Here is a 112,157-nt window from a genome sequence, read left to right on the forward strand (position 1 = left end):
GCTCCTCGGCGGCCGGTGCCCCCGGTGCGACAAGGTCTACGTGCCCTACCGGCTGTCGTGCCCCGCCTGCGGCTCGGTCATCGCCGACGAGGTCGAGGTGGCCGACACCGGTACGATCACGACCTTCGCCATCAACAACCTGCCCGACCCGCGCGCCCCCGAGGTGCCGTTCGTCTCGGCGTACATCCTGCTGGACGGCGCGGACACCCCGATGATCGCGCTGGTCGCCGGCGTGCCGGCGCACGAGGTGCGGCAGGGCATGCGGGTGCGGGCCGTGTGGGTGCCCCCCGAGGAGCGGACGGCGTCGATGACGAACATCCGGTGGTTCGCCCCCACGGGGGAGCCCGACGACGACCTGTCCGATCTCGGCGAGGCCCCCGCGACGCGGCCCGGCGTGCCGTCCCCAGTGCCGCCCGCGGGGCCGCCCGGTGAGTCCTCCGGCGCGGACGGGGAGGCCTGATGCGCGACGTCGCCGTCATCGCCTTCGCGCAGACGACGCACACCGGCCACGACGCCGGGCTCAGCGAGCCCGAGATGCTGCTCCCGGTCATCGAGGAGGTCAAGCGGGCGTCCGGGCTCGGCTCCTTCGGCTTCACCTGCTCGGGCTCGTGCGACTACCTCGCCGGGGCGCCGTTCTCGTTCGTCTCCGCGCTCGACGCGCTCGGGGCCTGGCCGCCCATCACCGAGAGCCACGTCGAGATGGACGGCGCCTTCGCCCTGTACGAGGCCTGGGTCAGGCTCCAGCACGGCGACGTCGACTCCGCCCTCGTCTACGGCTTCGGCAAGTCGTCGATGACGGACGTCCGGGAGATCATGACGCTCCAGCTCGACCCGTACTATCTGGCGCCGCTCGGGCTCGACCAGGTCTCGTTCGCCGCGCTGCAGGCGAGCGCGCTCGGCGCGAGCCGTGCCGCCCTCGACGAGGTCGTACGGCGCAGCCGCGCCGCCGGCAGGGCCAACGCCTACGCCCTCGACCTGCCCGACCCTTCGGGGGACGAGTGGGAGGTCGAGCCGCTGCGGCCGTACGACGTCGCGCCGGTCACCGACGGCGCGGCGGCGGTGGTGCTGGCGGCGGGCGACCTGGCCAGGGAGCTGGCGGAGCGGCCGGCCTGGGTCACCGGCATGGCGCACCGGATCGAGCCGCACTATCTCGGCATGCGCGACCTGTCCCGCTCGGTCTCCGCCGCCGACGCCGCCAGGGCGGCAGGGGTGGGCAAGGGCCCGGTCGAGGTGGCGGAGCTGCACGCCCAGTTCAGCCATGAGGAGCTCATCCTGCGCGAAGCACTCGGGCTGCCGGACGGGACGGTCGTCAACCCCTCCGGCGGGCCGCTGGCGGCCAACCCGATGATGGCCGCCGGGCTGATCAGGATCGGCGAGGCGGCGCGGCGGATCCTCGGCGGAGCCGTCTCCCGCGCCGTCGCCCACGCCGCGTCCGGCCCCTGCCTGCAGCACAACCTCGTCGCCGTACTGGAGGCCTGACCATGGGAAACCGCTGCGCGGTGATCGGCGTCGGCCAGACGAGATACCAGACGAAGCGGCGCGACGTGTCCATCGCCGGGCTGGTCAGGGAGGCCGCCCTGCGTGCGCTGGACGACGCGGGGCTGACGTTCAAGGACATCGACGCGGTCGTCATCGGCAAGGCGCCCGACCTGTTCGAGGGCGTGATGATGCCGGAGGCGTACCTGGCGGACGCGCTGGGCTCGGCGGGCAAGCCGATGATGCGCGTCCACACGGCGGGTTCTGTGGGCGGCTCCACCGCGCTCGTCGGCGCGTCCCTCATCCAGGCGGGGGTGCACGGCCGGGTGCTCGTCGTCGCCTTCGAGAAGCAGTCGGAGTCGAACGCCACCTGGGCCCTGTCCACGCACCTGCCGTTCAGCGCGTCACTGGTCGTCGGCGCCGGGGGCTACTTCGCCCCGCACATCCGGGAGTACATGCGGCGGTCGGGCGCGCCCGAGCACATCGGCACGCTGGTCGCGGTCAAGGACCGGCTGAACGCGCTGAAGAACCCGTACGCCCACCTGCGCATCCCCGGGATCAGCCGGCAGATGGTCGAGTCGACCCCCATGCTGTGGGAGCCGATCCGCTACCTGGAGACCTGCCCGTCGTCGGACGGCGCGTGCGCGATGGTGCTGGCCGCCGAGGACAAGGTGACCGGCACCCCGGCCTGGGTCCACGGGACGGCCATGCGCTCCGAGCCGATCTTCCGGGCCGGGCGCGACACCGTGAGCCCGCAGGCCGGCAAGGACTGCGCCGCCGACGTCTACCGCCAGGCCGGAGTCTCCGACCCGCGCAGGGACATCGACGTGGCCGAGGTCTACGTGCCGTTCTCCTGGTACGAGCCGATGTGGCTGGAGAACCTCGGGTTCGCGGGCGAGGGCGAGGGCTGGAAGCTGACCGAGGCCGGATGCACCGCCCTCGACGGCGACATCCCGTGGAACGCCTCGGGCGGGGTGCTCTCGTCGAACCCCATCGGCGCGTCGGGGCTGATCCGCTTCGCGGAGGCGGCCCTTCAGGTCCGGGGCATGGCGGGGGAGCACCAGGTCGACGGCGCGGGGCTCGCCCTCGGCCACGCGTACGGCGGGGGCGCCCAGTTCTTCGCCATGTGGATCGTCGGAAGCCGCAAACCCTGATCGCGGGAGGTCCGCCGGGATGGAGTTCAACCACGCCGATCTGTTCGAAGGGCTCGCGGACGCGATCGGGGACCGGGTGGCGGTCGTGTGCGGTGACGACCGCCTGACCTACGCGGAGCTCGACGCGCAGGCCAACCGGCTGGCGCACCACCTGCGCGACCAGGGCGTGGGGCCGGGGACGCACGTGGGCATCCAGCTCTGCAACGGGCTTGAGCACGTCGCCGGGCTGCTCGCCGCGCTCAAGCTGCGCGCCGTGCCGATCAACGTGAACTACCGGTACGTCGAGTCGGAGCTGCTCTACCTCTACCGCGACTCCGACATCGTCGCCCTCCTCTACGACGTGGAGTTCGACGACCGGGTCCGCGCCACGGCCCCCGAGGCTCCCGCCCTGCGCCACCTGATCGCGGTGGGCGGGGAGTCCGCCGTCCCCGGCGCGGTGCCGTACGGCGAGGCGGTGGCGGACGGGTCCCCGGCGCGGGACTTCCCGCCGCGGTCCGGCGACGACGTCTACATCATCTACACCGGCGGGACCACCGGCATGCCGAAGGGCGTCATGTGGCGGTCGGAGGACCTGTTCATGGCGTTCGGCGGCGGCAACCCGTACGGCGACCCGCTGCCGACGCCCGAGGCGGTGATCGAACAGGCCAGGGGCGCCACGCCGATGATCATGATGACGGCCGCCCCGCTCATGCACGGCGCGGCCCAGATGGGCACGTTCATCGCCTGGTGGATGGGCGGCACGATGGTGTACGTCCGCAAGTTCGACCCGGCCGCCGTGCTGCGGGCCGTGGAGCGGGAGCGGGTCGTCTCGCTCACGATCACCGGCGACGCCATGGCCCGCCCGCTCGCCGAGGAGATCGCCCGCAGGGCGTACGACCTGTCGTCCCTGTTCGTGGTGGGCTCGACGGGGGCGATCCTCACCGGCACGGTGCGCGCCCGGCTGGAGGAGCTGCTGCCGGACAGGATGATCCTCGACAACTTCGGCTCGACCGAGTCGGGGTACACCGCGTCCGGCGTGTCCGGGTCGTCCCCCGAGTCCGGCCTGAAGTACCAGCCCAAGGCCGGCGCCGCCATCGCCGTCATGGACGAGACGCTCACCCCCGTCAAGCCGGGCTCCGGTGAGATGGGCATGGTCGCCAAGGCCGGGCGGATCGCGTTCGGCTACTACAACGACCCCGTCAAGACCGACGCCACGTTCGTCTCCGACGGCGACGGCACGCGGTGGCTGCTCACCGGCGACCTGGCGAGGGTCGAGGAGGACGGCACGATCCTGGTGTTCGGGCGCGGCTCCCAGTGCATCAACACCGGCGGGGAGAAGGTCTTCCCCGAGGAGGTCGAGGCGGTGCTCAAGGGGCACCCCGCGGTGTTCGACGCGGTGGTCACCGGCCTGCCCGACGACCGGTGGGGCTTCCGGGTGGCCGCCGTCGTCCAGCCGTACGAGGGGGCCTCGCCGACGCCGGCCGAGCTCGACGCCCACTGCCGGACGCGGCTGTCGGGCTACAAGGTCCCCCGGACGTACGCGTTCGTGGACGAGATGGTCCGCTCCCCGGCGGGCAAGGCCGACTACCGCTGGGCCAAGGAGATCGCCGGCTCCGCGTTCCCCTGAGCGGCGGGGGCCGAGGCGATCCGGTCCTCGCCCGCGGCCCCTTCGCTCCCTACGCGCAGACGTCGCGGTAGGGAAGGCCGGAAAGGTACCTCTCCCAGTCTCGCTCCCGAAGGGTGTGGCCCACCCGCGCGCACACCTGGCGCGCGATCCGCCCCGGATCCACCGGATACTCGTGCACACCCCCGGACCCGTCGGCGGCGTACAACGCGGAGCCGTCCCGGCTGAACGCCAGGCTGAGGATCTCGCTTCCGTAGAGGTCGACGGCGGGGCCGAGACGGCGTCCGGCGGCGACGTCCCAGAGCTGGACGCCGCCTTCGCCTCCGCCGGTGGCGAGCACGTGAGCGTCCGGCGAGAAGGAGACGGCCTCGACCGGCTCAAGGGCGCCGTGCAGGACCGGCGGCCGCAGCGTCGGGCCCCGGGTGCTCCAGATCGCGATCCTGCCCATTCCATCGCCCATGGCCAGCATCCGCCCATCGGGCGCGAACGTCAGTTCGCCGAAGCCGTAGCCGTCTTCCGAGGACAGGTCGTAGCTTCCGCCGACCGGCCTGGCCGAGGCGGCGTCGACGAAGCGGCCGAGATCGGAGCCGACCGCGATGTAACGCCCGTCCGGCGAGAAGACGTACTCCCCGGGGGACGAGGTGAGGCGCACGGTCTTGCGCACCTCGCCGCTGCGGACGTCCCACAGCCCCATCCACAGCTCGTCCTCCTGACTGGCCGACCGGATCACGAACGGTGACATCTGGGCCACGAGGGTGCCGCCGTCGGGGCTCAACGCCGCCGATTCGAGGTGCCAGCCGGCCTTCCCCGAGATCGTGCGCAGCACCCTGCGGGTGGCGACGTCCCACACCTTGTACGCCCGCATGCCGTCGTGGGTGAGCAGGAAGCGGCCGTCGCGACTGAACTTCGGGGGATCGGAGCCGACGGCGTCGGAGGCGGGCTCCGACCCCCGGAGGGGCTCCCCGAGGAAACGGCGCCCGCGGACGTCCCACAGCCGCACCGGCCCCGTCTCACTCGTCCGGACCGCCAGCAGGCGCCCGTCCTGGCTGAGCGCCGCCACGCTCGGTCTGCCGGGAATCCCACCGCCGGCGAGGCGCTGCCCGAGATCCAGGGTGACGACCGATTGGTCGGCGAGGTAGCGCAGCGAATGCCCGTCGGAGTCGAAACGGACATCCGACGCGGCGCCGTCAAGCCGGTAGTCCAGCACCAGGTGGCGGTCCGCCACCCGCCACACCTGGATCCGGTTGTCGGCGAACGAGGCCAGCAGCCGGCCGTCCGGGCTGTACCGCAGCTCGGGCCTGGTCGTGAGGTCCAGGTTCACCGGCCCCGCCGCCTTCCACTCTCCGGCGCGGCGGGCCGTCCCCATGTCGACGAGGGTGACCGCCCTGTCGCCCCGGCAGGCCAGCGTCCGGCCGTCCGGGCTGAAAGCCAGGAAGACCGGGGTGCCCGGGCAGGACGTGCGGAAGCGGGTGTCCTCGGTCCCGCCGGGGAGCCGCCAGACGTGGATTCCCGGCTCGGCGCCCTCCGCGACCGTCGCGGCGAGCCGCCCCGAGGACGCGACGGCTCCGTGGCCGAGACCCCACTTCTCGTGGCCGTGGAAACGGCCGCTGCCGACGTTCCAGAGGAACAGGCCCTGATTCTCGTGCACTATGAGGGTCGAGTCGTCGTCGCCGAACTCCAGGCCGTACGGTACGACCGACCGGCGGTCCTCGGGCTTCGACGGGTCGTCCGCATAAGGGTCGTACTCGCGCTTCCGCTTCCCGGTGCGGGTGTCCCACACGACCACCTTCGCGCTGAGCGCCACCGCCAGATAACGGCCGGTCGGGCTCAGGGCCACATCCTGCAGGAACTGGTCCGCCCCGATCCCGGGACGGGCCCAGCCGCCGTTCCTCTTGCCGGTGCGCACGTCGTAGAGGCGGACGCCGTCGGCGCTGACGTCGGCCAGGACGCGGCCGTCGCGGCTGAGCGCGCGCCGCGTGGTGCCGGTGGCCTGAGGATCGTGGAAGGCGGCGATCTCCGGCTGGTAGAGGGAGGTCGTCAGGGCGGAGCGGGTGTCGGTACCGGGAGCGAGGCGCCACGCGGCGACCGTCAGCAGCATCGCCGTGCCCGGATCGGTCGTGCGCATCGTCCCCGCGAACGCGGAGATCTGCTGTCCGGTCGCCTGGTCGCGCTGCTCGGCGATGCGGCGGCCCTGGTACACCGACAGGCCGCCACCGGCGACCGATACGACGAGCAGCGCGGCCAGCACCAGCGTCAGCAGTCGTCGCCGGGTGGCGTGCCTTCTGACCAGGGCGGAACCGGCGTCGAGATACTCGCGCTCCCAGGCGTTCAGAGCGAGGTGGCGGCGGCCGCCCGCGGCCCAGCCCAGTGCCGCGTCGAGCCGGGCGCCCTGGAGCAGGTCGGCGTCCTTGCGGCCGTCCCTGCGCCAGCGGTACGAGGCCGCGGCGAGCTCGACGTGGGCGCGCAGGCCATCATGCTCCTCGTCCGCCCAGGCGCGCAGGCGGGGCCAGGCTCGCAGCAGGGCCGGCCGGGCGAGCGTGATCGAGCCGTCCGCACCGGCCAGCAGGCCGGCCTGGGCCAGGTCCGCGAGCACCCGCTCGACGGCGGCCCTCTCCTCCGGGGAGCGGCCCTCCAGCAGTTCCTCGCGGCGGACCCGGCGGGTGTTCTCGTCTCCGTGCTCGTCGACCGCGATCATGCGCAGCAGCACGTCGGGGACGACGGCCTGCTGGGCCGGGCCGAGCCCGCCGTACACCTCCTCGGCGACCACGCCGAGGCCGGGCACCCCGTCGTCGGCCCGGCCCAGCAGACCGGCCTCGGCGCTGCCCAGCGCGAGCAGATCTCCCTGGAAGCCGCGGAATCCGCTGACCAGGGCCATGAGGAGGTCGCGCGCCGACGGGCGCGCCGCCGCCTCCTTGTGCAGCGCGGCGGCCACCAGCGGACGCAGTGACCCGGCGAGCATGGTCAGGTCGGGGTCGGCGGAAAGGACCTGGTGCATGACGCCACCGAGGCTCTCCGCGTCGAACGGGTCTTTCCCCGTGGCGGCGAACACCATCGTGGCGCCCCAGGCGAAGACGTCGGCCGCGGTGCCGGCCCGCTGCCCGGTGAACACCTCGGGCGCCATGTAGGTGGGCGTGCCGGTGACCAGCCCGCTCGCGGTCAGCGACATCTCCAGCGTGCGGGCGATACCGAAGTCGATGACCCGCGGCCCGTCCGGCCCGAGCAGGACGTTGTCCGGCTTCAGATCCCGGTGGATCACGCCCGCGTCGTGGATCGCGGCCAGCGCGGTGGCCACGCCGGTGGCCAGCCGGTGCAGGTCGTCCCCGTCGAACCGGCGCTCCTCCTGACGTACGGCGCGGCGCAGGCTCGGCCCCTCCACGTACTCGCTCACGATGTACGGCTGATCGCCGTCCAGCCGTGCGTCGATGACCCGTGCCGTGCAGAACGACGCCACCCGCCGCGCCGCCGTCGCCTCCCGCCCGAACCGGCCGCGCAGCTCCCGGTCGCGGGCCGCCTCTCCGTGCAGCACCTTGACCGCGACCCGGTGGCCCGTGGAGTCGTACGCCTCGTACACGACCCCCTGGCCGCCCGCCCCGAGCCGGCCCGCCAGCCAGTAGTCGCCCAGCCGCTCCGGATCCTCCGGCAGCAATGGTGCGGCCAACGCCATGTCCCACATCCTCGTCTCTCGACACCTCTTAGATGCGGGCAACCCGGCGGGGGTTCTACGGCGTCAAGCGCCGGGGAGCCGAGTCACCGGTCGTCACGTACACGACATCTCGTCGCGCGCGGCCCTCGACCAGGCCCATGCCGCACGTGAACGGCCTGTCCGATGACGGTGCGCCCCTGCCTGCTCTCCATGCCGCCAGCCTCCTCATGCGGCCGGCGTGCAACGGTTCATGTCACGTCTGCCGCAGCAGGTCGAGCGCCAGCTCGTCGAGGGACCGGATGACGGTGACGCCGCCGAGGGGCGTCGTCGCGGTGGCGGCCCGGTCCAGCCAGTACGGGCGAAGGCCCGCCGCGCGGGCTCCCAAGGCGTCCACGTCGTACCGGTCGCCGACGTACGCGACCTGATGGGGCGGCAGCCCGAGCAGGTCGCAGCCGGCATGGAAGATGGCGGGGTCGGGCTTGGCCGCGCCGTGCTCGATCGAGCACACGACGGCGTCGCCGAAGTGGCCGAGCAGGCCGACCATCTGGAGCTTTCGCCGCTGGTGGGCGAGCGACGAGTTGGACACGACGCCAAGCTTGAAGGCCGGCGCGAGCTTCCGGAGAACGGCGTCGGCGTCGGGGAACGCCGCCCAGGCGGCCTCCCGGAACTCCACATAACGTCCGAACCAGAGGGCCGCCTCGTCGTCGGTCAGGCCCGAGGCGGGAAGGCGCCCGGCGTGCGCCAGGAACCGCCTCGTCCGGACGAGCTGCTGCTCGGCGAAGGTCAGCTCCCCGGCGAGGCACCGGGCGTACTCCTCCTCCATGATCTGCCGCCAGACCTCCACCGCGTCGGCGGCCGACGGGAACAGCTCCAGGAGCCCCTCGGCCGTCAGATGGCCGATCAGCCCGGTCTCCTCCGAGGCCGAGTAGTCGAAGATCGTGTCGTCGATGTCGAACAGCACTCCGCGGATCGTCACCCGTCCACTGTGCCAGCCTCGGTGAGACGGGCTGCCACGGGCCGTGGGCCTTCTGCGCGAGCGCGGTCTACGCGTACGCCGCCGCGAGGGCGTGGAAGACCTCCTTGGGCTCCTGGCCGCCGTCGCCGAGGATCCGCACGACGCCGTACGACGCCATGTCGAGGTCCAGCCGGGGGTCATCGGGGTGGTACGGCGTGCCGTATCCGGCGAAGGTGAACCAGAAGGCGGCGTCGACGCCCTCGTCCTCGAACACCGCGAGCGACTCCTGGAGGTAGCGCACCTGCTCTCCCTCGTCGCGGACGTAGTCGCCGTCGAGCTGGGGCGGCTCCGCGGTCCAGTCGAGGATCGCCCACGCCATGCCGCCCCGTGCGCCCGCCCCTGCGTAGGCGCACGTGCCGAACTCGGTGACCGCGACCGGCTTGCCGAGCCCCTTCCGGGACCGCAGCCCCTCCCGGTAGGTGGCCGCGTTGTCCGCGTCGCGGTACGCGTCCACGGAGACGATGTCGAACGGGCCCCAGTCGACGTCCTCCCACTCGCCCGAGGCATAGGTGATCCGCCCGCCGAACACCTTGCGGGCGGCCTCGACGGTCTCGGCGAGGAAGGCGTTCATCCGGGCCGGCATCTCGGCGAGCCCGGCGTACACCTCGTGGTCGCCGGAGCCGAGCGCGGCGATGCGCTCGTAGACGCTCCCGCCCGGGATGAAACCCGCGCTGAACAGGCTCATCTCGCAGCCGGTGACCAGCACCACCTCGGCCCCGCCACGCCGTACGGCCTCGGCCCTTTCTGCGCAGTCGGCGAAGAGCGGCGCGAGCTCCTCCAGCGTCATCTCGCAGGGGAAGGGCGCGAACCAGACCTCCAGGCCCGCGTCGGCCGCGTGCCGGGCCGCCACGCTCAGGCGCTCGGGATCCCCGCCGGTGATGCGCACGGCGGTGCAGTGCAGGTCGTTCGCGATGGTCAGCATCTCCCGCCGGACCGTCTCGGGGTCGAACGTGACCCGGGTGTTGTAGCCGCCGGGGAAGAAGCCGGTGTCGTAGTTGATGCCCTTGGTGCGCATACGGTCCCTTTCTACGTTCCGGGCGCGCCCGGTCTCAGTGTGGTCTTGCCGGTTTCAGCGGCTCTCGGCCCTGACCATCGACATGATCGGGTTTGCCGGGAGCCCGCTCGCGACGAGCGCGAACGCGGTCGCGACGATGAAGATCACGTTCGACAGCCAGACCATGGTGGAAACCGGCAGGGTGAAGGCGCAGGCGAGCCGGACGAGGCACTCGGCAGTGAGCGTCACTCCCCAGACGGCGGTGTAGACGCGTTCGGCGCGCCGGAAGCGCGGCGACCGGGAGGACAGCCGGTCCCAGGCCGCCTCCTTGGCCGCGACGCCTCGCGTGACCCACAGGCGCAGGGGCATCGACATGAGGGGGCGGGAGGTGAACGCGGAGCCGAGCATGGCCAGGCCGACGACGCTGGTGAGAGCGGAGTCCTTGGCGATCATCATGCGGGCGTCGCCGGTGGTGAAGCTCAGCACGATGCCGGCGACGTTGACCGCCAGCATCAGCGCGGCCTGCCCGTTGAGGCGCCGGTCGCGCACCAGCTCGGCCACCGTGCGGACGGCCGGGATGCCACCGCTGAGAGCGAGCGCGAGCACCTCGCCGAGCCCCAGGGCGCTGTGCAGGAGGTAGTAACAGCCCATCGGCAGCGCGAAGTCCAGGGCCATCGGCCGCAGGGCCCTGCCCAGCCCTCCACGCCGTCCGCCCGCTCCCGCCGCGAGTCTCTCGCCGGCTGACGAGGTCTCGTCGCCGCCGAGGGCGTCGGATGTGGCACCGCCCGGCGTGGTCAGTGTCTGCGCCATCGGGGACTCCTCAGTGGTCTGGGGTGATGTGTCCAGACTCGCTGAGGCGCGGTGGTGGCGTAAGAATCACCGATACCGATCCCGGCGGTACAAATGTCACACCCACCGCTTGCCGCTGCGCCGGCGCCGAGGTGGGCGACGCCGCCGCGCATCGGTACGCGGAGGAGTGCGGGCGGCCGGCCCTCAGGGCAGGGTCAGGACCTGCGGGCCGGCCTCGGTGATGGCCACCGTGTGCTCCATGTGGGCGGCCCGGCTGCCGTCCGTCGTCCGCAGCGTCCAGCCGTCGCCGTCCGTCCGGTAGCGGTTCCCGCCGCCCGCCATCATCATCGGCTCGATGGCCAGGGCGAGGCCGTGGCGGAGCGGGTAGCCGCGGCCCGGCCGTCCGTCGTTCGGCACCGCGGGGTCTTCGTGCATGCGGCGTCCGATGCCGTGGCCTCCGAAGTCGCGCGGCATCCCGTATCCGGCGGCGCGCGCCACCGCGCCGATGGCGTGGGAGATGTCGCCCACGCGGTTGCCGACGGCCGCGGCGGCGATGCCGGCGTCGAGGGCCCGCCGCGTGGTTTCGACGAGCTGGAGGTCGGCGGGACGCGGCGTGCCGACCGTGAACGTGACGGCGGCGTCGCCGGTCCAGCCGTCCAGCTCCGCTCCGCAGTCGACACCGAGCAGGTCGCCGTCCTTGATGCGGTAGTCGCCGGGGACGCCGTGCACGATGGCGTCGTTCACCGACGTGCAGATGACCCCGGGGAAGGGCGTCGGCGCGAACGAGGGCCGGTATCCGAGGAACGGCGAGCGCGCGCCCGCCGCGTCCAGCACCGCGCGGGCCGCCTCGTCCAGGTCACGCAGGCGAACGCCCACGGCCGCGGCCTCCCGTACGGCCGTCAGGGCCCGGGCCACGACCCGTCCCGCCTCCCGCATGACCGCCAGGGCGTCGTCCGACTTGATCTCCACCATTGCGGGCTCCTCGGTAGACCAATAGTTATACCGGTATTAGTATCACGGTCATGGTGAGACCTCCATTGAGTCCGTTGGAACGCGAGCGCGGGGAGCGGTTCGGCTTCCTGATCCGGCAGGCGCGCGGTGACCGCAGCATGGTCGAGATCGCGGCGGCCGCCGGGCTGTCGGCGGAGACGCTGCGCAAGATCGAAACCGGGCGTGCCCCGACGCCGGCCTTCTTCACGGTCGCGGCGCTGGCCGCCGCGCTGGGCCTGTCGCTGGACGAGCTCGCCGCGGCCTGCGCCGAGGGCGGGAACGGCGGCGGGACGGCGCTCCGGCAAGCCGGCTGAGAGGGTGTTCGAGAAGGGTTGACAACGGCTTCGGCGCCACCGCCTGCCACCAGAATTGCGCTTCACTAGGGCATATACCTGACCTATACCGGCTCGTCCTACGTTCGCCGAGAGCCACTTCCCGGCTGATGAACTGGAGGGCTGGAAGATGGGCAGAAGCCCACGACCGCTCATGAGGCAATTCCTGAGGCTGTTCGTCTGTGCCTTCATGCTGACGGCGCTCGGCATCACGACCGTCTCACCGGCGTCGGCCGCACCAAAGCCCCTTTGGGGCACCGTCATCGGTTCAAATGAAGACGGGCGGCTCGAAGTCATCGCTTTCAGTAGCGACGACACTCTGTACACGAATTATCAGCAAGTCGGGGGCCGCTGGAGCGGATGGCAGGCCCGTGCCCAGATTCCCGAGGGTGTCGTCACCCAAGGGCCGATCGTCCGGTCCAACAAGGACGGACGCATGGAGATATTCGCCGGGACCGCCGACGGCAGGCTCTACCACATGTGGCAGGTCGCCAAGAACAGCGGCTGGAGCGGCTGGGCCCAGCTCGGCAAATGGCCGATGACGACCGGCCTGTCGGTGACCGTCAACCTGGACGGCCGCATTGAGGCGTTCCTGTCCGACGGCCGTGATCTGTGGTCGGTCTACCAGCTCTCGGCCACGTCGGGAACCGGCTGGGGGTCGGCCGACCTCGGCACTCCGGCCTTCACCTACCTGGTGAACGGCCCGGTGGCCGCCGCGCAGAACGGCGACGGGCGGCTGGAGGTGTTCGCTGTGGGGTGCGGTATCGCCAGCCCTTATGACTGCGGTATTCCGAGCGTCTACCACAAATGGCAGAACGCTCCCGGTCGTGACTGGAGTGGCTGGGCGCCGATGAGCCACTGCAACGACCAAACCCTGAATTCCATTGCCACCGCCAAAAACGAGGACGGAAGACTCGAGTTCCTCGAAATAGTGCCCACCCATGGCTACTACAACGGCGACCTGTGCGCGCAGTGGCAGCTGCCGGGGCCGACCGGCGGCTGGCATGCCTTCGAGAACCGGGGTAACGGTCAAATCGACACGACCGCTCCCGTGGCGATCGCCAACGACGAGGACGGACGCATCGAAGCGTTCACGGTCAACAGCAACGGCACCATCCAGCAGATGTGGCAGCTGGCCAAGAACGGCGGCTGGAGCGGCTGGAACAAGCTCGGCACCCTTACCGGATTCACCCGGTCCGGTCTCGGCGCGGGCCGCAACAAGGACGGCAGGCTTGAGGTGGTGGCCATTCGCGGTGCCGGTCAGCCCTATCACATTTGGCAGACCGTCAAGAACGGCGGCTGGAGCGACTGGGCCCCGCTGGAAGCCGGCTAGGCCGGGAGGGATCGGCGGATCGAGCCGGTGGCCGGTCGCGGGCGAGGCCCTCGTCTACAGTTTCCTGGCCCCTTCGCTCGCGAGGGCGGCCACGGCGCCCAGGCCGAGGTAGACGACGCCGCTGCCCACGTCGAGCCGCCTGCGGGCACGCGCGGAGGAGCGGAGCCGCCCGGCCAGGGCCGACGACGCCAGCGCGTACGAGCCGTCGCTGGCCATGCCGAGCACTATCCAGATCGCCCCGAGCAGCACGATCTGGGGCGCCAGCGGGCCCCGGGCCGGGTCGGCGAACTGAGGGAGGAAGGCGAGGAAGAAGATGACCGTCTTCGGGTTGAGCACGTTCACGACGAAGCCCTCGCCGAGCAGCCGCGACCGCGACGCGTGCCTGACCTCGGTCGGCCCCGCCTCCGACCGGGTCATCAGCTTCCGCACGCCGAGATAGACGAGGTAGGCCGCGCCGAGGTACTTGACGACGGCGAACGCCGTGGCCGACGCGGCGAGCAGCGCGCTGATCCCGAGCGCGGCGGCGGCGACGTGCACGAGCGACCCGGCGTGGACGCCCAGCACCGACAACAGCCCCGCCGTACGGCCCTGGGCGACGCTGCGGGTGACGATGTAGACCACGGCGGGGCCGGGCACCAGGAGCAGCGCCAGCGTGGCGGCCGAGAACAGGGCGAGTGTCGTGACGGACGGCATGCCGCGATGGTAGGGACCCGCTTCACCGTTCCGCCACGGGGTTTTCGCCCTACGCCTGCGCGGTGCGGCGGCGAACCGGCTCAGGAGCGGCGTCTCCTTGGGACGAACAGCACGACGAGCAGGAGCACCACGGAGACCAGGCACGCGACGTACCAGCCCCACACGATGTGACTGTCGAAGGAGAAGTGCAACTGCGCCAGATCGGCCGGCGAGAGCTTCCCATATTGCGGGTGGTGTGAGCCCAGATCCTCGACGCGGTTCGCGAAGCCGAGGATCGAGGCGGCCGCTGCCAGTCCCGGCACCGCCGCCCACGAGACGGACAGGCGCCGGGTGAGCCGGTCGGTGGTCGCGATGGCTGTCACGAGCAGGTCCATCACGAGCGCGAAGACGCCCCAGCCCGTGTCGAGCCCGGTCACCTGTGCGACGTCGATGGGCAGGCTCATCACTTCGCTCAGCACACCCACCTCGCCCCACGGCATCGCCGTCGTCAGCATGAAGACGATTCCCACCACCGCGACCAGGGTCGTCATCACGTTGCGGGCGGAGAAGGGTCGTGACTGCGCGTCCTCCGGCGACGCCGCGGCTCCGGGGGCTGCCGGCGCGCCCTGGGTCTCCCGGCGCGTACGGCCGGCGGCCGGTGAGCTCTGCACGGACGCGGGGTCCGACATGAACGCCGTGGCCATTCTCTGCCGGAACTCCGACCCGGCTCCGTGACCGGCCCCGGCGCCTGGAGTGGCCCCAGCGCCTGGAGTGGCCCCGGCGCCGGGAGTGGCGCCGGTTCCGGGAGCGGTGGAGGCCCGGACGCCCTCCGTGAGCAGCGTGTCCCCCGGGGCCTCCTGGCCGATCAGGCGGAGCAGAACCTGACGCGCGGACGGACGGCGGGCCGGGTCCTTCGCGAGGCAGGCCGCGACGACGTCGCGCAACGAGCCGGGCAGAGTGCCGAGATCAGGGTCTTCGTGCAGGATGCGGTGCATCACCGCCGGAATCGAGTCCTGCCCGAACGGCGTGAGGCCGCTGGAGGCCGTCGCGATGGTGCACCCCCAGGCGAAGACGTCGGCGGCGGGGCCGACCTGGTCGCCGCGGATCTGCTCGGGGGCCATGTAGGCGGGCGTGCCCACGATCGCGCTCGACAGCGTGCCGGTGGCGTCGAGGGCGCGGGCGATGCCGAAGTCGATGACCCGCGGCCCGTCGGCGCCCATGATGACGTTGCTCGGCTTGAAGTCGCGGTGGACGACGCCGGCCTGGTGGATGGCGGCGAGCGCCGTCACCGTCGCGATCGCCAGCCTCTCCAGCGCGGGCCCTTCGAACCCCCCGCCAGAGGCGATCATGCCGGAGAGCGGAGGGCCGTCGACGAACTCGCTGACGATGTAGGGCCGCTCGCCGTCCGCGTCCGCGTCCAGCACGCGCGCCGTGCAGAACGCGGCGACCCGCTTGGCGTGCCCCAGCTCCGCGGCGAAGCGCGAGCGGGCTTTGGCGTCGCCGCTGAAGCGGGCGTGGAGCAGCTTGACCGCGACCGCTCCGCCGTCCGGGGCCTCGCCCCGGTACACAGTGCCCTGGCCGCCTTCCCCGAGCACCCCGACGAGCCGGTACGCGCCCACCTGCTGGGGGTCGCCCGGGCGAAGCGGTTGCGGCACGGCGATCCCTTCCCTTCATGGCACGCGAGACGGGGTGAGGTTACCGGAGCTGATCACCCGTAGGGCGTGAAACGGGCATCTCTCCAGCACAGGCGCACCGATCGGCGGACCGCGTCTCGCCGCTCCGCCGTCCGCCTGCGCGCGCGGGGCCTCGGGCGGCTTACGCGGTGCGGAGGGCGGCGACCAGGGCCGCTGTGGCGGGCGGGTCGGGCGGCTCGCCGTACGTGGCGGCGAAGACCCGCCGCGTCGAGCCGGGCAGCTCGGCCACGCGGACGCCGGGATGCCGATGGGCCGACAGCGCCAGCCGGGGCAGCACGGCGACTCCCAGCCCGGCCGCCACCATGGCCTGGACCGCCACATAGTCGTCCGTGGTGAACGAGACGCGGGGTTCGAAGCCCGCCTCCGCGCACAGGTCGAGCAGGTGCGCCCGGCACCGGTCGCATCCCGCGATCCACCGCGAGCCCGCATGCGCGAGGAGACCTTCTCCCTGCCGCGGCACGGCCGGAATCCCGTCGGCCGGCACTCCATCGGCCGGCACTCCATCGGCCGGCACGTCTTCGGCGGGCTCCTCGTGGCCGGGCTCCGCGAAGTCGGGGACGACGAGGTAGCTGGGGTCGTCGAGGAGCGGGGTCATGCGGATGCCGTCCTCGGCGCTGTCGCCGTACTGGAACACCACCGCCACGTCCACCTGCCCGTCGCGGAGCATGCGGAGCGCCTCGGGCGGCTCGGCCTCGGCCAGCCGCAGATCGAGGCCCGGGTGCTCCTTCGCGAGCCGTACGGCCGCCTCGGGGATGAAAGTGCCGAGCGCCGAGGGGAACGCGACCAGCCGCACCCGCCCGGATCGCAACCCGACGTGGGCCGCGAGCTCCTCCGACGCCGAGTCGAGCCGGCCGAGTATCTCGGCGCCGCGCTCGGCCAGCAGGCGGCCCGCCTCGGTGAGCCGGATGCCGCGGCCCACGCGCTGCACCAGCTTCGCCCCGGTCTCCGCTTCGAGCCGCGCGAGGTGGTGGCTCACCGACGGCTGCGAGTAGTGCAATTCCCGCGCCGCCGCGGTGACCGATCCCGACCGCGCCACGGCGACCAGCACGCGAAGCCGTGCGATGTCCAGCATCCAGGCAACATATCAAGTCCATCTATGGGTTCACGCTGAAACTTGAGTTAGACCTATGAGCGGCCGACGGGGCACGCTGGTCCCGTGACAGACATCCGTGACGTGCTGCAAGCCCGGCCGCTGGTCGCCCGCCATCTTCCCGAGACGCCGATGTGGTCCTATCCGGTGCTCGACGCCCTGGTCGGCGCCGAGGTGTTCGTCAAGCACGAGAACGTGCAGCCGACCGGTGCGTTCAAGGTGCGCGGCGGGATCACCCTGCTGGACCGCATGCCTGACCGGGATCGGGGCGTCCTCACCTACTCGACCGGCAATCACGCCCAGTCGATCGCGTACGCCGCCCGCCTGTACGGCGTGCCCTGCTCGATCGTCATGCCGGAGAGCCCCAACCCCGCCAAAGTCGCGGCGGTCGAGGCGCTCGGGGCCACGGTGACGGTCGCGGGGGCCACCATGGTCGAGGCCGCCGGGCACGCTCGGGAGCTGGCCCTCCGTGAGGGGAAGCGGCTGGTCAGCCCCGCCGAGGAGCCCGACATCATCGCCGGTGTGGGCACGCTCTACACGGAGGTGTTCGCGGCGCGGCCGGATCTCGACACGGTCTTCGTGCCGGTCGGCAGCGGCAGCGGGGCGGCCGCCGCGTGCGTCGTCGCCCAGGCGCTCGCGCCCGGATGCCGGATCGTCGCCGTGCAGTCGGCCGCCGCTCCGGCCGCCCACGACTCGTGGCGGCTGGGCGAGCTGGTCAGCCGGCCGGTCAAGACCGTCGTGGACGGCCTGGCCACCGGGTCGGCCTTCCCCATGCCGCAGGCGGTCATGCGGGACGGCCTGGCCGACTTCGTCCTGGTGACCGACGACGAGATCGACGCCGCCCAGCGAATCCTGCTCACCGAGGCCCACACACTGGCCGAGGGGGCCGGCGCCGCCGCCCTGGCGGGGCTGATGGCCCGGCGGGAGGAGTACGCCGGCCGCAGGGTCGCCGTCGTCTGCACGGGGGGCAACGCCGGCCCGGCGGAGCTCGGCCGGATGCTCGCGGCCTGATTCCCGGGCTCACTCCACGGCGGGTGGGCTCTTCGACCGGGCCCGGCCCGTCGGTTTCCCTCAGGCGAGGTCGCGGCGGGTGGCCTCTTCGACCTCGTGCAGGCTCTGCCGGGTCAGCTCCAGCTCGGAGGTGAGCTCGTCCAGCGCCTGAGGGTCGCCGTCCGCCCCGCTGGAGGTGGCTGCCATCGCGGACAGCTCCACCGCCCGCGCCACCAGGCCCTCTAAGGCGATCGCGCCGGACTCCAGCCGGGCCAGCACCCGCATCCGGGCGCCCGACAGCCGGTCGTACACCTCCTGCTGGGCGGCGAGCGAGGCGAGGGAACGGTCGAGCTCGCCGGCGACCTCGCCGCGCGCCCGCTCCCTCGCGTGGATCAGCCGCAGGCGCTCCTGCTCCAGGAACCGCGGGTCGAAGCGGGCGAGCGCGGAGCCGGTGACCGAGGCCCGCCCGGCGAGCCTGCGCAGCGTCGCCACCGTGTCGTCCACCTGCGGCCGCATCGCCGCGATCCGGTCGAGCAGGATCTGCCCGCGCATCGACGCGGTGAGGTCGGCGAACGACTTGGCCGCCCGTTCGCCCCGCCGCAGCCACGCCTCCTCGGCGCTGCCCCGCGTGACGGGCAGCTCCACCGGCTCCTCCGTACGGCTCTCGCCGCCGGTCGACTGCCACGCCGAGGCGAACGCCTTGGCGAGCCAGACCGTGACGCCGACGAACGCGGCGCCCGCCGGGTGGACGTCGACGGCCCAGGCGGCGCCTCCCGCGGTGGCGCCCAGGAGCAGCCCCCAGGGGTCGCGCAGTTCCTCGGTGAAGCGGGACAACGGAGGGCTCCCGGCCTAGAAGTTGGAGATGACGGCGGTGAACACCTGATCGATGCTCCCCGCCTTGCGGGAATCGTAGGCCGCCGCGTCGGTGGTCTGCGAGATCTTCTTGAGGACGCTCAGGTCGGCGTCGGAGCCGTACGCGATGGTGAACATCCGCACCGTGTCCTCCCCGGCCTCCTTGTTCAGCTCGGGCAGCAGGTTGTTCAGCGAGATCGAGTCGTTGTCCTCGTTCTTCCCGTCGGTCAGGAAGACGACGGCGTTGATCGCGTCGCCGCTCTGGTGGTCCATGACGTACTTGTAGGACGCCAGCGCCGTGTCGTACAGGCCGGTGCCGCCGCTGGGGATGAGGCCGTTGATGCGGTCCTTGAGCTGCTTGCCGGTGTCGCGGCCCATCGGCACCAGCTCCCGGTAGTCCTTGCCGCCGTCCTGCTTGAGCGAGAACATCCACAGGCCGACCCGGTCGTTCGGGCCGAACTGGGGCAGCGCGTTGATCGCGGCCTGCTTGGCGAGGTCGAGCTTGGTCTTGCCGGTGTCGGGGACGCCGGCGCCCATGGAGCCCGAGACGTCCATGACCATGAGCACGTTGGCCGGCTTGCGCAGGTCGGCCCAGCTAGCGAGGATCTTGTCGAGCACCTGGGGCGTCGGCACGCTCAGCGTCGTCGCCGGCTGCTTCGGGTCGAGCCCGTTGGCGGCGGTGATCAGCTCGCCCGGCTTCCCGTCGTGGGAGCGGAACGCGTACTTCTCGAACTCCTCCTGCCGGTCCGGCTCCTGGAGGTACTTCAGGAAGTCGGCCGCTGCGGCCTTCTTGTCCGCGTCCGCCCATGACAGCACGGCGTACGGATGGTCGGAGACGAGCGTGCCCTCCTTGGGGTAGATCGCGACGAGCGGCACCTTGGGCTTCGGGTGGTCGCCGAGCGTCTTGGGGTCTCCGGTGGGGTTGCCCTGGTTGTAGTCCCACACCGACTTCTCCTCCACGGTCACCGCCGAGATGTACGACATGGCGGTGCCGGAGTCGTCCGCGTGCTGGAGGTTGGACAGGAAGGTCAGCGTGGTGTCGCCGTAGTGGACGATCGACCGCTCGACGCCTTTGACGAAGCTCCGGGTGCGCGCCGCGGCCACGTCCTTCACCGTCAGGTCGCCGGACAGGCCGGTCGCGGCGAAGTACGCGCCGACTGTCGCGTTCAGCCCGGAGGTGGAGAAATTGGGGTTCGTCTTGCCCAGGCGGAACTTGCCCCATTCGGGATGGCCGTACTTGGCCCATCCCTTCGGATCGTTGGCCAGGTCCAGGACGTCCGACCAGCCGATCTTCTTGGACGGCCAGCCGAGCGCCTGCGCCATCGGCTTGGGCATCGCGATGACCAGAGGCGAGCCGGCGATCGTGGGGTTGTCGCGCGCCACCAGGCCGGCCCGGTCGCTTCCCTCGGCGCGCTGCTGGAGGAGGCTGATCCAGCCGGCGCTCGCGGGCGTCCACACGTCGGGCCGCGCGCCGTCCTGCCGCTCGTCCCATCCCCGGGCGAGCGCCTGCATCGCGCCGCCGGACGCCATGGAGTTGACGACCACGTCCACGCAGTGCCCGCCGACCTCGTGGCCGTTGTAGCCGTTCGCGATCGTGCGCAGCAGCTCGGCCTTCTCGCTGGAGGCCGCGATCGTCAGCACGACGCCGTCGTCGCCGCAGGCCCGCTTCTGCGTGGCGCCGCCCCCGCCGCCGCCCGAGAGGGCGTGCCCGCCGTCCCCTCCGCCGAACAGCGTGCGCAGACCGACGATCAGCGCGCCGGCCATGATGACGGCGACGATGAACGGTGCGTAGTTGCGGCGGCGCTTCTGCTGCGGTGGGGGGTACACGCGTTCTCCTCGAGGCACGGGGAATGCCAGCACTTATCCCGACGAATGGCGCCTCACGTTAGTTGCCGATGATCTCGGGCTGCTAACGCCGGTCGGTCAGGTCGTGGATCCGCCTGTGGACGGGCTCGGCGGGCGTCGCGTGCACCGGCCACCCGGCGGGCCGATGAGACGTCGGCGACCGCCTGAAATTTTCACGGGCCGGCGCGGGTGCGGCCCGGCTCCCATCAGGTCGAACCGGTGAAGTGGCCGGGCCGTGTCCGCGACCGGGAATCGGAGACGTTGACCGTCCATCACGCGATCCGTACTTTGACGACTGTTCTAGTTCATGAATGTCGTACACATTTGTGAACTTCAAATGCGGGACCAGGAGTGGTGTCCCTCCGCCACCCCCTCGGTCAGGGGTCCTGCCTGACCTGCGAGGAGCTTGGCTTTGAGTAGGAAAAGCAGAATCGGAGCCGGGGTGATCAGCACGGTCGCCGCGGCCGTCGCTCTGGCAGCGGGCGTCGTGGGCGGGGTCCCGGCCGCGAGCGCGGCGCCGACGGCCGGCGCCTACCGGCTGGTCAACGCGGCGAGCGGGCTGTGCCTCGAAGTTCCGGGGAGCAGCACGTCGGACGGTGTTCAGCTCGCGCAGCGCGGCTGCGCGAACGTCGCTGCCCAGACCTGGAACCTCAGCGCCCAGGGCGGCGGCTTCCGCCTGACGGCCGCCGGCAGCGGCAAGTGCGCCGGGGTCAGGGACGCCTCCACGTCGGCGGGCAAGGCCGTACAGCAGGAGACCTGCACCGGGGCCGCCTCCCAGACCTGGCAGACCGTCCTGGTGAGCGGCTCGACGTACCAGTTCGTCAACGCCAACGGCGGCAAGTGCCTGAACGTCAAGGACAGCTCGACCGCAGCGGGCGCCCTGGTGCAGCAGAACTCGTGCGACTCGGTGACCAGCAAGCGCTGGACGCTCCAGTCCGCGGGCTCCCAGCCCACCCCGACACCGACCCCCACGCCCACGGTCACCCCGCCGCCCTCCGGGTGGCCATCGGCCAACGGCCAGCAGGCCGTCGGCAGCACCATTCCCGTCTCGGGCACCTACGACGGCGGCATGAAGCGCTACTACGGCACCGGTGACCTCGGCACCAGCGGCCAGAGCGAGGACCAGGGGCCGATCTTCGAGCTGGCCAACGGCGCGGTGCTGAAGAACGTCATCCTCGGCAACCCGGCGGCGGACGGCGTCCACTGCCTCGGCACCTGCACGCTGCAGAACGTCTGGTGGGAGGACGTCGGCGAGGACGCCGCGACCTTCCTCGGCACCTCCGCCTCGCAGACCATGACAGTCGACGGCGGCGGCGCCAGGGCGGCCAGCGACAAGGTCTTCCAGCACAACGGCCCCGGCACCTTCACCATCCGCAACTTCCAGGTGGAGAACTTCGGCAAGCTCTACCGGGCCTGCGGCAACTGCACGAACTCCTACCAGCGGCACGTGGTGGTCTCCAACGTCACGGCGACCATGCCGGGCAAGGCGCTGGTGGGCATCAACGTCAACTGGGGTGACACCGCCCGCATCTCCGGGATCACGATCGTGAACGACCCGAACAGGAAGCTCGTCGTCTGCCAGAAGTACAACGGCGTGCCCAAGGGAAGCGAGCCCACCGAGGTCGGGAGCGGGCCGGACTCGACCAACTGCCTCTACACGGCGTCGAACATCACCTACAGGTGATCTGACGCCGCCTCCGGTAGATGATGAGGCGAAGGCCCGGCGGTCCACGCGACCGCCGGGCCTTCCGTCTCAGCCGGTACGGCCTCTGTGCCTGTACGGCTCGTACTGTCCGGCTCGCGCTTGGGTTATCCGGCGCCCGCGCCGTACTCGGCGAGGAAGAGGGCCTCGGTGGTGATGATCCTGCGCAGCTCGTCCAGCACGACCCGCTCGTTGGGCGCGTGGATCGCCGCCCCCTCGTCCTCCGCGCCGTACAGCAGGATCTCCGCCGCCGGGAACTGCCTGGCGAGCGTCGCCACCAGTGGGATGGAGCCGCCCTGCCCGACCTGCCGCGGCGGCCGGCCGAACGCGCGGGCCATCGCCCGCTCGACCGCGTCGCGCGCCCGGCCCTCGGACCGCGCCTCGAACCCGGAGCCCGTCACGAAGTCGTCGAACGAGACCCGCACGCCCCACGGCGCGACCTTCTCCAGGTAGGCGGTCACGTCGTTCAGCGCCGTCTTGGCGTCACCGGACGCGGGGATGCGGACGGTGACGCGTGCCCGCGCCACGGCCTGGACCGCGTTGATCGCGCCGCTCACCGTCGGGACGTCGAGCCCGGTCACCGTGATCGCGTACGACGCCCAGAGGCGGTCGGCGAGGCTGCCCGAACCGACCAGTGAGACCCCGTCGAGCACGCCGGCCGTCTGCCGGAACTCCTCCTCCGGGTCGCTCGCCCCCGGGAAGGTGCCGCGTGCGAGGCCGGGTACGCGGACGTCCCCGTTGTCGTCGTGCAGAGCGGTCAGCATGCGCATGAGCGCGGCCAGGGCATCGGGGGCCGCGCCGCCGAAGGCGCCGCTGTGGACGGCCTCGGCGAGCGTGCGCACCTCGACGGTGAAGGCCGCCATCCCGCGCAGGGACGTGGTCAGCGCCGGGTCGCCCACACGGGGGTTGCCGCAGTCGGCGATGACCATGGCGTCCGCGCGGACCAGCTCGGGGTTGGCCTCGACGAAGGCCTCCAGCCGCTCCCCGGCGTACTCCTCCTGGCCCTCGATGACGACCTTGACGCCGACCGGGAAGCGGCCGTCGAACGCCCGCAGCGCCGCCACGTGCGCGATCAGGCCGCTCTTGTCGTCGGCCGCGCCCCGGCCGTACATCGCGCCGTCGATCACGGTCGGTTCGAACGCCGACGTACGCCACAGGGCGGGGTCGCCGGCGGGCTGGACGTCGTAGTGCGCGTAGAGCAGCACGGTGGGCGCCCCGGGCGGGGCGGGGGCCTCCGCGAACACGGCGGGGAAGCTGCCCTCGACCGGGATCTGCCGGACGTGCGGCAGGCCGGCCGCTCGCAGCAGCCGTTCTGTGAGGTCGGCCGCCGCCAGCACGGGGGCCTCGGCGTGGCCGGGGAAGGCGACGGAGGGGATCGCCACGAGCCTCTTGAGGTCCTCGACAGTCTGGGGCATCCCCGCCTCGACGGCGCGCTCGATCTCCTCAGGTGTCACGGCGTCTCTCCCGATATGCGTGGTTCGAGTGTTTCTGGCCTGATGGTGGACCCCATTGCACCACACCGGCACCCCGGGTGGCCGGGGACGTGCCGGGCGTGAGAGCTCAAGCGATTTGAGGCTTCACGGATTTCGTCGTTGTTACAAGGCGATATCGCGGAATCCGAACATCTTGCAGAGTGCAGCTACGTAATCACTTGGCAAAACGCAGAAGCACCCTGCAAACTGTGGGTACACGTATCCCCTGAGGGAAGGTTGCGATGACGCGCCCCGAGGTTCTCAAGGCCGCACAGGACAATCTCTGGATGCATTTCACCCGGCACAGCTCCTATGAGGGGGCGGAGGTGCCGATGATCGTGCGGGGCGAGGGCGCGTACATCTACGACGTGCACGGCAAGCGCTACCTCGACGGTCTCGCCGGGCTGTTCGTGGTCCAGGTCGGCCACGGCCGCGAGGAGCTCGCCGAGGCCGCCGCCAAGCAGGCCAAGGAGCTCGCGTTCTTCCCGCTGTGGTCGTACGCGCATCCCAAGGCCGCCGAGCTGGCGGGCCGGCTCGCCCAGCTCACCCCCGGCGATCTCAACCGGGTGTTCTTCACCACCGGCGGCGGCGAGGCCGTCGAGTCGGCCTGGAAGCTCGCCAAGCAGTACTTCAAGCTCACGGGCAAGCCGATGAAGACCAAGGTCGTCAGCCGGTCCATCGCCTACCACGGCACGCCGCACGGCGCCCTGTCGATCACCGGCATCCCGTCGCTCAAGCAGGCGTTCGAGCCACTGGTGCCGGGTGCGATCAAGGCGCCCAACACCAACATCTACCGCGCCGACGAGATCACCGGCTTCCCCGGCATGGACAAGGACCCGGAGGCGTTCGGCCGCTGGGCGGCCGACCAGATCGGCAAGGCCATCGAGATGGAGGGCCCGGCCACCGTGGCCGCCGTCTTCGTCGAGCCGGTGCAGAACGCCGGGGGCTGCTTCCCGCCGCCGCCCGGATACTTCCGCCGCCTGCGGGAGATCTGTGACGAGCACGACGTGCTGCTCGTCTCGGACGAGGTCATCTGCGCCTTCGGCCGCCTCGGCACGATGTTCGGCGGTCAGAAGTTCGACTACGTGCCCGACATCATCACCTGCGCCAAGGGCTTGACCAGCGGTTACACCCCCATCGGCGCGATGATCGCCAGTGAGCGGCTGTTCGAGCCGTTCAAGAGCGGCACCGAGACGTTCGCCCACGGCTACACGTTCGGCGGCCACCCCGTCGCGTCCGCCGTGGCCCTGGCCAACCTCGACATCTTCGAGCGGGAGGACCTGCTCGGCCACGTCACGGCCAACGAGCCGGTGTTCCGCGCCACGCTCGAGAAGCTCCTCGACCTGCCGATCGTCGGCGACGTCCGCGGTTCCGGCTTCTTCTACGGGATCGAGCTCGTCAAGGACAAGTCGACCAAGCAGACCTTCGACGACGACGAGTCCGAGCGGCTGCTGCGGGGCTTTCTGTCCAAGGCGCTGTACGAAGCCGGCCTCTACTGCCGCGCCGACGACCGGGGAGACCCGGTCGTCCAGCTCGCCCCCCCGCTCATCTGCGGGCCCAAGGAGTTCGACGAGATCGAGTCGATCCTCCGCTCGGTGCTCACCGAGGCGTGGGCCCGTCTCTGACCACCCGCCCGTCGCGGCCGGTGACACCCGGCCGCGGCGGGTACTTCCCGAAAGGATCCTTCCCATGAAGATCGGCGTTCCCGCCGAGGTCAAGAACCACGAGTACCGCGTCGCCGCCACACCGGCGGGCGTGCACGAGCTCGTCCGCCACGGCCACGAGGTCGCCGTCCAGCGGGGAGCGGGGCTTGGCTCGCACATCACGGACGAGGAGTACCTGGCCGCCGGCGCCAAGCTCATCGAAGGCGCGGACGACGTCTGGGCCGAGTCCGAGATGATCCTCAAGGTGAAGGAGCCGATCGCGGAGGAGTATCACCGGCTCCGCGCGGACCAGGTCCTGTTCACCTACCTGCACCTGGCCGCGTCCCGCCCGTGCACCGACGCCCTGCTGGCCGCCGGCACCACCGCCATCGCGTACGAGACCGTGCAGGCGGGCGGCGCGCTGCCGCTGCTCGCTCCCATGTCGGAGGTCGCCGGCCGGCTCGCCCCGCAGGTCGGCGCGTACAACCTGATGCGTTTCAACGGCGGCCGCGGCGTGCTCCCCGGCGGCGTCCCCGGCGTGGCGCCGGCCAAGGTCGTCGTCATCGGTGGCGGCGTCTCCGGCCTCAACGCGGCCCAGATCGCCGTCGGCATGGGCGCCGACGTGTCGATTCTCGACGTCAACATCGACCGGCTGCGCTTCATCGACGCCATCTACCAGGGCCGCCTCACGACCCTCGTGTCGACGTCGTACGCGATCGAGCGGGCCGTGCTGGACGCCGATTTGGTCATCGGCGCGGTGCTGATCCCGGGCGCCAAGGCGCCGACGCTCGTCTCCAACGAGCTGGTCTCCCGCATGAAGCCGGGCTCGGTCCTCGTCGACATCGCCATCGACCAGGGCGGATGCTTCGAGGACTCGCGCCCGACCACCCACGCCGAGCCGACCTTCCGGGTCCACAACTCGATCTTCTACTGCGTGGCCAACATGCCGGGGTCGGTGGCGAACACGTCCACCTTCGCGCTGACCAACGCGACCCTTCCCTACGCGGTGAAGCTGGCCGACCGGGGCTGGCGGGACGCCCTGCGCGGCGACGAGGCCCTCCGTCTCGGGCTGAACGCCCACGCCGGTGTGCTCACCAACGAGCCGGTCGCGGTGGCTCACGAGCTGCCGTTCACTCCGCCCGCCGAGGTCCTCGCCGCCGTCTGAGCACCCCGAGCCGGCGGCCTGCCCGGTCAGGCCCAGGCCCGTACGGCGTGGGCTGGTTCATGGCGCGCATGGAGGTTCACCGCAGGCAGAGGCGTGCGCGCAGCTCCCGGGCGGTGCCCAGGACGTGCTCGACCTCGGCCGGGGCGGGCCAAGGGGCGGTGCCCGGCCTTAGCAGGGTCGCCCGAACCGACCCGAGGTGCTCGACGGCTGTGCCGTGCACGCCACTCGCCTCTGTCAGCCAGCGGACGGGGTCGGCGGTCGTGGGCATCTCCCGGGTCGCGAGATCCCAGGTGCCGAGGATCTCCACCAGGTCGGACGGATCCGCCGCGGCATCCCCACGACGCCGGGCGGCGGCCACCGCGAGCTCCGCACGCGCCAGGTGCTCCGGCTCCGGCACGCGGTCCCAGTACGGCGGGGGCGGGTCGAGCAGCCACTGCTCGGCCTGTGCCGAACGCCCCGTCAGCGACAGCAGCGTGCACAGCTCCGCCGCCGCACCCAGGTGGCCCCTCGCCGCTGCCTGGCGGAACCAGTGCTGGCCGCCCTTGACGTCGTTCTGCTCGGTGACCAGAAGCAGCCCGAACCGGTAGGCGGACTCCGGGTCGCCGTCCGCCGCGGCCCTGCCGAACCAGTGGCCCGCGGCCATCCGGTCACCCAGCTCGGCGCAGGCGAGCCCCGCCATCCGCAGCCCCTCCCGGTGGCCCGCGTGCGCGGCGCGCTCGAAGCAGGCCCTCGCCGTACGGAGGTCGCCCCTTGCCTGTGTCAGACCCCCCAGCCGGACCGCGGCTCCGGCGTGCCCCGCTCTGACGGCGAGCCGGAAGAAGGTCTCCGCGTCCCCTTCATCCCCTGTCGCGTGGAGGATCAGGCCCAGGTGGTAGGCCGCCTCGGCGTGCCCGCCACGCGCGGCGAACTCCCACCAGTGCCGGGCCTCGTCCTCGTCGCCGGAGGCGTAGCCGAGGAAGCCCAGGTCGTGGGCGGATCGCAGGTCGCCGTCGAGCGCCACGCGGAAGTGCCAGCGCCGGGCGCCCGTGCCGTCTCCCTGGTCCTCGCAGAGCAGGGCCAGCAGGCGGCCGGCGTCGCGGGAGCCGCCCTCGGCCGCCCGTTCGAACCAGTGCCGCGCGGCCCGGCCGTCGCCGTCCCGCTCGAGTAAGAGTGCCGCCAGGTTGGTCGCCGCCTCGATGTCGCCGGTGCCGGCGGCGACCTCGAACCAGTGGATGGCGGCCGTGACCGTGCCGTGCCGGCGGTGCCAGAGGCCCAGGTTGTACGCACTGTCGACGTGCCCCGTCCGGGCGGCCCGCTCCCACCAGTGACGGGCGGCCCATCGGTCGCCGTGCTCCGCGTAGAGGCGGCCCAGGCGATGCGCCGCGTCCGGGTCACCCTCCCGCGCCCTGGCGAGCAGGTAGGTCTCCGCGGAGCCCCCGGCTTCCGGGACGCGAGGGACCGGGACGCCGGACCAGGCTGGTGCCGTCTCCGTAGCTCCCACCAATGTCATGGGAGACAGATTGACACGTGACCGTGACGTTACGGAGCGTTATTGCGAAGACCTTTGGCCGCAGAAGGGGCGGGGATGACCTGCTCGAATTCAATGAAACCGATGTACATTCCCATCCCGCAGGCGTAACGCATCCTTCCGGGAGGCTGGGGCGGCAGCCGCACCGCCCGCTCGCCGGTCACGGGCAACGCGACGTCCTGTCCTGCGATGGCCACCGTCCGGGTGCAGCCGCCGTTGTCCCGGGTACGGAAGACAAGCTCCACGGGCCGCCCGGCCGCCACGCTCGCCAGGCCGGGACGGAAGCCCTCCCCGGTGGCCCAGATGACGACCCTCTGCGTGCCTCCGCCGTACGGCCTCGCCGGGCCGGCGGTCGCGGCGGGTGGGCCGAAGTCGGGCAGCCAGCCACCCAGCCGCAGGCCCGACGCGACGGTGAAGAGCCCGGCGGCGAGGGCCGCGACGCCGGCGAGTGCGCTGAGCCTGGTCGAGGCGATGCCGCGCATCAGCAGCCCGAGCGCCGCCAACGCGGGAGTCGTGCCCAGGGCGAGCCCGGCGAGGACCGCCGCGCCGCCCAGCCCGCTGCCGGTGGACACGGCCACGATCTCCAGGCTGATCGTCACTCCGCAGGGCACCAAGATGGTCGCGGCACCCAGCACGAACCCTCGTGCCGCGAACCCTCGTGCCGCGAATCCCGGTGCCCCAACGCCTGACGCCGCGGGAACGGCGGCAAGGGAAGGCGGGTCCTTCGAGGGCATGGGGGAAGAGCATGTGCTCCGTTTCCGGAGGAGCCGGAACGCGAGAGCGAGCACCGCGACCCCCGCCACGACAAGCATGACGGCCCTGGTCCGCGGACCGATCTGTACGGCGGAGCCGGCCAGGCCAAGGAGAGCCCCGGCGCACACGTGAGACAACAGCCGGCCGGAAAGGAACGCCGCCACGGCGGCCAGGCCGCCGGTTTTCGCCGAGCCTCCGGTATTCGCCGGGCTTTCGACGTTCGCCGAACTTGTGTCTTTCGCCGGACTTTTGGTTCTCGCCACCCCTCCGGCCCTCGCCGCCGTGGGGGTGCCGCAGCATTCGCCGGTCCCGGCCGTCACCTGGGGCGGTGGCCGGACGAGCCCGATCAGCAGGCCGCCCTGGACCGCCGCACACGACGCCGTGCCCGCTGCCAGGCCGGCGGCGAGGCCGCCGGCGAACAGGGCGGCGGCATTCACGTTCAGTGCGCGAGGGCCAGGTCGTCGAGCGTCCCCGACTTGGCGGCCTCGACGATCGAGCCGAACTGGTCGATGCTCATCTCCACCCGCTGCCCGAAGTCATCGGTGATGACGACCTGCCGCTCAGCCGGAGCCGACAGGTCCACGAACAGCTCCGGGCAGCCGCAGCTGCAGTTGCCGCAGAAACGCGCGATGGATTTCACGCCGTCCTCCTTGAGCCGGGAAGCCTTTTCCGCAACGTAACGTGGCCGGCCAGGAGCGACCAGTAATACTTCGCTGGCCCGCGAGGAACTGATGGCACGCCCCGGCGGATGCGTCGGTTCCGGACGTTCGTCAAGCCCGCCGTGCCCTCGCGACCTTCGCTGCCCGCTTGGCGGCCGCGATGTCCGCGGCCACCCGGACGAACGACGCCACGGCCCGCGACCGGGCGTCTTGCGGCCAGGCCACCACCAGGGTGGTCGGCGGGGCGTCGGCGACCGGAACGCATACCAGGTCGTGACGCAGGTGCGGGCGGACGGACTCGGGCACCACGGCGACCGCCCGGCCAAGGGCGATGAGCTGCCCCAAGTGCCCGATGTCTTGCACCAGCGGGCCGTCGCCCTGTGGCCTCTGCGGCCACCTGGGCATCCGCTCACCATTCAGGCACCCCAAGGTCACGGATGACCGCCCGGCCAGCCGGTGCCCCCGGGCCAGGACGACCACCTGGTCCTCCACGAGGAGCTCCTCGACGGCGAGTCCGCTGAAGTCCTCCCCCGGGCCGTGGAGGAGGGCGACGTCCGCGCGGCCGTCGCGCAGCATCGCCGCGCGTTCGCCGACGGTGCAGACGACCTCGACCGGATGTGCGCCGGGGGCGGACTCGTACGCCGCCAGAATCTCGGGAAGCAGGTCGGCGTCCCCTCCGGGCTTCATCGCCAGGACGAGGCGCGGATCGGGCCGTCCGGCACGCCGTGTCCTGCGGACGGCGGCCGCCGTCGCGGTGAGGACAGCGGTGCCGTCGCGAAGCAGGACGCGGCCCGCCTCAGTGAGGGACACCCCCCGGCTGTCGCGCTCCAGCAGTCGCACTCCGAGACGGCGTTCCAGTTGCTTGATCGCGCGTGATAGCGGGGGTTGCGCGATGCCGAGGCGCCGTGCCGCACGCCCAATGCTCAGCTCCTCGGCGACCGCGACGAAGTAGGCCAGCTCCCGGGTCTCCACTTCGTCCATACCGTCAGGGTATTGCGCGTGACCGGAATGGTCTTGGCCTCCGGCCGGGGGAGGGTGATGGGGTGTACGCATGATCGACCATCACAGGATCGCGCTGGTCACCGGCGCCAACAAGGGAATCGGCTTCGCGGTGGCCCGTGCGCTGGCCGCCGACGGTATGACGGTGCTGCTCGCCGCCCGCGACCCCGGACGGGGAGACGAGGCGACCGCGGCTCTGCGCGCTGAGGGGCTCGACGTACATCGGCTGACTCTCGACGTGTCGGAGCCCGGCAGCGTGAGGGAGGCGGCCGAGCGGGTGGAGACCCGCTTCGGCCGCCTCGATGTGCTCGTCAACAACGCGGGGATATCCGGCGGCGCCTCACAGACGCCCGGCGCCGCCGATCTCGACACGGTGCTGGCCGTCTTCGACACGAACGTCTTCGGCGTGATCAGGGTGACCGACGCCGTGCTGCCCCTGATCCGCCGGTCGTCCCAGGGCCGGGTGGTGAACGTCTCCAGCGGAGTGGGCTCGATGGGCAACATGACCGATCCCGCCCATTACATGTCCCGGTTGCCGGCCCTCGTCGGCTACCCGTCGTCCAAGGCCGCGCTCAACGCGTTGACCGTTCAGTACGCCAAGGAACTGCGGCCGTACGGGATCCTCGTCAACGCCGTGGCTCCCGGCGCCTGTGACACCGACTTCACCAGGGACCTGGGCTACGACCTGACCCGTACGGCGGCCGAGGGGGCCGGGATCGTCGTACAGCTGGCGACCGCCGGCCCGGACGGGCCGACAGGAGGGTTCTTCGACGACGACGGTCCGGTGCGGTGGTGAGCCGCCGGAGTCTCCGGCCGGTCAGCCCCGAAGCACTCAGCCCCGAAGCACTCAGCCCCGAAGCACTCAGCCCGGAAGCACTCAGGCCCGTGACGCTCAGGCTCGCAGCGCCGCGATGAACCACTCGAAGGCGGGCACGGCGGGCGGGAACGGCGGCTCGCCGTTGAGAACGCCGAGCAGCGCCCAGTACCGCTCGACCCGCCGGTCGGTGAACCTCTCCACCGCGTCGGCGAGCCGTACGCGCTCGGCGGCGGGCAGATCGGGGCCGACCAGCCGGTCCAGGATCTCCCTGCCCTCGGCCGAGTCCGGGGAGATTCCCGCGGCCAGCGCGGCTCCGGCCTGCTCCTGGACGGCCCGTGGGTCGTGCGGCATCGGGGACGGATCCGGCTCGCCGGTCGTCATCTGGCGCACACGCTGCCGGAAACCCGGATCGCCGACCAGCTCGGCCAGCTCCATCCACGCGTCGACCTGCTCGGCGGGGGGGTCGTCGGGAAGCTCGGCGGGCAGCCGGCGCATGGCCTGAGCGATGCCGGCACCTGGAGCCCCTGGGTCGGTGCCGGCTAAGACCTCGTCCACGAAGTCGTCGATCACGCCCTGCCGCTCACGTGCCGACAGGCGGGCGAACTCGTGCATCAATCTCATCTCCTCGATCGAGCTCTCGCGTTCCGCGACCGACCGCAAGACCGCGCGCCGCGTCCGGAGGATCCGGATCTCCGCGTCCAGGGCTGACGCGTGGGCCCTCGCCACCTCGGCCAGCCCGGTCTGCCTGGTGAGGACCCGCTGCACGGTCGCCAGGTCGAGCCCCAGCTCGCGCAGCGTCCTCACCAGGTCCAGCCGGGCCACGGCCTCGGCGTCGTAGAGCCGGTAACCCCCCGCCGACCGGTCGGTCGGCGGGATCACCCCTATGTCGGACCAGAACCGGATGGTCCTGACCGGCACACCGGTGCGGCGCGCCAGTTGCCCGATGGTGAGCGGCTCAGTGCGGTCGTTCACATCGACAGTCTCGACCTTCCAGCCGCTGGAGACTCAAACCGGTTTTCCAGGCGGCGGGCACGACCTAGTGCCACCCGGGCTTGATGAGGCCGGACTCGTAGGCGACGACGACGAGCTGGGCGCGGTCGCGGGCGTGCAGCTTGGCCATGATCCGGCTGACGTGGGTCTTGGCCGTCGCGGGAGACATGAACAGCTCGCCCGCCACCTCGTCGTTGCTCATGCCGGTGCCGACGAGTGCCAGCACCTCCCGCTCCCTGTCGGTCAGCAGGTCGAGGCCGGTGGTGACGCCCGGCTCCTTGGCCCTGGCGGCGTACTCCGCGATGAGCCTGCGGGTGACGCCGGGGGACAGCAGGGCGTCGCCGGAGGCCACCACCCGGATGGCCTGGATGAGCTCGGCGGGCTCGGTGTCCTTCACGAGGAAGCCGCTGGCGCCGCCGCGCAGGGCGTCGAAGACGTACTCGTCCAGCTCGAACGTGGTCAGCATGATGATCCTCGTCCCGTCGAGCGTGGCGTCCTCGCCGATGAGGCGGGTGGCCATCAGCCCGTCCATGCCGGGCATGCGGATGTCCATCAGCACGACGTCGGGGCGCATCTCCCCGGCCAGCTGTACGGCTTGCGCGCCGTCGGCCGCCTCGCCGACCACGGTGATGCCGTCCTGTGCGTTGAGCAGGGCGCGGAACCCGGCCCGGACGAGGGCCTGGTCGTCGGCGAGCAGGACAGTGATCACTTGCGCTCCTTCGGAAGGTCGGGCGCGGAAGGGGGCAGGGGAAGGGTGGCCCGCACGCGGAAGCCCCCGCCGGGCAGCGGCCCGGCCGACAGCGATCCGCCGAGCGCCGAGGCGCGCTCACGCATGCCGGGGATGCCGTTGCCGCCGCCGAGGCCGGGCTCCGGGGGGCTCGCGCCCGCGCCGTCGTCCTCCACGGTGATGACCAGCTCGTCGGGGCCGTAATGGGTGGTGACGGTCACCTGGGAGGCGGGCGCGTGGCGGGAGACGTTGGTGAGCGACTCCTGGACGATCCGGTAGCCGGCCCGGTCGATCCCCGCGGGCAGCGGCCGGACCTCGCCGGTCACCTCCAGCGTCACGGGGACGCCGCTGCGCTCGGCGAGCTCCGGCAGGCGGCTCATCCCGGCGGTGGGGGAGCGGGGCGCGCCTTCCCTGAGCAGGCTCAGCACGCCGCGCATCTCGGTCAGCACGTCCTTGGACGCCTGTTTGATGGTGGTGAGCGCCGTACGGGCCTGCTCCGGATGGTCGTCGAGGAGATGCAGCGCGGTCGACGCCTGGACGTGGATCAGCGAGATGTTGTGCGCGAGGACGTCGTGGAGCTCCTGGGCCATCGTCAGCCGCTCCTCGCTGGCCTGCCTGCGCGACTCCTCCCGCTCCACCCGCTTCCGCTCGGCGAGGCGCTCGCGCCTAGTGCGGTGGAACTCGGCGATGGTGAGGGTGAGCAGCAGGTACGCCGCGATGGCGCTGTGGTGGAACCACCCCTGCGGGTTGGGGATGAGCCACGTGGCGTAGGCCACCATGAACAGGTAGAACGCCCCCGACGCCAGCCAGGCCGTGAGGCGATGGCCGGAGACGACCGCGGCGAAGATCACGACGGCGGGGCTGAGGAACACAGTCCCGTAGGAGTAGTCGAGGGACAGGTAGCCGCACGTCGCGGCCACCGTGACGAGCAGGACGGCGACCGGGTGCCGGCGGCGGACCGCGATCGCGGCGGGCCCCACGAGCAGCAGCGCGTACCCCAGCCAGTCGAGCGGCACCCGTCCGAGTTGCGGGTTCTGGAGCTGGAAGTGCTCGGCGATCCGCGTGGGGACGACCGCGATCAGCGCCACGACGAACGGCAGGACGGGATCGATCCAGTGAAACCATGCAAAACGGGAGCGCACACCGGCACGCTAGGCCATCGCCGCTGATCAGCGCATCCCCCCGGCGCCGCAGGGCCGCGTACGCCAGGCGGAGTACGCGGGCCGAGCGTCCGAATGTGGACATTCCCGCACTGATCCTGACTGTGGTAAGTCATGCTGGACGGATCACCGGATGTGGTGGAGGTCACGCATGAGGAAGCTCGTCGTCGCGTCGCTGGGGTTGGTATCGCTGACGGCCCTCGTCGCCCCACCGGCCAACGCGGACCCGGGGCAGGCGGCCGATCGAGGCGCGAATTCGGGGGGCGCGCGGGAGCCGTACGTCAAGAAGCCGGTCGCCGAGGGGTACGGCGGCGCCGTGGCGACGGTGGACCTCGACGCCAGCAAGGCCGCGCTGAAGGTGCTGGCGAAGGGCGGCAACGCCATGGACGCGGCGGTGGCCGGCGCGGCGACCCTGGGCGTCACCGAGCCCTACTCCGCGGGTCTCGCGGGCGGCGGCTTCCTGGTCTACTACGACGCCCGCACCCATCGGGTGACCAGTATCGACGGCCGGGAGACCGCGCCCCGCGCGATGACCTCGACGGTCTTCGAGGGGATCCCGTTCGCCGACGCGGTGACCAGCGGGCTGTCGGTCGGCGTGCCGGGAAGCGTCGCCCAGTGGGACCTGGCGCTGCGGCGGTTCGGCACGCTGTCGCTCGGGCAGGCCCTGCGGCCGGCGATCGACACGGCGGAGAAGGGCTTCGTCGTCGACCAGACGTTCTACGACCAGACCCAGCAGAACGCGGCCCGCTTCGCGGACTTCACCTCGACCGCCGCCCTCTACCTGCCCGGCGGCCAGCCGCCTGCGGTCGGGTCGGTCTTCCGCAACCCCGCTCTCGCGAAGACCTATCGCGAGCTGGGCAGGCGCGGGCCCGGGTGGCTGTACGGCGGGGAGCTGGGTAAGGAGATCGTCGCCACGGTCAAGAAGCCGCCGGTGACGCCGGGATCCACCCGCGTGGTCCGGCCGGGCCTGATGGAGGTGTCCGACCTCACGGCGTACCGGGCGCTCCAGCGGCAACCGACGAAGGTGACGTACAAGGGCCTCGACGTGTACGGCATGGCGCCGCCCTCGTCGGGAGGATCGACGGTCGGAGAGGCGCTCAACATCCTTGAGGCGCTGCCGGACGTCGGGCTGCACGAGTACCTGGAGGCCTCCCGGCTGGCCTTCGCCGACCGGAACGCGTACGTGGGCGACCCGGCCTATGTGGACGTGCCGCTGGAAGGGCTGCTCTCCGACGCGTTCGGCAAGGAGCGGGCGTGCCTGATCGGGCCCACGACCACGCAGGCGACGGCCGCGCCCGGCTCGCCCGACGGGTCCTACGAACCATGCGCCTCCCCGTCTCCCTCGGCGTCCCCGTCGGCGCCGGCCGTCACCGCGGTCGTGGCGGCGGCCAAGGAGACCGAGGGAAAGCCGGAGACGCAGGAGAAGCCGGAGGGGCCGGAGACCACGCATCTCGTCGTGACGGACAAGTGGGGCGACGTCGCGGCGTACAACATCACCATCGAGCAGACCGGCGGCAGCGGCATCGTCGTGCCGGGCCGGGGCGTCCTGCTCAACAACGAGCTGACCGACTTCACATTCGGCCCCGCGCCGAAGGACCCCAACCTTCCCGCCCCGGGGAAGCGGCCGCGCTCCTCGATGGCGCCCACGATCGTCCTCAAGGACGGCCGGCCGCTGCTCGCCGTCGGCTCGCCGGGAGGCGCGACGATCATCACGACCGTCCTGCAGATCCTGGTCAACCGGCTCGACTTCGGGATGACGCTGCCCGAGGCGATCGCCGCTTCACGGGCCTCGCAGCGCAACACCGGCGCCACCCAGGCGGAGCAGGCGTTCATCGACCGGTACGGCGCGGAGCTGCGGGCCCGCGGCCACACGCTGACGCTCGTCCCGGGACCTCCGGTCGGGGAGATCGGGGCGGCGACCGGTCTGGAGTTCCTCGGCCACGGCAAGGTGCAGGCGGTCGCCGAGCCCACCCGCCGGGGCGGGGGCAGCGCGCTCGTCGTCACCCCCGCCCAGGGGGCGCCGCGATGAGCTCGTAGGCCTCGGGCTTCACCTTGCGGGTCCTCGCCCAGTACTCGAAGGTGAAGCCCGGCCACAGGGATCGGTTCCTGCCGTGCTGGTCCAGGTACCAGCTCGTGCAGCCGCCTTCGCTCCAGACCAGCCGCTCCAGCCGGCGCTGCAGCCGGTCGTTGTACGCGCGCTGGGCCCCCGGCCGTACGTCGAGGGCACGTGCCCGGGTCCGGGAGAGCAGGCGCAGGCACTCCAGGACGTACCGGACCTGCGCCTCGATCATGAAGACGACCGAGCTGTGCCCGAGACCGGTGTTCGGGCCGAGCAGGAAGAACAGGTTGGGGAACCCGGCGGTGCTCACGCCGAGGTAGGCCTCGACCCCGTCGCGCCAGGCGTCCTGGATCTTGATCCCGCCCCTGCCGGTGATCCGCTGGTCGGTGAGTGCGTCGACGACCCTGAACCCGGTGCCGTAGACGATCACGTCGGTCTCGTGCTCCCTGCCGGCCGCGTCGACGATCGAACGCTCCCGGATCTCGGTCACCCTGTCGGTGACCAGCTCGACGTCGTCCCTGGTCAGAGCGGGATAGTAGTCACTCGACAGCAGGATGCGCTTGCAGCCGATCGTGTAGTCGGGGGTGAGCTTGGCGCGCAACTCCGGGTCGGCCACCTGCTTGGCCAGATGCCGCTCCGCCACCTGGCGGTGGACCGCCATCAGGCGGGGATCGATCGCGAAGCCGACGGCCCGGGTCTCCAGCAGCCAGTAGACCGCGCCGCGCAGCGCCCGGGCGGCGCCGGGCACCTGGAGGGCCCGCCTCATGCCCTCGGGGATCGCGACGTCCGGCTTCGGCTGGATCCACGGCGCCGTCCGCTGGAACACCGTGAGCCGTCCGGCCCGCTCCGCGACGGCCGGGACGAACTGGACGGCCGAGGCGCCGGTGCCGATCACCGCCACCCGCTTGCCGGTCAGGTCGCACGAGTGGTCCCACTGGGCGGAGTGGAAGGCGGCGCCGGTGAAGCGGTCGCGGCCGGGGATGTCCGGGAACGACGGCACGTGGAGGGCGCCGACGCCCGACACGACGGCGTTGGTCTCGAACGTCTCGCCGCCCGCCGTGGACACCCGCCAGACGGCCCGTTCGTCGTCGTACTCCAGCTCGCGGACCTCCGTGCCGAGGCGCAGGTGGGGGAGGAGGTCGTACGCCTCGACGCAGGCTCGGAGGTAGTCCCAGATCTCACTCTGAGGGGAGAACAGCCGCGACCAGCCGGGGTTGAGCTCGAACGAGAAGGAGTACAGCGGCGAGGGGACGTCGCAGGCGCATCCGGGATAGGTGTTGTCGCGCCAGGTGCCGCCGAGGTCGCCGGCCTTCTCCAGGATCGTGAAGTCGTGGTAACCCGCGTCCTTCAGCTTGATCGCCATGCAGAGACCGGCGAAGCCGGCGCCGATGATCGTGATTCCCGGGCTGCCCATGCGGCCTCCAATTGGATCTCCGTCCAAGGTAAGGGCGGGTCGCTCAGGCGGTCCAGTGCCTGCCGGGGGGCATCACGAAGCCGCCGACGGGCGCGGTCGCCGGCGGCTGGCAGGTGTGTGTCAGCGGACCAGGAGGTACGCGATCACGACGATCGCCACGACGAGCACCGCGCCCGCGGCGAGCCAAATCGGGAGGCGGGACGTCTGCGGCTCGGAGGTCGCGGCGTCCTGGTTCTGGGCGAACGCCCGGAAGGCCTGGGTATTGCCGGCCGGGTCGATCTGAGGGTCGGACATGGCGCAAACTCTAGCGACACGCGGGGCGGCATGGCCCTGATTTGTCGGATTTTGCCGGGCGTTTGGCTGGCCGTTGCCCCGCCGTCGGCTTCCGCCCCCCAGGTCTCGGTTACGTGACCGGCGGGGGCGGCGGATAGCGTTGGAGGCATGCTCCGCACCCTGTTCGCCCCCCGGCTGGTGGCTCTCCACCTGCTGGTGATCGGGGTGCTCGTGTCGTTCACGATTCTGGGCCGCTGGCAGCTCGGCGTCTTCGAGTCCTCGGGCAAGCCCCGGCTCGCCGCCGACCCCGCGCCGGTGGCCGTGAGCCGGCTGAGCCAGGTCGGGGAGTACATGCCCGGCGACGTGGTGGGCAGGCGGGTGACGGCGCAGGGCGCCTACGACGCCGCCGGCCAGCTCCTGGTCGCCGACCGGCTCCCCGACGTCTCCGCCCCCGGCGGCCGCGCCGCCAAGGGCCGCGGCTTCTGGCTGCTCACCCCGCTGCGGCTGGCGGACGGCACGACCGTCTCCGTCGTACGCGGCTGGGTCGCCAGACCGGACGACCCGGCGACCGCCGTGCCGCCGGGCCCCGTCACCGTGACCGGACGGCTCCAGCTGGCCGAGCAGAGCGGCGACGTGCAGCGCTCCGGCCCGCTTCCCCGCGGCCAGGTGTCGAATGTCTCCATCGCCGAGCTCATCAACCTCTGGCCGGACGCGCGGGTGCGGGACGGGTTCGTCGTGGCGACCGAGCAGAGCCCGCCCTCCCAGGCGACGGCGGTCGCCGTCCCGCCGCCGATCGAGGGAGCCGGGTTCAACTGGCGCAACCTCGCCTACGCCGCCCAGTGGTGGATCTTCGCGCTGTTCGCCGTGTTCATGTGGTTCCACTTCGTCCGCGACGCCGTACGCGCCGAGCGGGCGGGGGAGCGGCGGCCGGCCGCGCCGGTGGGGACGACGTGAGCCACCCGCCGTACACCGCCCGGGGGGCCGGAGGCCGGCCCCGATATCGTGTGATGACCGTTTCCCCAGCAGAGGTAATGATCGACGTGGAATCCGCGCTCAAGTTCTACCGCGTCATGGCGTACATCGTCGGCGTGATGCTGCTCGTGCTCTGCGCCGCGATGGTCGTCAAGTACGGCTTCGGCAGCGGCACGATGGTCGCCGTCGTGGGGCCGATCCACGGCTTCCTCTACATGGTCTACCTGGCGGCCGCTCTCAACCTGGGGCTGAAGACCCGGTGGCCGGTCGGCTATCTGCTCCTGGTGCTGATCGCCGGGACGATCCCGTTCCTGTCGTTCGTCCTGGAGCGGAGCGTCACCGACCGCGTCCGGCACCAGATCGCGGCCGCCTCCGCCTGAGAGGCGGGACGCGCGGGACGCGTCCCGCGCGTCCTCTGGAGAGATCAGGAGCCGATCTGGCGGCGGCGGATCCGGCGCAGCCGCGCGCGCTGCGACTCGTCGAGCATGAAGTAGGCGACGACCGGTGCGCCCAGCACGCCGAGCGCGACCAGCCAGCCGAGGAGCGCGGGCCCCGGGAGAAACAACAAGGCGAGCACGGCTACGATCGCCGCGCCCACGTAGTACTTGCCGAGTGGCGACATCGTCGGGCCTTTCCTGTCGGGGCCCCCTTGCGGGACCACGGCGACACGTCCGCGTGGAGGACCCACGCGATACATCTTCAGTCTGCGTCGCCAGGAGAACGCGCACGCGCGCGCCCGAGTTCCAGTTCCGTATGTCACCGGCCGCCATGGTCGCCATGGGAGACCGGCGTGATCGCGGAAGGCGCGGCCGCAGCCTCTACGATGGAGGCGGCCGGGGGTGTGCCTGAGTCGGGGATTGCGGGCGGGACCGCGGCGCCCGCACCGGCGGGAAGAAGGGCCGATGGCGGAGGGGGACCCTGAGGGTGGCCGCACCGCGATCGGGCGGGCCCTGGCCCTCCTCGGTGATCGCTGGGTGCTGCTGATCCTCCATCGCGCGTTCGCGCTGCGGATCCGCACGTACGCCGGCTTCCGCAAGTCGCTGCCCATCTCGGAGTCGGTCCTCGCCGGCCGTCTCAAGGAGATGGTCGCGCACGGCATCTTCACGCTCACGCCGTACCACGCCGGCCGGACGCGGTACGAATACCGGCTCACCGGCCGCGGAATCGGCCTGTGGTCGCTGCTCGTGGCGATCTACTCGTGGGAGCGGGCCTGGAGCGCCGACTCGTTCCCGGTGCTCGTCCACGACCTGTGCGGCCAGGAGACGAGGCCGTACCTGGCGTGCGGGCGGTGCGGCGAGCCGATGAGCGCCCGCGACTCCTCCATGGTCCCCGGTCCGGACGCCACGTTCGCCGGCGCGGGGCCGCCCCGGCAGCACCGCCGCACCGCGCGGGCCGACGGCGACCGCGGTGACGGCTTCGGCTCCTACCCCGACTCGATGGAGATCCTGGGTGACCGGTGGAGCACGACCGTGCTCGCCGCCGCCTTCCTCGGGGCGCGGCGGTTCGTCGACTTCCAGACGCGGCTCGGCATCGCCCCCTCGGTGCTGACCGACCGGCTGCGCCGGTTCGCCGACCTGGGCGTCTTCCGCCTGGAGTCCGGTGACTACCGGCTCACGGACAAGGGGCTGGCGTTCTTCGCGGTCTTCGCGTTCCTGGTCGACTGGGCGCAGCGGGAGCTCGCGGCGCCGCCGGGCTCGGGGCTGACCATCACCCACCGCCCGTGCGGCGCCGCGCTGTCTCCCGTCCTGCTGTGTACGGCGTGCACCCGGCCGCTGGAGCGGACGCAGATTCACTTCGAGCCGGGCTGAGCCGGCTCCCCGGCCGGGCGGGGGTGTCAGCCGTCGCCCGACTCGGGCTTGCCCATCGCCTTGCGGATCACGTCGCGCGCGCGGTCCATCATGGCGATCGGCGGGCCGAGCAGCAGGTTCTTGGTCGCCGACTCCGTGCCGGGGTGCGGGTGGGTCGGGGCCATGGCCTCGGCGGCCTTGACGCCCACGGCCATGGCGCGGCGCTCCGTCTCGCTGGTCGCCGCCTTGAGCTCCGAGAACTCATAACGCTCCTCGGCGGCGGCGTGGGCGAAGACGGAGGCCCGGAGCCGGCCGAACTCCTGGGCGAACTCGGGTGACGTCGCGTCCATGTCGTCGAGGCGGCTGAGCATCTCCTTCGCCTCTTCCTCCTCCTGGAGGCGGTTGTCGACGATGGTGTCGCCCCCGACCAGCTTCCGGCGCGCGTACGGGTGGACGATCTCCTCCTCCGCCGTCTCATGCACGGCAAGCAGGCGGACAAGCCGGCTGAACGCCTCCTTCCGTTGCTCCCCCTGGCTCCTTTCGACCTCGTCGAACAGCTCCCTGATCAAGGTGTGCTGCCGCAACAGGAGGTCGATCACGTCGCTCTCCCGCATGGTCTCCGGTCGTGTTTTACGGTCCATGGGTCCCCCTTTTCTGGTCATATTCGGGCTACCCGTAACCAGGGTCAGAAACCCTCCACCTGGGCTTTTACCTGTGATGGGCCGCATAGATCGTCACTTGACGGAGCGAAAGGGCCGCTCTTCGCGGGGACGGTCAGGCCGGGGGCTGCCGCTCCTCCAGCCACTTCTCGTGGGCCGCGCTCAGCCGGGCCCACAAACGCGACTTCTCCTCCCGCGTGACGTCGTCGAGCGTGAGCCCGAAGACGTCGGCGAGCGCGGCGAAGTAGTCATCCCGCCGGTCCAGCGTGATCGACCCGTCCGCCGCGGTGGAGACGGGGGCGGCGGTCGCGGTACGGGACTGGCTCGTGGCCGGCCCGGTCGCGGGGCCGGCCGGCGGGCCGGATGTCTCGCCGGGGGACCGGCCGATGCCATGGCCGGCCGAGTCAGGCGAGCCGGGCGCATGATCCGCCGAGTGACCGTTGGAGTGGCCGTTGGAGTGGCCGTTGGAGTGACCGTCGGAGTGACCGTCGGAGTGGCCGTCGGGGGCGCCGGGGGAGAGGCCGGCCGGGAAGGCGGAGCCCACCCGCTTGAGCACCAGCCCGGTCAGCACGTCGACCCCCGCCGCGTCGCGCCGCTGGACGGCCGCCACCTTCACGAACCCGGAGTCGGGAGAGGTCGACAGGTGCTCGTGCTTGGCCGCGAACGCGTCCATCTCCACGGACCCCGGCCTGAAGTCCATTCCCTTGAAGCTGCCTCGCGGGTCGTGCTCGAAGCGCCAGCCGCCGGGCTCGGCCTCCGAGGGGCGCAGGCCGTACCGGAACGGGCCCTGCTCGTGCACGCCCTCGATCAGCGGCAGCGGTTCTTGGATCGCGTCGCCGAGCCCCGCGTCGACGAGCCACGCGCCGCCGGGATTGGCCTCGGACGGCAGGCCGGTGACGGTGAGGGCGAGGTGGTTGCCGGTGGCGCCGACCGGCGAGTCCGGCCCGCCCTGCACGCCGCTGAAGTGCCGGACGACCTGGTAACCGAGCATGCTCAGCAGAAGCGCGAACGCCCCGTTCAGATGGAAGCAGTATCCACCCCGCCCGCGAACGATCCGCTGCCACGACTCGACGGGATCGACCGTGGTGGGCCGGCCCAGCCAGATCTCCAGGTTCTCGTACGGCACACGCCCGACATGGGCGGCCTGGAGGCCGAACAGCTCCTCGACGCTCGGCCCGCCTCCGGCCCGCAGGCCCAGCCGCCGGAGATAGTCCTCAACTCGCACCCCTGTGTTCACGCCGCCACGCTAACCCGTGGCACCGACATTTCCCGGTGCACAGGATCTCCACATATCGGCACGACCTGTCTGCACAGCGGGGTCCTACGCTTCCGTCCATGGTTACCCCTCCGCAGCGGCGTGTCCTTCTGGTCGAGGACGACGAGACGATCGCGAAAGCCGTACGGCTCCGGCTCGTGGCGGAGGGCTTCGACGTGCGCGTCGCGAGCGACGGAGAGGGCGCGCTCGCCGCCTACGCCCAGGCGGAGCCCGACGTCGTCGTCCTCGACCGGCTGCTGCCCGGCCTGGACGGGCTGGAGGTCTGCCGCCGCATGCAGGCGGCCCGGCCGGTGCCGGTGCTCATGCTGACCGCGCTCGGCGAGGAGACCGACGTGCTCGTCGGCCTGGGGGTGGGCGCGGACGACTACATCAGCAAGCCGTTCAGCATGCGGGAGCTGGTGGCCAGGATCCACGCGCTGCTGCGGCGGGTCGAGCGGGCAGGTCAGCTCGCCCACGAGGACACGGTGATCCGCGTGGGCGAGGTCGAGATCAACACGGCGGAGCGCCGGGTGTACGTCCGGGGAGAGGAGGCGCAGCTGACGCGGACCGAGTTCGACCTGCTCAGGCGCCTCGCGGAGCGTCCGGGACAGGTCTTCGAGCGCGAGCGGCTGCTGTCGGACATCTGGGGCTTCTCCGAGGCCGCCGCGACGCGGACCGTGGACAGCCACGTGCGGGCGCTGCGCCGCAAGCTCGGCCCGGAGGTGGTCCGCACGGTCCACGGGGTCGGCTACGCGCTGGTGCGGCCGTGACCGCCGCCCGTACGCCGGGGAGAGGCGATCGATGAGGCCGCTCGACTTCCTCGGCCGTATCAAGGCCAAGCTCGGCATCGTGATCGTCCTCGCCGTCGTGGCCGCGTTCGCGGTGAACGAGGCGGGCATCGCCGCCGGGCTGTCACGGGAGATCAGGATCGCGATCGCGGTCGTGCTCGCGCTGATCATGGTGCAGCTCCTCGCGCGGGGGATGATCCGGCCGCTGCGCGAGATGGCCGCCGCAGCGCAGACGATCGCGAAGGGACGGTACGGCCTGCGCGTGACGGCCACCAGCAGGGACGAGGTGGGCGAGCTCGCCAGGGCGTTCAACGCGATGGCCGCCGACCTGGGGAAGGTGGACCGGCAGCGGCGTGAGCTCGTGGCCAACGTCAGCCACGAGCTGCGGACGCCGATCACCGGCCTTCAGGCCGTGCTGGAGAACGTCGTGGACGGCGTGTCCCAGCCGGACCTCGACACGCTCGGCACGGCTCTCGCCCAGACCCAGCGCCTGGGCCGGCTGGTCGCCCAGCTGCTCGACCTGTCCAGGCTCGACTCCGGCGCCCGCCTGATCGACCCGGAGGAGCTCGACCTCGCCTCGCTGTGCCGGCAGGCGGCCTCCGAGGCGGCCATCGCGCGTGACGACGTGACCGTGGTGAGCCGTGTCCCCTCAGGGATCGCCGTGTTCGCCGACCCCGCCCTGCTGGCCCAGGTGCTGGCCAACCTGCTCGACAACGGGGTGCGGCACAGCCCGCCGGGCGGGACCGTCGTGCTGGAGGCTCGCCGGTCGGGGACGGCGTTGGAGATCAGCGTCACCGACTCCGGCCCCGGCATCCCGGCGGCGGAGCGGGCGCGCGTCTTTGAGCGCTTCTCGCGGCTCGACGCGGGCCGGGCCGCGGACAGCGGCGGGGCCGGGCTGGGGCTCGCGATCGCCAAGGAGATCGCCGAGTTGCACGGCGGCTCCGTCTTCGTCGGCGACTCTCCGGGTGGCGGGGCTCCTGGCCGTACGGCGGAGGGGCGTGAGATCGAGCCCGGCCCGGCGGCGAGCGGGGCTCGCTCCGGAGGCTGCCGCATGGTCGTGGCGTTGCCCGCAGAGGCCGTGATCGGCGGCGCCGCGACCGGCCGCGAGCCGTTCACCGGCCCGGTCGGGGTCGCGGGGCCCGGGGCCGGAGACGACCCCAAGACGGCGGGTGACGGTCCGCCGGCTGAAGAGGCGGGCTCCGGAGGCGGTCTTGGCCGCCCGGCCCGCACCACGCCTCAGGCGGTGGACGCCGACCGCGGCGTCAGGGCCGAAGGCGCCGTCACGGCAGTTGGCGCCGAGAGCGCCGGGACCGTGGAAGGAGTCGTCACCGGCGGTGCGGTGGCTGGAGAGGTTCTCACCACCGACGAGAGGGCCGGGCCTGCCGAAGGCGCCGTCCCCGCCGGGAATGTCGTGGCAGCCGGGGGTGCCGGCTCGGTACGGCCCGCCGTGCCGGTCGCGTACCTTCCGGGCGCGCATCCCGCCGAGGTGAGGGTGGGGACGTTCCGCGCGGCCCTCGGAGCGGCGATCGGCATGTTCGGGGGCTTCGCGGCCGGGTTGTTCGTCGCGTTCTTCCTCGGCCTCTATCTCGGGGGTGTGTACGGGCCGATCGCGATGCTGCTGTTCACCTGCGGAGGCGCGGCGGCGGGGGCGGCGATCGGCTCCTCCTCGGGGGCGGGCCGCGCCCGCAGAAGTCCTCCGCCACCGGCCTGGGACGGGGTGGCCCGCCACGTTCCCGCCTCCGCGGCGACCGACCCGGCCCGTATGACCCGCACGACAGGCGCCGGCACGCACAGCACCACCAGCACGGCCAGTACGGCCAGTACGGCCAGTACGACCGCCATGACGGACACGACCAGGACAGGACGGGGTGGGCGCGTGCCGAATCCTGACGACCCCAGGACAGCCCGCGAGATCGGGACGGCCGCGCCGGCCTCCCCGGGCTCCTCGATCTCCCACAGCCCCACGGCGGCGGCCTCGGCCCCGGTCGCGGGAACGGTCCCCTCCGGCAGCGTGGCGGCGGAACACGCCGGCGGCTCACCGCCGATGCCATGGCCGCAGCCGTCCATTCCCGCGGGGACGACGGTCGCGACGGCCGGGCCACTCGGTCAACCCGGCCCGCCCGGTCAAGGGGCCCCCGTGTTGTCCCCGCACGCCGTCCAGCCGGCTCCGGCGTACGGGCAGGCGCACTACCCGCCGCCGCCTCCCTACGTGCCCCCACCCCTGTTCCCCAGGCCGGAGCTTCCGGACGCGCCTCGGTGGCTTCTGCCGGTGGTGGCCGCGGTGGGGCTCGTCGCCGCGATCGCCCTGCCGTACGCCTCGACCGGCCTGGGGCTGGTCCTCACGGCGGTCGTGATGGGTGCGGCGGTGCTGCCCGCGCTGCTCATCCACGGGCGGGAGCGGCTCACGCCATGGACGGCGGGCCTCGGCGTCGTCGCGTACGCCCTGGTCTCGGTCGCGCTGTTCCGCAGCGCCGACTGGCTGGTCGCGCCCGCGCTGCTGGCGGCGTTCGGCATCGCGGCGCTCGCGCTGTCGGGCGGAGGGAGCGGCTGGCCGGGCGTGATCAGAGGAGGCGCGTCGGTTCTCCTCGCGGTCTTCCCGCTGCCGTGGTTCCTGTCCGGCCCGGTCAGAAGCCTGATCCGCCACCGCAGATTGCTGCCGACGCTGATCAGCGTGGGCCTCACGGTGATCCTGCTGGGTGTGTTCGGGCTGCTGTTCTCGGCGGCGGACGCGGTGTTCTCCGCGTTCGTGTCCCGCCTGCCCCGGGTGCCCGACTGGGCCGACGGCCTGCCGCCGCGGATCTTCGTTTTCGCGGTGTTCGCCGTGCTGGTCGCGGCGGCCGTGCTGGTGGCCCTGCGGCCGGTGGCCGAGCCGGCGAGCCCCGACCTCCGGATGCCCATCTCCCGTGGCGTGTGGATGATCCCGCTGGTCGGCCTGAACCTGCTGTTCGCGTTGTTCGTCGCGGTGCAGATCACGGTGCTGTTCGGCGGCAACCGCCGGGTCCTGTCCACGGCGGGGCTGACCTACGCCGAGTACGCCCGGTCGGGATTCTTCGAGCTGATGACCGTCAGCCTCTTCGTACTGGGCATCGTCGGGGCGGCGGTGGCGCTGCTGCGCCTGAGGAACCGGGGGGACCGGTGGGTCCTCGCCGTGCTCCTCGGGCTGCTGTGCGCCTTCACCCTGGTCGTCCTCGCGTCGGCGCTGCACCGCCTCGGTCTCTACACCGACGCGTACGGCCTGTCCCGGCTGCGCGCGGCCGTGGGCGCGACGATCCTGTGGCTGGGGGCGGTGTTCGTGATGGTCCTGGCCGCCGGCGCGGTCCGGCTGAGAGGGGGAGGCGCGGGCTGGTTCTCCCGGTCGCTGGTGCTGCTCACCGGGGTCTCGCTGCTCGTGTTCGCCGTCTGGAACCCCGACGCCCGGGTGGCCGAGACCCAGCTCACGATCCGGGGGGTCGCCCGGCTCGACCACAACTACCTCGGCGATCTCGGGGCCGAGGCCGTGCCGACGCTGGACCGCCTGCCCGAGCCGGCCCGCAGTTGCGTGCTTCGCGACGTGGTCGCCGTGAACCACCTGGACCGGCCGGACGGCTGGAACGGCTGGAATCTCGCCCGCGCGTCGGCCCGCGACCTGCTGAAGCGGCATCCGGTGCTGGAGACGGCGAACTGCCCCGTCTCCCGGTACGCGGGATCCGGCGACTGATCCGGGGTTGAATCGGACGGGTGACGTTCGATGTGGTGATCAGCGGTGGCCAGGTCGTGGACGGGACCGGCGCGCCGGCGTTCCGCGCCGACGTGGGAGTGCGCGGCGGCCGAGTGGAGGCCGTGGGCAGGCTGGAGGCGGCGCGGGCCGCCCTGGTCGTCGACGCGGCGGGACGGTACGTCCTGCCCGGGATGATCGACTGTCACGCCCACGGCGACGCCGCCGTCTTCGACCGGGAGGTCCAGCGGGCGGCCCTGCGGCAGGGCGTGACGACGTTCGTGCTCGGCCAGGACGGGCTGTCGTTCGCGCCGACCACGTCGGCCGCCGCGTTCGACCACGTCCGGCGCTACTTCGCCGCCGTGAACGGCTCGCACCCGTCGGCCGACGGGCCGGTGGGGGTGGCCGAGCTGCTGGCCGGCTACGACCGGGCGACCGCGCTCAACACCGCCTACCTGGTGCCCCACGGGACGGTCCGGTTCGACGTCATGGGGCCGGGAGAGGCGGCCGCCGGCCCCGACGAGCTGAGGGCCATGCGGCGGCGCGTGGAGCTCGGCCTGTCCGAGGGCGCGGCCGGCCTGTCGTCCGGCCTGGAGTACGCCCCCGGCCGGTACGCCGATGCCGGGGAGCTGGCCCACCTGTGCGCCCCGCTCGGCGGCCTGCCGTACGTGACGCACATGCGCGGATACGGCGCTCAGGCTCCCGTGGGCATGGCGGAGGCCGTCGAGATCGCGCGGCGCTCGGGCGCCGCTGTGCACGTCTCCCACTATCACGGGCCCGCGGCGACCCTGCTGCCGCTGGTGAGGGACGCCCGGGCCCAGGGTGTGGACCTCACCTTCGACACCTACCCCTACCTGCGCAGCAGCACGATCCTCGCGATGGTGACGCTGCCGCCCTGGGTGCCGGCCGCCGACACCGACCGTGCGCTGGCGCTGCTGGAGTCCAGTCGCGTACGGCTCGCGCGCGAATGGGAGGCGCTGGACGACGCCTGGCCGAGGATCACCCTGTCGCACGCGCCGGGGTTCGAGTGGGCGGAGGGGATGACGCTGCCGGCCGCCGCCGCCGAGCACGGCGTGGAGCCGGCCGAGTTCTGCCGCACCCTGCTGATGGAGACCCGGCTGGAGGCGGGCTGCGTCATGGCCCGCCCCGACGAGGGCCCGGCGGGAGAGGAGTCGGTGCGGGCGATCCTGCGCGATCCCGGCCACACCGGCGGCTCCGACGGCATCTACGTGGGCGGGCATCCCCACCCGCGGGGGTTCGGGGCCTTCGCGCGCTACCTCGGCAGGCACGTCCGCGAGCTGGGCGACCTCACCTGGGAGCAGGCCGCCGTCCATCTCGCGTCCCACCCCGCGCGCCGTTTCGGGCTGCTCGACCGCGGGCTCGTACGGCGGGGGCAGGTGGCCGATCTGGCCGTCGTCGACCCGGCCACGGTGGCGGACACGGCGACGTACGACAACCCCCGGTCGCCGGCCGTCGGTGTCGGCGACGTGCTGGTCGGCGGCGTGCCCGTGCTGCGGGGCGGGAGGCTCACCGGCGCGACGCCCGGCCGGGCGCTGCGCCCCACCGCATGATCATTCGAGTGCTCCCCGGAGCGGGCACCGGCGGGGCGTTCCAGTACGATCCAGCCAGGTGGTGCATACCGGGCGGCGGACCCGGAGGCGGGCCCGGGGCGGACGAGGGGGCGACGTGGAATTCGCGGATCGCCTGGCGCTTCCCGAGATCCTGGTCGGCCGGCGGACGCGCGGATTCCTGTGGCCGGGCCCGCCGGTGCCGGGGGAGCGGTTCGCGTCAGGCCGCCACTCGCTGTTCGACGGCTCGTTCACCTGGCCGGTGATGGTCGCCAAGCGGACGGCGCTGGATCACAACGTCGGCACGCTCGCCGCGTTCGCGGAGCGGCACGGGCTCGCCCTGGCGCCGCACGGCAAGACGACCATGGCGCCCGCGCTCTTCCAGGCCCAGCTCGACGCCGGGGCGTGGGGGATCAGCGCCGCGTCCGCCGCTCAGGTCCTGGTCCACAGGTCCGCCGGCGTTCCCCGGGTGCTGCTCGCCAACGAGATCCTCGACGCGGCCGCGCTGCGCTGGCTGGCCGGGGAGATCGAGCACTTCGAGTTCCTGTGCTTCGTCGACTCGCTGGAGGGCGTCCGCGCCCTGTCCGAGGCGGCCGGAGCGGTGCCGTTCCGGGTGCTCGCCGAGCTGGGGCACGTCGGCGGCCGGACCGGGTGCCGGGGCCTGGCGGAGCTGATGGAGGTGGCCGCGGCGGCGCGTGACGCCGAGGGCGTCGAGCTCGCCGGGGTGGCCTGCTACGAGGGCACCCGCGAGGGCGCGGAAGAGGTGCGCGCGTTCCTGCGGGATCTGCGGGACGCCGCCGAGGCGGTCGCCCCCCACGTGCCCGGCCGCCTGGTCGTCTCCGCCGGGGGCAGCGCGTGGTTCGACCTGGTCGCCGAGGAGCTCGGCCCGCTGACAGGCGAGCTCGGGGCCCTCGTCATCCTGCGCAGCGGCGCCTACATCGCCCACGACGACGGCTTCTACCGGGAGCGCACACCATGGAACCGGCTTCCCGGCGAGGGGCTGCGGCCCGCGCTGGAGGTGTGGGCCCAGGTGCTCTCGGTGCCGGAGCCGGGCCTCGCGCTCGTCGGCATGGGCAAGCGGGACGTCCCGTACGACATCGACCTGCCCACCGTCCGTGCCGTACGGCGTGGTCCCGCCGAGGCGGCCGTCCCGCTCGGCGGGGTGACGGTGACCCGGGTGCAGGACCAGCACGCGTACCTGACTGGGGAGGGGCTGCGGCCGGGCGACCTGGTGTCGTTCGGCATCTCCCACCCGTGCACGGCCTTCGACAAATGGCGGGTCATCCCCGTGGTCGACGACGATTATGTCGTCGTCGATCTGATCGACACGTGTTTCTGAGCACGCACGACCGAGCAGCGGCACTGATTCCAGGAGCGGTGAACATGGGTGGCAAGCAGGAGATCAGGACGTCCGCGGCGGCGCCGCCGGGGGCGTGCTCGCCGTGCCCGGTGCGCACGACCGCCGGCTCGGGCCTGCCGGCCGGCATCCTCGCCGAGATCGACTTCGTGGCCCGCAAGGGTCGCTGAGGATGGACAGCAGCATTTACGTCTTCGTCGAGGACCTGCGCGGCGAGGGCGTGGACAAGGTCCTCGACCGCGTGGCGGCCTACGGCGTGGCGGGTGTCACCGTGGCCGCGGCCTACCACCAGGCGAGGGACGTGACCCCGCACGGCGCCTCCCGGCTGACGCTGCGGCGCGACGGCGTGCACTTCCCGCCGCCCGAGGACCTCTTCGGCGGGCTGCGGCTGCCGGTGCCCGTGCAGGAGGGCGCGGAGGGGCAGCCGATCGCCGAGCTGCGGCGCGCGTGCGCCGGCCGCGGCCTGCGGCTGCACGGCTGGACCGTGTTCCTGCACAACACCACGATCGGCCTGGCCGAGCCGGCGGTGACCGTGAGCGACTGCTTCGGCGACCGCGGATCCCCGGCCGACCTGTGCCCGTCGAATCCCGATGTCAGGGCGTACGCGGTGGCGCTGGCGCGCGCGGTCGCCCGGCAGGGCGTGGACACGGTCGTCGCCGAGTCGCTCCATTTCGGCACCTTCCGGCACGGTTACCACCATGAGCGCTGCTTCGTGGCTCTCGGCCCCATGGACGCCTTCCTGTTCGGCCTGTGCTTCTGCCGCCACTGCATGCGCCGGGCCGCCGACCTCGGCGTGAACGCCGAGGCGGCCAGGCAGGAGTGCGCCCGCATCGTCGCCGGCGTGCTGGACGGCGACCCGCCGGCCGAGGGGGAGGTCACGCGGGCCGCCCTCACGGCGTACGCGGGTCCGGAGGTGGTGGCGTACGCGCGTGCCCGCTCGGAGAGCGTCACCTCGCTGGTCGGTGAGGTGTCGGCGGCGGTCACCGCGGAGGGCGCCGAGCTGACGTTCCTGGATTCGACGGGGGCGTTCAAGGCCCACACGGACGGACGGCCCTCCGGGGGGCTGTCCGCGCACGACGCCTGGCAGCTCGGCGTGGACCTCGTCGCCCTCGGCGACCTCGTGCCGTCGTTCGCCGTGGCGGCCTACGCGCGAGACGCCGAACGCGTGGCCGACGACATCGCGGCCTACCGCCGGTCGGTGGGCAAGAACCGCGAGCTGCGCGCCGTCCTGCGCCCCGGCATGCCGGACACCGACTCGGGGGAGCGGCTGGCGGCCAAGGTCCGCACCGCCAGGACGGCCGGAGCCCAGGCGGTCGACTTCTACGCGTACGGCCTGACGCCCTTCGACGCGCTCAACCGGATCCCCGGCGCTCTCGCCTGAACGTTCCAGGCGCCGGCGTCGCGCTCAGGCGGAGTCGCGGACGACCAGCTCGGTGGGGAGGATGACCGGGGTGGCCGGGCCGCCCGTCAACAGGTCGAGCAGGAGCTGGACCATCGCGGTGGCCTGATCGGCGATCGGATGCCTGATCGTGGTCAGCGGCGGCTCGGTGTAGCGGGCGGCCTCGATGTCGTCGAACCCCACCACGGCCACGTCGTCCGGCACCCGCCGGCCTGCCTGCCGCAACGTCTGCAGCGCGCCGATCGCCATGAGGTCGTTGCCGGCGAAGACGGCGTCCAGCTCCGGGTCGTCCTGCAGCAGGTGCCGCATGGCCACCGCGCCGGACTCGCGGGTGAAGTCCCCGACGGCCACGATCGAGCGCCGGTCCGAGTCGCGCAGCGTCCGGCGGTATCCGGTGAGCCGGTCCTGACCGGCGATCATGTCCTGCGGCCCGGCGATCGTCGCGATGCGCCGCCGCCCGCGGTCCAGCAGGTGGCGCACCGCCGTCTCCGCGCCCCCCACGTTGTCGTTGTCCACGTACGGCAGCGGCACGGGGACCGTGGGCCTGCCGTACGACACGACGGGGACGCCCATCCGCGTGATGGCGGCGGGCAGCGGATCGGCGCCGTGCATCGAGATCAGCATGACGCCGTCGACGTGGCCGCTCGCGATGTAGCGCTCGATCCTGGCGTGGCTCTTGGCCGAGCCGGCCAGCATCAGCACGACCTGCTTGTCGGCGGCCTCCAGCTCCAGGCTCGCCGAACGGATGACCGTGGAGAACATCGGGTCCTCGGAGAAGACCCTGGTCGGCGGCTCGGACACGATCAGCGCTATGGAGTCGGTCCGCTGGGTGACGAGGCTGCGGGCCGCCGAGTTCGGCACGTATCCCAGCTCGTCGACGGCGCGTTTCACCGCGTCCCTGATCTGCGGGGTGACCGTGAGCCGGCCGTTGACGACCCGGGAGACGGTCGCGCGGGACACTCCCGCCCGCGCGGCGACCGCCTCCAGTGTGGGTCGTTTCATGCGTCCCCCTGGAGGCCGTTCGCCCGATGCTCCGCCGCGCTCGGGGAGCACGCCGGGCCCCGGACTCGATGCACACGATGCACACGATGCACACGATCGCCCGACCTTCGTGGTTCGGACCACTCGATTGTGCAACAGCGACCTGTGAGATGGGACCACTGATCCACGCGGCCTCGCGAAGCTGCACGAAACGCCGCGAAACCCTACGCAAGGACGCGGAGCGGTTCCGGTACGGCCGCGCCGCACCGGAACCGCTCCGGCGTGTCATCCGGTCGGCGCGACCGTCTCGGGCGCCGAGGGCTCGCCCGGCCCCGTCTCACCGGTCGTCGGCGGGACCTCGCCGGGCGCCGAGGGGGGCGTCTCCGTAGGCTGCCGGCCGGGCTGCTGCGCGCCGCCCATGCCGTGCCCCGGCCATTCCGGGCGCGTGACGTCGACGAGCATCAGGGCTCGCGGCTGGTCGCCGGGCGTGCCGACGACCCAGACGGTGTCGCCGGTCTGGACTCCGGCCAGGCCCCTGACCCCGGCGACGAGCCGGGTGCTCTCGTCGACGGTGTAGGTCCGCGCGGCGCCGTTGTCGCCGCTGACCGAGATCGAGCCGCCCTGCACCGCGGTGACCGTGCCGGTCTGGCTGGTGAACGTCTGGTACCCCCCGGCCTGCCCCTGTCCCGGGGGCGTGGGCGCGCCCGGCTCGCCCGGCATCGTCGTCTCGGACGTGTCCGGAGAGGGCTGAACCTGGTGATCGGGGAGGGCGGCGGCCGTGGCCACACCGGCGCCCGTGGCGACCGCCAGCGCCGTCGCCAGGCCGAGCAGGAGGCGGCGCGGAGCCTTCGGCCGCGACGGCCTCTCGGCGGGAACCTCAGGCGCTCTGAATTCGGGATCGGACATCGAAATGCTCCCTCTGCTCGCTGCCTTTGCTCGTGCGGGGCCTTTGCTCGTGCCGTGCGGCCAGGCTGTGTGGTGGGTCCGTGTGCGATGCGGGTGGGCTCACGCTTGGTCCGCACCCGTACGGTGTCATGCGGGCGGCCACGCGCGGGCTGCCCCGGACATGCATCAGGCCATGCGTCAGGCCATGCGTCAGGCCATGCGTCAGGGCATGCGTTAGGGCATGGCGAAGCCGCGCTCGGTCCCGCCGGGTTGCGAGACGGCCCCCCAGGGGCACTCCTGAGCGGTCCGCCCGATCGATCCGGTTCCCAGTCAGCCGCCGCGGCGTGCCGGTCGGCCTGCTCCCGGATCCCCTGGCCGCCCTACCCCGTCGAGCAGGGCGTTCACCGACCGATCGGTAAAGTCCTCGTCCAGGGGCAGTTGGCGGAACACCACCCGCAACCAAACGGCCCCCGCGAGCAGGTCCATAATCATCATCGGATCGGTGGACTCGTCGATCTCGCCACGCTCGCGGGCCCGTTCGAAGACGGGCATCTCCCGGGCGAATCGGTCGGCGAAGAACGCCTTGGCGGCCATCGCGAGATCGGGACTGTTGACCGCGGCGCCGAGCGCCGCCACAGCGACGTCGGACGCCGGAGGCGTCGTCAGCAGCCGGGCCGTGCCGCGCAGCAGCGCCTGCAGGTCCCCTCGCAGGCTGCCGGTGTCGGGCACCTCGAAGTCGAGCACCCGGGCGTCGATCAGCGCCGAGCCGAGCAGCGCCGCCTTCGACGGCCACCAGCGGTAGATCGTCGTCTTGTTCACCCCGGACCGGCCGGCCACGCCCTCGATCGTGAGGCCCTCGTAGCCCTTCTCCGCCAGGAGTTCGAGCGTGGCGGTGAGGATGTGGTCCTTCTTCCGTGGCGCCATGGGCCAAGCCTAGTGCGACGCACCGTTGTGTTGTATTTTCGAGGTAATGCAACGCAACGTTGTGTCGCTTTCTGGAGGTGGGGCATGCCCCTTCCCGTCGTCTTCATCCACGGCATACGTGTCAGTGGCACGATGTGGTCCCCGGTGCGGTCCTGCCTCACCGCCCCGTCGGCCGCTCCCGACCTGCCGGGCCACGGCTCCCGGCGCGGCGTTCCGTACGACACGGACGCGGCGTGCGCGGTGGTCGCCGAGACCATCGAAGAGCTCGGCGGCCGTGCGCTCGTCGTCGGCCTGTCGCTGGGCGGCTACGTCGGCATCTCCGTCGCCGCGCGGCACCCCGCACTCGTCGCCGGGCTCGTCGCGATGGGCTGCACGGCGCGGCCCGACTGGATCGGCGCCGGGCTCTACCGGATCGCGGGGCGCCTCGCCGCCGCCGACCCGGAGCGCGCCGACAAGATGAGCCGGTACGGCTTCCGCCGCGCCCTGCCCGGAGTCGCCGGGGAAGCGGTGGTGGAGGGCGGCGTGCACTGCGAAGTCATGCCGTCGGTCGTCGACGCCGTCGCGGCCGAGGACCCGGTCGCGTCGCTGGCGACGTACCCGGGACGCGTCTGGCTGGTGAACGGCTCCCGCGACCCGTTCCGGGTGGACGAGCGGCGGTTCCTGCGCGCGTGCCGGCACGGGAGTCTCACCCACATCCCGGGCAGGGGCCATCTGACCGTGCTCGCCGACCCCGCCTGGCTGGCCGGCTACATCGACGGCGCCGCCCGTGCCGTGACCGGCTGCGCCTGCGCTGCCTGACGAGGGTCGTGCGAGGACCGTGCGTGGGATCGTGTGGCCCGCGTGTGGAGGCCGGACCGATTTGTGGTCAGTCGCGAGGGTCGTCGCTCTTCGCCAGGTCCCGCACGATCTGAATCAGCTCGGCCGGATCGAACGGCTTGGTGAGATAGGCGTCGACGCCGATCTCGAACCCCCGCCGCCGATCGTCCTCCTGCGCCCGGGCCGTGATGAGCACGACCTTGATGTGACGGGTACCCGGGTCGGCCCGCAGCCGGGTGGCCGTCTCCCAGCCGTCCACGCGGGGCATCATCACGTCGAGCGTGATCACGTCCGGGTTCACGTCGTGCACCCGGTCGAGGCAGTTCTGCCCGTCGTACGCCGACTCGACCTCGAACCCCTCAAGTGTCAGGTTGACCGCGATGAGCTGCCGGATGACCTCGTCGTCATCCACGACCAGCACGCGCCCCATGAGCTCACCCACGGCGCCAAGCTAGCCGGTAAGGGAGGCCTGCCGTGCGGTTTTGGCGATCTGGGTGCTTCCCCGCCCGCCGGGGCACGGGGTCGCCCCCGGTAATGGTGTGACGAGTGGCCTTCAAGTCCTGGTAGCCTAGTTTCCGGTTGAGCCCCCTTAGCTCAGGGGATAGAGCACCGGCCTCCGGAGCCGGGAGCGCAAGTTCGAATCTTGCAGGGGGCACCAGACCTTGACCAGCGGATCCAGCCGCTGACCAGGGCGAACAGCACAGGAACGGGCGGGTCTCCAGTCTCACGGAGTCCCGCCCGTTCTCATTGATGCTCGCGAGTTGTGGGCCAGTTGTGGGCCAGGTCTCCAGCCCCCCTAGGACTACCTCATCCGCCGGTTGTCCAGCCTCTTGCCAGCCGCTCACACGTGAGATAGCCGTGCGGAGAACTTCCCCGCTGCTGCCGCACGCGCTGCCACTCACCTGTCTGTCATCGTCAGCCAGGTGGACATGCTTGCATGCCCAGGTCTTGCCGGCTTCCATCAGCGAGGCATGGGCCGCGGGTAGTCAAGGCGCCCAGAGTCTGCGGTGCCAAGTTTTAGCTGAACGAGTCGCCGTTTGGCCAGATCTTCACGGCCAATTCAGCCAAGAGTGCTTGACGTTCCCGAATCCCTTCGGGGCGCCAAAAGTTTGCCGATGGCTCCCATACCCTTCGAATTTCAGTTGACCTTGTCACCAATAGTAGCGACTCTTCGTAGAGATGACTCTTCTCAGGATATGGGCGATTGGAAGCTGTTTGATTCTTTTTTCCATGCAGCAAAGTCTGGTTGCCTAGGCGTGCTGCCCACCTATTGTGCTGCTCCCCTGGTCGGTCGCCGGGCTGATCTTTGAGAATCCAATCGGGCGGAGGGTTTTGGGGATAGATGTGCTCAACGTGCACAACCTTGCTTCCAGCAACCTCCACTTCATCAACGCCCTCCTTTTTTCGCATGAACTGTTCGATCTTTGTTAGCAAATAGCGAGCCTGAAAACTCTTTGATATGGACACGTTTCCGAAGTCTGTCTGGAAGGCGTCATCGTCCGGAAGGGCGTCACTGATGCGCGATACGGCGGACTCCACCCGGGATCCACTGGAAAGCTCCTTTGCTGCCTCAAATATGACCTCCTCAAGAATGGTAGACTCCCGCCGGCCGACTAGAGTCCACCGTACGTAATAGCTCAGAGCGACTTGTGCTAGCTGCTGTAGATCTCCGTACTCGTTATCTTCGGAAGCTGCGAGAAGGAGTGGGTATAGTGCGTCGGCGCTTAGGGCCTTCACTTCTGCCAAGTACGAATCCATGCCTACGTGGCCTGTCGTACCGGCGATCAGGTCCATGTAACGCTCTGAGTCGGACCGCAGTTCGGCGGCGAAGCTTCGGACAGAATATGCTTGAACTTTCTTCTCGAACCTCTTTTCTAGGTTGGTTCTAATTGTTGTGTATAGGCTGTGAGTTTTAACATCGCCATGTCGGGCAACCCATGAGTGGCGCAAGAAACGCTCGATTTCCTCCCGCTTGTCGAAGCCTTGCAGGAGGAAGTCCCAGGTTTGATTTACGCGATCTTTTTCGTCCGAGTCCAGACTTTTTTCCATAAGGAAGTTTCTCACGAGATCCACCGTCGACAGATCTTTGCCGCGGGAGTTTATGGTTTCGAACACCTCGTTTGCATCACTGGATGTCGGAGTCTGTATCTCGACGAATACGAGTCCATCAATTAAACAGTTAGAGAAGTCCTCAACCCAGTCAAGTTGGTCTTCAATGTGATCCATTTCGGAGAGTTTTTGGGCTATCTTGAGGTCAAAATTAGACCGCGCTTGGATGATGAGTTGATGTGACGGATTTATAGGCTTCTCTACTCTTTCGGGTTGCCCTTGGGTTTCGTCCCAATTCTGGATGTAGTCTCGAAAAAAATCTTTGTCGAATCTTGATAGGGTTAGAAAATATTCCATAGGCTGACGGCGACTGGCCTTTCTCGCGATGTAGTCGCGCTGGAGATTCGTTGCTTGGACTCTGGATTCCGCTGTTCCGATTGCCCATAGTGCGTCTCGCAGGGCTGATAGGAGAATGGTTGAGGTCGTCAAGCGCTGCTGGCCATCTAGTAGTGCCCTGGTTTTGACCTGCTCGTCAGTGATCGTGACGATTGGGCCAATAAAGTATTCCGAAGAAGCCTCACCTCCAGTTGCTCGCGACTTTGAGAACTTCTCGACATCGGTCCAGAAGGTATCCACTTCCTTCTTGGTCCATGCGTATTGGCGTTGACTGTCATCCGGAACCGTTACAACCGGGTTATTTGCCCCAATTAGTTGCCCTAGGGTCTGGCGGGCGGCGTGCTTGATGATGGCCATAATTTGTCCTTTCGACGGGATGGCAAGCATACATCCGGGTCGCGACGTCACTCAATGATGCTGTAAGAGAGAGTGGCGTGACAGGGCGGCAGCAAGAGGCCGCGCGCCCTGTGAGGTCGCCGGGCTTGATGTGTGACTTGTCGGGCTCGCCCTCTCTCGACCTGGTTGAGAAGAGGGTCTCCGGGAAACCTATAGGTGTGGTTCCCGCGACGTCGGATTCCATAACCCGCGGGTAGTGCTCGTGTCCACGAAATTGGAGTGTTGTATAACCAGACTGCGTGGAATTCGACGATCAGCGCATGTAGTCCCTATTCACAACGCTTCTCCGCCGAAGTTTCTGTCGGGCTGTAGTGCTGCTTCGATGCGTTGATTGATCTCATGATGCCGGCCATCGAGGCACTTTGCGTACCGCCTGAGAAGGACTTCGACACTGTTGCCGGCGCGGGCGGCTACTTCGGTGGCATCAATTCCCGCATTTAGCCATGTGGACAGGGCGGCGTGGCGGAGGTCGTATGGGCGGCCGGCCAGTGGAGAGGCGGCCTGTTGCGGGGGGAGGGCCAGCCGTCGCGCTTGCTCCCACGCTCGTGAGTAGGTGGACGCGCCCAGGATGCCGCCGCGCTCGTTACGAAAGAGTCGTCCATCGGAGGCGGTACCGAACTCCTCGATGTGGGCGCGGAGGTAGGCAACCAGTTCGGGCGGGATGGGCACCTCGCGGACGGCGCGGGCGTCGCGTTGCTTCAGGCCGCGCTCATCGTGAACGGTTCCCGCGTCGGTCCACTGCTTTCCGCTGCTCGGGCGGGTCTTGGCCAGTGTGAGCAGTCCCCACCCTTCCTTGGGCAGGTAACAGTCATTCAGACGAAGCCCAACCGCTTCCGCAGGCCGCAGGCCGGCGAAATAGAGGGTGGCGTAGAAGGCAATCAGTCGGCGGCCCCGGGCGCGGCGCCAGCTTCCGACATAGGAGACCGCAGTAAGTAATTCGCGGGCTTGCTTTGGATTGACGACAACACGACGGTCAACGGAGTCATCTTTCGCGATGTGCTTTCGCTTGACGCGCTTGAGCGGATTCTCGGCCAGCTCGCCGAGGTCAACCGCATATTCCAAGGCCGTATTCAGGCCTCGGCGGCGGCGGCCGGCAGTCTCCGCGGCGGCCGGCCGCTGATCGAGGGTGAGCGTGAGCGCCTCGGCAACCCGCCGGGCCACGATCGGATCTGCCATGTCTGCCAGTGGAAGAGTGCCCTCATGGAGAACCTGGATGGCCTTGTCGAGGCCAGTCGGTACGGCGTCATCATCGCTGTGAGGAATGAGCGTCCATTGCAGCGCGGCACGAACTTCCTTTCGCGGCAAGTCAGCCGATTCACCATCGAGCATCGCGAATGCAGCTACAGTCAAGCTGTCCACGATGCTCTCTCGGGTCTTCGCGGCGGCGGAAGGCCATCGCATCTCCACGTACTCACGCGCGAACTCGAAGTAGCTCTTTTTAGGCTTCTCTGGTTCGCTCGGCAGCATGGACTTAGGAAAGCCAGTGTCCGTGTCGAACAGCTCGCCTCTCTGTGCTGCTTTCAGGAGATCGGCGCGGAAGCTGTCGGCGAGAGCCTTCGTGAGAAAGGACTTGGACTTGGACTCGGTCGCAACCTTCCATCGAAGCTCGTACGGCTTGGCGCGGCCTTTGCGATTGCGGATAGCCCAGATTACGACATCATGAGTCAGCATGCGTTGGCCTTTCGTCATGCGGCGTCGCGTTCGAACGCGGAAATCCAGGCGTCGAGGTCGGCGCGCCGGATGCGAACCTTCCCGTTGGGGAACTTTATGGACTTGGGACCGCGGCCGGTCTGTAGCCAGCGGTAGAAGGTGGACTTCGGCACGTCGATCTCGTCGAGCACTTCGGCGATGGAGAGCATGTTCTTGGTGCGCATGGTCATGGTCGAAGCTGCCTTTCGGCGTGATGGATCGGTGCGCTTGCGGCCTCGGGGCGCGGCTGTCACGAGGCCGCGTGGACAGGTGGGCGTGCACGTTTGAGGGGGTGAGCCGTACCAGCCGTACCAGCCTCGTTTTTGCTGGTCAGGGCTGGTACGGCTTTTTTCGTGGTACGGCTTGAGCCGTACCAGGGTTTCAAGCCGTACCGCTGTGACCTGCGGAATTGAGGCTGGTACGGCTGGTACGGCTTCCCCTCTCGATCGGGACCACAGCGGCCTGCGGGAGGGAGTCGGCGGTGGGGCAGTAGCGCTGCCAGGCGTCGGCGAAGTCGCCGCGGTGGTAGCCCTTGGCCTGCCCGCCGGGGAATCGGATCGTGGCCGGGCGGATGTCGTACTCGCGCAGAATCGTGCCGAGCTTCATCGGGGTCAGGCCGGCGGGTCCGAAGTCGGCCCAGCCGCTTTCGGGGTCGACCTTGAGCCGTTCCAGCAGGACGGCGGTAGGCAGAGCGGTATCGGCGCCGAACGCGGTACGGCAGTCGGCGAGGAGCCGGATGCGGGTCGAGGTCTGGTCGTTGTCGTCGGCTTCGGCGGTCAGGGCGAGGGCGGCGATGCGGGCGCGTTCTGGCCAGTGGGCGCCGGCGTGGTCGGCGACGGCCATGAGGGGTTCCCAGGTGTCGGCGGCGCGGTCTTCCAGCGGCATGACGGGTTCGGCTTTCTCCAGGGTGGGCAGGTCGGCGCGCAACCAGGCGGCGAGGTCGCCGGCGAGGTGGCGCAGGGGTGGGCGGTCACGTTTGTGCCGGTAGGGGGCGACGGTTTCGCCGGGGCCGCGGCGGCGCATGCGGATGACGACGGCGCGGTCTTCGATGGTGTCGGGCATGGCGCCGATGCCGGCGAGTGCGGCCATGGCGAAGGTGGGGATGGATTCCACGCGGTTGGCGGCGGCGTCGTAGCGCTTGGCGGGGCGGTTGCGCTGGTGGCCGGCGTTCAGCAGTCCGCGCAGGTCCTCATTGCCGTCTGCTTTGGGGCCGAAGATGGTGTCGGCCTCATCGACCAGCAGGGTGGGCGGGTCGTCGGTGATGGAGCGGTAGACCGCGGCGGGTGAGGAGTTGACGGTGATGAACGGCTCGTGGCAGGTGGCCTCCACGACGTCGAGGAGCCGGGATTTGCCGCAGCGCTTTTCGGGGGCGCGGATGACCAGGCGGGCGGCGTGTGCCCAGGCGGGTTGGGCGTGGGTGGCGGCGATCCACAGTGCGACGGCGTCGGCGGACTCGGGGGTCGGCAGGATCACGTATCGGGCCAGGGCGGCGTGTAGCTGGTCGAGCAGTGCGGCGCCGGTGGGTGGTGGTGGTTGGGTGGGGCGGGTCATGGTCGTGTCCCTCCGGGTGGTGATGTGCGCGAGGGGGTGGGATGCGACGTGATCAGGTGCGCATGCCAGCGGTGATCCCCGCGGTGATGACAGCGGCGATCTCGCGGGGGCTGTTGGGGTCGCCTTGGGCGTTGGCGGCCTCGGCGGCGCCGTGGAGGGCGTGCTCGACTACCTCGCGGGGCAGCACGCCGCGGGCGATCAGCTTGCCGAGCTTCCATGCGGCGAGGTTGAGAGCGCGGTTACGGGTGCCGCGGGGGGCGCCGGCGACGCGCTCGACTTCGCCGGTCAGGGCGGCGTGCCCATAGCGGGACAGCCGGGCACGGTCGAGGCGGTCAAGGGCGACGGGCGGGGTCGTGCTCGCCGGCGTGGGCGGGGGTGCGGTGAGTCGTTCGGCGAGCCAGGCAGGCAGCGGCGCCGGCGGGGTCGGTTTGGTGACGGTGTAGGCACCGGCGCCGTCGCGTAGGGCCACGTAGCTGCCGGGGCCGACGACGTAGCCGCCGCGGGCGCGGGTGTCGATCAGCCAGCCCAGACCGTTGCCTTTGTCGCCGGAGGTGTTGCCGAGCGTGGCGCCGTGCGGGGCGGTGAAGTACAGGTGCCGGCCGCCGCGGCGGGTGGTGACAGTGAAGGTGTCGAACGGTAACGGTTGGCCTGCGTGCTCGCACAGGACGGCAAGGACGTCGGCGCCGTCGTTGACGCCGGGTAGATCCCACCGCGGGGGTGGGGTCTGGCCGGGCTTGGGCTGGTCGAGGTCGATCACCACCAGGCGGGAGGGGCCGCAGGCAATGCCGATGTTGTACGGCTGTCGCGCCCAGCATCGGCGGATGCGGTCGGGGTCGGTGGTGGCGTGCTGTTCCCAGGCGGTGAAGTTGCGGAGCGGGTACTTGCCGCGGGGGGTGAGGGGGAAGACGCGCCAGCCGCGGTCGGCGGCCTCCAGCGCCGCGGCGATCAGCTCACGAGACATGCGTGCTCCGTTCCGGTCGGTGCCCGTGCGGGCGGGTGACGGGGAGGCGGAAGCGGTCAGAGGGGGGACCGTCCCCCACTTGGTGGCTTTTGTCGGGCGGGTCGGTAGGCCACCAAGCGGGGGGCGGTTGTGGTCAGGCGGCAAGGTGGTCCCTGCCGGCGGTGGCGAGGTCGGCGAGTACGGCGGCGGTGATCGCCTGTTCGTGGCACACCTTGTGCACCGGTTGGCCGTCGTCGTCGCGGAAGTGGGCGGTCTCGTGGCAGTAGCGGCACGGGTCGGGGCGAGGGCCGCGGTAGCGGACACAGTTGGTGCAGCCGGGCGGGTGGCGGGGCGATGAGCCGGGGCCGGCGGTGACCCGTACGGTGCAGCACAGGACGCAGCCGGTGCGGTGGCGCAGCATGGGCCGGGCGGGCTTTCCCCAAATGAGGACGATGCGCCGCCCCTGGTGTAGCCGGTAGCGCTCGCCGCGGTAGGTCACGATGCCTTCGGGGTCCATCGGTCAACCCCTGGTTAGAACGGCGGCTCGTCGCCATCCCAGCCGCCGGCGCCGCCGGGCGTGCCGGTCGAGGCGGGGGCGCCGGTGTGCCAGGGGTCGGCCTCCGCCCCGCTGTTGCCACCGCTGTTGCCGCCGCTGGCGGCGTCGGTGCGGGTGCGGCTGGTCTTCTTCACCTCGGCGGTGGCGAAGCGCAGGGACGGGCCGATCTCGTCCACGGTCATCTCATAGACGGTGCGGCGTTCGCCCTCGGCGGTGTCGTAGGTGCGCATGCGCAGCCGGCCAGAGGCGATGACGTGGGTGCCGCGGGTCAAGGACTCGCACACGTGCTCGGCGAGGTCGCGCCACGCGCTACAGCGCAGGAACAGCGCTTCGCCGTCTTCCCACTGCTCCAGCCGCTTGTTGTAGGTGCGGGAACTGTTGGCGATGGTGAACCCGGCCACGGCGGTTCCGGTGCCGGTGTAGCGGAGTTCGGGGTCTGCGGTCAGGTTGCCGATGATGGTGATCGTGGTCTCGCCGGACATGGGTGGCCTTCCTTTCCGGGGGTCAGCGGGTGCCGGACAGCAGGGCGGACAGGTGATGGGCGGTCGCGGTCACGAACTCAAAGCCGTTGTGGGTGGGGCGGAACCGGTCCAGGTGGATGCGGTGGGTGGTGCCGCGCATGTCGCGGGCGTTGCCGAGCGAGGGGTTGTTCACGATGCGCTGGACGTCGTAGGAGTTAGTCAGGGTGGTGCAGATGGCGTGCCGGCCGTCGATCGCGGTGATCAGGACGGTTCGGCCTTGGGCGGACCGGTCGGCCCACAGGCTTCCGGGCGTGACGGCGTAGATGGACTGGATCTTGCGCATGCCGGGGGTTCCTTTCGGGGAGGCGGTCAGCGGGTGCCGTCGCGGAGGCGGCGGGCGTAGGTGTAGAGCTGCCAGCCGATGCGGGGGCGCATCCCGGTGCCGTTGCAGGCGCGGCAGGTGCGGTTCGTGCCGCCGGGCCGGCACTGGACGCAGGTCCCCCAGGGGGAGACGAGACACCGACCGATGTAACACAGAGTGATGATGGGTAGGCAGACGACTAGCAGGGCGATGGCGATTGCCACAGGGCCTCCAGGGCCGGTTCCGGGGTTTTCGCAAGTGGCGCTCTAGGCGCTAGGTCGCTGGTAGATCGGCGAGTAAGGCTCTAGCGGGGCCTCTAGACCTAGAGGGTGCGGCCTCTAGGTCTAGAGGTGATCCGGGGCTATGAAGCGGCCTCGGTTCCCTTCCGCTTGTCACGCTCGGTGATGGCGGTGATGATGTCCGCGCGGGCGATGCCGATGCGGTTGGCGCCCTTGCCGCCGCTCTCCGGGGTGCCCCAGACCTGACCCGTCTTGATGCCGTAGGGCTTGAGCGCGGTCGTGAGTTGTCCGGTCTTGGCGCCGCCTTCCAGCTCGGCCCATGGCCCGTAGACCTCGGGGCGCAGCTCGGCCAGCCGGTCTACGACCGTCTCGTTCCACACCTTGGCTTCGGAGGTGGGGACCACCGCGGCGATGTCGGCGAGCAGGTCGTAGGCGGGGGTGATCTGCTCGGGGCGCTCGCCGGCGGCGTGTCCGGACAGCATGCCGGCGGTCTCCCGCAGGGCGCGGGCGCGGTCGGCGATGCGCTGGGTGGCGGGGGTGTCGAGGTAGGCCGTGCGGACCACCTTTGGCATCGGGGTGGCCCCGACCAGGTAGCCGATACCGGCGTCTACCTTGGGCTGGAACACGGTGGCGCGGATGCCGTTCTTGTAGGCCGACGTGCCCAGGATCATGTCGTTTTCGAGCTGGCCGGCGACCCGCAGACAGAACCGGATGGACACGTTCGCGCTGATCCCGGTGGGCAGGCTGTCTTTGTCCGGGCGCTGGGTGGCCAGGATGAGGATCACACCCAGGGCGCGTCCGAGCTTGATGATGAACTCGGCATCATCGCCGGCCTTGTCGCCGAACTCGGGGTGCGCGAACAGGTTCTGGCACTCGTCGATGATGCACACCAGCGGGTGCAGGCCAAGGGTGCGCTTGTCGGCGATTTGACGGGTGACCTTCCGGTCCGGGCACAGGTCAGCGGGAAGGGCCTTCAGCGCGCCGGCGCGGCGCATCACCTCCTTACGCAGCAGCGTCAGCGAATCGGCGGCGTAGCCGATCGCCTCATCCTCGATCCCGGACACATACCGGTGGCAGACCGGCTCCAGCGGGTCAAGGTCGCCGGTGCCCTTGAGCTCTTGAATCCACAGCTCCACCGTGGGATCGAGGGCGGCACCGGAGGCGAGTACCCGCACTGAGGCGGTCTTGCCCTGGCCGGGCTGGGAGCCGATGAGGATGTTGTGCTCGATGACGGGCACGGTGATCGCCCTACCGCGGGGGTCGGTCCCGAACGGGATGCCCTTGAACACATCGTGGCCGCTGGCCTTGGTCAGGGGCGACTTGACGACGGTCTTGGACAGGTCCTTGTCCCCCACCCAGAGGATCAGCCGTCCCTCGTGGATCGTGCTGTCGCCTTCGGGCCAGATGCAGCCCAGCGGGCGGCGCAGCGCGGACGCCATGCGGTCGCGCTTGTCCATCACGTCGGTGACGGTCACGCCGTACGGCAAGTCGATGTCGGCGCGCCAGCCGGGACCGTCGCGGGTGATCGGGGCAACGAACCGGATGGCATCCTTGGGGCTCTTGGACATGGCCTGGGTGATGCCAGCGATGCCCAGCACCGTCAGGGCGCGGATCACGATGTCGCTGGTCAACTTCTCCACCTGGGAGGCGACCACCGCACGCTCGATCAGCGGCCGGTCGGCCGGCTTGCCGATGACGCCCAGCACCCCCAGGGCGACGGCCAGCGCGACCCATTGGGCGACGGCCGGGGCGTTGGCCACGATGATGGATGCGATCAGCAGCGTGACCAGCACGACCAGGGTGATCGGGACGCGCAGCCGTACGCGGGCATCCCGCTGCCGGGAAACCTTCAGGTACGCCTCGGGGTCGGCCTTGCGGACCGTGGCCAGCCGTACCGGCTCCCCTTCCAGGTCAAAGACCCACTTGACGAAACCGCCGGCGACGCGGGCAAAGCCGCGGGGCGAGCGGACGGCCAACCTGCCGGCGTACAGCGGGGCGCGAGTGAGCTGGAAACCGGCCACATACGCGCTATGCCGTGCGATCCATCGCAGGGTCGCCAGGGCATCGGTGCGGGAGCGCAGCCACAGCGGCACGATCGGCCGGCGGGATCGCGCCTTGTCCTCCAGCTCGCTCAGCCAGTCGCGCCGCTCGGCTCCCGGCTGGTCGACGCGAACGATGCGACCGTCCAGGGGCGGCGCGTCCGCGGTCGCCGGCATGGCGGTCGTGGCCTCATCTGCGGCGGGGAGGGTCGAGGCGGGCGAGGGGTGGCGGCCGGCGCGGGCGGTATCCAGGTGGACGACGTCCGCGCCCCTCCCGTCGTCCCCTCCAGGGTTGGGATGCTCCGGCGGTAGGCCGGCCGGGTCGCTGGAGTCGTAGGGGATGTGCGTCATGATGAAGTCACCTCGTGCTCGCTGATGTGGCGCGGGTGGCAGGGCGCGGCCGTTGTCTTGGCGGATGGGGCCGCGTCCTGCGTGTCGTCGCTGTCGCTGTCGGTGTCGTCGTCGGGCAGTTCATTGGGGCCGTAGTCGGCGACCACGAGCACACCGACCACCCAGCCCTCGGAGGTGATGCGGCGGCCCAACAGCCGGGCCTCGGTGCCGACCGGTCCGGGGTCGGCGAACAGGGCTTCGGCCTGGTGCAGGTCGGTGAGGTCGAGCGTCAAAAGCCGGTGGCTGTTCTTGCGGCGCAGCATCTCGGCGTGGACAGCGCGCAGGGTGAGGAGTAGATCCTCGGGGGTGTGGTCGCCGACGCCGGTCGGCTGGCCGGTCAGGGTGGCGAGGGCCGCCAAGTCGCTGGGATTGGTGGCGTCGAAGTCGTCGCTGGGCAGCAGGTCGGGGACGGGCGTGGTCATGAGGTCACCTCGGTGTGCTGGTCGGCGCGGTGTCCGCAGCAGGTGCGCCGGTGCTCGGACATGGCCGCGTGGATCTGGGCGACGGTGCGCCGGCGGGTGAGGAGCATGCGGATGCCGGTGGACACCGGGACGGCCAGGCAGGCGAGGCTGGCGATGAGGGCGAAGGGGAACATGGCGGGCGGCTCCTTGGCCTACTTGGTGGGAGGGTTGAGGGCGTCGCGGACGTCGCGGGCGTCGTTCATGCCGCAGCCGAGCACCCGCTGAAGCCGGTAGGCGGACGGGGCGGCGGGCAGGTCCCCGGAGGCGATCAAGGCGCGGGCACGCTCGATCAAAGCGGGCACGTTCGGCCCCGCGGTTCTTACCGGATCGTGGGTGTTTGCGCCGTACGTAAGGCCGGTAAGCCGTTCCCCGCGCCCGTGATCCAGGGCGGTGAACGCGGCCAAGATGATCGGCAGGGCGGTCACCACGGCCACCGCGACGACCGGTCCCAAGATGTGCAGCACCAGCCGGGAGAAGGAGAAGTCCTCCCCCGCCGGGAGCGCCCACGGCAGGTGCGGCCAGGCGTTCATGCCGAGCGTCAGCCCCAGGAACAGCCATTCGATCCGGACCAGCTTGGGATCGTTGAGCGGGGTGCCGCGCGTGCCCAAGTAGGCGCGGGCGCCGACGACAACCAAGAGCGCGAGGCTCATGAACGGCTCGACCAGCCACGCGAACAGCCAGCCCGGGGACCCGGCCGGGGCGCCGGCGGCGGCGAAGGACTGCACGCCCGCGGTAGACCAACCGAGCGCGAGCGCCAGCGACACCATGGCGGCGGTGACCAGGACGCGGCGCATCCTCGCGGCCTGCCAGGCGCGCATCGCGGGGTCTTGGGCCAGCTCGTGCAGCCGAGCGGCCTCGTGCGCGGCCTTCCGGTGACGGCGGACCTTGGCCGTGTCCAGCATCAGCGGCGTCTCGTCGGCTTGAAGGTCGCGCAGTAGCCGCGCCTCGGTCACCTCGGCGCGTAAGCGCTGGACACGCTTGGTATCCCTGTCGGCTGGGGACGGCGGTGCGGGCGGGGGTTGTGCGGACAGGTGGCGTTCGATCTCGGCCAGACCTCGCGAGATGTCTTCTGGTGTCGGCTCCGGGATGGGAGATGTGGTGCTCATGGGTGCCTCCGTCGGGGGCATCGGTCGATGGTGATGTCGCTTGAGGTGTCGATGCTCAAGCCCATGCGAGAGGTGGAAACGTCAATCACGCACGATGCGTTTCGCCTCAGGAATTGACCCTGGCATCGCGGAATTTGACTCTGTCTTGACTGATAGGGGGTGTGCGTTCACCGTCGAAAAGGATCGAGATGTTCCCTTCTCAAGGCGAGGGATGGAGGGGCCAGATCGCAATGAGCACCACTGATGCGAGCCAACGGTCCGAAGACCGTGACCGTGGCGGATTGAATTTGAACAATCGGCTACTCATGCAGGTCCCTGCCGATCAGGCAACAGACTTCTGGTCGGTAGGTGACGATGACAGCGGGGGGATCGTGGTGACTGGGGCCAGCGCTCTAACTGCCGCATCCACGAGAACTCACAAGATGACCCGACCAGTCCTGGTGGATCGCCGTCGTTACTCGGGGCGCGGTCGACTGCGCGGGACAGCGAGGTTCGATCCTTCCTGGATCGAGAGTCAGCGCGCCCTGAGCACGACAACCGTGCTCACCGACTCCGGGTACGTGGGAGAAGGCGATCAGGAAGCCCTAGTCGCGATCCTGGAGCAGACGACACGGGCTGGGGACAATGTGTGCGCTGTCCTCCCGCTACACATCACCTGGCTTGCCGATCCCGGCCTGAAGCTGTTAGTCGGCGAGGTGAATCAGTATCAGGTGCCGGTGGCGCTCGTCCTGGAGCACGCTAGTGACCCACTCAGTACCCAGAGGGCGGTTACTGGGCTTAAGAATCTACTCAGTCAGGCGCAGGTACCGGTCAGTCTGCTGTGCACCGACATCTCTGGTTTGGGTGCGATCGCTTACGGGGCGGCATGGGCGGCAGTCGGAGTTACCTCCGCGTTGCGGCATCTGTACCCGGCCGACAAGAAAGGTCCTCCCTTCAGACCATCGCCGGCGCGGCATGCGATCGTCCCGCGGTTGATGACGTTCATGAACGTTGAACGCATCGCCGAAGGCTGGGCTCGGGCTCAACTTCACGCGGATTTGGATGAGAATCTGTGGCGCTGCTGGTGCACAGAATGCGGAAACCGCACCATGGATCGGTTCGTCACCTGCACGGATCTCAGCCTCGCTATCCACAACGTCAGCATTCTGGATGATCTCCACCAGCAGATCACTGGGCCGGAGTCATGGAAGCGGGCGATCAGTGACGCGCTGGGCTGGTACCTGTGGATGCAAGACGAGTATCACCTCACGTGGGACTCGCCGGCTTTCATGAACGCCTGGCTGCCCAAGTCCTGGCGTTGAGTGGTCTGCTGCGACAGTACGGCGTCATAGACGATCTCCTCCACCAGGCGGTGGACCCATGTCCGCTCCATACCGATGTCCGCATCAGGGACCTGGATCACCTTATGAGGCTCTTCGGTGGTCACCAGGCCAAAGCCGTGATAGATGGCCTCGGCTCGCACCGCATCCCGGTACGCGATCTCCGCGGGCAGGACGGCCACGCGGGCACCGAAGGCGGCAAATCCTGCCAGGTTCGTCCGCGCGGACCGCCATGAGCCTCCTATAGTCACGGCTCCGCGGATACGCACTGGTGACGGCCGCCCGAGAAACGAGGGATCGACGTGTGCCCGGCAGTGCAGCAACAGGGCATCGGCCGAGGGTACCAATCCTGCTTCCTGCCGCCTGGCATGCTCGCCTTCGTCCAACTCGCACACCACCAGGCGCCGCGTGCTGAGCGCGCGTACTGTAACCACCTGGCAGCCCTGCCACCCCAGTGAAGCAAGTACGCCCGATGAGAGGCTGCGCACAAGGGAAGCGGGTCGGGTCGTCATGGCCCACCACCCTGCCCACTCCTCCGGGATGATGCACCGGCCGTTGCCCAATCGTCACCTCGATCTACACGACGGGTGAGCCAGCGGCGCCGGAACGGCATAACAGTCTCGGTGCAGACGTTCATGCCGCGCAGTCTCCAGCGCAGTCCAGACAGATGCCCAGGTGGCGGGGCAGGACGTAGCCGGCGTCACGGCCGCAGTCCGGGCAGGTGCGGCGGGCGGCGTTGGCCTTGGCCAGCGCGTCACGCTGCCGCGGAGTCGCGGTGCGTTTGGGCAGGGCGAACCGGACGTCGTACAGGTAGGCGGCGCGGACGCCGGGGGCGCCGTAGCGGCGTGAGCGCCACAGGACTTGGGCCTGTACGCCTTGCCCGCCGGGCCGCAGCCCTGCGGCGGTGAGCTGCCGCAACGTCATCAGATGCGGCGGGGACATCCGCCACGGGTAGGTCGGGATGCCGTACCGCTTACCGGCGGGGTCCCAGAATCGGGCGCGGATACGAGACATCACGCCACCTCCGTTGCCGGGCACACCTGGTTGATCAGATGGGCGGCGAAGTAGCGCACGGTCTCAGTGAGGATGGGGTCGGTCAGCGCGCCCAACCACCAATCCGGCGGGGTGTCCTCAGCCATCCGCATGGCCTGCCGCAGGGCGGGAAACCTTCCGGTGCGAATCCGGGTCGGCATCCCATAGGCGCCTGTGAGGCCGGCGGTCAGGACGGCGCGGTCGTGGCATCCCCGGATGTCCAGGAACCGGCCGGCGGGGGTGATGACGCCCACATGCGTCCACTCCCACTCCTGACCGTCCTCGCGCCACCGCTCGATGAGGCCGAACGGCCAGCCGGTGACCTCATGCAGGGCCGCGGCCAACAGCCAGCAGTACCCCCACGCGAAGAACTCATCAGCGGCGTCGTCGATCACACCGGGGCGCAGCACCAGGCGGCTAAGACCGTGACGGGTGGTCGGGTTGGACGGCAAAAACTCCACCGGCACCTCGCCCAGCGGGCGGCCGGCGGCGGCCATCCTCAGATGCGGATAGCTGCCCGCGGAGAGGCCGTTGGGGCACTGGTGGTGACTCATCAGGCCACCACCCGTAGGCCAGCCGATTCGCCGGCTATGTCGGCGGCGGTCATGCCCGCCCACACGCCCGACGTGGGGCGAACCGCCAGGGTGTAGGTGGTGCAGAACAACCGGGCCGGGCAGTCCTCGCAGACCTCGCGGGCGACGGCCTCGCGGGCGGCGCGCTCCTCGGCGGTCTCGATACGGTCGCGCGGGCCGGTGTGCAGCTCGGGGTCATAGGCGCACTCCGGGGCAACAGCGTCGCCGTCGACGTGCCAGGTCGCTTCGATGTCGGTCAGCGACATACGGGAGGGATGGGCGGGGCGATGGGACATGATGGGGATTGCCTCTCTGATCTGATGGGTGAGTAGGGGCGAGCGGGCGCGCACCTGGTGTGGGCTGGTCTTGGCGGATTGACCACACCGGAGCGCGCCCGTCTTATAGGCGGTGAACCAGCTACCGAACTGGTCAGCCGAGCAGATCGGTCAGCATGGCCACATGCGCGGCGAACACCCGCCCGCTGTAGGTGGCCGCCAGGTGAGCGACCAGGGCGGGGTAGCTGTCCGCCCGCACCCATGCAGCGCACTTGGCGTCGTCGGCCCCTTCGGGGATGGGGAAGTCCGTGCGCGGCAGGGCGCCCAGGTGAAGCGTGGCGGGCACGGTCACTATCCACGCCTCATCACTGGCACGCGGGTCGGGCACGTACCGCGCGGGGAGCCCCTTCCAGGACGCACCGGCCAGGGCGAGGCCGGTCTCTTCTTCCAGCTCACGGACTGCCGCGGCGCCAGGGTCCTCGCCGGGTTCGACGTAGCCGCCGGGGACGGCCCAGCCGTGGCCGTCCGCGCGTTCGACCATGACCAGCCATCGCCGGCCGTCCTCGTCGGTCGTGGTGACGATGGCGTCTGCGGCGAGCTGCTCTCCCCAGTGACCCAGCTCGTTGCGGCCGTACCGGATGCCGGTCGGTGCGAACGGGTTGACCGGACGGCCGTCGATCACCTCGAACGGGATCGCGGCGGCGCGCTGGCGGGGCTCCCAGTCGATCCGGGCGGGGTCCGTCTCCGGGTCAGCCCAACCATCGCGCACACCGATGGTCAGCACGTCGGGATGCGTGAACGTCGTTACCTTGCCGATCAGAGCGTTTGTCATGATGCGCTACTCCTTAGCTATCCGCGGCCAGCGTTTCGGCGAAGGTGACCAGCGCATGGAAAGCGGTCTTGACTGCGTGTGCCGCGCCAACCGGGTCGTTGATCCCATAGACGATCGCGCCGACCACGGCGACGAACACCAGGAGAGGCAGCCAGCCGCCTCGTTTGGTCGGGGCTGATACGACGTTTCTGGCCATCGGATGACCTCCTTGCAGGTCAGAGGGATCGGGCGTGAGCTTGCATGCCCTTGGGTTGAAGCCCTCACGTGAGGGAGGTGCGCAGGGCCGTTTCCCTACGCGGGCCGCCTTTTCGGTGGGAGGCAGTAGCCCGATTCAGTTTTCGAAGCTGCGTGCGCTCCAGCCCGTCGGCGCGCGGCTTGCGCCGCCTTCCCAGGTCTTCCGGCTGAGCGAGGTCGTTCGACTCCGTCTGACGAACCAGGTATGCTGCCTGGCGAAACGTCAAACGTTTGTCGTATGGGTCGATATTGCACTCCAGCAGAAGGGGTGTCAACAAACATCAAACGTTTGATGTTTAAGGAAGGCCGAGAATTGGACAGTGAGGGATAAATGAACCATTCGAGCAAGTTGGGGTTCCGCCAGATCGCGTCCCAGATCCGGGAGGAGATCGTGAAGGGCGTCTATCCGCCTGCCACCGTCCTGCCGCCCGAGCCCACGCTTGCGGAGCGGTACGGCGCCTCCCGAAGCCTGGTCAATAGAGCAATGCAGGTACTCGCGGCAGAGGGCATGATCCGCCCTCGTCAAGGGAGGGGCACCATGGTCACTTACATTCCGCCGATGCTGCACTCGCCGGCGCGCTACTCGCGAGAGGCACGCGAGAGCGGGCAAGCGCGAGGTGCGTTCGATGCGGAAGTTCGGGCGATCGGGCTCGAACCGCACCACGAGATCACGGTCGAGCGGGCTACCCCGACAGACGATGTTGCTGACGCCCTTGGACTGCCGCGCGGTGAGGAGAACGCCCTTGTTCGTCGCAGGCGCCTACTGGCGTCCGGCATCCCCGTTCGGCTGAACGCCTCATGGTTCCCCCTGTCCATCGCTGACGGGACGGTTCTGGAGGAGGAGGGGCCGGTTATCCACGGCGGCGTAAAGTCGGCCCTAGCCGTTCTCGGCTACCCGCAGACGGAGGCGACTGAGCGCATCGTGGTACGCCCCCCGACGGACGCCGAAGCCGACGCCCTGGAGATCAGCCCGGAGCGGACCGTTCTCGACATCTTCCATGTCGGCAAGACCGAGAGCGGGCAGGCTGTGGAGGTAACGACAACCGTCACGCCCGCTCACTACCTCGTGATTGAGAACACCTTCCCCCTCACCTGATCTACGGCCAGCGACGACCCGAACGGAGACGATACGACGATGACAGCCGTGCCGATGCGCGTACGGGCCATGGAACTGGCCGATGGCGGCGAGTTGCCCGCCTACGTGTACGACCTAGCCGACCTTGACGCTCATACGGCTGCCATCCGGGAGGCACTCGGGGACATCGAGGTCCATTACGCGGTCAAGGCCAATCCCGACCCAAAGCTGTTGCAGGTGATCTCGCCCTACGTCGATGGCTTCGAGGTGGCGTCCGCGGGAGAGCTCGCACATGTGCGCAGCCTCTTTCCTGATACGACCATCGCGTTCGGTGGCCCTGGGAAGACCGACGCCGAACTCTTTTCCGAGGTGTACCGGCTGCACATCGAGAGTCCCAACGAGATCCGGCGCCTGTTCGCGGCGGGTCGGTCCGCTGACGTGCTGCTGCGCGTCAATCTCGACATCCCGATTACCGGCGCATCGCTGGCCATGGGAGGAGGTGCCACGCCGTTCGGCATGGATCCTGCGGGCATTGCCGAGTGCGTCGAGATGCTGGCCGGTCAGGACGCGGTACGGCTGCGCGGCATCCACGCCCATCTGGCCAGCGGCTTGGACGCGCCGACCATGCTTGAACTGGCCGCCGCCATTCTCGACTACGCCCGTGGTCTTGGCGTGAGCGAGATCAACCTCGGGGGCGGAATGGCCGTGTCCTACTCCGATCCAGACGATCGCTTCGACTGGAAGACGTACGGCAAGGGGCTGGCCGATCTCCGGCGTCCTGACGAGACGTTGCGGATCGAGCCGGGCCGGTCCCTGACGGTCTACTGCGGCCGATACGTCACGCGGGTCATCGACGTGAAGCGCGTGCATGGCGAACTGTTCGCGATAGTCGCTGGCGGGACCCACCACATCCGGACGCCGGCGACGAAGGGGCACAGTCAGCCCATGGTCATAGAAGAGCCAGGCGAGCCGACCACGATCGTCGGTCAGCTCTGCACGCCGAAGGACACCATGGCGCGACATGTGCCCGTAAGCCTCAAGCCCGGTGACGTGGTCGAATTTTTGATGGCTGGGGCTTACGCATGGAACATCTCGCACCATGACTTCCTAATGCACCCGAAGCCTGCGTTCCACTATCTCGCGGATTGAGAATCCGCATTAGGGATCCAGCTGCTTTGTTGGGTTGAATGACGGCTATCAGATATGCCAACTGTCCCGGCAAGGCTCTCCGACTCGCTGCGGCAGGTGTCGATTACCTCGTGATGGACGTCCACGAGCTGCTTTGCGCCCCTGGTAGTGCCCTCTTCTGTCCGGATTCCTTGCAAACCGTCGACTGTCCTGGCCTATATGTGGAATGCTGGGTGCTAGGAGTTGGCCGGCATGGTCATAGTTCGGGAGGTCGAGGGTTAGGTGCCTGGTGGTGCGAGACCACATGGGGATTCTTACAGAGCTCCTTCTGAGGTTACCTGGGAAGAGTATCCGACTTGGCTTCGCGCAACTATTGGTGAAAACGCTCTTCGGCACGCGAAGTCAAGATATGAAGTTATATCCACGAAGGTTAAGTCCGATGTACTATCCTCCGAAGTGTGGGGGAAGATACTGCAATACCGCGCCGAAGTGGAAGATGGGTACACTGCCAAGACTGGATTTAAGCTTTTCGCCACGCCAAACGCGCCTGAAATTGTTACAAAACCTTATGACTCTCTTCTGGATAAAAGTTTCAGAAAGAATGTAGCGCAAAATAGTGGATGGCCGAGCCCTCCCGATGGTGGTTGGGTTACGCCATTGAACTGGTATGGCAGGGTAAATGATATCGTTCGGACGACTGTCGTCGTCAAATATCTTGATGGCGTAGGTATCATTGTCGACCATATTCGCCAGATGGCCGATAGCTGCAAGATCAGATTCTCTGTGGATTACGAAGCGAGGGAGGAGGGTTATTATGCCGCCCATTGCTATCTGTGGTTTGATTTAGAAATACCGGCAGCTAACTGGGATACAGAGAGGGTCTCAATACGGCTCGAAATTCAAGTGACGACTCAGCTCCAAGATGTTATCAGAAGGTTGACGCACGACTATTACACGCAAAGGAGGTCTCGCACCTCCGTTGCAGATGTTAAATGGCAGTGGGATTACAAGAACCCTGAGTTTATTCCTAACTATCTTGGACATATCCTTCATTATGTCGAGGGTATGATCATGGAAGTACGTGAACGCGGAGGTCGAAAGTGAGTATTCCTGAATCCATCGCGCTGTACATGTATAAGATGGCGCTGACCACGGTAGCCGAGAAGCGCATTTCGGACCTCCTTGAACTTGCCGAGGATCTAAGTTCGAAGGATGGACCAGTCAACAGACTGTTTATCAGCGAGTTTGTCGATACTGAGGGTGCTAGAAATCTCGAAAACGTATGGTTCTTCACGGAAAGAATGGCGCTTGAGGCCAAGAATTTCCTAGCGGAAGACGATTTGGATGGTATTATCTTTGCCGATAATATCCATTATTGGCACCTAAAGAAGGTTGAATTCCATCCTAAGGTCGCCCCTAGTCCCAAGTCGAGGCTTACTCTCACCGTCAGTTTTGGGGGAGGGGGCACTAACGCCATCGATGGAGAGCTCAAGGCCTCAGGTGATAATTGTCCGTTCCTTTATTCGCTAGCTCGTGAGGTTTTCGCCTCTAATCTCATGCCATGACTTGAGGGGGGATGGGTTGCTATCGGGACTATCGACGCGCCCAGCGCTCATATCGCCATAGCAATGCATCGCGATGGGGGCGTTTAGGTAGGTCCTTGAGTCCTGCGGGGTATCGGATCCCCATGTCATCGAGGCTCGGTCCAGACGGGCGTGTTTCCACTTCGAGGGTGTCGGGGTTGAAGGCGAATAGGCTGGCGTCAAAGGCTCTGTGGATTGCGACGTTCAGCGGTAGGCCGTTACGAGGGTCGTCTCCGCCGCCTTGCGCGTGGCCCATGATGTGTGCGGCCTCCAACATCTCTGGCACCGATACACCAGAGAGCGGGCAACGCGGACCGTACCTCTGGAATACCCGCAGCTTGAACATTCTCTGGTTGGGCCGCGCCCGGACTGTACGCGTCGACACCTTTCGGAGCGGTGCCATGAGCTCGAACGGTTCGTCATCCGAGTGATCCTCAACCTGTAGGAGGGCGGGTTTGTCCGCGAAGGTGATAGAGAAAAGCTGACTTCTGTCCTCCCAGCCTTCGATCCATCCCAGGGTGACATCCCGCATCGTGGCGCTTGGCTGCGTGATAACAAAGATAGGTAGCCGCAGCTCTGCGGCGCTCTTCAGCGCCGCGATTTCTGAGGCATCACGACCGGGAAGACGCTTGGTCTCGGGATAGTGGTAAAGAATCCCATCCGTGGACAGATCGTCCGGGTAGTGTCGCCCGGTATGGAGAATCGAGACGGCGATCCCGCCCAGATGTAGATCCTTAGTACGCTTCGCGTCCACCCAGACGCCCTGCGCGCCCCCGTAGGCACCGAACTCATGTAGGTCGGCAGGGCGAACCCTAATCACTCCACTGGCAGTGGATAGCGCCTGCATGTGGCTCCAAACGGCCATTCGCCAAGCGAGCTCACCAGAGAGATCGCCGGGGCGAGAGTTGATGACTTCGAATCCGAGCCGTTCCAGGGCCCGATTCGCTGCGGCTACCCCTCCTGCGAGGTCGTCATGGTCGAGCTCCTCTCGACCATCTTGCCGGCCGTAGGCAACACCTACGACGGCCTTCGCGTCGTAGAGTCGGCCATTGAGGTGGAGGAAGTACTGGTGCGCTTGCCCGAAGTTGTACCGCCTAAGGAATTCCTGACGTCCGAGGGCGTCGTACTCCCGAGCAGCGTTCCGTACAGCCTCGGGATCAGTTAGGTCTGTCAACCTCACAGCAACCTCCAAGCGCTTCCCGTTTACGGCAGGGTACGGCCTGGCGCCGACACTTTGTGAGGCTCTAGCGGCTGGCTGGCTGGCATGCGCATCGAGGCACTGAGATGGCCTGGTTTCATAAGTCCCGGTAGTCCAGGCGTCCAGAGCCCTCACGGCATGATCGTGGGCCAATCATGGGCCAGCAGCACAATAGGGGGCGATCCGAAGATGCATAATCCCTGGTCAAGAGGGCTACGTGATGGAAAGTTGCAACCCTCTCCGGAGCCGGGAGCGCAAGTTCGAATCTTGCAGGGGGCACCAGACCTTGACCAGCAGATCAAGTCGCTGACCAGGGCGAACGACAGATCATCGGGCGGGCCTCCAGTCTCACGGAGTCCCGCCCGTTCTCGTTGACGCTCGCCGGCTGCGGGCCGGTTGTGGGTCACGTCAACCACGTCAGGTGGTCGAGTACGGGTCGAGGTCGATGAACTCATCCCGGCCGCGTAGGACCAGGACACGGCCTCACCAGTAGGGCCCGCGGGGCTGCGACGACGCGCAGGATCGGCAGCGGCCGGGGCTCGCCGATCGCGTCCAAGGTACGCGCGACGGAACGCGCCGTCTCCCCGAACCGCGTCCCCTGCATGGCGCCAATCGAGCAAATGGGGTTCCCTTACGGAACCTTTGGGTGCTACCTTCTCAGCGTCTCCTTAAGAAACTTCGGAAGGGATCGGATGACATTCATAAGGCGATTCGACCACGTCGGGATCACCGTCGCCGACCTCGACGCTGTGACGGCGTTCTTCGTCGGCCTTGGTCTGGAGGCCGATCGGAAGATGGCCGTCGAAGGCGAATTCCTGGACACGGTGATCGGCATGACCGGCGCCCGCACCGAGATCGTCATGCTGCGACCGCCCGGCGGAGGCACGACGCTGGAGCTCTCGAGCTTCACGCGGCCGGAGCACCTGCCGGGTTCGCCTGCCGCGCCGGCCAACGAGCTGGGCCTGCGCAACGTCGCCTTCGAGGTGCACGACCTCCACGCCGCGGTCGACCATGCCGCGGCCGACGGCTACGGCCTGGTGGGAGGCATCGGCGAATACGAGGGCGTGTGGCGGATGGCCTACGTCCGCGGGCCAGAAGGAATCATCGTCTCGCTGGCCGAGCGCATCGAGAAGTGAGGAGACATCATGAGCACGACCGTGACCGACGAACAGATCCGGGCTCTGGCCGCGACCGCGAAGCCCTACAGCCTGGCGCTCCTTCGGTGGGGGCCGGAGCGGACCATGGACGGCGCGGACGCGATCGAACTCGAACACCAGCGACGCATGGTGTCGCTGCGCGCTGAGGGGGTGATCGCGATCCTGTGCCCGGTCGCCTCCGACACCGTGGCCGGCGTCGCGATCATGACCGTGCCTGCCGAGGAAGCCGCGGAGATCATGGCCGGGGACCCCTGCGTGCGCGCCGGGATGATCCGCTGCGAGGTTCACCCGTGCCACGGCTTCCCCGGAGACGCCCTCCCGGCATGAACGATCCCCGCAAGGGCTCGCGCCGCCGGTCGTCCCGCATGACATTCGACAGTGGTGAGATCACCGGGACTGGTCCTCCCCGTAGGGGTCCCCATCGGTCGGCTCAAGCGGGAGCTCCTCCGGCCAGTGGTGATTGAGACGCGGCTCCGGCCTGCGCAGATCCACCAGGCCGATCTCCGCCTGGACATGAGTCATGTCGACGAACGCGGCGTGCAGCGAGATGATCGCCGACTCCAGGCGGATTCGCGCCTGGTTGCGGTGATACCTGGGGTCGCCTCCGTGCTGGGATGCGATCAGCTGGTCGTTGGGCAGGCCTACCATCCGTTCCCGCAGGTGACGCGCGACCTTCGCCGCCTCCTCCAGCAGGTTCGCCAGGTAGGTGGCCTGAAGGTAGGCCAGGTCCGCCTCGTCGAAGCCCTCGTGGCGGCCGTCCGGAATCGAGGCGTCAGAGCCATCCACCGCTCGCCGGATCGCCTGCATGGCCTCTTCCAACTCGTCCAGGTCCACGGGGACTCCCCGATGTGAGAGGGCGGGTCTGGAACCGAGTCTGCCTGACGTCGCGCCGGTTCCGCGAGACCGGAATCCGCACGACCCGGCCCGCCGCCGACCGACTGCGGCCGCCCCGCACACGGGGCGACCGCACCGGCCGGGGCTACACGGCCACGGGCTGGGCGCCGGCTGCGACCGGTGCCGGGTCGAGCCTCGCCATGGCCGAAGGCCGGAACCCTCTCACGATCAGGTAGACGGCGAGGCAGATCTCCCACGCGAACACCGGGACGGCGCCGAGGGCCGACCACACCGAGATCTGCTCGTAGAGGCCGAACATGTAGGCGGTGCCGGAGGCGAAGACCAGCGGGCCTCCGATCAGTCCCAGCACCGGGATGAAGCGCGGTACGAGTCCGGACCGGTGAAGCAGGTACGCGAGCAGCACCGTATTCGTCCCGCAGACGAAGCTGGGCCCGATCAGGAACGTCCAGTTGTGGAACGCCACCAGGGCGCTTCCGACGGCACCGGCGCCGGCCGTGTCGGTGAGGTCCTGCCGCAGCGTCACGATGACGAGGAGGGGGACGATGCCGGCGGCGACGATGCCGGCCTCGAGGGTGCGCAGCCCCACATAGCCGAGGGCGACGCCTTCGTGCTGGCGCTTGACGACGGGGAAGAGCGCGACGCCGGTCCCGACGATGCCGAGGATCAGGATCACTTCGAGGAAGGCGCCGAGAAGCACCGAGGTGTCGGGGCCCGAGCCGGTGACGTACCCGGGGTGGTTGAGAACCGGTCCGTAGAGCACGAGCGCCGGGACCGATGTGACGTGGGTGACGAGGAAGAGGACGCCGGCGACCATGGCGGTCCTTCTGGCTGGGGTCATGTGAGCCTCTCCTGAGACGCCGGGGGGTGTACGGCGTACACCTGCGGCTGCTTCAGACGGTAGGTGTACGATGTACACCATGTCAAGCGGCAAGACCGGTCTTCGCCGGCGAGTGGGAAGAGGGCGGCGTGACTGAGCGGGCGGAGACCCTGCGCCGTGCCCCGCTGAACCGGGACCGCGTGCTGCGCGCCGCGGTGGCGCTCGCCGACGACGCCGGCATCGAGGCGCTGAGCATGCGCAAGCTGGCCCAGGAGCTGGGCGTGGTGCCTATGGCGCTCTACAAGCACGTGGCGAACAAGGAGGAGCTGCTCGACGGCATGGTCGACGTCATCGTCGGCGAGATCGACCCGCCGATACACGGCGCCGAATGGAAGGACGCGATCCGGCGGCGGATACTCTCGGCCCGGCAGGCGCTGCTGCGCCACCGCTGGGCATCCCACGTCATCGAGTCGCGCACCCAGGCGTCGCCGGTCGTGCTCGACTACATGAACTCGGTCATCGGGATGTTCCTGGCCGGTGGCTTCTCCGCCGATCTCACCCACCACGTGATGCACGCCCTCGGCAGCAGGATGTGGGGATTCACCCAGGAGGTGTTCCCCACGCCGCCGCCACCCGCCGATCCGGACGCGCAGGCGGCCATGTTCCGCCAGTTGGCCGCGCGGTATCCCCACATCATCGAGATCGCCACGGCCGGGTCACACGACGAAGGGTCGGCGGTCGGCCGGGGCTGCGACGACCAGTTCGAGTTCGAGTTCGCCCTGGACGTCCTGCTGGACGGGTTCGAGCGGCTGCACCGGCAGGGCTGGCACTCCACCGGTTCCAGGAACGGCACACGCACTGCCGGGTAGCGCCGTTCCCCGGCTGCCGTGCCGGACGGGCCCCCCCGGGTAGGGGCGTGGCATGGTCACTACTCGGTCGCGCCGGGTCCGGCGGCCGGTGATGTATCACCGGTGGGCGGATCTGACGTTCATCCACTGGCGGTACCCGCCGGAGCTGGTGCAGGCGTTCCTGCCGGACTGGCTCACGGTCGACACCTTCGACGGGGCGGCCTACGTCGGGCTCACGCCGTTCCTCATGCGGGACGTGCGGGCACCCGGCGTGCCGGCCCTGCCCTGGCTGTCGCGGTTCCCCGAGACCAACGTGCGCACGTACGCGCGCGACGCGCGGGGGCGTGACGGGCTGTGGTTCCTCTCCCTGGACGCCGGGCGGCTCCCGGTCATGCTGGGGGCCCGGGCCGCCTACTGGCTGCCGTACTTCTGGTCGGACATGGCGGTGCGCGTCGAGGGGGAGCGGCGCCGCTACCGCTGCCGGCGGCGATGGCCGGGACCGGCGGGAGCCCGATGCGACGCGGACGTCGAGTTCGGAGCGCCGCTGGCGGACGCCGAACGCGACGGTCTGGTGGATTTCCTGACCGAGCGGTACCGCCTTTTCACCGTCGTCGCGGGTATGCCCGCGTCGGCGGAGGTCGAGCACCGGCGCTGGCCGCTGCACCACGCACGGCTGGCCCACCTCGACCAGGGGCTCATCCAGGCGGCCGGGCTCCCGGCTCCGGACCACGACCCGCTCGTCCACGCGTCTCCCGGCGTGGCGGTACGGGTCGGAATGTGGAGCCCCGTGACGCCAGAATCGTGATGTCGTCCCATGGCCGGATACAGCGGGCGGCGGATGGGCGGGTGGTCTACTCTCTCGAAGATCATGTCGAGGGAGGGGAGTCCATGGCGCACTCCGGGACCTTCGCGGTCCGCAGGGCCGTCGTCGTGCGGGTGCTGGCCGTCGCCGCCACCGTACTGCCGCTCGTCATGTACGCGTCTGGCTGGGGACGGACGTCGGAGGGCTTCCTGTGTGGCTCGCTCTGGGAGCCGTCCCAGGCCGAGGTGGTGGCCGGGCACATCTCCACCTGGGCGCAGTTCTTGCTGCCCGCGATGGTCGCCGCCGTGCTCGTGGCCGAGCGGTACGGCAGGAGATGGGCGCCCGTCGCCGGCATCGGCCTGATCGGGCTGGTCATCGTGGTCGTCGTCGCGGTGGCGGTGGCCTTTCCCCCTCATGAGATCTGCACGGGGGCGCGCCGGCCGGTGGTGATCGCATGGTTGCCACTGGGGTGCTACGCCGTGGGTGCGGCTCTCCTGCTTGCGTCCGCACGGACGCCTCTCCTCGGGCGCGCCCCGCGCCGGGGCGAGCTGATCCTGTGGACGTGCGCCGGCCTGGCCGCCGTCGTGTCGACGGCCGTCTCTCTGTACGGGCGGCTCGAACCGTACGGATGGTCGTGCTACGCGGCGGGTCCGGTGAGGCCGTTGGCGTCCGACCTGTTCCTGATGTGGTTCGAGTATGCGCGCGGGCTGGCCGTCCCGGCCGGGCTGGTCGCCGTGGCGGCCGTGGTGGCCGTGGCCACCCGGGGTGTCGCCCCGCTTCTGGTCGCGGCGTCGGCCGTCCTCGTCTTCGGGTTCGCCGAGCCGGTCGTGGAGCTCGTGTGGCCCAGCTGTGGCGGTGGCCGCCTGACCGGCGCGGCGGCGACGGCCGACTGGCCTGTGGTGGTGGCGGGCGTTCTCGTCGCACTCACGGGTCTGCCCGCGATCCGCCGGCCCGCCGGTGCCCGCCGAGCCGGCCCGGACGCCCCCGCTGACCAGGACGGTCCCGCCGCCCCGGCCTTCTGAGCCGGCTCGCCTCCCGGCACTTCGTTCCTTGAGCAGATCTGGCGTGCCGGGCATCGGAGGCTGTCAGCCCGCGCAGCCCGCGTACTCGTCACGGCGCCGGAGCATGACGGCCAGCATGAGCGGGAACATCGCGACGTGCGCGAGCATCATCAGCGCCTCGCCGTCGATGGCGCCGAGCCACAGCAGCGGGAAGAGCGGCACGGCCGGGGCGAACATGGCCGCGCACATCTCCAGCGTCCCCACCTGGGGCGGGCATCGAGTGCTGTCATGGCTCAACCGTGCCGCCGGGCGCGCCGTCCCCCCAGGGAGCCGCCCGTACAGGTCCGGATCCTTGGGCACCCGGTCATTCCGGCATAGAGTCGCGGCCATGAAGGAACGGCGGGTCGCGGTCATCGGGTACTTCGCGGCGGAGCTGCTCGACATCGCCTGCGTGACGTCGAGCTTGGAGAGCGCGAACTGGCTGGGCGCGTCGCCCCCGTACCGCGTCCGCCTCGCCGCGCCGGGCGGGCATCCGATCACCTGCGGCAGCGGGCTGGTGCTCCACCCTCAGGAGGCGCTGGAACGGCTCACCGGGCCGCTCGACACGCTCATCGTGTCGGGAGGCATCGGGTACGAGGAGGCGGCGGACAACCGCCTCATCGTCGGGCACGTCCGCCGTCTGGCGCGCGAGAGCCGCCGGGTCGCCTCGGTGTGCACGGGCAGCAGCATCCTGGCCGCCGCCGGGCTGCTCGACGGCCGCCGCGCCACCACCCACTGGCGGTGGGCGGGCGAACTCGCCGCCCGTCACCCCGCCGTGACCGTCGACCCTGGCCCGATCTTCATCCAGGACGGCAACGTCTTCACGGCGGCCGGCGTCACGAGCGCCCTCGACCTCACCCTCGCCTTCATCGAGGACGACAACGGCGCCGATCTCGCCCGGCAGGTGGCCCGCGACCTGGTGACGTACCTGCAGCGGCCCGGCAACCAGGCGCAGATGAGCGTGTTCACCGCCGCTCCGCCGATCCCGGACGGCCTGGTCAAGCGGGTCGCCGACCACATCACCGGCAATCCCGGCGCGGACCTGGCGACGGCCACGCTGGCGGAGGCGGCGGGCGTGAGCGAGCGGCATCTGACCCGGTTGTTCCTCAAGCACCTCGGGTGCACGCCCGGCCGGTTCGTCCGGCGCGCCCGCGTCGAGGCCGCCGCTCACCTGCTTACCTCGACCTCGCTGCCCCTGGCCGCCGTGGCGGCCCGCTGCGGGTTCGGCACGGCCGAGACCCTCCGCCAGGCGTTCGTCGACCGGTACGGCGTGCCGCCCTCGCGGTACCGCTCGACCCAGGCCTCCGCGTTCAGCGCGGCCGGCGCCGCGGCCGCCGCCCGCGGGTGACGCCGGGTCCGGCCGTCGCGGCAGACGGCAGGGCCGACGGCGTGTCCGGGCAGGGGCGGCCGATAGCGTGCGGGGGTGGGACGACCGGCGAAGTTCGACACCGACCAGATCCTCGACGCCGCGGCGGCGCTGGCGGGGAGGGTGACCTGGCCGCCGTGACGGTCGGCGCCATCGCGGCCAGGCTCGGCGCGCCGAGCGGGTCCATCTACCACCGGTACACCTCCCGCGATCTGCTGATGGCCCACCTGTGGATCCGTACCGTCCGCAGGTTCCAGGAGGGCTTCCTGCGGGCGGCCGGCGCGCCCGATCCGGCGGAGGCCGCCGCCGGCGCGGTCGCGTACGTGGTCCGCTGGGCCGCCGAGCGTCCCGGTGAGGCGCGGCTGCTGCTTCTGCACCGCCGGGAGGACCTCCTCGCCCGATGGCCGGAGGCGCTGAGCGAGGATCTGGCCCGGCTGAACCGCCCGGTGGACGAGGCGCTGGCCCGTCTGGCGGACCGGCTCCTTCTGGTCGGCTCCGCGGAGGAGCGTCGCGAGCGGGTGACGTTCGCCGCGCAGGACCCCGGGGAGCTGCTCGCCGTGCTCCATCCCGAGTTCGTGGGCCGGGTGAGCCCGGGCATGCCGCTCGACGTGGGCAGGGTGCACCACGGGCCGCAGGCCATGCTCCGGGACTGCTGGGCCGTGATCTTCAAGGAGCTGGACACGTTCCCGGCGGCGGAGGAGTTCGTGTGGAGCGGCCCCGACAGGGTGATCGCGCTGGGCCGTTACCGGGGCACGGCCCGCCGCACCGGGCGGCCGCACGACGCGGTCTTCGCCCACGACCTTCGGCTGCGCGACGGCCTGGTCGTGGAGCTCACCCAGGTCACCGACACCGCCCGCTGGCACGACGCCCTGGCGCCATGCCAGGGGGCGGTCCCGGCCGATGAGAAGGGCAGGCTCGCGCCTGGCCCGCCGCCCTCTCGGCTCCCGGCTCCCGGCCTGGAATGTTTCACGGGGTCGTGAAGGACCGATACACCCGCCCGGACGGGCCCGCCTCACGGCCGGTCCGGGGACGCTCGACGGCTGTCCAGGGAAAGGTGGCGCGCCGGCGCCTCCGGCCGGCGAGGTTCGCCGTTTTCGTGTGTCGCCTTACCGCAGGGCCGGAAACAGCGGTCGTTGACCACAGGAGGCGGCAAACCTAGCGTTCTGGGCGCACTCGCCGACCGTCGCATACCGCGTCCCTTGGAGGGTTCATGTCCCCGAAGCTGTCCGCCAGGCTGGGTTCCCTGGCTGTCGCCGCTGTGGTGTCCGCCGTCGCCGCGCCGGCGTCGGCCGGTGCGGTCGATCCGGCCCCCGTACGGCCTAACCAGTATTTCCAGGGCCTCGTCAACGGAGTGGCGGGCCACGCGACCCTCAAGATGGCCTGCTTCGGCCCGGTCTACCCGGGGCAGACCGGGCATCCCATGGAGGGGCAGACCGTCGAGGTGCGGCCCGCCATCTCGACGTGGGCGACGCGTCCCGGCTACACGGGCACCGCCGCCAACGCGATCGTCCTGTCCGGCGGCGGCCCGTCCGCGACGCTGCCCGTCACCCTGCGCTACTACGGGGTGCCCGTGGAGATCCCCGTCTCGATGACCTTCCCCTGCTACGGCACGGGCCTGCTTTCGTTCGTGCCCAGCCCCTCCAGCCCGAGCGCGCGGGCGGCGACCGTCCAGGTCGACTTCGTCGGCCAGCCCTAGTCAGCCCTGGTCACGAAGAACCCGAGGCCACGCCGGCCGGCCCGGGTGACCCTCGCCTCCACCATCGACCGCCGGACAACCGGGTCCGCACCTCACGAGGGTGCGGACCCGGTTGCTTTGCCGGGGCCTTTGCCGGCGCAGGGCGGTGAGCCGCCGTCCGAACGGGATCATCTCGGCGCAAGCAGCCGACGATATCCGTAGTCTTGACAAATTAAATTGTCGGTACCAGGATGGCGGTACGAGCGCGGGCAGGCGATGTCGAGAACGGATCGCCAGCACCGACCTCGTGGTGAGGCGCTTCAGCGGGGAGCGCGAGAACCCGAAGGGAAGATCCAGATGAGCGGGCAGGTCGCGGAGCGGACGCAGACCATCGGCGGGCACATCATCGGCACGCGTGGAGAAGGACGCGGCCTGCTGAGCGGCTTCGCCGGCGCCGTGCACCTGCCCGGAGACGCCGGGTACGACGAGAAGCGCCAGGCTCTGTACCCGGGGATGGACCCCCGGCCCGCGCTGGTCGCCGAGGCCGCCGGCGCCGGCGACGTGCGGGCGGCCGTCCTCGCGGCCCGCGAGCGGGGGCTGCCCTTCGCCGTGCAGGCGACCGGCCACGGCACGCGGGTGTCCCCCGACGGCGGCCTGCTGTTGAAGACGTCCGGTATGTCATCGGTCCTGGTGGACCCGTGCCGGCGGATCGCCCGCGTGGGCCCCGGCGCCGTCTGGGCCGACGTGCTCGCCGCCGCCGCACCGTTCGGCCTCGCCCCGCTGTCGGGCTCGGCCCCCGGCGTGGGCGTCACCGGCTACACGCTCGGCGGCGGGCTCGGCTGGCTGTCGCGGGCGTACGGCTTCGCCGCGGACAACGTGCTGCGCGCCCAGGTTGTGCTCGCCGACGGCCGGGAGGTCACGGCGGCTCCGGACCGGCATCCCGACCTGTTCTGGGCGCTGCGCGGCGGCGGCGGCAACTTCGGCGTCGTCACCGGCCTCGAGTTCCGGCTCCACCCGGTCAGCCGGGTGTACGCCGGAGCCGTCCACTTCCCGATCGAACGGGCGCCGGAGATCCTCCAGGCGTACCGCCGGTGGGCCGCCGCGGTGCCGAGCGAGTTGAGCAGCGCGCTGCTGCTGACCCGGGCGGGCGACGGACCGGACGTCCCGGAGGCGCTGCGCGGCCGGCGCGTGGTGACGCTCAAGGTCATGTACGCGGGCGACGCCGAGCGGGCCGAGCGGCTGCTGCGCCCGCTGCGCGCCGCCGCCGGCACGCCGCTGGCCGACGACCTGCGGACGGTCGAGTACGCCCAGGCGAGGATGGGCGGCACCCCTGCCCGCCACTTCGACATGTACGAGGACCTCACCGGCCCCGTGCTTGACGCGCTGGCCCGAGACGCGGCGAACCCCGCCTCCTCGGTGGCCACGGTCGAGATCCGGCACTGGGGCGGCGCGATGGCCGACCCCGCGCCGGAAGCCGGTCCGGTGGGCCACCGCTCCGCGTCCTTCTCGATCATCGTGGATGCTCCCGACACCGATCTCGCGGGAGAGCTGAGGCCCCACGGCCTCGGTGTCTCGTTCCTCAACTTCCTGGCCGACCCCGGCAAGGTCGCCACGGCGTACACGGGGGAGGACCTGCGGCGCCTGGCCGACGTCAAGCGTGCCTACGACCCGGACAACGTCTTCAGCGTCAACCTCAACATCGCCCCGGCGAGCGGCCGTGCCCGGCACGGCCGCTCCGAGGGATCCGTACGGCGATGACGGCGCCGGCCGCCCGGACGGCGCCGTCGGCGGGTCACGCTATGGTGCAGGCGCCGTTGTTGAGGGTGAAGGCGTTCGGTGCCGGGTTGGTGCCGGAGTGCGTGCCGTTGAAGCCGATGGACACCGACGCGCCGGGGGCGATTGTCCTGTTCCAGTCGAGGTTGGTGGCGGTGACGGCCATCCCCGACTGCGCCCAGGTCGCCGACCATCCCGTGGTCAGGGTCTGCGCGGAGAGCGGGAACGTGAAGCCCAGCCGCCAGCCGCTGATCGGGGAGGTGCCGGTGTTGGTGATCGTGACGTGGACGGTGAAGCCCGTGCCCCAGCTGTTCGCGTCGTAGGCGACCTTGCAGGTGGCCCCGGGCGTGGGTGAGCTGTTGGGCTGGGCGACCGCGGCGTAGGGCGCCGACGCCTGGCTCAGGTTGCCGGCGGCGTCACGGGCGACGACCTGGAAGGTGTACGACTGGCCTCCCACCAGGCCATTCACTATGTCGCGCGGGGTGCTGTTCTCCCCCTCATACACCCACCCGGTGTCGGTCGCGCGGTAAAGGTCGTAGCGCAGGGGACCGCCGCTGTCGTCGCTGACGGTGTTCCAGGTGAGGAACAGTCCGCCCGGAATGCTGATCCCGCTCGCGGCGCTGAGGCCGGAGGGCGTGCCGGGGGGTGTCGTGTCGACGCCCGGGCTGGGGCTGGGGTTCGGCGGCTCCACCATGGCCCGTGCCCGGATCAGGTTGGTCGGCGCGCTCACGTTGCCGGCGGCGTCCACGGCGACCACGTAGAACAGGTAGTCACGGCCCGGGGTGAGGCCACTGACGACCGCCATGACTTCTGTGGCCGCCGACGTGGCGCCGGCGGTGGCGCCCCGGACGAAGGCACCGTTCTTCCATACGTACACGTCGTAACGCGACACCGCGACGTTGTCGGTGGACGGGGCCCATACGAGGCCCACGGCGCCGTTCAGGTAGGGGGTGCGGAGATTCAGTTCACCGGGGCGGCTCGGCGGGATGGTGTCGGAAGGCGGCGGAGTGGGACTGGAGGCCGGCCCGCCGATGTTGTGGGCCACGAGGGTCAACTGGTTCGACGGCGGGCTGACGTTGCCCGCGGCGTCCCTGGCGAGCACCCTGAACGTGTACTCCTGCCCCTCGGTCAACCCGGAGGTGATGAGCACGCCTCGTGAGGTGCTGTTGCCGGTGCTGATCGTGGTGAACGTGCCGTCTCGCAGTATCTGCACGTCGTACGCGACGACGCCGACGTTGTCGGTAGCCCCGCCCCAGCAGATCGACACGCCGACACCCAGGCTGGGCCCGCCTGTGGGCACGGGGACGGGGCAGTAGTAGAGGGTGCCGGGCGCGGTGGGCGGGGTGGTGTCGTCCACGACCCGGACTGCGGCATTGGCGGGAGCGAGGCCGGAGCCGAGGGCGACGGCCGCGGCGGGCAAGAGCAGCAGGCCGCCGCTGAGAACGGCGGTGGCGGCGGTGCGTGGACCGGGGATGCGCATGGAGGTGCCTCTCTGGTCGTGGCGGCCCGGCCTTCCCGGGAAGGCCGGGCCGGTGCGGGGTCAGGAGCAGGCGGTGCCGTTGAGGGTGAACGCGGTGGGTCTGGGGTTGGCACCGGTGTAGGTGCCGTTGAAGCCGAGCTGAATGGACTGACCGGGGCTGAGGGTCTTGTTCCAGTCGAGGTTGGTGGCGGTGACGTTCGCCCCGGTCTGGGTCCAGGTGGCCGACCAGCCGGGCATGGTCACCTTCTGGGTGCCGGGGAAGGTGAACTTGAGCGTCCACCCGTTGACGGCCGTGGCGCCCCGGTTGGTGACGGTCACGGTCGCCGTGAACCCGCCACCCCAGTCACTGGTGGCGTACGTCACCGCGCACCCCGCGCCCGGTGACGGGCTCGGCGAGGGACTGGGGGACGGGCTTGGCGACGGTGATGGGCTGGGGGAGGGGCTGGGCGACGGTGACGGCGAGGGACTGGGGGAGGGGCTGGGCGACGGTGACGGCGACGGGCTGGGTGAAGGCGAGGGAGACGGTGACGGGCTGGGGGAGGGTGACGGGCTGGGGGAGGGTGACGGTGACGGCTCGGCGCCGGGCGGAGTGCCCCAGACGAGCTTGCCGTCGTTGTCGTAGAGCGTCATGTTGGCCGCGCCCTTCGCGGACCAGTCGTTGGCCGGGTCCCACGTCGCGCCCTCGGCCACCCCGACCTTCAGCTGCACCTCCCGGCGGTACTCGGACTGGCCGCCGGGGAAGATCGGCGTCCCGGTGCAGTCGACCTCCGCGTAGTACGTCCGGCCCGACAGAAGGTACGGACCGGTGGGCGTCTTGCACTGGGTGTAGGAGGTGCCGACGGTGACCTGGCCCGGCGTCGTCGAGCCGTCCAGGGTGAAGTAGTAGCGGAACTTCGCCCGGTCGAGCACCTTCGCCGGCCAGGCCGACTTGTTGATGACGTAGGTCCTGGCCAGCGTCTCACGGGCCTGGTGGGTGATCGTCGGCTCCAGGGAGAACTCCGGGCCGTCGGGCGTCTCACGGGGGAGCGTGGCGAGGGGTGTGCCGCCGTATTGGCCGTAAAGGACGGCGAGCGAGCTGGTGATGCCGGAGTTGAAGTCGAGCGCAACCTCGTTCTTCACGTAGTCGCCCCGGCTGTCGGTGTAGGAGTCGGCGGCGTCGGGGCCGCCGACGAGCGCGCCGTACAGGACGTGCCTGCTGACGGCGGGCTCCCCGTCGGGGCCCGCGTTGGTCCACGAGCCGTGCGCGCCGCGGTGGTGCGGGTTGCGCGGCGGGTTCGCGCCGAAGCCGATCATGTAGCTGGAGTGGCGGGGGTTGTCGCCGAGCGCGTAGTCGACCTGCCGTTTGCCGAAGTCGTGGTAGCGGGCGTAAAGGGGATCGGCCGTCCCGAGGTGGTCGGCGTACTTCAGCGCCACGAACGCCGTGTTGGCCGCCATGCGCAGTGACGCCCAGTAGAAGATGTACGCCAGGCCGCCCGGGGTGACGGTGCCCTTCTTGCCCTTGTAGCCGACCGTCCAGTAGTCCAGGTAGCGCTGGGTGTCGTCCTTGTACCTCTGCTCGCCGGTGAGCTCGGCCATCTGCTCGTAGACGGCGTACTGCTTGTCGTTCCAGCCGAAGCCGAAGTTGAAGACCGGCACCTGCGCGCCGTTGCCGCCCGGGTCCTCCTGGGTGCCCATCTTCGGGTAGAACTCGCGGGCCCGGTCGAGGTAGCTCCCGGTGCCGGTGGCCCGGTACAGCCAGATGGAGGCCCAGGCGAGCTCGTCCCAGTACATCTTGGTCGCGCCTTCGACCTGGCCGCCCTCACCGGTCGAGTTGTAGAAGCCCTGCGCCGCGCTGACGCAGTTGACGTACGCCGTGTCGCGGCCGTTCGTCCCCTTGGTCGTGTCGGCGAACGTGAACAGCTGCTTGGCGTGGGTGAGCAGCGTGTCCGCGTACGCGGGGTCGGTGGGCCGGAAGACGACCGAGGAGGCGGCCATCGCGGCGGCGGTCTCGGCGGCCACGTCGGTCCCCGGGCACGACGCGGTGATCTTGTAGACGGGCCGCTTGTGTCCCTTGGCCTCGACTGTCTCAGGCGCCCCCCAGTAGGAGTGGTCCTCTCCGCCGTCGCCGACCTGCACGTACAGGACGTTCGGCTCGGGGTGGGCGTGGATGAAGTAGTCGCCGGCCTGGCGCAGTGTGTTCAGCAGGTACGGCAGCTGGCCGGACCGCTCGTAGGCCGCCCGGTAGTCGGCGCCGCCCCACGCGAGCGTCGTGGTCATGGCGGCCATGGGGAAGCCGAACTTGATGTGGTCCCCGGCGTCGTAGAAGCCGCCGGACAGGTCCACCCCTGCGGACTTCCCGTCGTTGACGGTGGAGTCGGCACGCCAGGTGACCCGGTTGGTCGCGGGCAGGTGACCCGACTCCTGCGCCTCGTAGAACAGGAACGACTTCTGCAGCGCCTCGGCGTAGTCGAAGCTCGCCGCCTCGGCGGGTACTGAGGTGGAGGTGACGGTCAGGAGGGCACCGGTCAAGGCGGTCGCGAGACCGGCGCTCGTCAGCCGTCTGAGTAGTCGCACCACGCGTGCCCCCTGTGAGATGACGGGCCGCCTCCAGCGTGTGAGAGCGGGCGGCTCGGAAAGTCCCCCAGAAGGATCGTGCGGTCGCGGGGTGGTGCGGTCCAAGCACTTCTTGCCGTGCCGCCCCGTCACGCCTGGTCAGATGCGCCCCAGTGGAGGGGGAAGCTGAAAGTTTCAGCTCGGCGGAGCCGTGCGGCGCGGCGACGCAGCCGGGAGCACCGGCTTGTGGCGGCCGGACGCGCGGAGCGCCCGGCCGCCGCCGCCCCTTCACGCCCGCTCCCGCGCCGGAGGGGCAGGTCGTGAAGGGAACGTCAGGTGCTCTGCAGGTTCGCCCGGCCGGTCGGCACGTACTCCCCGGGGCCCTTCCCGCGCCCGCGGAGCACCGTGTCGAGCGCCCAGACACCCGGGCCGAAGACGGCGATCAGGAAGAACGACCAGCAGAACATGGCCGCCGGCTCGCCGCCGTTGAGCAGGGGCAGCAGGCCCTTGGGCTGGTGCACGACGAAGTACGCGTACGCCATGGAGCCGGACGCGAGCAAGGCCGCGACCCGGGTGAAGAGCCCGATGAGAACGAGCGCCCCGCAGACGAGCTGGATGGCCGCGGCCCACCAGCCGGGCCAGGTGCCGAACGGGATGGCCTGGCCGGTTCCGCGGCTCCCGCCCATGACGCCGAAGATCGAAGACAGGCCGTGGCACAGGAACAGCAGTCCGATGACGATGCGGAACAGTGAGAGCACGGGCCCCCGGAACTGATCGAATTTCATGGATCACCTCATGGGTCGGGCGTGGTGGCGATTGACGCGTTCAGCCTGAATCGGTCCTGCGGCATGGGTGAGGAATATCCAGGACGCCATCTCGTTTTCTGAGAAGATAGGCACTCCTCGAGCCGATCCGGCGATATCCCGGGTAATGTCAGAGTAAGGACATGGACATTCCTGTCATCCTCTGGTCGGCGGCGTCCGATTGATTCGTTCCAGGCCTGGCTCTGCAGGCGCAAGCTGGGCGAATCGCCCGATCGTGCCGCGTAGGGCATCGCCAATGGTCAGCGTCGTCGCTGTACCGAAGGTTTCCGTCCATGGATAAGGTCTCGCCCGGGGTCATTCACCGGTGAATGCGGCCCGGGCGATGCCCACCTACAATGCATTCATGGCTATCTTCGGTCAAGTGTCGTTGTAATTATTTCAGTGAAGGCGCCGCCGCTCGTCCGGCATTCCGTGTTTCACCTGCCGATTTCGGCCGTGAAGGCCCGCCCGGTGCTTTGGTGATCGGTGAAAGTTTCGGCTCAGGCCGTGCGGGAGCGGTGACGCCGTCCATGCGGGGCCACCGGGGCTAACGCGTCCACAGGGACTCCTGGACGGCCTGGACGAGGGCCATCAGCCCCGTCGGCAGCCGCTCGCCGTACCAGCCGAGCGCGTAGGTCAGGTGCAGGTCGTCGCCGTCGAGCGGGACGAAGCGGATGTCGTCCCTGCGGATCGACGTGACGAGCAGGTGGGGGGTGGGGAGCAGCCCCACCCCGGCGGCCACCAGGTCGAGGGCGCCGGCGAAGTCGTCGATGTCGTCCGCCACGACGTGCTGCCGGTCCGGGCCGGACAGCCGGGCCGCGAGCCTGGCCCACATCCCGCCCGGCGGACGGTCGCCCGGCATGAGGACCCGGTGCCGGGCGAGCCGGTCCGGGCGCACCACGGGAAGTGCGGCGAGGGGGTCGCCTGTCGGGACGGCCAGGTGGCGCACCGGCACGTGGAACCGGGCGGCCGTGGCCAGGTCGCGCGGGAAAGGCGAGCCGACGATCGCCGCGGTCGCGTCCCCGGCGGCGAGGGCCGACAGCGCGGCTCTCCTCCCGACCGGGCGCAGCTCCATCTCGACGGGCGGCGCCGCGCGGGCGAGACGGCGGGCGACCCGGGCCGCGAGAGCGCCGACCAGCGGGGGGTACGCCAGGCGGACCGTCGTTTTCGGTGAGAGGGCCAGCCGGGCCGCCTCGGCGGAGAAGGCCCGGGCGGAGTCCATCATCGACTCGGCGTACGGCAGCAGCGCCTTGCCTGTGGGGGAGAGCTGGACCTCCCGGCTGGTCCGGTCGAACAGGCGGACACCGAGGGAACGTTCGAGGCGCCCCACGGCCTGGCTCACGGCGGGCTGGGAGACGCCGAGCTCGGCCGCGGCGCGCGAGAAGCTGAGATGGCGGGCGACGAGGGCGAAGCAGCCGATGTCGCGCAGAGGCGGGCCGGGGTCCACGCTCCAGTATGTTCGCCTGTGTTCGCCGCCACCCATAAGCGGGGGCAATGGATGCCCGCCGCCCTCAGGGGGCGGGGGTGAGGCCGTGGCCCATCTGCCGGTACAGGGCGAGCTGGTCGTAGTAGATCCTGCCGCTCACGAACGCGCCCTCCTCGACGCTGTAGGCGCTGCACCCCTGCCAGGCGACGACGCGCCCGCTGCCCTCCGCCTCCAGGCCGCCGGGCAGCGTCAGCGGCCCCAGGTGGGTGCCGCTGATCGTCCATTCGACGACGACGCCGTCCTCATGGACGGCGCAGCGGCGGATCTCGTACCTGAGATCGGGGAACGCCGTGTAGAGCTGCCGGTAGTACCACCCGAGCTGCTCGCGCCCCTCGACCATGCCGAGGGGGGTGACCAGCACGGCGTCCGGATGGAAGCAGCCGACCAGCGCGTCGTCGTCGTGCGCGGTGATCGCCCCGGCGAGCGTGCCGACGAGTTCGCGAGTGTCACGCACTGGACACGCCCTCTCGTCTCGGGATGGGAAAGCCCGCGCACGGTGGTCACCACCTCGCCCTTGTGAGAGCGAACTACCCCGAAGGAGGTGAACGTGACCCCAAGGTGTTTTCCGCATCGCTTCATGATCGTTGGCGGGCGGCGGACCCCGGTGTCACGGCTGTCAGGGCTTTCCCTCCGCGTCACAGATGGCGTCGAATGTCATTCCCCCGGGTAGCGGAGGCCGATCTGGGCCCGTACGTCATCCATCGTGCCCATGATCTGGCAGGACTCGTCGAGCGTCATCACCGGGCTTTCGAGCAGGCCCGCCCGCACGCACCGCGCCACCTCCTCGGCCTGGTAGCGCAGCCCGTTGCCCGGCTCGGGGAACTCGTAACGCTCGACCGCGCCCGTGCGCTCGGTCAGCGTGAAGGACGTCGGCCGGTACCAGGTGGGGTCGATGTCGATGCGCGCGTCCGTCCCCGCGATCGACGCCCGGTTGTCCAGCCGCGCCTGCATCGTGCTCGTCGCCACCGCCTGGACGCCCTGCTCGTACTGGAGCAGCACCGCGGTCTGGCCGTCCACGCCGGTGTCGCCGAACTGCGCGGACGCGAGCACCGACGACGGAGCGCCGAACACCATGGAGGCGAACGACACCGGATAGACGCCGAGATCCAGCAGGGCGCCGCCGCCCAGGTGCGGATCGAACATCCGGTGCGCCGGGTCGCGCCGGAACCACTGGCCGTGCTCCGCGGTGAGCATCCTCAGCTCGCCGAGTCGGCCCTGGGCGAGCAGGTCCCTGATTCGGATCATGTGCGGCAGGAAGCGCGTCCACATCGCCTCCATCAGGAACACCCCCTGCGAGCGGGCCAGCTTCGCCAGCTCCTCGGCCTGGGCGCGGTTGATCGTGAACGGCTTCTCCACCAGGACGGCCTTGCCGGCCTCGATGGCGGCCACGGCCAGCTCGTGATGGGCGCTGTGGGGGGCCGCGACGTACACGACGTCGATGTCGTCGGCCGCCAGCAACTCGGCCTGGTCGGAATGCCAGCGGGCCGCGGACGTACGCCGGGCGAAGGCCTCGGCCCGCTCCGCCGTACGGGAGCAGACCGCCACGAGCTCCGCGGTGTCCGACAGGCGCAGGTCGTCGGCGAAGGCGTTCGCTATCCCGCCTGTACCGATGATCGCCCAGCGGAGCGGCGGGGAAGCCTGGGGGTGCGTCGTCATGGCAGCCGTGTCTCTTTCCGTCGAACCGGTCTCGTACGGCGTCCCGATGCCCCGGCGGCTCCGGAGACGCGATGTTCGATATCTCACCATGTGTCCGACTCATCCGGAACCGCTCCCCTCGACCGCCGCCGCTCCGGTACCGCTTGGCGGCCCGCACGACCGTAGGACGTGGGCATCGCCTGTCGTCGCACCATTGAGCGTCAGTCCTTGAAGGCGAGGGCGATCTCCCTCGAGACGGCGCAGGTGCACGGTGGTGTGAAGAGGAAATCCGCTGAGGGGTTTCCGGGATCAGGGTGTCCCGACTCCAGCCGATCGCCGATCTCGTCCGGCACCTCGAAAACCTGACCGGTCCGCGGCCGGCTGATGTCCGCGTCGTACGGGATGTCGATTTCGAAGCTGATTTCTCCCGTTACCTTCTGACGGGGGTAGAACTCGCTGTGGGTATTGCTGACCTTTTGGACTTCGAGGACAAACCAGTAGCTGTAGCCCGTCCTGGCGGGACGGCGTATCGCTGCGGTCACCGTCACGGTGCGGTGACCTGCCGGAACTGCGGAGAGGTCGACCGGGATGCCGGGGACGGGTGACGGGGATCCGGCGGAAGAACGAGGTGTGACTGAAGAAGGAGACGGCGCGGGCGCCGCAGGGGTGGCAACCGAGCCCTTCTCTTCGGACTTGTTCGCATCCGCACCTACGTAGGCTGAGATGACCAGGAACAAGCCACTGATTATGGCGACGATGATGGTCGTAATATGATTGTCTTTGTCTGAGTTGTTCTGATTGTCCACCCAAGCCTCCATCGTGCCGTGACACTCTCTGGACGCTTCGTCGAGCCCCTTCGATCACAGGTCGACGGAATCGTTACTTTGGAGGGTGAATTATGTAATATTGCGGCTTTAGCTGGGGATTGCAAGGGCAATTGCGCGTCTTCGGTGGGGCCTGTCCGGGTCGCCGCCGGCGAAGCCATGCGGGTCCCGCCTTCCTGTGTCGCAGAAGCAAGGAGAAGCCGTGACCGAAATCATCGGTGAACTAGTTGATCCGCACGGGATATTGAAATACATGACCGGTGTCGCGGACGTCGACGCAGAGGTGGACCTGTATGACATCGATACGGTCGAATGGGTTGCCGCAGGCGACAACGCGATCGCGATCAACGTGGACAGTGAAAGATGTCTCATCAAATACGAGGTCTGGAACGGGCCGCCTCCTCCCATCGACTCCTGGGACAGGTCCTGGTCCGGAAGCGTCCGATTCGCCTCAGGAAAGGTGGTCGCGATAAGTTCTTATTCCGGTGACTCCTCCTACGGCGCGGAGTTCGACCTCGGTCGGCCGGGCGGCGTCTGGGGGGTGAGAGTCCACCGTAAGTCCCTCGCCCACGAAGATTTCACGCCGGAACTCATCAGCTTCGCTCTGCTTAAAATACAGTTCTGGCCGGCGGCGCCATAGGCTGCGGTAAAGCGATACGGCATCACACGGAAGATGAAGCGGGCCGGCGGCTCTCCGTTCTCTCGCATCGCTCTTCACCCGACCAGGACCAGGCGAACACTCGGTCCCGGTGATGACACCCCGTCCAAGGCCCGGCGACGGGAGGATGGGGGACATGACGCACCACAGCAGGCTCTACAAGGTCGTGATCGATGTGCCCGAGGGCGATCACGACAAGGAACTGACGTTCTGGCAGGAGGCGACCGGTCAGACGCTGACCCGGTTCCAGCGGTACCCGGAGTACCACGGCGCCTTCTTACACGGTGACGTCTTCGCCCTGCTCATCCAGCGGCTCGGGACAGGCCCCGCGCGTGTCCATCTCGACATTCACACCGACGACCTGGAGGCGGAGACCGCGCGCCTGGAGGCCCTCGGCGCCCGACGCCTGCAGCTGGTGAACGACCATTGGTGGGTCATGGAGGACCCCGCCGGACTGCCCTTCTGCGTCATCCCGCAGCCCCCGGGCTCCCTGAACGATCACAACGCCCAGCGCTGGGACGCCTGACACCGCCTGACCCGGAACGGACGCGAGCGTACGTACTGAATCGAGCCCACTCGGGTGGCGCGGGTCGTGAACACAGGTGCGGCCGGTCTCGTATGCCCCCGCCGTCGGCCCAGGCGACGATCCACCGGACGGCGGACTGCGGTTGGTCGACCGGGGGGCGGCGGGACGACGGTCCCGGACGATTCATAAGCGCGGGTGATGGATCCACGGCCGGGGTCGTCGCGGCGGGCAGGATGCGTGTCGCTGCGACGACGACCACGACGAGGAGCCGGCATGACGACCGCTTTTCCCGCATCCACCGTGCTGGGGTACCCGAGGATCGGGCCGCGCCGGGAGCTGAAACGGGCACTGGAGTCGTACTGGGAAGGGCGTTCGACCCGGGAGGAGCTGGAGAGCACCGGGCGGCGGCTGCGTGAGGACACCTGGCTGCGGTTGCGCGACCTCGGCTTGGAGGGACTGCCGTCGAACACGTTCTCCCTCTACGACCATGTCCTCGACACCGCCGTCATGCTGGGCGCGGTGCCCGAGCGGTACCGGCAGGACGACGACCTCGCCACCTACTTCGCGATGGCGCGCGGGGCCGAGGGGATCGCCCCGCTTCGCATGACGAAGTGGTTCGACACCAACTATCACTTCATCGAGCCGGAGGTCGGTCCCGGCACGGCCTTCCGGCTCGACGCCCGCAAGCCTCTCGCCGAAGCCCGGGAGGCGCGCGGGCTGGGGCTGGAGACCCGGCCGGTGCTGCTCGGCCCGGTGACGTTCCTCCTGCTGTCGAAGGCAGCTCCGGGAAGCCCCGCCGGTTTCCTGCCGTTCGATCGGCTGGCCGACGTGGTCGAGGTCTACGGGCGGCTGCTGGCGGAGCTGGCCGCCGAGGGCGTGGCCTGGGTGCAGCTCGACGAGCCGGCGCTGGCCGCCGACCGGACGGAGGCGGAGCTCGCCGCGGCCGAGTGGGCGTACGGGCGGCTCGGCGGCCACCCCGAGCGGCCCGCGATGCTCGTCGCCTCGTACTTCGGCGGCCTCGGCGAGGCGCTGCCCGCGCTCGCCCGCACGCCTGTGGAGGCGGTCGGCGTGGATCTCGTCCGGGGCACCCCGGCGGGTGTCGAGATGCTCACGGGCAAGACCGTGGTCGCGGGGGTGGTCTCCGGACGCGACGTCTGGCGCACCGGCACCGGCAGGGCCCTGGCCTCGCTGCTCGCCGTACGGGAGCGCGTGGGAACGGTGACGGTGGGCACCTCCTGCCCGCTGCTGCACGTGCCGTACGACGTGGAGCGGGAGACCGGCCTCGACCCCGCGCTGCGGCGCCGGCTCGCGTTCGCCGAGCAGAAGGTGGCCGAGGTCGTGGAGCTGGCCGCACTGCTCGCCTCACCCGAGCCCCGCGAGCCCTCCGCGTCTTCCACGCTGTCTTCCGCGCTGTCTTCCGCGCTGTCTTCCGCGCTCTCCGCCCCATCCACCGTGGTCTCCGCCGGCGCCGCCGCGGTTCCGGGGGACGGCGCCGAGGGGCGCAGCCCGTACGAGGTGCGGGCGGCGGCACAGGCGGAGCACCTGCGGCTGCCCATCCTCCCGGTCACGACGATCGGCTCGTTCCCGCAGACCGGCGAGCTGCGCCGGGCCCGGGCCGCGCTCACGTCGGGTGAACTGGATGAGGCGGCGTACGAGAGCCTGGTCCGGGCCGAGATCGAGCGCGCGATCGCGCTCCAGGAGCGGCTCGGGCTCGACGTGCTCGTGCACGGCGAGCCGGAGCGGGGCGACATGGTGCAGTACTTCGCCGAGCACCTGGACGGCTTCGCCGTCACCCGGCACGGCTGGGTCCAGTCGTACGGCTCCCGCTGCACCAGGCCGCCCATCCTGCACGGCGACGTCCGGCGGCCGGAGCCCGTCACGGTCCGCTGGGCCCGGTACGCCCAGTCGCTGACGGACAGGCCGGTCAAGGGCATGCTCACCGGCCCGGTGACCATCGTCGCCTGGTCGTTCGTGCGCGACGACCTGCCGCTGCGCGACGTGGTTTTCCAGGTGGCGGACGCCGTACGGGACGAGGTGCGAGATCTGGAGGCGGCGGGCGTGCCGGTCATCCAGGTGGACGAGCCGGCGCTGCGGGAGCTCATGCCGCTGCGCCGGCGGGACCGGGACGCCTACCTGGAGTGGGCCGTGGCGGCCTACCGGCGGGCCACCTCCGGCGCGGGAGACCGCACGCAGATCCACACGCACCTGTGCTATTCCGACGCCGGCCAGATCCTCGCCGCGATCGACGCGCTCGACGCCGACGTGACCACGGTCGAGTCGGCCAGATCGGGCGGCCGGATCCTCGGCGACCCGGCTGTCGGCGAGTTCGCCCGGGGGCTCGGCCCGGGGGTCTACGACATCCACTCGCCCCGGGTGCCGGGGACGGGCGAGGTCGAGGAGCTGCTCAGGGCGGCGCTGCGGGTGCTGCCCGCCGCGCGCGTCTGGGTGAACCCCGACTGTGGCCTGAAGACCAGGACGTACGACCAGGTGGAGGCCGCCCTCACCAATCTCGTCCACGCCGCGCGCGTCCTGAGGGCCGATCTGTCCCGGGAGGCAGCGGTCACCGCCGCCACCAGGCCCTGAAGCCGAACGTTCGGTTCTCCTTGACAATTTTATTTGTCGGTGAGACGGTAGAGCCGTGCCCGGGAGAACGGCCCCGCCGCCGGGACAGCGAGAACCGACGACGAATCAAGCTGAAGGAGCCGGATATGCACGAGTTCGAGGTCCGCGAGGAGATCCAGCTGGACGCCACCCCGGAGCAGGTCTGGGAGGCCATCGCCACGGGGCCCGGAGTCGACTCCTGGTTCATGGGCCGCAACGAGATCGAGCCCGGCGTGGGCGGCGCGACGAAGATGACGATGGCCGGCTTCACCGCGCAGGGCACGGTGACAGCGTGGGAGCCGGGCGTCCGGTTCGCGTACCAGGGCGACAAGAACCCCGACGGCACGTTCATGGCCTTCGAGTACCTGATCGAGGGACGCGAGGGCGGCACCACGACCCTGCGGCTCGTCCACAACGGCTTCCTCGGGGACAACTGGGAGGCCGAGTACGAGGCACTCAAGACCGGCGACTTCATGTACCTGTGCAAGCTGGCCGCCTACCTCAAGTACTTCCCCGGACGCACCGCCACCTCCGTGTCCTTCGTCCCCGGCTCCGGGGCCGCCGACCAGGCGCGGATGTGGGCGAAGATCGGCGAGGCCCTGAGCCTCACCGGCCCGGCCGTCGAGGGCGCCCCCGTGCGGATCGCGGTGGAAGGCCTTCCCCCGGCCGACGGCGTCGTCGCGTTCGCCGCGCCGACCTATGTGGGCGTCGCGACGTCCGACGAGCTCTACATGTTCGCCCACGCCCAGAACATGGCCCTCGTCGAGTGCCACGGCTTCGCCGGGGACGCCGACCCCGAGGCGATCGAGGGGGCCCTGCGCTCCTGGCTCGACCGCTCTTTCGCCTGATCCGTTCCTTCGCCTGAACCATCCCCCAGGGCCACACCGTCCGCCCGCCGACCACGTAAGGGACCTCTCATGGACACGACCATCCCTTCCAGCCCCGCCGTGCGCGCGGGACGCCGGGAGTGGATCGGGCTGGCGGTGCTGGCCCTGCCCACGATGCTGCTGTCGCTGGACGTCAGCGTGCTCTACCTGGCGCTGCCCCACCTGAGCGCCGGCCTGGGGGCCGACGCCACCGAGCAGCTCTGGATCCTCGACATCTACTCGTTCGTCCTGGCCGGCTTCCTCGTCACGATGGGGACGCTCGGCGACCGCGTCGGCCGGCGCAGGCTGCTGCTGATCGGCGCGGCGGCCTTCGGCGTCACCTCCGTGCTGGCCGCCTACTCCACCAGCCCCGGCATGCTGATCGCGACCCGGGCCCTGCTCGGAGTCGCCGGTGCGACGCTGATGCCCTCGACGATGGCGCTGATCCGCAACATGTTCCGCGACCCCAAGCAGATGGGCCAGGCCGTCGGCGTCTGGTTCACCTGCTTCATGGGCGGCATGGCTCTCGGCCCGCTGGTCGGCGGCCTGCTGCTGGAGCACTTCTGGTGGGGGTCGGCGTTCCTGCTCGGCGTGCCGTTCATGGTGTTGCTGCTGGTGGCAGGCCCGATCCTGCTCCCCGAGTACCGCGACGCCTCCGCCGGCCGCCTCGACCTGGCCAGCGTGGCGCTGTCGCTGGCCACGATCCTTCCCGTCATCTACGGCCTCAAGGAGGTCGCCAGGAACGGCCTGCAGACGCCGCCGCTCCTCGCCCTCGCCGCCGGGTCGGCCGTCGGGCTGGTCTTCGTACGCCGCCAGCGGCGGCTGGCCTCCCCGCTGCTGGACCTGCGGTTGTTCGGCAACCGGGTCTTCAGCACGGCGCTGGCGGTCATGCTGCTCGGCGGGATCGTCATGGCGGGCACCTCGCTGATGTCCACCCTCTACCTGCAGACGGTCGCCGGCCTGTCGCCGATGGACGCCGGGCTGTGGCTGATCCCGCAGAACGTCGCGATGGTCCTGGGCATCACGCTGGCCCCCGCGCTCGCCCGCCGCGTCCCCACGGCGTACGTCATCGCGATCGGGCTGGGGATCGCGGCGGCAGGCCTCCTGGCGCAGACGCAGGCCGGCCCGCACGGAGGCCTCGGCCTGGTGGTGACCGGGCTGGTTCTGGCCTCCTTCGGCATCGCCCTTCCCATGGCGATGACCACGAGCCTGGTCCTCGGCTCCGCTCCGCCGGAGAAGGCGGGGTCGGCCGCGTCCATCTCGGAGACCGGCGGCGAGTTCGGCGTGGCCCTCGGCGTCGCCGCCCTCGGCAGCCTGGGCACCCTGGTCTACCGCACCGAGTTCGCCGTCCCCGCGAGCGTGCCCGCCGACGTCGCCGCCGTCGCCAGGGGCGGCATCACCGCCGCCGTGGCGCAGGCTCAGCGGCTGCCCGCCGCGATCGGCGACCAGCTGCTCGACGCGGCCCGGTCCGCGTTCAGCGGCGGACTCACCACGGTCGCGGCGACCGGCGCGGTCATCTTCGCCGGCACGGCGCTGCTCGCGGTGGCCATCCTGCGCGGCGGGGACGGCGGCGCCGCGAGCCCCGGCGACAGCGTGGAGAACTCCGAGACCGGCCGGCCGGTCCCGGAGTCACGGGAAGCCGCCCTGTCCGCGGCCTGACCGTCACTGGCCGGGAACGGCCGGGCAGGAAAGCGACGAGCGCGCACCGGCATCGGTGCGCGCTCGTCTCGTTCCAAGACGGCTGCCCAAGACGACCACCCCACGATGTGGACGCGAGATGAAGACTCAGGGAATTCCCTGGATAGGCGGGTAGCGTGCCGGGGCATGACCTGGCAGCGCAAGCTCAACGGTGCCCTCGTCAAGTACGCGGGCATCCAAGTGACGCGGGCGGAGGGCTCCTCCTCTGCCGCCTCCTCGCCTGCGGACGGTCTCGCGCCCGCAGGTGAGGATCTTGTGCGGCCGCCCGCCGATCCGGCGGCCGACCGGCTGCTGGTGGCCCCGGTCTTCGTCATGTCCCCGGTGAGGTCGGGCTCCACGCTGCTGCGGGCCATCCTGAACGCTCACTCCCGGATCCACGCGCCGCACGAGCTGCACGTACGCCGTCTGACGGTCGGCTTCGGCACGACGCTCGCCGAGAAGGCGATGGCGGCGCTCGGCCACAACCAGGCCGACCTGGAGCATCTGCTGTGGGATCGGGTGCTCCACCGGGAGCTGGTGCGCAGCGGCAAGCAGATCATCGTGGACAAGACGCCCGCCAACGCCTTCGCCCACCAGCGGATCGCCGCCTGCTGGCCGGACGCCCGCTACATCTTCCTCCTCCGCCACCCCGCATCCATCGCCGAGTCCTGGTACGAGGCCGGCCAGGAGAAACGGTCCAGGGAGGAGGCGGCGGCCGACGCGCTGCGCTACATGAAGGCCGTGCAACGGGCCAGGAAGGCGCTGCCCGGCCTGACCGTCCGCTATGAGGACCTCACCGGCGACCCGGCGACCGTGACTCGCGCGATCTGCGAGTTCCTCGGCGTCGAGTGGGAGCCGGGGATGCTGGAGTACGGCGGGCCGGGCGTGGTGGAGAAGGGGCTCGGCGACTGGAAGGACAAGATCCGCTCAGGCGAGGTCCAGCCCGGCCGCGACCTGCCGGAATCCGACGACATACCCGACCTGCTCAAGCCGATGTGCAAGCGCTGGGGCTACCTGCCCGGGCGGGCGAACGAGGGCCGATGAAGATCCGATACATGCTTCTGCACGCCTACGGGATGGGCGGCACCATCCGCACCATCGTGAACCAGGCGAACGCGATGGCGGCGCGCGGGCACGACGTGGAGATCGTCAGCGTGGTCCGCCGCCGGGAGCGCACCCAGTTCCGCGTCGCCCCGGCGGTGCGCCTGACCACCCTGGTCGACCAGCGAAGCGGCGTCCGGGCCGACTCGGTCGGGCGGCGGGTGTGGCGCCGGCTGCGGGGCAGGATGGTCCCGCGCGGCGAGTTCGCCGCCGCCTACTTCACCGAGCGGGTGGAGCGGGCGGTCATCGGCTACGTCTCCGCCCTCGACGGCGGCGTCCTGGTCACCACCCGTCCCGCGCTGAACCTCATCTCGGCCCGCCGGACGCCCTCGTCGGTCGTGCGGGTGGCTCAGGAGCACATGAACCTGTCCGCCTACCCCGACTCGATCCGGGAGGAGATCGCGCGCCACTACCCGTCGTTCGACGCGATCGCCGTGCTCACCGGCACCGACCGGGCCGAGTACCAGCGGCTGCTCCCCGGCACCCCCATCGTCCGCATCCCCAACGCCGTGCACGCCGGGGGCCGCAGGCCGTCCCGCCAGCAGAGCAAGGTGGTGGTGGCGGCCGGGCGCCTGGTGGGCCAGAAGGGCTTCGACCTGCTCATCCCCGCCTTCGCGCGGGTGGTGGACAAGCATCCGGACTGGCGGCTGCGCATCTTCGGCACCGGCCCCAAGAAGGAACTGCTGCGCGCGCTCATCAAGGAGCACCACCTGGGCGACCGCGTCCGGTTGATGGGCCGCAGCGAGCGCCTGCAGGAGGAGCTGGCCGACGCCTCGATCTACGCGCTGAGCTCCCGCTTCGAGGGGCTGCCCATGGTCATGATCGAGGCGATGTGCCACGCGCTTCCGGTCGCCGCCTTCGACTGCCCGACCGGGCCGGGCGACGTGCTGACGAACGAGGTCGACGGGCTGCTCGTCCCCCCTGGCGACGTGGACGCGCTGGCAGAGGCCCTGATCCGGCTCATCGACGACCGGAACCTCCGCCTGCGGATGGGGGCCGCGGCGGCGGTGACGGCCCGGGAGTACGCCCCGGAGAACGTGATGCCGCGATGGGAGTCACTGTTCGCCGAGCTTCTCGGCCAGGGCGGGGGACCCGCCGCCGGGCCCACCACAGGACCCGGCGAGGCCGGTCAGACGTGAAGCTCTCCTGACCAGACGGTGACCGCCCGGCCGGCGAGCTGGACGCGGTCGCCGTGCAGCGTGGTCCGCACGATCCCGCCACGCGCGGACAACTGCTCGCCGACGAGGGCGTCCCGCCCGAGCTTGCCCGACCAGTACGGCGCGAGCACGCAGTGGGCGGAGCCGGTCACCGGGTCCTCGGGCACGCCGACGCGGGGGGCGAAGAAGCGGGACACGTAGTCGGGGCCGGTCCCGTCAGGGGTTTCGTCGGCGGCGGCGGTGATGATGACCCCCCGAGCCTCGACGTCCGTCAGCCGGTCGATGTCGGGGGTGGCGGAGCGCACGACGCCGGCCGACTTCACCTCGACCAGAAGGTCGAACCGGCTGCGCCCGACCCACACGGGCTCCACGCCCAGCGCGGCCGCCAGGCCGGTGGGAGCCTCGGCCGCCTCCGGCGGGTTCGCCGGGAAGTCCATGCCGATGAGGCCGTCAGCCCCGTCCACGGTGGCGAGGATCCCGCTCCTCGTGGCGAACTCGATCCTGCCGGAGGCGCCGAGCGAGTAGAGGACGTGCGCGGTGGCCAGGGTGGCGTGCCCGCACAGGTCGACCTCGACGGCCGGGGTGAACCACCGCAGCGACTGCGGCCCGTTCTCCTCGCCGGCCAGCAGGAACGCCGTCTCCGCGTGCCGCATCTCCGCGGCGACCGACTGCATCCACTCGTCCGAGGCGGGCGCCTCCAGCAGGCACACCCCCGCGGGATTGCCCCGGAAGGGCCGATCGGTGAAGGAGTCAACGGTGAATATGCGCATGTGTGCGGATTCTATAGCTGGGTGAGGGCCTCGCGGGCGAGCTGAAGCTCCTCACGTGGCCTGACCACGAGGACCGGCACGCCCGCCCCGGGCGGGCTGACGATCCCGTCGCGGTCGACGTCGGCGCGCTCCGGCGGCACGACGCCGAGCGGCGAAAGCCTGCGGCACACCGCGTCGCGGACCTCCGGCTGGTCCCATCCGATCTCCCCGCTGAACACCAGCGCGTCCAGCCGGTCCAGACTCGCGGTCGCCGCCGCGATCTCCCGGCTCACCCTGTGCGCGAACACGTCGAGGGCCAGCTCGGCCTCCTCCTCCTTGGAGGCGACCAGATCCCTGGTGTCGCCCGACAGCCCGCCGGACAGCCCGAGCAGCCCCGACCGGTGCTCCAGCCCGTCGCGCAGCTCGTCGAGCGACAGGCGCGAGCCGGACAGCAGCCACAGCAGCATGCCGGGGTCCACGCTGCCCGACCGCTTGCTCATCGGCACCCCCTCCAGCGGGGTGAACCCCATCGAGGTGTCCACGCTCCTGCCCGACCGTACGGCGCAGACCGAGGAGCCGCCGCCGAGATGGGTCAGCACCATGTGCGTCTCCTCGACCGGCCGCCCGAGAAGCTCGGCGGCCCGCCGGGTGGCCCAGGCGTAGGAGAGGCCGTGGAAGCCGTACCTGCGCAGCCCGTACCGGCGGCGCCACTCGGCGGGCAGCGGGTAGGTCGCGGCGGCCCGTGGGAGGCCGGTGTGGAACGCGGTGTCGGGGCAGAGCACGTGCGGCACGGACGGCAGCGTGCGCCGGGCCGCCTCGACCAGGGCGAGCGCGGGCGGCACGTGCAGGGGCGCGAGGTCGGCGTACTCCCGCACCGCCTTGAGCACGCCGTCGTCCACGACGGTGGGCGACAGGACGGCGTCGCCGCCGTGGACGAGCCGGTGGCCGACGACGGCGACCTCGTCCCCGCCCGGGCCGGACAGGAAGCCGGAGAGCGTCCGCTCGGCCGCGTCGGCCTCGGGGCTCTGCTCGCTGTGCTCCTTGCGCAGCACGCGGCCGTCCCTGATCAGGTGGAGTTGCAGGCTCGACGATCCGGCGTTGACCGTGAGGACGACAGGTGTCATGGGTGCCGTGTCCCCGGGGACTCCGCCCCCAAACGCCGCGACTCGCCGTGCCTCGGGCGTCCTGGAGCCTTTCGAGGCCTCTCGTGACGCGGCGCGCCCAGTCGTCGCGGAACATGGGCGCGTGCCACGACGGCGCACACGACGTCGGCCCCCAATGCCGAATGCGCCTGCCCGCGAGGCCGGATCACCCATACCGGAAGCCCAGGCCCATCAGTGGACGTGGAGTCCCTCGGGCATCCGGGCCTGGCCGCCTGGGACCAGTACGAGGGCGACGACCGCTGCCACGGCGGCCGCGATCGCCCCGGCGGTGTAGGCGGCGGTGAAGGCCGGCGCCGAGCCGTGCTCCACGCCGGCCGCCGCGATGGTGGAGACGGTCGCGATCCCGACGGCGCCGCCCACCTCATGGAAGGTGTTGACGATCCCGGAGGCGAGCCCCGCCTCGTGGTCGGGGACGAAGCCCAGGGCGGTGGTGGTGGCCGCGACGAACACCGGCACGATGCCGGCCGCGCCGACGACCATGCTGGCGACGACTCCGGCGGTGTCGTGGAGCTGGGTGAGCATGACGGCGCCGGCCGCCGCCACGAGGAGCCCGGCCACGGCGGTGGAGCGGACTCCGATCCGGCCGATCAGCGCTCCGGCGAGATGACCGCCGGCGGCCGTGGCGAGGGCGACCGGCAGGAACAGCACCCCGGTGACCAGCGCCGACAGCCCCCGCATCTGCTGCAGGTAGATCGAGCCGAGGAAGAGGGAGCCGAGCAGCAGCCCCGTGCCGATCGACATCAGGAACGCGCCGGTCGCGACGGGCCGCCGGGCCAGGACGCGCACGTCCATCAGCGGCACCTTGGCCGCCCCCTCCACCAGCGCGAACAGCGCGTACAGGACGAGGGAGGCCGCCAGGGGGATCAGCGTGGCGGCCGAGCCCCAGCCGGCGTCGCCCGCTCCGACCACGCCGTAGATCAACGCCGCGGTTCCCCCGGTGACGAGCGCCGCGCCCGGCACGTCGATCCGCCGTGGACTGTGTGTCCCGCCGGCGGACAGGACCCGGGGCAGCCAGGCCAGCACGGCCAGGCCGACGGGGACGTTGACGAAGAACACCCATCGCCAGCCGGGGCCCGCGGTGAGGACGCCGCCGAGCAGCGCGCCGGCCGCGAACCCCACGCCGCCGAGCGCGGCCCACACTCCGAGCGCCCTGTTGCGCTCGGGCCCGTGGAAGGTGCGTGTGATGGTGGCCAGGGCCGCCGGGGACAGCAGGGCGGCCCCTACCCCCTGGGCCAGCCGGCCGCCGATGAGGACGGCGGGCCCGGCGGCCGAGCCGGTGACCAAGGAGGCGGCGACGAAGACGGCCAGCCCCGAGACCAGGACGCGCCGGGCTCCGAAGGCGTCCGTGAGGCGGCCCCCCAGCAGCATCAGGCCGCCGAAGCACAGCGTGTATGCGGTGACCGCCCAGGTCAGCGTCTCCCGGTCGAGGTGCAGGCCGCGGCCGATGGCGGGCAGGGCGACGTTGATCACTGTGACGTCGAGGACCAGCATGAACTGGGCGACGCAGAGCAGGGCCAACGCCGTCCATCGGCGCGGATCCGGTGGGGCGGATGCCGCCGCGTGGTGGTCCTCGGCGGGAACGGGATGAGACATCGCACTTCTCCGATCAACCTAATCCGTACACGTATGTACGGCTTAGTATGCACGATAAACCCGTACATGTGTGTACGGTTTATCGCGGTGTAACTGGCTTATATGCTTTAGTCGGTCACGACCTAGACGGCGAGGATGTAACTGTCAGGTGAACTTCAACAGCCACACAGACGCGGTGGTGGCGATGGCGGTGGCGCTGGTCAACGCGCTGACGGCGGGCGAGGCGCGCGGCCGGCCGTACGAGCCGCCGGCGGGCGGCGACCGGACCGCGGCCGTGGCCGAGGCGCTGGCGGCCGGCAGCCGCAAGCCTCCCAGGGTGAGCACGGCGGACGCCGACGCGCTCGCCGGAGTGGCGCAGGACCTTCGCGGCGTCTTCGAGGCGGTGGCCGGAGCCGACGCCGACGGCGCGGCGTCGCGCGTCAACCGCCTCCTCGCGGAGACCGACGCCCGGCCCCACCTGGACCGGCACGACGGCGAGCCGTGGCATCTGCACTTCCACGGCGCGGGCGGCACCCTGGCCGGCAACTACGCGGCCGGCTGCGCGACCGGCCTGGCCGTGGTGCTCGGCGGCGAGCTGCACGACCGGCTGGGCGTGTGCACGGCGCCGCACTGCGACCGCGTCTACGTGGACACCTCGCGCAACGGCACCCGCAGGTTCTGCTCGACCGCCTGCCAGAACCGGGTCAAGACCGCGGCCTTCCGGGCCCGCCGGAGCTGACCTCCCGGAGCACGGAACGCGTGGTCCGATCATCGCCGGTTCCTCCGGCCCCGCTGCCGCCATGCTCGTACCCATGAACGGAATCGAAGGAAAGACGGCCCTGGTCACCGGGGGCAGCAGGGGCATCGGGGCGGCCGTGGCGCTGCGGCTCGCGGCAGACGGGGCGGACGTGGCGTTCACCTATGAGCGCGACGCGGAGCGGGCCGCCGAGGTGGCCGGAAAGATCGAGGCCACCGGCCGGCGGAGCCTGGCCGTCCAGGCGGACAGCGGCGACCCTGACGCGGTCACGGAGGCGGTCGACCAGGCGGCGGCCACGTTCGGACGGCTCGACATCCTGGTCAACAACGCGGCCGTGTTCCTCGTGGGCCCGATCGAGGACCTCGGGACGGACGTGCTCGAACGGACCCTGGCGGTCAACGTCCGGGGGCCGTACGTGGCCTCCCGGGCGGCGGCGCGGCACATGACGGACGGCGGCCGGATCATCAGCGTCGGCAGCAACATGGCCCGGCGCACGGTGTTCCCCGGCTTCACGCTGTACGCGCTGAGCAAGACGGCGCTCGTCGGCATGACGAAGGGCCTCGCCCGGGAACTGGGGCCGCGCGGCATCACCGCGAACGTGGTCAACCCCGGCCCGACCGACACCGACGCGAACCCGGCCGGCGGCCCGAACGCGGAGATGATCAGCGGGTTCACGGCGCTGGGCCGCTACGCGGCGCCGGACGAGATCGCCGCCACCGTCGCCCACCTGGCGGGCGACGGCGGGCGGTACATCACCGGGGCGGTGATCGACGTAGACGGCGGATTCGCCGTCTGAGACCGGTCAGGCGGCCTCGACGTCGGCGACCACACAGCTGATGTTGTCGGGTCCGCCGCCCTCGTTGGCGAGGTCGATGAGGCGGCGGACCGCGTCCTCCGGCTCGGGCACCGTGCTGAGCACGTGGTGCAGCGTCACCGGTTCGAGCACCGCGGTCAGGCCGTCCGAGCAGAGCATGTAGCGGTCGCCCGGGAGGGCCTCGCGCAGCGACAGGTCGGGGTCCGCGAGGCCGCTGGTCTCCAGTGCCCGCAGCAGCAGCGACCGGTTCTGGTGGCGCGCCGCCTGGTCGGGGGTCATCCGGCCGTCGTCCACCAGCGACTGCACCAGCGTGTGATCCCGGGTGATCTGGTAAAGAGCGCCGTCCCGCAACATGTACGCTCGGGAGTCGCCGATGTGCGCCACCGCGAACCGGCCCTCGCCGTCCCACAACATCGCGGTCACCGTGGTGCCCATCCGCTCCAGGGCGGGGTCGCGGGCGGCCATGTCGCCCAGCCGCCGGGCGGCGTCGCGCACGGCCTCGTCGAGCGCGGCGACCGGGTCCGCCGGGCGGGGGCCCTCCTCCAGGGCCACCAGCGCGCTCATGGCGGCCGCGCTCGCGACCTCACCATGGCCATGGCCGCCCATCCCGTCGGCGATCGCGAGCAGGCGCTCGCCCGCGTGCACCGAATCCTCGTTCTTGGGGCGGGAGCGCCCCACGTCCGACCCAGCGGCGTACCGAATGCGGTTGTGCGTCATGGTTTTGAGTAAACCATTGGTTGAGTGACTTCACAAGCGCGGTGCTACTGTGATGTCCATGAGCCACGACGCCACAGTGAACGCGGGCGACATCGCCCGGCTGGCCGACGTCGGCAGGGCGGCGGTCAGCAACTGGCGCCGCCGGTACGAGGACTTCCCCCAGCCGGTAGGGGGCACGGCGTCGAGCCCGCTCTTCTCGCTGCCCGAGGTCGAGGAGTGGCTGCGCCGTAACGGCAAGTCGTTCGAGGTGTCGCCCGGCGACCGGGTCTGGCAGCGGCTGCGGGGGTCGGCCGACGATCTGCGGCTCGGGGAGGTGCTCGCCCAGGTCGGAGCCTTCCTGCTCTACCTCCGCCGCGACCCGGCCGGCTGGCGGCGTCTGTCCCGCGCGGCCGACCTGCCCGTACGGCTCCCGCAGGCGGTCGCCGCCGCGACCGGGGACCTCCCGCCTGCCCAGCACGACGCCGGCCCGGTGGACGCCGAGCTGCTTCGGCTGGTCGCCGACATGGCGGCCCGGCGTGGCGCGGCGGCGACCTTCGAGTTCCTCTGCGAGCGCTACGTCGAGGTGCACAGCCGGCGGCTGCCGCTGACCCGGCCCGACGTGGCCGCCCTGATGGCGCGGCTCGCCTGCGCCGGCGCGGAGTCGGTGCTCGACCCGGCCTGCGGCATGGGCACCCTCCTCCTCGGCGCCCCCGGCGCGCGGCTGCTCGGCCAGGACGCCAACGAGACCGTCGCCGTGCTGGCGGCGCTACGGCTTCTGCTGCGGGGTGAACAGGCGCGGATCCTGACGGGGGACGCGCTCCGCCACGACGGCTTCTCCGGTGCGCAGGCCGACGCCGTCGTGTGCGACCCGCCGTTCAACGAGCGCGCGTGGGGGCACGAGGAGCTGATCGGCGACCCGCGCTGGCAGTACGGCATGCCGCCCAGGGGCGAGCCGGAGCTGGCGTGGGTGCAGCACTGCCTCGCGCACGTGCGGCCGGGCGGCCTGGCCGCCGTCCTCATGCCGGCCGCCGCCGCGAGCCGCAGGCCGGGCCGGCGGATCCGCGCCAACCTGCTGCGCGCGGGCGCCCTGCGGGCCGTGGTCACGCTGGGAGTGGGCGGTCCCGACCTGTGGCTGCTGCGCCGTCCGGAGGCGGGGGAGCGGCAGCCCGCGGCGATCCTCCTCGTGGACGCCTCCGACGCGGGGGAGCCCGGGGACGGCCTGGCCGTCGTCGAGCCCGCCTGGCGGGCCTACCTCGGCGACGCCGAGCCGCCGCCCGGCGGCCGTACGGTCCGGATCATCGACGTCCTCGACGACGAGGTGGACCTGGCCCCGGCCCGTCACCTGCCGCCCCGCAGCGACGCGCGCGGCCTCCCCGACGCGCTGGAACGCTTCCGGGCGGCGTCGGCCGCCCTCACGCAGGCCCCGCCCGACCTGGAGGTGCTTCCGGACGGCGAGGCGGTCTGGGACTCTCCCGTGCCCACCGTCGCCGAGCTGGCCAGGACCGGCCTGGTGACCGTGCGGCATTCGACGCTGCGGGCCCTGCCCGAAGGCGACGGCCACCTGCTGCCGGTCCTCACGGCCGACGATCTCGCGGCCGGAGGGCCTCCCTCCGGCCTCGTGTCCCCGTCACCCGAGCTGGTCACGATCCGCGCGGGAGACGTCGTCGCGTCGCCTCTCACGGCCCGGGTGGCCGCCGACGGGGGCGCGGTGCTCGGCCCGCATCTCAGTCTCTTCCGGGTCGATCCGGAAAGGATCGACCCCGAGTTCCTCGCGGGCTTCCTCCGCTTCGCGTCCGGCGGGGGCCGGGCCCACCTGGGCTCCAGCCGGATCGACGTCCGGCGCGCCCGCGTCCCCCGGCCGCCGCTGGACGTGCAGCGGGCGTACGGCGCGGCCTTCCGGGGGCTCCTCGCGCTGGAGGACGGCCTGCGGGAGGCGGCCGCCGCGGGG

General features: G+C 70.6%; 107 protein-coding genes and 1 tRNA gene (2 of these 108 cut by a window edge). 47 read left to right on the plus strand and 61 right to left on the minus strand.

Features of this window, described 5'->3' with window-relative positions:
• The 4 genes in view from AB0B72_RS01715 to AB0B72_RS01730 are tightly spaced (at most 19 nt apart) and all read left to right on the plus strand, a layout consistent with a single transcriptional unit that may run on beyond the window.
• On the plus strand, window positions 1–460 hold the end of the coding sequence (locus AB0B72_RS01715) for a Zn-ribbon domain-containing OB-fold protein (RefSeq protein ID WP_367736331.1). 548 nt of this gene lie to the left of the window's left edge; 460 of the gene's 1,008 nt are visible here — the last part of the coding sequence; its start codon lies beyond the left edge, outside the window; the stop codon is at window positions 458–460.
• A complete protein-coding gene (locus tag AB0B72_RS01720; RefSeq protein WP_367736332.1) occupies window positions 460–1,479 on the plus strand; it encodes a lipid-transfer protein in 1,020 nt (339 codons plus the stop codon). Before AB0B72_RS01715 ends, AB0B72_RS01720 begins: the two co-directional genes overlap by 1 nt.
• Window positions 1,480–1,481: 2 nt before the next feature.
• Window positions 1,482–2,630 carry a thiolase domain-containing protein gene (locus AB0B72_RS01725; protein WP_367736333.1) on the plus strand — a complete coding sequence of 383 codons (1,149 nt, stop codon included), beginning with the start codon at window positions 1,482–1,484 and terminating at the stop codon, window positions 2,628–2,630.
• A gap of 19 nt (window positions 2,631–2,649) precedes the next feature.
• Window positions 2,650–4,236, plus strand: coding sequence for an acyl-CoA synthetase (locus AB0B72_RS01730; protein WP_367736334.1), 1,587 nt, complete (start codon window positions 2,650–2,652; stop codon window positions 4,234–4,236).
• 49 nt (window positions 4,237–4,285) lie between these two features.
• On the opposite strand, the gene AB0B72_RS01735 is transcribed toward AB0B72_RS01730, so the two are convergent.
• The 5 genes from AB0B72_RS01735 to map form a co-directional block, all read right to left on the minus strand.
• Complete coding sequence (locus tag AB0B72_RS01735; RefSeq protein ID WP_367736335.1) at window positions 4,286–7,897, minus strand: protein kinase; 3,612 nt, start codon at window positions 7,895–7,897, stop codon at window positions 4,286–4,288.
• Between the two features lie 232 nt (window positions 7,898–8,129).
• Window positions 8,130–8,852, minus strand: a complete 723-nt coding sequence (locus AB0B72_RS01740) for an HAD family hydrolase (protein ID WP_367736336.1) — start codon at window positions 8,850–8,852, stop codon at window positions 8,130–8,132.
• A 67-nt stretch (window positions 8,853–8,919) separates the two neighbouring features.
• Complete coding sequence (locus AB0B72_RS01745; RefSeq protein WP_367736338.1) at window positions 8,920–9,906, minus strand: hypothetical protein; 987 nt, start codon at window positions 9,904–9,906, stop codon at window positions 8,920–8,922.
• A gap of 54 nt (window positions 9,907–9,960) precedes the next feature.
• Window positions 9,961–10,695, minus strand: coding sequence for a VC0807 family protein (locus AB0B72_RS01750; RefSeq protein ID WP_367736339.1), 735 nt, complete (start codon window positions 10,693–10,695; stop codon window positions 9,961–9,963).
• 183 nt (window positions 10,696–10,878) lie between these two features.
• The gene (gene map / locus AB0B72_RS01755; RefSeq protein ID WP_367736340.1) at window positions 10,879–11,646 is read right to left on the minus strand and encodes a type I methionyl aminopeptidase; all 768 of its coding nucleotides are present in this window, start codon (window positions 11,644–11,646) and stop codon (window positions 10,879–10,881) included.
• Window positions 11,647–11,696: 50 nt separating this feature from the next.
• On the opposite strand from map, the gene AB0B72_RS01760 reads away from it, so the two are divergent.
• Together AB0B72_RS01760 and AB0B72_RS01765 are read left to right on the plus strand one after the other, a co-directional pair.
• The gene (locus AB0B72_RS01760) at window positions 11,697–11,978 is read left to right on the plus strand and encodes a helix-turn-helix domain-containing protein (RefSeq protein ID WP_367736341.1); all 282 of its coding nucleotides are present in this window, start codon (window positions 11,697–11,699) and stop codon (window positions 11,976–11,978) included.
• A gap of 172 nt (window positions 11,979–12,150) precedes the next feature.
• A complete protein-coding gene (locus tag AB0B72_RS01765) occupies window positions 12,151–13,329 on the plus strand; it encodes a hypothetical protein (RefSeq protein ID WP_367736342.1) in 1,179 nt (392 codons plus the stop codon).
• Between the two features lie 54 nt (window positions 13,330–13,383).
• On the opposite strand, the gene AB0B72_RS01770 is transcribed toward AB0B72_RS01765, so the two are convergent.
• The 3 genes from AB0B72_RS01770 to AB0B72_RS01780 form a co-directional block, all read right to left on the minus strand.
• A complete protein-coding gene (locus AB0B72_RS01770) occupies window positions 13,384–14,022 on the minus strand; it encodes a LysE family translocator (RefSeq protein ID WP_367736343.1) in 639 nt (212 codons plus the stop codon).
• Window positions 14,023–14,102: 80 nt separating this feature from the next.
• Window positions 14,103–15,656, minus strand: coding sequence for a serine/threonine-protein kinase (locus tag AB0B72_RS01775; protein ID WP_367736344.1), 1,554 nt, complete (start codon window positions 15,654–15,656; stop codon window positions 14,103–14,105).
• 160 nt (window positions 15,657–15,816) lie between these two features.
• Window positions 15,817–16,767, minus strand: coding sequence for a LysR family transcriptional regulator (locus tag AB0B72_RS01780; protein ID WP_367736345.1), 951 nt, complete (start codon window positions 16,765–16,767; stop codon window positions 15,817–15,819).
• Window positions 16,768–16,851: 84 nt separating this feature from the next.
• Between AB0B72_RS01780 and AB0B72_RS01785 the strand changes: the two genes are divergently transcribed.
• On the plus strand, window positions 16,852–17,796 hold the full coding sequence (locus AB0B72_RS01785; RefSeq protein ID WP_367736346.1) for a threonine/serine dehydratase: 945 nt from the start codon (window positions 16,852–16,854) through the stop codon (window positions 17,794–17,796).
• Window positions 17,797–17,856: 60 nt separating this feature from the next.
• On the opposite strand, the gene AB0B72_RS01790 is transcribed toward AB0B72_RS01785, so the two are convergent.
• Window positions 17,857–18,609 (minus strand): hypothetical protein, encoded by a 753-nt coding sequence (locus AB0B72_RS01790; protein ID WP_367736347.1) that lies wholly within the window; start codon window positions 18,607–18,609, stop codon window positions 17,857–17,859.
• A 15-nt stretch (window positions 18,610–18,624) separates the two neighbouring features.
• Window positions 18,625–20,454 carry an extracellular solute-binding protein gene (locus tag AB0B72_RS01795; protein ID WP_367736348.1) on the minus strand — a complete coding sequence of 610 codons (1,830 nt, stop codon included), beginning with the start codon at window positions 20,452–20,454 and terminating at the stop codon, window positions 18,625–18,627.
• A 430-nt stretch (window positions 20,455–20,884) separates the two neighbouring features.
• Between AB0B72_RS01795 and AB0B72_RS01800 the strand changes: the two genes are divergently transcribed.
• Window positions 20,885–22,156, plus strand: a complete 1,272-nt coding sequence (locus AB0B72_RS01800; RefSeq protein ID WP_367736349.1) for a pectate lyase — start codon at window positions 20,885–20,887, stop codon at window positions 22,154–22,156.
• Between the two features lie 125 nt (window positions 22,157–22,281).
• On the opposite strand, the gene AB0B72_RS01805 is transcribed toward AB0B72_RS01800, so the two are convergent.
• Entirely contained in the window at window positions 22,282–23,628 is a 1,347-nt protein-coding gene (locus tag AB0B72_RS01805; protein WP_367736350.1) for a M20/M25/M40 family metallo-hydrolase, read from the minus strand.
• Between the two features lie 260 nt (window positions 23,629–23,888).
• Here AB0B72_RS01805 and AB0B72_RS01810 point away from each other — a divergent pair, with 260 nt between their 5' ends.
• Complete coding sequence (locus tag AB0B72_RS01810; RefSeq protein ID WP_367736351.1) at window positions 23,889–25,271, plus strand: aspartate aminotransferase family protein; 1,383 nt, start codon at window positions 23,889–23,891, stop codon at window positions 25,269–25,271.
• A 64-nt stretch (window positions 25,272–25,335) separates the two neighbouring features.
• Complete coding sequence (gene ald, locus AB0B72_RS01815; RefSeq protein ID WP_367736352.1) at window positions 25,336–26,454, plus strand: alanine dehydrogenase; 1,119 nt, start codon at window positions 25,336–25,338, stop codon at window positions 26,452–26,454.
• Between the two features lie 76 nt (window positions 26,455–26,530).
• Here ald and AB0B72_RS01820 read toward each other — a convergent pair whose 3' ends face one another.
• From AB0B72_RS01820 to AB0B72_RS01835, 4 genes are all read right to left on the minus strand, one after another.
• Entirely contained in the window at window positions 26,531–27,943 is a 1,413-nt protein-coding gene (locus AB0B72_RS01820; protein WP_367736353.1) for a sel1 repeat family protein, read from the minus strand.
• Window positions 27,944–27,972: 29 nt separating this feature from the next.
• Window positions 27,973–29,151 (minus strand): sulfite exporter TauE/SafE family protein, encoded by a 1,179-nt coding sequence (locus tag AB0B72_RS01825; RefSeq protein WP_367736355.1) that lies wholly within the window; start codon window positions 29,149–29,151, stop codon window positions 27,973–27,975.
• A 2-nt stretch (window positions 29,152–29,153) separates the two neighbouring features.
• A complete protein-coding gene (locus AB0B72_RS01830; protein ID WP_367736356.1) occupies window positions 29,154–29,354 on the minus strand; it encodes a hypothetical protein in 201 nt (66 codons plus the stop codon).
• 130 nt (window positions 29,355–29,484) lie between these two features.
• On the minus strand, window positions 29,485–30,354 hold the full coding sequence (locus AB0B72_RS01835; protein WP_367736358.1) for a LysR family transcriptional regulator: 870 nt from the start codon (window positions 30,352–30,354) through the stop codon (window positions 29,485–29,487).
• 70 nt (window positions 30,355–30,424) lie between these two features.
• On the opposite strand from AB0B72_RS01835, the gene AB0B72_RS01840 reads away from it, so the two are divergent.
• Complete coding sequence (locus tag AB0B72_RS01840) at window positions 30,425–31,168, plus strand: SDR family oxidoreductase (protein WP_367736359.1); 744 nt, start codon at window positions 30,425–30,427, stop codon at window positions 31,166–31,168.
• A 96-nt stretch (window positions 31,169–31,264) separates the two neighbouring features.
• On the opposite strand, the gene AB0B72_RS01845 is transcribed toward AB0B72_RS01840, so the two are convergent.
• The 3 genes from AB0B72_RS01845 to AB0B72_RS01855 form a co-directional block, all read right to left on the minus strand.
• The gene (locus tag AB0B72_RS01845; RefSeq protein ID WP_367736360.1) at window positions 31,265–32,161 is read right to left on the minus strand and encodes a MerR family transcriptional regulator; all 897 of its coding nucleotides are present in this window, start codon (window positions 32,159–32,161) and stop codon (window positions 31,265–31,267) included.
• A gap of 64 nt (window positions 32,162–32,225) precedes the next feature.
• On the minus strand, window positions 32,226–32,888 hold the full coding sequence (locus AB0B72_RS01850; RefSeq protein ID WP_367736361.1) for a response regulator: 663 nt from the start codon (window positions 32,886–32,888) through the stop codon (window positions 32,226–32,228).
• The gene (locus AB0B72_RS01855; protein WP_367736362.1) at window positions 32,885–34,048 is read right to left on the minus strand and encodes a sensor histidine kinase; all 1,164 of its coding nucleotides are present in this window, start codon (window positions 34,046–34,048) and stop codon (window positions 32,885–32,887) included. The genes AB0B72_RS01850 and AB0B72_RS01855 overlap by 4 nt, the downstream gene beginning before the upstream one ends.
• Window positions 34,049–34,217: 169 nt before the next feature.
• On the opposite strand from AB0B72_RS01855, the gene ggt reads away from it, so the two are divergent.
• Entirely contained in the window at window positions 34,218–36,095 is a 1,878-nt protein-coding gene (gene ggt, locus AB0B72_RS01860; protein WP_367736364.1) for a gamma-glutamyltransferase, read from the plus strand.
• Here ggt and AB0B72_RS01865 read toward each other — a convergent pair.
• Entirely contained in the window at window positions 36,067–37,539 is a 1,473-nt protein-coding gene (locus AB0B72_RS01865) for a flavin-containing monooxygenase (protein ID WP_367736365.1), read from the minus strand. The two genes, ggt and AB0B72_RS01865, sit on opposite strands and share 29 nt — an antisense overlap.
• A 120-nt stretch (window positions 37,540–37,659) precedes the next feature.
• Window positions 37,660–37,833 carry a hypothetical protein gene (locus AB0B72_RS01870; RefSeq protein WP_367736366.1) on the minus strand — a complete coding sequence of 58 codons (174 nt, stop codon included), beginning with the start codon at window positions 37,831–37,833 and terminating at the stop codon, window positions 37,660–37,662.
• Window positions 37,834–37,980: 147 nt separating this feature from the next.
• Here AB0B72_RS01870 and AB0B72_RS01875 point away from each other — a divergent pair, with 147 nt between their 5' ends.
• Both AB0B72_RS01875 and AB0B72_RS01880 read left to right on the plus strand, forming a co-directional pair.
• Window positions 37,981–38,766 carry an SURF1 family protein gene (locus AB0B72_RS01875; RefSeq protein ID WP_367736367.1) on the plus strand — a complete coding sequence of 262 codons (786 nt, stop codon included), beginning with the start codon at window positions 37,981–37,983 and terminating at the stop codon, window positions 38,764–38,766.
• Between the two features lie 77 nt (window positions 38,767–38,843).
• Window positions 38,844–39,164, plus strand: coding sequence for a DUF3817 domain-containing protein (locus AB0B72_RS01880; protein ID WP_367736368.1), 321 nt, complete (start codon window positions 38,844–38,846; stop codon window positions 39,162–39,164).
• Window positions 39,165–39,208: 44 nt separating this feature from the next.
• On the opposite strand, the gene AB0B72_RS01885 is transcribed toward AB0B72_RS01880, so the two are convergent.
• Window positions 39,209–39,406: a hypothetical protein gene (locus AB0B72_RS01885; protein ID WP_367736369.1), complete on the minus strand. Its 198-nt coding sequence runs from the start codon at window positions 39,404–39,406 to the stop codon at window positions 39,209–39,211.
• 280 nt (window positions 39,407–39,686) lie between these two features.
• Here AB0B72_RS01885 and AB0B72_RS01890 point away from each other — a divergent pair, with 280 nt between their 5' ends.
• The gene (locus AB0B72_RS01890) at window positions 39,687–40,592 is read left to right on the plus strand and encodes a winged helix-turn-helix transcriptional regulator (RefSeq protein ID WP_367736370.1); all 906 of its coding nucleotides are present in this window, start codon (window positions 39,687–39,689) and stop codon (window positions 40,590–40,592) included.
• 26 nt (window positions 40,593–40,618) lie between these two features.
• Here AB0B72_RS01890 and AB0B72_RS01895 read toward each other — a convergent pair whose 3' ends face one another.
• The gene (locus AB0B72_RS01895; protein WP_367736371.1) at window positions 40,619–41,212 is read right to left on the minus strand and encodes a hemerythrin domain-containing protein; all 594 of its coding nucleotides are present in this window, start codon (window positions 41,210–41,212) and stop codon (window positions 40,619–40,621) included.
• 133 nt (window positions 41,213–41,345) lie between these two features.
• The gene (locus AB0B72_RS01900) at window positions 41,346–42,467 is read right to left on the minus strand and encodes an arylamine N-acetyltransferase (RefSeq protein ID WP_367736372.1); all 1,122 of its coding nucleotides are present in this window, start codon (window positions 42,465–42,467) and stop codon (window positions 41,346–41,348) included.
• Window positions 42,468–42,565: 98 nt separating this feature from the next.
• Between AB0B72_RS01900 and AB0B72_RS01905 the strand changes: the two genes are divergently transcribed.
• From AB0B72_RS01905 to AB0B72_RS01930, 6 genes are all read left to right on the plus strand, one after another.
• Window positions 42,566–43,255, plus strand: coding sequence for a response regulator transcription factor (locus tag AB0B72_RS01905; RefSeq protein ID WP_367736373.1), 690 nt, complete (start codon window positions 42,566–42,568; stop codon window positions 43,253–43,255).
• A 31-nt stretch (window positions 43,256–43,286) separates the two neighbouring features.
• Window positions 43,287–46,970 carry a DUF4153 domain-containing protein gene (locus tag AB0B72_RS01910; protein ID WP_367736374.1) on the plus strand — a complete coding sequence of 1,228 codons (3,684 nt, stop codon included), beginning with the start codon at window positions 43,287–43,289 and terminating at the stop codon, window positions 46,968–46,970.
• 20 nt (window positions 46,971–46,990) lie between these two features.
• Window positions 46,991–48,538, plus strand: a complete 1,548-nt coding sequence (locus tag AB0B72_RS01915) for an amidohydrolase family protein (RefSeq protein WP_367736375.1) — start codon at window positions 46,991–46,993, stop codon at window positions 48,536–48,538.
• Between the two features lie 115 nt (window positions 48,539–48,653).
• The gene (locus tag AB0B72_RS01920) at window positions 48,654–49,874 is read left to right on the plus strand and encodes an alanine racemase (protein WP_367736376.1); all 1,221 of its coding nucleotides are present in this window, start codon (window positions 48,654–48,656) and stop codon (window positions 49,872–49,874) included.
• Between the two features lie 44 nt (window positions 49,875–49,918).
• The gene (locus tag AB0B72_RS01925; RefSeq protein ID WP_367736377.1) at window positions 49,919–50,062 is read left to right on the plus strand and encodes a hypothetical protein; all 144 of its coding nucleotides are present in this window, start codon (window positions 49,919–49,921) and stop codon (window positions 50,060–50,062) included.
• 2 nt (window positions 50,063–50,064) lie between these two features.
• Window positions 50,065–51,273 (plus strand): hypothetical protein, encoded by a 1,209-nt coding sequence (locus tag AB0B72_RS01930; protein WP_367736378.1) that lies wholly within the window; start codon window positions 50,065–50,067, stop codon window positions 51,271–51,273.
• Window positions 51,274–51,297: 24 nt separating this feature from the next.
• Here AB0B72_RS01930 and AB0B72_RS01935 read toward each other — a convergent pair whose 3' ends face one another.
• The 3 genes from AB0B72_RS01935 to AB0B72_RS01945 all read right to left on the minus strand — a co-directional run bounded on the left by AB0B72_RS01935 (window position 51,298) and on the right by AB0B72_RS01945 (window position 54,081).
• Entirely contained in the window at window positions 51,298–52,293 is a 996-nt protein-coding gene (locus tag AB0B72_RS01935; RefSeq protein WP_367736379.1) for a LacI family DNA-binding transcriptional regulator, read from the minus strand.
• Window positions 52,294–52,557: 264 nt separating this feature from the next.
• Window positions 52,558–53,178 (minus strand): hypothetical protein, encoded by a 621-nt coding sequence (locus AB0B72_RS01940; RefSeq protein WP_367736380.1) that lies wholly within the window; start codon window positions 53,176–53,178, stop codon window positions 52,558–52,560.
• A 309-nt stretch (window positions 53,179–53,487) separates the two neighbouring features.
• A complete protein-coding gene (locus tag AB0B72_RS01945) occupies window positions 53,488–54,081 on the minus strand; it encodes a TetR/AcrR family transcriptional regulator (protein ID WP_367736381.1) in 594 nt (197 codons plus the stop codon).
• Between the two features lie 84 nt (window positions 54,082–54,165).
• Here AB0B72_RS01945 and AB0B72_RS01950 point away from each other — a divergent pair, with 84 nt between their 5' ends.
• Entirely contained in the window at window positions 54,166–54,879 is a 714-nt protein-coding gene (locus AB0B72_RS01950; RefSeq protein ID WP_367736382.1) for an alpha/beta fold hydrolase, read from the plus strand.
• Window positions 54,880–54,946: 67 nt separating this feature from the next.
• Here AB0B72_RS01950 and AB0B72_RS01955 read toward each other — a convergent pair whose 3' ends face one another.
• Window positions 54,947–55,327: a response regulator transcription factor gene (locus tag AB0B72_RS01955; protein ID WP_367736480.1), complete on the minus strand. Its 381-nt coding sequence runs from the start codon at window positions 55,325–55,327 to the stop codon at window positions 54,947–54,949.
• Between the two features lie 153 nt (window positions 55,328–55,480).
• Between AB0B72_RS01955 and AB0B72_RS01960 the strand changes: the two genes are divergently transcribed.
• Window positions 55,481–55,555 (plus strand) — tRNA-Arg (locus AB0B72_RS01960).
• A 359-nt stretch (window positions 55,556–55,914) separates the two neighbouring features.
• On the opposite strand, the gene AB0B72_RS01965 is transcribed toward AB0B72_RS01960, so the two are convergent.
• The 13 genes from AB0B72_RS01965 to AB0B72_RS02025 form a co-directional block, all read right to left on the minus strand.
• The gene (locus AB0B72_RS01965) at window positions 55,915–57,699 is read right to left on the minus strand and encodes a DUF262 domain-containing protein (RefSeq protein ID WP_367736383.1); all 1,785 of its coding nucleotides are present in this window, start codon (window positions 57,697–57,699) and stop codon (window positions 55,915–55,917) included.
• Between the two features lie 312 nt (window positions 57,700–58,011).
• Window positions 58,012–59,409, minus strand: a complete 1,398-nt coding sequence (locus tag AB0B72_RS01970; protein WP_367736384.1) for a tyrosine-type recombinase/integrase — start codon at window positions 59,407–59,409, stop codon at window positions 58,012–58,014.
• Between the two features lie 14 nt (window positions 59,410–59,423).
• On the minus strand, window positions 59,424–59,618 hold the full coding sequence (locus AB0B72_RS01975) for a helix-turn-helix transcriptional regulator (protein WP_367736385.1): 195 nt from the start codon (window positions 59,616–59,618) through the stop codon (window positions 59,424–59,426).
• A 190-nt stretch (window positions 59,619–59,808) separates the two neighbouring features.
• On the minus strand, window positions 59,809–60,978 hold the full coding sequence (locus AB0B72_RS01980; RefSeq protein ID WP_367736386.1) for a DUF3631 domain-containing protein: 1,170 nt from the start codon (window positions 60,976–60,978) through the stop codon (window positions 59,809–59,811).
• Window positions 60,979–61,030: 52 nt separating this feature from the next.
• Window positions 61,031–61,939, minus strand: coding sequence for a bifunctional DNA primase/polymerase (locus AB0B72_RS01985; protein ID WP_367736387.1), 909 nt, complete (start codon window positions 61,937–61,939; stop codon window positions 61,031–61,033).
• A gap of 133 nt (window positions 61,940–62,072) precedes the next feature.
• Window positions 62,073–62,435, minus strand: a complete 363-nt coding sequence (locus AB0B72_RS01990) for a hypothetical protein (protein ID WP_367736388.1) — start codon at window positions 62,433–62,435, stop codon at window positions 62,073–62,075.
• 14 nt (window positions 62,436–62,449) lie between these two features.
• Complete coding sequence (locus tag AB0B72_RS01995; protein ID WP_367736389.1) at window positions 62,450–62,956, minus strand: single-stranded DNA-binding protein; 507 nt, start codon at window positions 62,954–62,956, stop codon at window positions 62,450–62,452.
• Window positions 62,957–62,978: 22 nt separating this feature from the next.
• A complete protein-coding gene (locus AB0B72_RS02000; RefSeq protein ID WP_367736390.1) occupies window positions 62,979–63,278 on the minus strand; it encodes a hypothetical protein in 300 nt (99 codons plus the stop codon).
• 26 nt (window positions 63,279–63,304) lie between these two features.
• On the minus strand, window positions 63,305–63,520 hold the full coding sequence (locus AB0B72_RS02005) for a hypothetical protein (RefSeq protein ID WP_367736391.1): 216 nt from the start codon (window positions 63,518–63,520) through the stop codon (window positions 63,305–63,307).
• 137 nt (window positions 63,521–63,657) lie between these two features.
• Window positions 63,658–65,925 (minus strand): cell division protein FtsK, encoded by a 2,268-nt coding sequence (locus AB0B72_RS02010; protein WP_367736392.1) that lies wholly within the window; start codon window positions 65,923–65,925, stop codon window positions 63,658–63,660.
• The gene (locus AB0B72_RS02015; RefSeq protein WP_367736393.1) at window positions 65,922–66,386 is read right to left on the minus strand and encodes a hypothetical protein; all 465 of its coding nucleotides are present in this window, start codon (window positions 66,384–66,386) and stop codon (window positions 65,922–65,924) included. The genes AB0B72_RS02010 and AB0B72_RS02015 overlap by 4 nt, the downstream gene beginning before the upstream one ends.
• Entirely contained in the window at window positions 66,383–66,559 is a 177-nt protein-coding gene (locus AB0B72_RS02020) for a hypothetical protein (RefSeq protein ID WP_367736394.1), read from the minus strand. The genes AB0B72_RS02015 and AB0B72_RS02020 overlap by 4 nt, the downstream gene beginning before the upstream one ends.
• Before the next feature lie 18 nt (window positions 66,560–66,577).
• A complete protein-coding gene (locus tag AB0B72_RS02025) occupies window positions 66,578–67,531 on the minus strand; it encodes a hypothetical protein (protein ID WP_367736395.1) in 954 nt (317 codons plus the stop codon).
• Between the two features lie 230 nt (window positions 67,532–67,761).
• Here AB0B72_RS02025 and AB0B72_RS02030 point away from each other — a divergent pair, with 230 nt between their 5' ends.
• Window positions 67,762–68,832: a hypothetical protein gene (locus AB0B72_RS02030; protein WP_367736396.1), complete on the plus strand. Its 1,071-nt coding sequence runs from the start codon at window positions 67,762–67,764 to the stop codon at window positions 68,830–68,832.
• Here AB0B72_RS02030 and AB0B72_RS02035 read toward each other — a convergent pair.
• The 6 genes from AB0B72_RS02035 to AB0B72_RS02060 form a co-directional block, all read right to left on the minus strand.
• A complete protein-coding gene (locus AB0B72_RS02035) occupies window positions 68,772–69,362 on the minus strand; it encodes a hypothetical protein (protein ID WP_367736397.1) in 591 nt (196 codons plus the stop codon). The genes AB0B72_RS02030 and AB0B72_RS02035 overlap by 61 nt on opposite strands.
• A gap of 121 nt (window positions 69,363–69,483) precedes the next feature.
• Window positions 69,484–69,864, minus strand: a complete 381-nt coding sequence (locus AB0B72_RS02040; RefSeq protein ID WP_367736398.1) for an RRQRL motif-containing zinc-binding protein — start codon at window positions 69,862–69,864, stop codon at window positions 69,484–69,486.
• Window positions 69,864–70,436 carry a hypothetical protein gene (locus AB0B72_RS02045; RefSeq protein WP_367736399.1) on the minus strand — a complete coding sequence of 191 codons (573 nt, stop codon included), beginning with the start codon at window positions 70,434–70,436 and terminating at the stop codon, window positions 69,864–69,866. Before AB0B72_RS02045 ends, AB0B72_RS02040 begins: the two co-directional genes overlap by 1 nt.
• Entirely contained in the window at window positions 70,436–70,720 is a 285-nt protein-coding gene (locus AB0B72_RS02050) for a WhiB family transcriptional regulator (RefSeq protein WP_367736400.1), read from the minus strand. The genes AB0B72_RS02045 and AB0B72_RS02050 overlap by 1 nt, the downstream gene beginning before the upstream one ends.
• 163 nt (window positions 70,721–70,883) lie before the next feature.
• The gene (locus tag AB0B72_RS02055) at window positions 70,884–71,561 is read right to left on the minus strand and encodes an NUDIX domain-containing protein (protein ID WP_367736401.1); all 678 of its coding nucleotides are present in this window, start codon (window positions 71,559–71,561) and stop codon (window positions 70,884–70,886) included.
• Between the two features lie 13 nt (window positions 71,562–71,574).
• Window positions 71,575–71,757 (minus strand): hypothetical protein, encoded by a 183-nt coding sequence (locus AB0B72_RS02060; RefSeq protein ID WP_367736402.1) that lies wholly within the window; start codon window positions 71,755–71,757, stop codon window positions 71,575–71,577.
• 369 nt (window positions 71,758–72,126) lie between these two features.
• On the opposite strand from AB0B72_RS02060, the gene AB0B72_RS02065 reads away from it, so the two are divergent.
• The 4 genes from AB0B72_RS02065 to AB0B72_RS02080 all read left to right on the plus strand — a co-directional run bounded on the left by AB0B72_RS02065 (window position 72,127) and on the right by AB0B72_RS02080 (window position 75,563).
• Window positions 72,127–72,891: a GntR family transcriptional regulator gene (locus AB0B72_RS02065; protein ID WP_367736403.1), complete on the plus strand. Its 765-nt coding sequence runs from the start codon at window positions 72,127–72,129 to the stop codon at window positions 72,889–72,891.
• 39 nt (window positions 72,892–72,930) lie between these two features.
• The gene (locus AB0B72_RS02070; RefSeq protein WP_367736404.1) at window positions 72,931–74,019 is read left to right on the plus strand and encodes an alanine racemase; all 1,089 of its coding nucleotides are present in this window, start codon (window positions 72,931–72,933) and stop codon (window positions 74,017–74,019) included.
• A 435-nt stretch (window positions 74,020–74,454) separates the two neighbouring features.
• Window positions 74,455–75,102, plus strand: coding sequence for a hypothetical protein (locus AB0B72_RS02075; protein ID WP_367736405.1), 648 nt, complete (start codon window positions 74,455–74,457; stop codon window positions 75,100–75,102).
• Complete coding sequence (locus AB0B72_RS02080; protein ID WP_367736406.1) at window positions 75,099–75,563, plus strand: hypothetical protein; 465 nt, start codon at window positions 75,099–75,101, stop codon at window positions 75,561–75,563. Before AB0B72_RS02075 ends, AB0B72_RS02080 begins: the two co-directional genes overlap by 4 nt.
• Window positions 75,564–75,591: 28 nt before the next feature.
• Here AB0B72_RS02080 and AB0B72_RS02085 read toward each other — a convergent pair whose 3' ends face one another.
• The gene (locus tag AB0B72_RS02085) at window positions 75,592–76,761 is read right to left on the minus strand and encodes an HNH endonuclease (protein ID WP_367736407.1); all 1,170 of its coding nucleotides are present in this window, start codon (window positions 76,759–76,761) and stop codon (window positions 75,592–75,594) included.
• A 710-nt stretch (window positions 76,762–77,471) separates the two neighbouring features.
• Here AB0B72_RS02085 and AB0B72_RS02090 point away from each other — a divergent pair.
• Entirely contained in the window at window positions 77,472–77,915 is a 444-nt protein-coding gene (locus AB0B72_RS02090; protein ID WP_367736408.1) for a VOC family protein, read from the plus strand.
• 9 nt (window positions 77,916–77,924) lie between these two features.
• The gene (locus AB0B72_RS02095; protein ID WP_367736409.1) at window positions 77,925–78,263 is read left to right on the plus strand and encodes a hypothetical protein; all 339 of its coding nucleotides are present in this window, start codon (window positions 77,925–77,927) and stop codon (window positions 78,261–78,263) included.
• 60 nt (window positions 78,264–78,323) lie between these two features.
• On the opposite strand, the gene AB0B72_RS02100 is transcribed toward AB0B72_RS02095, so the two are convergent.
• Window positions 78,324–78,770 carry a hypothetical protein gene (locus tag AB0B72_RS02100; RefSeq protein ID WP_367736410.1) on the minus strand — a complete coding sequence of 149 codons (447 nt, stop codon included), beginning with the start codon at window positions 78,768–78,770 and terminating at the stop codon, window positions 78,324–78,326.
• 145 nt (window positions 78,771–78,915) lie between these two features.
• Window positions 78,916–79,629 (minus strand): DUF4386 domain-containing protein, encoded by a 714-nt coding sequence (locus AB0B72_RS02105; protein WP_367736411.1) that lies wholly within the window; start codon window positions 79,627–79,629, stop codon window positions 78,916–78,918.
• 128 nt (window positions 79,630–79,757) lie between these two features.
• Between AB0B72_RS02105 and AB0B72_RS02110 the strand changes: the two genes are divergently transcribed.
• From AB0B72_RS02110 to AB0B72_RS02120, 3 genes are all read left to right on the plus strand, one after another.
• The gene (locus AB0B72_RS02110; protein WP_367736412.1) at window positions 79,758–80,477 is read left to right on the plus strand and encodes a TetR/AcrR family transcriptional regulator C-terminal domain-containing protein; all 720 of its coding nucleotides are present in this window, start codon (window positions 79,758–79,760) and stop codon (window positions 80,475–80,477) included.
• A 52-nt stretch (window positions 80,478–80,529) separates the two neighbouring features.
• Window positions 80,530–81,261, plus strand: a complete 732-nt coding sequence (locus AB0B72_RS02115) for a YqjF family protein (RefSeq protein ID WP_367736413.1) — start codon at window positions 80,530–80,532, stop codon at window positions 81,259–81,261.
• An 83-nt stretch (window positions 81,262–81,344) separates the two neighbouring features.
• Window positions 81,345–82,280, plus strand: a complete 936-nt coding sequence (locus AB0B72_RS02120; protein WP_367736414.1) for a hypothetical protein — start codon at window positions 81,345–81,347, stop codon at window positions 82,278–82,280.
• Between the two features lie 63 nt (window positions 82,281–82,343).
• Here the strand turns inward: AB0B72_RS02120 and AB0B72_RS02125 are convergent, their stop codons facing one another.
• Window positions 82,344–82,619, minus strand: a complete 276-nt coding sequence (locus AB0B72_RS02125; RefSeq protein WP_367736415.1) for a hypothetical protein — start codon at window positions 82,617–82,619, stop codon at window positions 82,344–82,346.
• Window positions 82,620–82,647: 28 nt separating this feature from the next.
• Here AB0B72_RS02125 and AB0B72_RS02130 point away from each other — a divergent pair, with 28 nt between their 5' ends.
• The 4 genes from AB0B72_RS02130 to AB0B72_RS02145 all read left to right on the plus strand — a co-directional run bounded on the left by AB0B72_RS02130 (window position 82,648) and on the right by AB0B72_RS02145 (window position 87,097).
• Window positions 82,648–83,646 (plus strand): GlxA family transcriptional regulator, encoded by a 999-nt coding sequence (locus AB0B72_RS02130; protein WP_367736416.1) that lies wholly within the window; start codon window positions 82,648–82,650, stop codon window positions 83,644–83,646.
• Between the two features lie 155 nt (window positions 83,647–83,801).
• The gene (locus tag AB0B72_RS02135) at window positions 83,802–84,644 is read left to right on the plus strand and encodes a nuclear transport factor 2 family protein (RefSeq protein WP_367736417.1); all 843 of its coding nucleotides are present in this window, start codon (window positions 83,802–83,804) and stop codon (window positions 84,642–84,644) included.
• A gap of 230 nt (window positions 84,645–84,874) precedes the next feature.
• Complete coding sequence (locus tag AB0B72_RS02140) at window positions 84,875–85,360, plus strand: hypothetical protein (protein ID WP_367736418.1); 486 nt, start codon at window positions 84,875–84,877, stop codon at window positions 85,358–85,360.
• A 336-nt stretch (window positions 85,361–85,696) separates the two neighbouring features.
• Window positions 85,697–87,097: an FAD-binding oxidoreductase gene (locus tag AB0B72_RS02145; protein ID WP_367736419.1), complete on the plus strand. Its 1,401-nt coding sequence runs from the start codon at window positions 85,697–85,699 to the stop codon at window positions 87,095–87,097.
• Between the two features lie 34 nt (window positions 87,098–87,131).
• Here AB0B72_RS02145 and AB0B72_RS02150 read toward each other — a convergent pair whose 3' ends face one another.
• The 7 genes from AB0B72_RS02150 to AB0B72_RS02180 form a co-directional block, all read right to left on the minus strand.
• Complete coding sequence (locus AB0B72_RS02150) at window positions 87,132–88,592, minus strand: cellulose binding domain-containing protein (RefSeq protein ID WP_367736420.1); 1,461 nt, start codon at window positions 88,590–88,592, stop codon at window positions 87,132–87,134.
• Window positions 88,593–88,652: 60 nt separating this feature from the next.
• Window positions 88,653–91,148 (minus strand): glycoside hydrolase family 9 protein, encoded by a 2,496-nt coding sequence (locus AB0B72_RS02155; protein ID WP_367736421.1) that lies wholly within the window; start codon window positions 91,146–91,148, stop codon window positions 88,653–88,655.
• A 308-nt stretch (window positions 91,149–91,456) separates the two neighbouring features.
• Window positions 91,457–91,909 (minus strand): DoxX family protein, encoded by a 453-nt coding sequence (locus AB0B72_RS02160; RefSeq protein WP_367736422.1) that lies wholly within the window; start codon window positions 91,907–91,909, stop codon window positions 91,457–91,459.
• A 565-nt stretch (window positions 91,910–92,474) separates the two neighbouring features.
• Entirely contained in the window at window positions 92,475–93,374 is a 900-nt protein-coding gene (locus AB0B72_RS02165) for a LysR family transcriptional regulator (RefSeq protein ID WP_367736423.1), read from the minus strand.
• 64 nt (window positions 93,375–93,438) lie between these two features.
• Entirely contained in the window at window positions 93,439–93,867 is a 429-nt protein-coding gene (locus AB0B72_RS02170; protein WP_367736424.1) for an ester cyclase, read from the minus strand.
• 200 nt (window positions 93,868–94,067) lie between these two features.
• Complete coding sequence (locus tag AB0B72_RS02175; RefSeq protein WP_367736425.1) at window positions 94,068–95,069, minus strand: Gfo/Idh/MocA family protein; 1,002 nt, start codon at window positions 95,067–95,069, stop codon at window positions 94,068–94,070.
• Between the two features lie 200 nt (window positions 95,070–95,269).
• A complete protein-coding gene (locus AB0B72_RS02180) occupies window positions 95,270–95,854 on the minus strand; it encodes a hypothetical protein (RefSeq protein ID WP_367736426.1) in 585 nt (194 codons plus the stop codon).
• A 220-nt stretch (window positions 95,855–96,074) separates the two neighbouring features.
• Between AB0B72_RS02180 and AB0B72_RS02185 the strand changes: the two genes are divergently transcribed.
• The 7 genes from AB0B72_RS02185 (at window position 96,075) to AB0B72_RS02215 (ending at window position 104,440) form a co-directional block, all read left to right on the plus strand.
• Window positions 96,075–96,512, plus strand: a complete 438-nt coding sequence (locus AB0B72_RS02185) for a hypothetical protein (RefSeq protein ID WP_367736427.1) — start codon at window positions 96,075–96,077, stop codon at window positions 96,510–96,512.
• A gap of 154 nt (window positions 96,513–96,666) precedes the next feature.
• Window positions 96,667–97,056 (plus strand): VOC family protein, encoded by a 390-nt coding sequence (locus AB0B72_RS02190; protein ID WP_367736428.1) that lies wholly within the window; start codon window positions 96,667–96,669, stop codon window positions 97,054–97,056.
• A 273-nt stretch (window positions 97,057–97,329) separates the two neighbouring features.
• Entirely contained in the window at window positions 97,330–99,639 is a 2,310-nt protein-coding gene (gene metE / locus AB0B72_RS02195) for a 5-methyltetrahydropteroyltriglutamate--homocysteine S-methyltransferase (RefSeq protein WP_367736429.1), read from the plus strand.
• Window positions 99,640–99,764: 125 nt separating this feature from the next.
• The gene (locus AB0B72_RS02200; RefSeq protein ID WP_367736430.1) at window positions 99,765–100,505 is read left to right on the plus strand and encodes an SRPBCC domain-containing protein; all 741 of its coding nucleotides are present in this window, start codon (window positions 99,765–99,767) and stop codon (window positions 100,503–100,505) included.
• 69 nt (window positions 100,506–100,574) lie between these two features.
• Window positions 100,575–102,182 carry an MFS transporter gene (locus AB0B72_RS02205; RefSeq protein WP_367736431.1) on the plus strand — a complete coding sequence of 536 codons (1,608 nt, stop codon included), beginning with the start codon at window positions 100,575–100,577 and terminating at the stop codon, window positions 102,180–102,182.
• A gap of 165 nt (window positions 102,183–102,347) precedes the next feature.
• Window positions 102,348–103,244, plus strand: a complete 897-nt coding sequence (locus AB0B72_RS02210; protein WP_367736432.1) for a sulfotransferase — start codon at window positions 102,348–102,350, stop codon at window positions 103,242–103,244.
• Entirely contained in the window at window positions 103,241–104,440 is a 1,200-nt protein-coding gene (locus AB0B72_RS02215; RefSeq protein WP_367736433.1) for a glycosyltransferase family 4 protein, read from the plus strand. Before AB0B72_RS02210 ends, AB0B72_RS02215 begins: the two co-directional genes overlap by 4 nt.
• Here AB0B72_RS02215 and AB0B72_RS02220 read toward each other — a convergent pair.
• The 3 genes from AB0B72_RS02220 to AB0B72_RS02230 form a co-directional block, all read right to left on the minus strand.
• Window positions 104,431–105,228, minus strand: coding sequence for a PhzF family phenazine biosynthesis protein (locus AB0B72_RS02220; protein WP_367736434.1), 798 nt, complete (start codon window positions 105,226–105,228; stop codon window positions 104,431–104,433). The genes AB0B72_RS02215 and AB0B72_RS02220 overlap by 10 nt on opposite strands.
• An 11-nt stretch (window positions 105,229–105,239) precedes the next feature.
• A complete protein-coding gene (locus AB0B72_RS02225) occupies window positions 105,240–106,331 on the minus strand; it encodes an acetate/propionate family kinase (RefSeq protein WP_367736435.1) in 1,092 nt (363 codons plus the stop codon).
• A 210-nt stretch (window positions 106,332–106,541) separates the two neighbouring features.
• Entirely contained in the window at window positions 106,542–107,963 is a 1,422-nt protein-coding gene (locus AB0B72_RS02230) for an MFS transporter (protein WP_367736436.1), read from the minus strand.
• A gap of 148 nt (window positions 107,964–108,111) precedes the next feature.
• Between AB0B72_RS02230 and AB0B72_RS02235 the strand changes: the two genes are divergently transcribed.
• Together AB0B72_RS02235 and AB0B72_RS02240 are read left to right on the plus strand one after the other, a co-directional pair.
• Window positions 108,112–108,681 carry a CGNR zinc finger domain-containing protein gene (locus AB0B72_RS02235; protein WP_367736437.1) on the plus strand — a complete coding sequence of 190 codons (570 nt, stop codon included), beginning with the start codon at window positions 108,112–108,114 and terminating at the stop codon, window positions 108,679–108,681.
• Window positions 108,682–108,754: 73 nt separating this feature from the next.
• Window positions 108,755–109,495, plus strand: a complete 741-nt coding sequence (locus AB0B72_RS02240; protein WP_367736438.1) for an SDR family NAD(P)-dependent oxidoreductase — start codon at window positions 108,755–108,757, stop codon at window positions 109,493–109,495.
• Between the two features lie 6 nt (window positions 109,496–109,501).
• Here AB0B72_RS02240 and AB0B72_RS02245 read toward each other — a convergent pair whose 3' ends face one another.
• A complete protein-coding gene (locus tag AB0B72_RS02245) occupies window positions 109,502–110,230 on the minus strand; it encodes a PP2C family serine/threonine-protein phosphatase (RefSeq protein ID WP_367736439.1) in 729 nt (242 codons plus the stop codon).
• 58 nt (window positions 110,231–110,288) lie between these two features.
• On the opposite strand from AB0B72_RS02245, the gene AB0B72_RS02250 reads away from it, so the two are divergent.
• Window positions 110,289–112,157 carry the 5' portion of an N-6 DNA methylase gene (locus tag AB0B72_RS02250; RefSeq protein WP_367736440.1) on the plus strand. It continues 63 nt past the right edge of the window, so the window shows 1,869 of its 1,932 coding nt (coding positions 1–1,869); its start codon is at window positions 110,289–110,291; the stop codon falls past the right edge of the window.

This window comes from Microbispora sp. NPDC049125 (assembly GCF_040802045.1).
Lineage (GTDB): Bacteria > Actinomycetota > Actinomycetes > Streptosporangiales > Streptosporangiaceae > Microbispora.

What these genes read in the sequence shown, in the direction of transcription:
- AB0B72_RS02055 (WP_367736401.1), bottom strand. Translation starts at nt 71,561, where the DNA reads ATGACAAACGCTCTGATCGGCAAGGTAACGACGTTCACGCATCCCGAC.
- AB0B72_RS02120 (WP_367736414.1), top strand. Translation starts at nt 81,345, where the DNA reads ATGGCGCACTCCGGGACCTTCGCGGTCCGCAGGGCCGTCGTCGTGCGG.
- AB0B72_RS02070 (WP_367736404.1), top strand. Translation starts at nt 72,931, where the DNA reads ATGACAGCCGTGCCGATGCGCGTACGGGCCATGGAACTGGCCGATGGC.
- map (WP_367736340.1), bottom strand. Translation starts at nt 11,646, where the DNA reads ATGGTGGAGATCAAGTCGGACGACGCCCTGGCGGTCATGCGGGAGGCG.
- AB0B72_RS01820 (WP_367736353.1), bottom strand. Translation starts at nt 27,943, where the DNA reads ATGACATTGGTGGGAGCTACGGAGACGGCACCAGCCTGGTCCGGCGTC.
- AB0B72_RS02220 (WP_367736434.1), bottom strand. Translation starts at nt 105,228, where the DNA reads ATGCGCATATTCACCGTTGACTCCTTCACCGATCGGCCCTTCCGGGGC.
- AB0B72_RS01760 (WP_367736341.1), top strand. Translation starts at nt 11,697, where the DNA reads ATGGTGAGACCTCCATTGAGTCCGTTGGAACGCGAGCGCGGGGAGCGG.
- AB0B72_RS02045 (WP_367736399.1), bottom strand. Translation starts at nt 70,436, where the DNA reads ATGAGTCACCACCAGTGCCCCAACGGCCTCTCCGCGGGCAGCTATCCG.
- AB0B72_RS02145 (WP_367736419.1), top strand. Translation starts at nt 85,697, where the DNA reads ATGAGCGGGCAGGTCGCGGAGCGGACGCAGACCATCGGCGGGCACATC.
- AB0B72_RS01980 (WP_367736386.1), bottom strand. Translation starts at nt 60,978, where the DNA reads ATGACCCGCCCCACCCAACCACCACCACCCACCGGCGCCGCACTGCTC.
- AB0B72_RS02230 (WP_367736436.1), bottom strand. Translation starts at nt 107,963, where the DNA reads ATGTCTCATCCCGTTCCCGCCGAGGACCACCACGCGGCGGCATCCGCC.
- AB0B72_RS02015 (WP_367736393.1), bottom strand. Translation starts at nt 66,386, where the DNA reads ATGACCACGCCCGTCCCCGACCTGCTGCCCAGCGACGACTTCGACGCC.
- AB0B72_RS02020 (WP_367736394.1), bottom strand. Translation starts at nt 66,559, where the DNA reads ATGTTCCCCTTCGCCCTCATCGCCAGCCTCGCCTGCCTGGCCGTCCCG.
- AB0B72_RS01810 (WP_367736351.1), top strand. Translation starts at nt 23,889, where the DNA reads ATGACGCGCCCCGAGGTTCTCAAGGCCGCACAGGACAATCTCTGGATG.
- AB0B72_RS02090 (WP_367736408.1), top strand. Translation starts at nt 77,472, where the DNA reads ATGACATTCATAAGGCGATTCGACCACGTCGGGATCACCGTCGCCGAC.
- AB0B72_RS02215 (WP_367736433.1), top strand. Translation starts at nt 103,241, where the DNA reads ATGAAGATCCGATACATGCTTCTGCACGCCTACGGGATGGGCGGCACC.
- AB0B72_RS02140 (WP_367736418.1), top strand. Translation starts at nt 84,875, where the DNA reads ATGTCCCCGAAGCTGTCCGCCAGGCTGGGTTCCCTGGCTGTCGCCGCT.
- AB0B72_RS02175 (WP_367736425.1), bottom strand. Translation starts at nt 95,069, where the DNA reads ATGACGACGCACCCCCAGGCTTCCCCGCCGCTCCGCTGGGCGATCATC.
- AB0B72_RS01875 (WP_367736367.1), top strand. Translation starts at nt 37,981, where the DNA reads ATGCTCCGCACCCTGTTCGCCCCCCGGCTGGTGGCTCTCCACCTGCTG.
- AB0B72_RS02115 (WP_367736413.1), top strand. Translation starts at nt 80,530, where the DNA reads ATGGTCACTACTCGGTCGCGCCGGGTCCGGCGGCCGGTGATGTATCAC.
- AB0B72_RS01990 (WP_367736388.1), bottom strand. Translation starts at nt 62,435, where the DNA reads ATGGACCCCGAAGGCATCGTGACCTACCGCGGCGAGCGCTACCGGCTA.
- AB0B72_RS01995 (WP_367736389.1), bottom strand. Translation starts at nt 62,956, where the DNA reads ATGTCCGGCGAGACCACGATCACCATCATCGGCAACCTGACCGCAGAC.
- AB0B72_RS02060 (WP_367736402.1), bottom strand. Translation starts at nt 71,757, where the DNA reads ATGGCCAGAAACGTCGTATCAGCCCCGACCAAACGAGGCGGCTGGCTG.
- AB0B72_RS02105 (WP_367736411.1), bottom strand. Translation starts at nt 79,629, where the DNA reads ATGACCCCAGCCAGAAGGACCGCCATGGTCGCCGGCGTCCTCTTCCTC.
- AB0B72_RS01745 (WP_367736338.1), bottom strand. Translation starts at nt 9,906, where the DNA reads ATGCGCACCAAGGGCATCAACTACGACACCGGCTTCTTCCCCGGCGGC.
- AB0B72_RS01735 (WP_367736335.1), bottom strand. Translation starts at nt 7,897, where the DNA reads ATGGCGTTGGCCGCACCATTGCTGCCGGAGGATCCGGAGCGGCTGGGC.
- AB0B72_RS02225 (WP_367736435.1), bottom strand. Translation starts at nt 106,331, where the DNA reads ATGACACCTGTCGTCCTCACGGTCAACGCCGGATCGTCGAGCCTGCAA.
- ald (WP_367736352.1), top strand. Translation starts at nt 25,336, where the DNA reads ATGAAGATCGGCGTTCCCGCCGAGGTCAAGAACCACGAGTACCGCGTC.
- AB0B72_RS01905 (WP_367736373.1), top strand. Translation starts at nt 42,566, where the DNA reads ATGGTTACCCCTCCGCAGCGGCGTGTCCTTCTGGTCGAGGACGACGAG.
- AB0B72_RS02130 (WP_367736416.1), top strand. Translation starts at nt 82,648, where the DNA reads ATGAAGGAACGGCGGGTCGCGGTCATCGGGTACTTCGCGGCGGAGCTG.
- AB0B72_RS01975 (WP_367736385.1), bottom strand. Translation starts at nt 59,618, where the DNA reads ATGACCATGCGCACCAAGAACATGCTCTCCATCGCCGAAGTGCTCGAC.
- AB0B72_RS01840 (WP_367736359.1), top strand. Translation starts at nt 30,425, where the DNA reads ATGATCGACCATCACAGGATCGCGCTGGTCACCGGCGCCAACAAGGGA.
- AB0B72_RS01945 (WP_367736381.1), bottom strand. Translation starts at nt 54,081, where the DNA reads ATGGCGCCACGGAAGAAGGACCACATCCTCACCGCCACGCTCGAACTC.
- AB0B72_RS01970 (WP_367736384.1), bottom strand. Translation starts at nt 59,409, where the DNA reads ATGCTGACTCATGATGTCGTAATCTGGGCTATCCGCAATCGCAAAGGC.
- AB0B72_RS02245 (WP_367736439.1), bottom strand. Translation starts at nt 110,230, where the DNA reads ATGACGCACAACCGCATTCGGTACGCCGCTGGGTCGGACGTGGGGCGC.
- AB0B72_RS02025 (WP_367736395.1), bottom strand. Translation starts at nt 67,531, where the DNA reads ATGAGCACCACATCTCCCATCCCGGAGCCGACACCAGAAGACATCTCG.
- AB0B72_RS02035 (WP_367736397.1), bottom strand. Translation starts at nt 69,362, where the DNA reads ATGACGACCCGACCCGCTTCCCTTGTGCGCAGCCTCTCATCGGGCGTA.
- AB0B72_RS02240 (WP_367736438.1), top strand. Translation starts at nt 108,755, where the DNA reads ATGAACGGAATCGAAGGAAAGACGGCCCTGGTCACCGGGGGCAGCAGG.
- AB0B72_RS01720 (WP_367736332.1), top strand. Translation starts at nt 460, where the DNA reads ATGCGCGACGTCGCCGTCATCGCCTTCGCGCAGACGACGCACACCGGC.
- AB0B72_RS01750 (WP_367736339.1), bottom strand. Translation starts at nt 10,695, where the DNA reads ATGGCGCAGACACTGACCACGCCGGGCGGTGCCACATCCGACGCCCTC.
- AB0B72_RS01725 (WP_367736333.1), top strand. Translation starts at nt 1,482, where the DNA reads ATGGGAAACCGCTGCGCGGTGATCGGCGTCGGCCAGACGAGATACCAG.
- AB0B72_RS02160 (WP_367736422.1), bottom strand. Translation starts at nt 91,909, where the DNA reads ATGAAATTCGATCAGTTCCGGGGGCCCGTGCTCTCACTGTTCCGCATC.
- AB0B72_RS01880 (WP_367736368.1), top strand. Translation starts at nt 38,844, where the DNA reads ATGATCGACGTGGAATCCGCGCTCAAGTTCTACCGCGTCATGGCGTAC.
- AB0B72_RS02010 (WP_367736392.1), bottom strand. Translation starts at nt 65,925, where the DNA reads ATGACGCACATCCCCTACGACTCCAGCGACCCGGCCGGCCTACCGCCG.
- AB0B72_RS01965 (WP_367736383.1), bottom strand. Translation starts at nt 57,699, where the DNA reads ATGGCCATCATCAAGCACGCCGCCCGCCAGACCCTAGGGCAACTAATT.
- AB0B72_RS01895 (WP_367736371.1), bottom strand. Translation starts at nt 41,212, where the DNA reads ATGGACCGTAAAACACGACCGGAGACCATGCGGGAGAGCGACGTGATC.
- AB0B72_RS02040 (WP_367736398.1), bottom strand. Translation starts at nt 69,864, where the DNA reads ATGTCTCGTATCCGCGCCCGATTCTGGGACCCCGCCGGTAAGCGGTAC.
- AB0B72_RS02190 (WP_367736428.1), top strand. Translation starts at nt 96,667, where the DNA reads ATGACGCACCACAGCAGGCTCTACAAGGTCGTGATCGATGTGCCCGAG.
- AB0B72_RS01925 (WP_367736377.1), top strand. Translation starts at nt 49,919, where the DNA reads ATGGGTGGCAAGCAGGAGATCAGGACGTCCGCGGCGGCGCCGCCGGGG.
- AB0B72_RS01870 (WP_367736366.1), bottom strand. Translation starts at nt 37,833, where the DNA reads ATGTCCGACCCTCAGATCGACCCGGCCGGCAATACCCAGGCCTTCCGG.
- AB0B72_RS02050 (WP_367736400.1), bottom strand. Translation starts at nt 70,720, where the DNA reads ATGTCGCTGACCGACATCGAAGCGACCTGGCACGTCGACGGCGACGCT.
- AB0B72_RS01835 (WP_367736358.1), bottom strand. Translation starts at nt 30,354, where the DNA reads ATGGACGAAGTGGAGACCCGGGAGCTGGCCTACTTCGTCGCGGTCGCC.
- AB0B72_RS02205 (WP_367736431.1), top strand. Translation starts at nt 100,575, where the DNA reads ATGGACACGACCATCCCTTCCAGCCCCGCCGTGCGCGCGGGACGCCGG.
- ggt (WP_367736364.1), top strand. Translation starts at nt 34,218, where the DNA reads ATGAGGAAGCTCGTCGTCGCGTCGCTGGGGTTGGTATCGCTGACGGCC.
- AB0B72_RS02000 (WP_367736390.1), bottom strand. Translation starts at nt 63,278, where the DNA reads ATGCGCAAGATCCAGTCCATCTACGCCGTCACGCCCGGAAGCCTGTGG.
- AB0B72_RS01955 (WP_367736480.1), bottom strand. Translation starts at nt 55,327, where the DNA reads ATGGGGCGCGTGCTGGTCGTGGATGACGACGAGGTCATCCGGCAGCTC.
- AB0B72_RS02095 (WP_367736409.1), top strand. Translation starts at nt 77,925, where the DNA reads ATGAGCACGACCGTGACCGACGAACAGATCCGGGCTCTGGCCGCGACC.
- AB0B72_RS02030 (WP_367736396.1), top strand. Translation starts at nt 67,762, where the DNA reads ATGAGCACCACTGATGCGAGCCAACGGTCCGAAGACCGTGACCGTGGC.
- AB0B72_RS01780 (WP_367736345.1), bottom strand. Translation starts at nt 16,767, where the DNA reads ATGCTGGACATCGCACGGCTTCGCGTGCTGGTCGCCGTGGCGCGGTCG.
- AB0B72_RS02150 (WP_367736420.1), bottom strand. Translation starts at nt 88,592, where the DNA reads ATGCGCATCCCCGGTCCACGCACCGCCGCCACCGCCGTTCTCAGCGGC.
- AB0B72_RS01935 (WP_367736379.1), bottom strand. Translation starts at nt 52,293, where the DNA reads ATGAAACGACCCACACTGGAGGCGGTCGCCGCGCGGGCGGGAGTGTCC.
- AB0B72_RS01930 (WP_367736378.1), top strand. Translation starts at nt 50,065, where the DNA reads ATGGACAGCAGCATTTACGTCTTCGTCGAGGACCTGCGCGGCGAGGGC.
- AB0B72_RS01885 (WP_367736369.1), bottom strand. Translation starts at nt 39,406, where the DNA reads ATGTCGCCACTCGGCAAGTACTACGTGGGCGCGGCGATCGTAGCCGTG.
- AB0B72_RS01940 (WP_367736380.1), bottom strand. Translation starts at nt 53,178, where the DNA reads ATGTCCGATCCCGAATTCAGAGCGCCTGAGGTTCCCGCCGAGAGGCCG.
- AB0B72_RS01910 (WP_367736374.1), top strand. Translation starts at nt 43,287, where the DNA reads ATGAGGCCGCTCGACTTCCTCGGCCGTATCAAGGCCAAGCTCGGCATC.
- metE (WP_367736429.1), top strand. Translation starts at nt 97,330, where the DNA reads ATGACGACCGCTTTTCCCGCATCCACCGTGCTGGGGTACCCGAGGATC.
- AB0B72_RS01770 (WP_367736343.1), bottom strand. Translation starts at nt 14,022, where the DNA reads ATGCCGTCCGTCACGACACTCGCCCTGTTCTCGGCCGCCACGCTGGCG.
- AB0B72_RS01950 (WP_367736382.1), top strand. Translation starts at nt 54,166, where the DNA reads ATGCCCCTTCCCGTCGTCTTCATCCACGGCATACGTGTCAGTGGCACG.
- AB0B72_RS02065 (WP_367736403.1), top strand. Translation starts at nt 72,127, where the DNA reads ATGAACCATTCGAGCAAGTTGGGGTTCCGCCAGATCGCGTCCCAGATC.
- AB0B72_RS01890 (WP_367736370.1), top strand. Translation starts at nt 39,687, where the DNA reads ATGGCGGAGGGGGACCCTGAGGGTGGCCGCACCGCGATCGGGCGGGCC.
- AB0B72_RS02200 (WP_367736430.1), top strand. Translation starts at nt 99,765, where the DNA reads ATGCACGAGTTCGAGGTCCGCGAGGAGATCCAGCTGGACGCCACCCCG.
- AB0B72_RS01730 (WP_367736334.1), top strand. Translation starts at nt 2,650, where the DNA reads ATGGAGTTCAACCACGCCGATCTGTTCGAAGGGCTCGCGGACGCGATC.
- AB0B72_RS01765 (WP_367736342.1), top strand. Translation starts at nt 12,151, where the DNA reads ATGAGGCAATTCCTGAGGCTGTTCGTCTGTGCCTTCATGCTGACGGCG.
- AB0B72_RS01865 (WP_367736365.1), bottom strand. Translation starts at nt 37,539, where the DNA reads ATGGGCAGCCCGGGAATCACGATCATCGGCGCCGGCTTCGCCGGTCTC.
- AB0B72_RS02210 (WP_367736432.1), top strand. Translation starts at nt 102,348, where the DNA reads ATGACCTGGCAGCGCAAGCTCAACGGTGCCCTCGTCAAGTACGCGGGC.
- AB0B72_RS01985 (WP_367736387.1), bottom strand. Translation starts at nt 61,939, where the DNA reads ATGTCTCGTGAGCTGATCGCCGCGGCGCTGGAGGCCGCCGACCGCGGC.